94 protein-coding genes and 1 tRNA gene are annotated in these 98,482 nt (G+C 67.3%); 59 read left to right on the plus strand and 36 right to left on the minus strand.

Translation table 11 applies throughout. The features are described from left to right. Nucleotides 1-2,810, plus strand: a 2,810-nt coding sequence (dnaE, locus tag B0T44_RS15670) for a DNA polymerase III subunit alpha (RefSeq protein WP_077119821.1), incomplete at its 5' end; no start/stop codon positions are given. 60 nt (nt 2,811-2,870) lie between these two features. Here the strand turns inward: dnaE and B0T44_RS15675 are convergent. The 3 genes from B0T44_RS15675 to B0T44_RS15685 all read right to left on the minus strand — a co-directional run bounded on the left by B0T44_RS15675 (nt 2,871) and on the right by B0T44_RS15685 (nt 5,414). Further along, nucleotides 2,871-4,106 (minus strand): Cmx/CmrA family chloramphenicol efflux MFS transporter, encoded by a 1,236-nt coding sequence (locus B0T44_RS15675; RefSeq protein WP_077119823.1) that lies wholly within the window; start codon nt 4,104-4,106, stop codon nt 2,871-2,873. A 71-nt stretch (nt 4,107-4,177) separates the two neighbouring features. Then, on the minus strand, nt 4,178-4,750 hold the full coding sequence (locus tag B0T44_RS15680; RefSeq protein ID WP_077119825.1) for a TetR/AcrR family transcriptional regulator: 573 nt from the start codon (nt 4,748-4,750) through the stop codon (nt 4,178-4,180). A 46-nt stretch (nt 4,751-4,796) separates the two neighbouring features. Then, a complete protein-coding gene (locus B0T44_RS15685) occupies nt 4,797-5,414 on the minus strand; it encodes a class I SAM-dependent methyltransferase (RefSeq protein WP_077119827.1) in 618 nt (205 codons plus the stop codon). A 395-nt stretch (nt 5,415-5,809) separates the two neighbouring features. On the opposite strand from B0T44_RS15685, the gene B0T44_RS15690 reads away from it, so the two are divergent. After that, entirely contained in the window at nt 5,810-7,033 is a 1,224-nt protein-coding gene (locus B0T44_RS15690) for a serine hydrolase domain-containing protein (protein WP_077119830.1), read from the plus strand. Between the two features lie 25 nt (nt 7,034-7,058). Here B0T44_RS15690 and ilvA read toward each other — a convergent pair whose 3' ends face one another. Further along, nucleotides 7,059-8,414 carry a threonine ammonia-lyase IlvA gene (gene ilvA, locus B0T44_RS15695; protein WP_077119832.1) on the minus strand — a complete coding sequence of 452 codons (1,356 nt, stop codon included), beginning with the start codon at nt 8,412-8,414 and terminating at the stop codon, nt 7,059-7,061. Nucleotides 8,415-8,494: 80 nt separating this feature from the next. Next, nucleotides 8,495-8,929 (minus strand): nitroreductase family deazaflavin-dependent oxidoreductase, encoded by a 435-nt coding sequence (locus B0T44_RS15700; protein WP_077119834.1) that lies wholly within the window; start codon nt 8,927-8,929, stop codon nt 8,495-8,497. 105 nt (nt 8,930-9,034) lie between these two features. Here B0T44_RS15700 and B0T44_RS15705 point away from each other — a divergent pair, with 105 nt between their 5' ends. Next, nucleotides 9,035-9,292 (plus strand): hypothetical protein, encoded by a 258-nt coding sequence (locus tag B0T44_RS15705; RefSeq protein WP_077119836.1) that lies wholly within the window; start codon nt 9,035-9,037, stop codon nt 9,290-9,292. A gap of 127 nt (nt 9,293-9,419) precedes the next feature. Further along, nucleotides 9,420-10,592 (plus strand): T6SS phospholipase effector Tle1-like catalytic domain-containing protein, encoded by a 1,173-nt coding sequence (locus B0T44_RS15710; RefSeq protein WP_077119838.1) that lies wholly within the window; start codon nt 9,420-9,422, stop codon nt 10,590-10,592. Between the two features lie 27 nt (nt 10,593-10,619). Here the strand turns inward: B0T44_RS15710 and treY are convergent, their stop codons facing one another. Continuing rightward, a complete protein-coding gene (treY, locus tag B0T44_RS15715) occupies nt 10,620-13,046 on the minus strand; it encodes a malto-oligosyltrehalose synthase (RefSeq protein ID WP_081512198.1) in 2,427 nt (808 codons plus the stop codon). Nucleotides 13,047-13,336: 290 nt separating this feature from the next. Continuing rightward, entirely contained in the window at nt 13,337-13,885 is a 549-nt protein-coding gene (locus tag B0T44_RS15720) for a cupin domain-containing protein (RefSeq protein ID WP_077119840.1), read from the minus strand. 30 nt (nt 13,886-13,915) lie between these two features. Here B0T44_RS15720 and B0T44_RS15725 point away from each other — a divergent pair, with 30 nt between their 5' ends. Then, on the plus strand, nt 13,916-14,371 hold the full coding sequence (locus B0T44_RS15725) for a MarR family winged helix-turn-helix transcriptional regulator (protein WP_077119842.1): 456 nt from the start codon (nt 13,916-13,918) through the stop codon (nt 14,369-14,371). Nucleotides 14,372-14,429: 58 nt separating this feature from the next. Here B0T44_RS15725 and B0T44_RS15730 read toward each other — a convergent pair whose 3' ends face one another. Then, nucleotides 14,430-15,581: a C40 family peptidase gene (locus tag B0T44_RS15730; protein ID WP_077119844.1), complete on the minus strand. Its 1,152-nt coding sequence runs from the start codon at nt 15,579-15,581 to the stop codon at nt 14,430-14,432. A gap of 258 nt (nt 15,582-15,839) precedes the next feature. Beyond that, a complete protein-coding gene (locus B0T44_RS15735) occupies nt 15,840-16,751 on the minus strand; it encodes an LLM class F420-dependent oxidoreductase (protein ID WP_077119846.1) in 912 nt (303 codons plus the stop codon). A gap of 329 nt (nt 16,752-17,080) precedes the next feature. Here B0T44_RS15735 and B0T44_RS15740 point away from each other — a divergent pair, with 329 nt between their 5' ends. Then, nucleotides 17,081-18,358: an adenosylmethionine--8-amino-7-oxononanoate transaminase gene (locus B0T44_RS15740; RefSeq protein WP_077119848.1), complete on the plus strand. Its 1,278-nt coding sequence runs from the start codon at nt 17,081-17,083 to the stop codon at nt 18,356-18,358. Between the two features lie 327 nt (nt 18,359-18,685). Here the strand turns inward: B0T44_RS15740 and B0T44_RS15745 are convergent, their stop codons facing one another. Further along, a complete protein-coding gene (locus B0T44_RS15745) occupies nt 18,686-19,060 on the minus strand; it encodes a cupin domain-containing protein (protein WP_077119850.1) in 375 nt (124 codons plus the stop codon). Between the two features lie 60 nt (nt 19,061-19,120). On the opposite strand from B0T44_RS15745, the gene B0T44_RS15750 reads away from it, so the two are divergent. The 4 genes from B0T44_RS15750 to B0T44_RS27185 all read left to right on the plus strand — a co-directional run bounded on the left by B0T44_RS15750 (nt 19,121) and on the right by B0T44_RS27185 (nt 21,779). Further along, the gene (locus B0T44_RS15750; protein WP_077119852.1) at nt 19,121-19,603 is read left to right on the plus strand and encodes a MarR family winged helix-turn-helix transcriptional regulator; all 483 of its coding nucleotides are present in this window, start codon (nt 19,121-19,123) and stop codon (nt 19,601-19,603) included. A gap of 53 nt (nt 19,604-19,656) precedes the next feature. Further along, nucleotides 19,657-20,811: an 8-amino-7-oxononanoate synthase gene (locus B0T44_RS15755; protein ID WP_077119854.1), complete on the plus strand. Its 1,155-nt coding sequence runs from the start codon at nt 19,657-19,659 to the stop codon at nt 20,809-20,811. Nucleotides 20,812-20,851: 40 nt separating this feature from the next. Beyond that, a complete protein-coding gene (gene bioD / locus B0T44_RS15760; protein WP_077119856.1) occupies nt 20,852-21,535 on the plus strand; it encodes a dethiobiotin synthase in 684 nt (227 codons plus the stop codon). Between the two features lie 67 nt (nt 21,536-21,602). Then, nucleotides 21,603-21,779: a hypothetical protein gene (locus B0T44_RS27185; RefSeq protein WP_175648099.1), complete on the plus strand. Its 177-nt coding sequence runs from the start codon at nt 21,603-21,605 to the stop codon at nt 21,777-21,779. A 33-nt stretch (nt 21,780-21,812) separates the two neighbouring features. Here the strand turns inward: B0T44_RS27185 and B0T44_RS15765 are convergent, their stop codons facing one another. From B0T44_RS15765 to B0T44_RS15775, 3 genes are read right to left on the minus strand one after another with little or no spacing between them, the layout of a single operon-like run. Then, the gene (locus tag B0T44_RS15765) at nt 21,813-22,835 is read right to left on the minus strand and encodes an ABC transporter substrate-binding protein (RefSeq protein ID WP_077119858.1); all 1,023 of its coding nucleotides are present in this window, start codon (nt 22,833-22,835) and stop codon (nt 21,813-21,815) included. Next, nucleotides 22,832-23,653 (minus strand): ABC transporter ATP-binding protein, encoded by an 822-nt coding sequence (locus B0T44_RS15770; protein ID WP_245839558.1) that lies wholly within the window; start codon nt 23,651-23,653, stop codon nt 22,832-22,834. The genes B0T44_RS15765 and B0T44_RS15770 overlap by 4 nt, the downstream gene beginning before the upstream one ends. Then, nucleotides 23,650-24,681: a FecCD family ABC transporter permease gene (locus B0T44_RS15775; protein WP_077119860.1), complete on the minus strand. Its 1,032-nt coding sequence runs from the start codon at nt 24,679-24,681 to the stop codon at nt 23,650-23,652. The genes B0T44_RS15770 and B0T44_RS15775 overlap by 4 nt, the downstream gene beginning before the upstream one ends. A 254-nt stretch (nt 24,682-24,935) precedes the next feature. Between B0T44_RS15775 and B0T44_RS15780 the strand changes: the two genes are divergently transcribed. Then, complete coding sequence (locus tag B0T44_RS15780; RefSeq protein ID WP_077119862.1) at nt 24,936-26,117, plus strand: alpha/beta fold hydrolase; 1,182 nt, start codon at nt 24,936-24,938, stop codon at nt 26,115-26,117. A gap of 35 nt (nt 26,118-26,152) precedes the next feature. On the opposite strand, the gene B0T44_RS15785 is transcribed toward B0T44_RS15780, so the two are convergent. After that, nucleotides 26,153-26,737, minus strand: coding sequence for a TetR/AcrR family transcriptional regulator C-terminal domain-containing protein (locus B0T44_RS15785; protein ID WP_077119864.1), 585 nt, complete (start codon nt 26,735-26,737; stop codon nt 26,153-26,155). A gap of 118 nt (nt 26,738-26,855) precedes the next feature. Between B0T44_RS15785 and bioB the strand changes: the two genes are divergently transcribed. The 4 genes from bioB (at nt 26,856) to B0T44_RS15805 (ending at nt 29,388) form a co-directional block, all read left to right on the plus strand. After that, the gene (gene bioB / locus B0T44_RS15790; protein ID WP_077120032.1) at nt 26,856-27,878 is read left to right on the plus strand and encodes a biotin synthase BioB; all 1,023 of its coding nucleotides are present in this window, start codon (nt 26,856-26,858) and stop codon (nt 27,876-27,878) included. 52 nt (nt 27,879-27,930) lie between these two features. Further along, nucleotides 27,931-28,140 (plus strand): biotin synthase auxiliary protein BsaP, encoded by a 210-nt coding sequence (bsaP, locus tag B0T44_RS15795; protein ID WP_077119866.1) that lies wholly within the window; start codon nt 27,931-27,933, stop codon nt 28,138-28,140. Beyond that, entirely contained in the window at nt 28,140-28,790 is a 651-nt protein-coding gene (locus tag B0T44_RS15800) for a DUF2567 domain-containing protein (protein WP_245839559.1), read from the plus strand. The genes bsaP and B0T44_RS15800 overlap by 1 nt, the downstream gene beginning before the upstream one ends. A 61-nt stretch (nt 28,791-28,851) precedes the next feature. Further along, a complete protein-coding gene (locus tag B0T44_RS15805) occupies nt 28,852-29,388 on the plus strand; it encodes a DUF1353 domain-containing protein (protein WP_077119869.1) in 537 nt (178 codons plus the stop codon). Nucleotides 29,389-29,427: 39 nt separating this feature from the next. Here the strand turns inward: B0T44_RS15805 and B0T44_RS15810 are convergent, their stop codons facing one another. Continuing rightward, nucleotides 29,428-30,186 carry an NUDIX hydrolase gene (locus B0T44_RS15810; protein ID WP_077119871.1) on the minus strand — a complete coding sequence of 253 codons (759 nt, stop codon included), beginning with the start codon at nt 30,184-30,186 and terminating at the stop codon, nt 29,428-29,430. A 77-nt stretch (nt 30,187-30,263) separates the two neighbouring features. Here B0T44_RS15810 and nadA point away from each other — a divergent pair, with 77 nt between their 5' ends. The 3 genes from nadA to nadC are packed head-to-tail and all read left to right on the plus strand — an operon-like array spanning nt 30,264 to nt 33,908. After that, nucleotides 30,264-31,319, plus strand: a complete 1,056-nt coding sequence (gene nadA, locus B0T44_RS15815) for a quinolinate synthase NadA (RefSeq protein ID WP_077119873.1) — start codon at nt 30,264-30,266, stop codon at nt 31,317-31,319. 22 nt (nt 31,320-31,341) lie between these two features. After that, nucleotides 31,342-33,048, plus strand: a complete 1,707-nt coding sequence (locus tag B0T44_RS15820; protein WP_081512195.1) for an L-aspartate oxidase — start codon at nt 31,342-31,344, stop codon at nt 33,046-33,048. Next, nucleotides 33,048-33,908 carry a carboxylating nicotinate-nucleotide diphosphorylase gene (gene nadC / locus B0T44_RS15825; RefSeq protein ID WP_077119875.1) on the plus strand — a complete coding sequence of 287 codons (861 nt, stop codon included), beginning with the start codon at nt 33,048-33,050 and terminating at the stop codon, nt 33,906-33,908. Before B0T44_RS15820 ends, nadC begins: the two co-directional genes overlap by 1 nt. 104 nt (nt 33,909-34,012) lie before the next feature. On the opposite strand, the gene B0T44_RS15830 is transcribed toward nadC, so the two are convergent. From B0T44_RS15830 to B0T44_RS15840, 3 genes are all read right to left on the minus strand, one after another. Next, the gene (locus B0T44_RS15830; protein WP_077119877.1) at nt 34,013-35,155 is read right to left on the minus strand and encodes an RNA-guided endonuclease InsQ/TnpB family protein; all 1,143 of its coding nucleotides are present in this window, start codon (nt 35,153-35,155) and stop codon (nt 34,013-34,015) included. A 128-nt stretch (nt 35,156-35,283) separates the two neighbouring features. After that, nucleotides 35,284-36,462: a winged helix DNA-binding domain-containing protein gene (locus tag B0T44_RS15835; protein ID WP_077119879.1), complete on the minus strand. Its 1,179-nt coding sequence runs from the start codon at nt 36,460-36,462 to the stop codon at nt 35,284-35,286. Between the two features lie 56 nt (nt 36,463-36,518). Further along, nucleotides 36,519-37,289, minus strand: a complete 771-nt coding sequence (locus B0T44_RS15840) for an SDR family NAD(P)-dependent oxidoreductase (RefSeq protein WP_077119881.1) — start codon at nt 37,287-37,289, stop codon at nt 36,519-36,521. A gap of 58 nt (nt 37,290-37,347) precedes the next feature. Here B0T44_RS15840 and B0T44_RS15845 point away from each other — a divergent pair, with 58 nt between their 5' ends. The 13 genes from B0T44_RS15845 to hisI all read left to right on the plus strand — a co-directional run bounded on the left by B0T44_RS15845 (nt 37,348) and on the right by hisI (nt 50,665). After that, nucleotides 37,348-37,722, plus strand: coding sequence for a MerR family transcriptional regulator (locus B0T44_RS15845; protein WP_077120036.1), 375 nt, complete (start codon nt 37,348-37,350; stop codon nt 37,720-37,722). A gap of 392 nt (nt 37,723-38,114) precedes the next feature. After that, nucleotides 38,115-39,101: an alpha/beta hydrolase family protein gene (locus B0T44_RS15850; protein ID WP_077119884.1), complete on the plus strand. Its 987-nt coding sequence runs from the start codon at nt 38,115-38,117 to the stop codon at nt 39,099-39,101. A 65-nt stretch (nt 39,102-39,166) separates the two neighbouring features. Continuing rightward, nucleotides 39,167-40,030: an arylamine N-acetyltransferase family protein gene (locus B0T44_RS15855; protein ID WP_077119885.1), complete on the plus strand. Its 864-nt coding sequence runs from the start codon at nt 39,167-39,169 to the stop codon at nt 40,028-40,030. A gap of 72 nt (nt 40,031-40,102) precedes the next feature. After that, the gene (locus B0T44_RS15860; RefSeq protein WP_077119887.1) at nt 40,103-41,854 is read left to right on the plus strand and encodes a penicillin-binding transpeptidase domain-containing protein; all 1,752 of its coding nucleotides are present in this window, start codon (nt 40,103-40,105) and stop codon (nt 41,852-41,854) included. 162 nt (nt 41,855-42,016) lie between these two features. Continuing rightward, nucleotides 42,017-43,540: a serine/threonine-protein kinase gene (locus B0T44_RS15865; RefSeq protein ID WP_077119889.1), complete on the plus strand. Its 1,524-nt coding sequence runs from the start codon at nt 42,017-42,019 to the stop codon at nt 43,538-43,540. Between the two features lie 413 nt (nt 43,541-43,953). Continuing rightward, nucleotides 43,954-45,291: a histidinol dehydrogenase gene (gene hisD, locus B0T44_RS15870; protein WP_077119891.1), complete on the plus strand. Its 1,338-nt coding sequence runs from the start codon at nt 43,954-43,956 to the stop codon at nt 45,289-45,291. Then, a complete protein-coding gene (locus B0T44_RS15875; RefSeq protein WP_077119893.1) occupies nt 45,288-46,430 on the plus strand; it encodes a histidinol-phosphate transaminase in 1,143 nt (380 codons plus the stop codon). The genes hisD and B0T44_RS15875 overlap by 4 nt, the downstream gene beginning before the upstream one ends. A 17-nt stretch (nt 46,431-46,447) precedes the next feature. Further along, nucleotides 46,448-47,080 carry an imidazoleglycerol-phosphate dehydratase HisB gene (gene hisB / locus B0T44_RS15880; protein ID WP_139347941.1) on the plus strand — a complete coding sequence of 211 codons (633 nt, stop codon included), beginning with the start codon at nt 46,448-46,450 and terminating at the stop codon, nt 47,078-47,080. Then, nucleotides 47,077-47,712, plus strand: coding sequence for an imidazole glycerol phosphate synthase subunit HisH (gene hisH / locus B0T44_RS15885; RefSeq protein WP_077119897.1), 636 nt, complete (start codon nt 47,077-47,079; stop codon nt 47,710-47,712). The genes hisB and hisH overlap by 4 nt, the downstream gene beginning before the upstream one ends. A gap of 231 nt (nt 47,713-47,943) precedes the next feature. Then, nucleotides 47,944-48,675 carry a bifunctional 1-(5-phosphoribosyl)-5-((5-phosphoribosylamino)methylideneamino)imidazole-4-carboxamide isomerase/phosphoribosylanthranilate isomerase PriA gene (gene priA, locus B0T44_RS15895; RefSeq protein ID WP_077119901.1) on the plus strand — a complete coding sequence of 244 codons (732 nt, stop codon included), beginning with the start codon at nt 47,944-47,946 and terminating at the stop codon, nt 48,673-48,675. A gap of 25 nt (nt 48,676-48,700) precedes the next feature. Beyond that, on the plus strand, nt 48,701-49,516 hold the full coding sequence (locus B0T44_RS15900; RefSeq protein WP_077119903.1) for an inositol monophosphatase family protein: 816 nt from the start codon (nt 48,701-48,703) through the stop codon (nt 49,514-49,516). Between the two features lie 4 nt (nt 49,517-49,520). Next, a complete protein-coding gene (gene hisF, locus B0T44_RS15905) occupies nt 49,521-50,294 on the plus strand; it encodes an imidazole glycerol phosphate synthase subunit HisF (RefSeq protein WP_077119905.1) in 774 nt (257 codons plus the stop codon). A 23-nt stretch (nt 50,295-50,317) separates the two neighbouring features. Next, the gene (gene hisI / locus B0T44_RS15910; RefSeq protein WP_077119907.1) at nt 50,318-50,665 is read left to right on the plus strand and encodes a phosphoribosyl-AMP cyclohydrolase; all 348 of its coding nucleotides are present in this window, start codon (nt 50,318-50,320) and stop codon (nt 50,663-50,665) included. An 8-nt stretch (nt 50,666-50,673) separates the two neighbouring features. Here hisI and B0T44_RS15915 read toward each other — a convergent pair whose 3' ends face one another. From B0T44_RS15915 to B0T44_RS15925, 3 genes are all read right to left on the minus strand, one after another. Then, nucleotides 50,674-51,153: a MarR family winged helix-turn-helix transcriptional regulator gene (locus B0T44_RS15915; protein ID WP_077119909.1), complete on the minus strand. Its 480-nt coding sequence runs from the start codon at nt 51,151-51,153 to the stop codon at nt 50,674-50,676. 117 nt (nt 51,154-51,270) lie between these two features. Next, nucleotides 51,271-51,840 carry a permease gene (locus B0T44_RS15920; protein WP_077119911.1) on the minus strand — a complete coding sequence of 190 codons (570 nt, stop codon included), beginning with the start codon at nt 51,838-51,840 and terminating at the stop codon, nt 51,271-51,273. A gap of 172 nt (nt 51,841-52,012) precedes the next feature. Next, complete coding sequence (locus B0T44_RS15925) at nt 52,013-52,477, minus strand: peroxiredoxin (protein ID WP_077119913.1); 465 nt, start codon at nt 52,475-52,477, stop codon at nt 52,013-52,015. 76 nt (nt 52,478-52,553) lie between these two features. Here B0T44_RS15925 and B0T44_RS15930 point away from each other — a divergent pair, with 76 nt between their 5' ends. From B0T44_RS15930 to B0T44_RS15970, 9 genes are all read left to right on the plus strand, one after another. Next, on the plus strand, nt 52,554-54,179 hold the full coding sequence (locus tag B0T44_RS15930; RefSeq protein ID WP_245839560.1) for an anthranilate synthase component I: 1,626 nt from the start codon (nt 52,554-52,556) through the stop codon (nt 54,177-54,179). Further along, a complete protein-coding gene (locus B0T44_RS15935; RefSeq protein WP_254854230.1) occupies nt 54,176-55,111 on the plus strand; it encodes a TIGR02234 family membrane protein in 936 nt (311 codons plus the stop codon). Before B0T44_RS15930 ends, B0T44_RS15935 begins: the two co-directional genes overlap by 4 nt. 339 nt (nt 55,112-55,450) lie before the next feature. After that, nucleotides 55,451-56,269, plus strand: coding sequence for an indole-3-glycerol phosphate synthase TrpC (gene trpC / locus B0T44_RS15940; RefSeq protein WP_077119915.1), 819 nt, complete (start codon nt 55,451-55,453; stop codon nt 56,267-56,269). After that, complete coding sequence (gene trpB / locus B0T44_RS15945; RefSeq protein WP_245839561.1) at nt 56,266-57,582, plus strand: tryptophan synthase subunit beta; 1,317 nt, start codon at nt 56,266-56,268, stop codon at nt 57,580-57,582. The genes trpC and trpB overlap by 4 nt, the downstream gene beginning before the upstream one ends. Continuing rightward, nucleotides 57,579-58,379, plus strand: coding sequence for a tryptophan synthase subunit alpha (gene trpA, locus B0T44_RS15950; protein WP_077119917.1), 801 nt, complete (start codon nt 57,579-57,581; stop codon nt 58,377-58,379). The genes trpB and trpA overlap by 4 nt, the downstream gene beginning before the upstream one ends. Nucleotides 58,380-58,482: 103 nt before the next feature. Beyond that, nucleotides 58,483-59,718 (plus strand): prolipoprotein diacylglyceryl transferase, encoded by a 1,236-nt coding sequence (gene lgt, locus B0T44_RS15955; protein WP_081512200.1) that lies wholly within the window; start codon nt 58,483-58,485, stop codon nt 59,716-59,718. 165 nt (nt 59,719-59,883) lie between these two features. Further along, entirely contained in the window at nt 59,884-60,348 is a 465-nt protein-coding gene (locus tag B0T44_RS15960) for a TM2 domain-containing protein (protein ID WP_077119919.1), read from the plus strand. 83 nt (nt 60,349-60,431) lie between these two features. Next, complete coding sequence (pyk, locus tag B0T44_RS15965) at nt 60,432-61,850, plus strand: pyruvate kinase (RefSeq protein ID WP_175648102.1); 1,419 nt, start codon at nt 60,432-60,434, stop codon at nt 61,848-61,850. Nucleotides 61,851-61,875: 25 nt separating this feature from the next. Beyond that, entirely contained in the window at nt 61,876-62,778 is a 903-nt protein-coding gene (locus tag B0T44_RS15970; RefSeq protein WP_245839562.1) for an acyl-CoA thioesterase, read from the plus strand. Between the two features lie 36 nt (nt 62,779-62,814). On the opposite strand, the gene B0T44_RS15975 is transcribed toward B0T44_RS15970, so the two are convergent. The 5 genes from B0T44_RS15975 to B0T44_RS15995 all read right to left on the minus strand — a co-directional run bounded on the left by B0T44_RS15975 (nt 62,815) and on the right by B0T44_RS15995 (nt 65,621). Next, a complete protein-coding gene (locus tag B0T44_RS15975; protein WP_077119923.1) occupies nt 62,815-63,555 on the minus strand; it encodes a CPBP family intramembrane glutamic endopeptidase in 741 nt (246 codons plus the stop codon). 48 nt (nt 63,556-63,603) lie between these two features. Next, nucleotides 63,604-64,011, minus strand: coding sequence for a hypothetical protein (locus B0T44_RS15980; protein ID WP_077119926.1), 408 nt, complete (start codon nt 64,009-64,011; stop codon nt 63,604-63,606). A gap of 78 nt (nt 64,012-64,089) precedes the next feature. Beyond that, nucleotides 64,090-64,719 (minus strand): arsenate reductase/protein-tyrosine-phosphatase family protein, encoded by a 630-nt coding sequence (locus tag B0T44_RS15985; protein ID WP_077119928.1) that lies wholly within the window; start codon nt 64,717-64,719, stop codon nt 64,090-64,092. Nucleotides 64,720-64,857: 138 nt separating this feature from the next. Continuing rightward, complete coding sequence (locus B0T44_RS15990) at nt 64,858-65,373, minus strand: monooxygenase family protein (protein ID WP_077120042.1); 516 nt, start codon at nt 65,371-65,373, stop codon at nt 64,858-64,860. Between the two features lie 161 nt (nt 65,374-65,534). After that, nucleotides 65,535-65,621, minus strand: a tRNA-Leu gene (locus B0T44_RS15995). A 222-nt stretch (nt 65,622-65,843) separates the two neighbouring features. Here B0T44_RS15995 and B0T44_RS16000 point away from each other — a divergent pair. From B0T44_RS16000 to B0T44_RS16010, 4 genes are all read left to right on the plus strand, one after another. Further along, a complete protein-coding gene (locus B0T44_RS16000) occupies nt 65,844-66,440 on the plus strand; it encodes an ANTAR domain-containing response regulator (RefSeq protein WP_077119930.1) in 597 nt (198 codons plus the stop codon). A 111-nt stretch (nt 66,441-66,551) separates the two neighbouring features. Next, the gene (gene polA, locus B0T44_RS16005; protein ID WP_077119931.1) at nt 66,552-69,308 is read left to right on the plus strand and encodes a DNA polymerase I; all 2,757 of its coding nucleotides are present in this window, start codon (nt 66,552-66,554) and stop codon (nt 69,306-69,308) included. A 186-nt stretch (nt 69,309-69,494) separates the two neighbouring features. Further along, nucleotides 69,495-69,626, plus strand: a complete 132-nt coding sequence (locus B0T44_RS28065) for a hypothetical protein (protein ID WP_254893685.1) — start codon at nt 69,495-69,497, stop codon at nt 69,624-69,626. An 80-nt stretch (nt 69,627-69,706) separates the two neighbouring features. Continuing rightward, a complete protein-coding gene (locus B0T44_RS16010; protein ID WP_077119932.1) occupies nt 69,707-70,141 on the plus strand; it encodes an alpha-isopropylmalate synthase regulatory domain-containing protein in 435 nt (144 codons plus the stop codon). Between the two features lie 166 nt (nt 70,142-70,307). On the opposite strand, the gene trxA is transcribed toward B0T44_RS16010, so the two are convergent. Both trxA and B0T44_RS16020 read right to left on the minus strand, forming a co-directional pair. Beyond that, a complete protein-coding gene (gene trxA, locus B0T44_RS16015; RefSeq protein WP_077119934.1) occupies nt 70,308-70,691 on the minus strand; it encodes a thioredoxin in 384 nt (127 codons plus the stop codon). 150 nt (nt 70,692-70,841) lie between these two features. Next, complete coding sequence (locus B0T44_RS16020; RefSeq protein ID WP_077119936.1) at nt 70,842-71,369, minus strand: 2'-5' RNA ligase family protein; 528 nt, start codon at nt 71,367-71,369, stop codon at nt 70,842-70,844. Between the two features lie 104 nt (nt 71,370-71,473). Here B0T44_RS16020 and B0T44_RS16025 point away from each other — a divergent pair, with 104 nt between their 5' ends. The 6 genes from B0T44_RS16025 (at nt 71,474) to B0T44_RS16050 (ending at nt 76,815) form a co-directional block, all read left to right on the plus strand. Beyond that, nucleotides 71,474-72,394, plus strand: a complete 921-nt coding sequence (locus B0T44_RS16025) for an ABC transporter substrate-binding protein (protein WP_077119938.1) — start codon at nt 71,474-71,476, stop codon at nt 72,392-72,394. A gap of 2 nt (nt 72,395-72,396) precedes the next feature. Beyond that, nucleotides 72,397-73,320, plus strand: a complete 924-nt coding sequence (locus B0T44_RS16030; RefSeq protein ID WP_077119940.1) for an amino acid ABC transporter permease — start codon at nt 72,397-72,399, stop codon at nt 73,318-73,320. Nucleotides 73,321-73,343: 23 nt separating this feature from the next. Continuing rightward, nucleotides 73,344-74,096: an amino acid ABC transporter ATP-binding protein gene (locus B0T44_RS16035; RefSeq protein WP_077120044.1), complete on the plus strand. Its 753-nt coding sequence runs from the start codon at nt 73,344-73,346 to the stop codon at nt 74,094-74,096. A gap of 190 nt (nt 74,097-74,286) precedes the next feature. Further along, complete coding sequence (locus B0T44_RS16040; RefSeq protein ID WP_077119942.1) at nt 74,287-75,171, plus strand: SPFH domain-containing protein; 885 nt, start codon at nt 74,287-74,289, stop codon at nt 75,169-75,171. Between the two features lie 9 nt (nt 75,172-75,180). Continuing rightward, nucleotides 75,181-75,360, plus strand: coding sequence for a type II toxin-antitoxin system antitoxin (locus B0T44_RS16045; RefSeq protein WP_077119944.1), 180 nt, complete (start codon nt 75,181-75,183; stop codon nt 75,358-75,360). A 273-nt stretch (nt 75,361-75,633) separates the two neighbouring features. Further along, complete coding sequence (locus tag B0T44_RS16050) at nt 75,634-76,815, plus strand: FAD-binding protein (RefSeq protein WP_139347942.1); 1,182 nt, start codon at nt 75,634-75,636, stop codon at nt 76,813-76,815. Nucleotides 76,816-76,927: 112 nt separating this feature from the next. On the opposite strand, the gene B0T44_RS16055 is transcribed toward B0T44_RS16050, so the two are convergent. After that, nucleotides 76,928-77,776, minus strand: a complete 849-nt coding sequence (locus B0T44_RS16055) for a class I SAM-dependent methyltransferase (protein ID WP_077119948.1) — start codon at nt 77,774-77,776, stop codon at nt 76,928-76,930. 165 nt (nt 77,777-77,941) lie between these two features. Here B0T44_RS16055 and rpsA point away from each other — a divergent pair, with 165 nt between their 5' ends. After that, the gene (gene rpsA / locus B0T44_RS16060; RefSeq protein ID WP_077119950.1) at nt 77,942-79,405 is read left to right on the plus strand and encodes a 30S ribosomal protein S1; all 1,464 of its coding nucleotides are present in this window, start codon (nt 77,942-77,944) and stop codon (nt 79,403-79,405) included. Between the two features lie 760 nt (nt 79,406-80,165). Then, nucleotides 80,166-81,380 (plus strand): dephospho-CoA kinase, encoded by a 1,215-nt coding sequence (gene coaE, locus B0T44_RS16070; protein WP_077119954.1) that lies wholly within the window; start codon nt 80,166-80,168, stop codon nt 81,378-81,380. Nucleotides 81,381-81,490: 110 nt separating this feature from the next. Here the strand turns inward: coaE and B0T44_RS16075 are convergent, their stop codons facing one another. Further along, complete coding sequence (locus tag B0T44_RS16075; protein ID WP_077119956.1) at nt 81,491-82,015, minus strand: ribonuclease FAU-1 family protein; 525 nt, start codon at nt 82,013-82,015, stop codon at nt 81,491-81,493. A 75-nt stretch (nt 82,016-82,090) separates the two neighbouring features. Between B0T44_RS16075 and uvrB the strand changes: the two genes are divergently transcribed. Further along, complete coding sequence (gene uvrB, locus B0T44_RS16080) at nt 82,091-84,298, plus strand: excinuclease ABC subunit UvrB (RefSeq protein ID WP_245839564.1); 2,208 nt, start codon at nt 82,091-82,093, stop codon at nt 84,296-84,298. A 56-nt stretch (nt 84,299-84,354) separates the two neighbouring features. Here the strand turns inward: uvrB and B0T44_RS16085 are convergent, their stop codons facing one another. Then, nucleotides 84,355-84,825: a VOC family protein gene (locus B0T44_RS16085; RefSeq protein ID WP_077119958.1), complete on the minus strand. Its 471-nt coding sequence runs from the start codon at nt 84,823-84,825 to the stop codon at nt 84,355-84,357. Nucleotides 84,826-84,878: 53 nt separating this feature from the next. On the opposite strand from B0T44_RS16085, the gene B0T44_RS16090 reads away from it, so the two are divergent. The 3 genes from B0T44_RS16090 to B0T44_RS16100 all read left to right on the plus strand — a co-directional run bounded on the left by B0T44_RS16090 (nt 84,879) and on the right by B0T44_RS16100 (nt 87,161). After that, nucleotides 84,879-85,766 (plus strand): helix-turn-helix domain-containing protein, encoded by an 888-nt coding sequence (locus B0T44_RS16090; protein ID WP_077119960.1) that lies wholly within the window; start codon nt 84,879-84,881, stop codon nt 85,764-85,766. 41 nt (nt 85,767-85,807) lie between these two features. Continuing rightward, a complete protein-coding gene (locus B0T44_RS16095) occupies nt 85,808-86,221 on the plus strand; it encodes a DoxX family protein (protein ID WP_077119962.1) in 414 nt (137 codons plus the stop codon). Between the two features lie 490 nt (nt 86,222-86,711). Next, nucleotides 86,712-87,161, plus strand: a complete 450-nt coding sequence (locus B0T44_RS16100) for a universal stress protein (protein ID WP_077119964.1) — start codon at nt 86,712-86,714, stop codon at nt 87,159-87,161. Between the two features lie 107 nt (nt 87,162-87,268). On the opposite strand, the gene B0T44_RS16105 is transcribed toward B0T44_RS16100, so the two are convergent. Together B0T44_RS16105 and B0T44_RS16110 are read right to left on the minus strand one after the other, a co-directional pair. Beyond that, nucleotides 87,269-89,533 (minus strand): HelD family protein, encoded by a 2,265-nt coding sequence (locus B0T44_RS16105; protein ID WP_245839576.1) that lies wholly within the window; start codon nt 89,531-89,533, stop codon nt 87,269-87,271. Nucleotides 89,534-89,738: 205 nt separating this feature from the next. After that, nucleotides 89,739-91,079, minus strand: a complete 1,341-nt coding sequence (locus B0T44_RS16110) for a diguanylate cyclase domain-containing protein (protein WP_077119968.1) — start codon at nt 91,077-91,079, stop codon at nt 89,739-89,741. A gap of 945 nt (nt 91,080-92,024) precedes the next feature. Between B0T44_RS16110 and uvrA the strand changes: the two genes are divergently transcribed. Continuing rightward, nucleotides 92,025-95,069 (plus strand): excinuclease ABC subunit UvrA, encoded by a 3,045-nt coding sequence (gene uvrA, locus B0T44_RS16120; protein ID WP_077119972.1) that lies wholly within the window; start codon nt 92,025-92,027, stop codon nt 95,067-95,069. A gap of 446 nt (nt 95,070-95,515) precedes the next feature. Here uvrA and B0T44_RS16125 read toward each other — a convergent pair whose 3' ends face one another. Genes B0T44_RS16125 through B0T44_RS16135 form a run of 3 tightly spaced genes read right to left on the minus strand, consistent with a single transcriptional unit; the run spans nt 95,516 to nt 97,175 of the window. After that, nucleotides 95,516-96,229 (minus strand): alpha/beta fold hydrolase, encoded by a 714-nt coding sequence (locus tag B0T44_RS16125; protein WP_077119975.1) that lies wholly within the window; start codon nt 96,227-96,229, stop codon nt 95,516-95,518. Nucleotides 96,230-96,278: 49 nt separating this feature from the next. Then, nucleotides 96,279-96,620 carry a DUF1844 domain-containing protein gene (locus tag B0T44_RS16130; protein WP_077119977.1) on the minus strand — a complete coding sequence of 114 codons (342 nt, stop codon included), beginning with the start codon at nt 96,618-96,620 and terminating at the stop codon, nt 96,279-96,281. A 33-nt stretch (nt 96,621-96,653) separates the two neighbouring features. Next, nucleotides 96,654-97,175 carry a DinB family protein gene (locus tag B0T44_RS16135; RefSeq protein ID WP_254854231.1) on the minus strand — a complete coding sequence of 174 codons (522 nt, stop codon included), beginning with the start codon at nt 97,173-97,175 and terminating at the stop codon, nt 96,654-96,656. Nucleotides 97,176-97,510: 335 nt separating this feature from the next. Here B0T44_RS16135 and infC point away from each other — a divergent pair, with 335 nt between their 5' ends. Together infC and rpmI are read left to right on the plus strand one after the other, a co-directional pair. After that, complete coding sequence (infC, locus tag B0T44_RS16140; protein ID WP_077119979.1) at nt 97,511-98,146, plus strand: translation initiation factor IF-3; 636 nt, start codon at nt 97,511-97,513, stop codon at nt 98,144-98,146. Nucleotides 98,147-98,204: 58 nt separating this feature from the next. Then, nucleotides 98,205-98,399 (plus strand): 50S ribosomal protein L35, encoded by a 195-nt coding sequence (gene rpmI / locus B0T44_RS16145; RefSeq protein ID WP_077119981.1) that lies wholly within the window; start codon nt 98,205-98,207, stop codon nt 98,397-98,399. Nucleotides 98,400-98,482 lie beyond the last annotated feature (83 nt).

The raw sequence follows: 98,482 nt of genomic DNA on the forward strand, positions 1-98,482 counted from the left end.
ATCCGACCAGGTTCAAGTTCGGTGGCGATGGCTACTATCTGAAATCGGCCGCCGAGATGCGTGAGCTCTGGGACGACCAGGTGCCTGGGGCCTGCGACAACACCCTGTTGATCGCCGAACGGGTGCAGCCCTACGACGACGTGTGGGCGTTCAAGGACCGGATGCCGGTGTTCCCGGTCCCGGAGGGGGAGACCCAGAACTCGTGGTTGCGCAAGGAGGTGGCGCGGGGGCTGGCCCGGCGGTTCGCGGGCAAGGAGGTGCCGCAGCGTTACCGGGATCGCGCCGACTACGAACTCGACGTGATCGAGCAGAAGGGTTTCCCCGCCTACTTCCTGGTGGTCGGCGACCTCGTCTCGCACGCGAAGGAAGTCGGTATCCGGGTCGGTCCCGGCCGTGGTTCGGCCGCGGGTTCGCTGGTCGCCTACGCGCTCGGTATCACGAATATCGACCCGATCCCGCACGGTCTGCTGTTCGAGCGGTTCCTCAACCCGGAACGCCCGTCCGCTCCCGATATCGATATCGACTTCGACGATCGCCGCCGCGGTGAAATGGTGCGTTATGCCACCGAGAAGTGGGGTAGTGACCGCGTCGCCCAGGTCATCACTTTCGGCACCATCAAAACGAAAGCGGCGATCAAGGATTCGGCGCGGGTCCAGTTCGGCCAGCCCGGTTTCGCCATCGCCGACCAGATCTCCAAGGCGCTGCCGCCGCCGATCATGGCCAAGGACATCCCGCTGTCGGGGATCATGGACACCGAGCACGAGCGGTACAAGGAGGCCGCCGAGGTCCGCGAGCTGATCGGCAGCAACCCCGATGTCGCCAAGATCTACGAGACCGCGCTCGGGCTGGAGGGCCTGATCCGTAACGCGGGCGTGCACGCCTGCGCGGTGATCATGTCGTCGGAACCGCTGATGGATGCCATCCCGCTGTGGCGCAGGGCCCAGGACGGCGCCATCATCACCGGCTGGGACTATCCGTCGTGTGAGGCCATCGGCCTGCTGAAGATGGACTTCCTCGGCCTGCGCAACCTCACCGTCATCGGCGATGCGCTGGACAACATCAAAGCCAACCGCGGCATCGACCTCGATATGGACAACCTGCCGCTGGACGATCCCGCCACCTACGAACTGCTGTCCCGCGGCGATACGCTGGGCGTGTTCCAGCTCGACGGCGGCCCCATGCGGGATCTGCTGCGCCGGATGCAGCCCACCGGGTTCAACGACATCGTGGCCGTGCTCGCGCTGTACCGGCCCGGCCCGATGGGGATGAACGCGCACAACGACTACGCCGACCGCAAGAACGGCCGTCAGCCCATCACCCCGATCCACCCGGAGCTGGAGGAACCGCTCGCCGACATCCTGGCCGAAACCTACGGCCTGATCGTCTACCAAGAGCAGATCATGTTCATCGCCCAGAAGGTCGCCGGGTACACCATGGGCAAGGCCGACGCGCTGCGTAAAGCCATGGGTAAGAAGAAGCTCGAGGTGCTCGAGGCCGAGTACAAGAGCTTTCACGAAGGGATGACGGGCAACGGGTTCTCCGAGGAAGCCGTGAAGGCGCTGTGGGACACCATCCTTCCGTTCGCCGGATACGCGTTCAACAAATCACATGCCGCCGGCTACGGGCTGGTGTCGTTCTGGACCGCCTACCTGAAGGCCAACTATCCCGCGGAATATATGGCCGGTCTGCTGACCAGCGTCGGTGACGACAAGGACAAGGCGGCGGTGTATCTGTCGGACTGCCGTCGTCTCGGGATCACCGTGCTGCCACCGGATGTCAATGAATCCGAGCACAACTTCGCCTCGGTGGGCGCGGATATCCGGTTCGGGCTGGGTGCGGTCCGCAATGTCGGCACGAACGTGGTGTCGTCGATCATCGCCGCACGCAAGGAGAGGTCGAAGTTCACCGACTTCTCCGATTACCTGAACAAAATCGATGCCATCGCCTGCACCAAGAAGGTCACCGAATCTCTCATCAAGGCCGGTGCTTTCGATTCGCTCGGGCATCCGCGCAAGGGTTTGCTGCTGATCCACTCCGACGCCATCGACGCGGTGATGTCCACCAAGAAGGCCGAGGCGATCGGCCAGTTCGACCTGTTCGGCGGGATGGGCGACGAGGGCGACGACTCGGTGGCGTCGGTGTTCGATGTGAAGGTTCCCGACGAGGAATGGGACACCAAACACCGGCTGGCGCTGGAACGGGAAATGCTGGGGCTGTATGTCTCCGGGCATCCGCTCACCGGTGTCGAGCATGTGCTCGCCGCCCAGGCCGACACCCAGATCCCGGCCATTCTGGAAGGTGATCTCAAAGACGGAACCCAGGTGACCGTCGGCGGCATCCTCGCGTCGGTGAACCGCCGTATCAACAAGAACGGTCTGGCGTGGGCGTCGGCGCAGCTCGAGGACCTCACCGGTGGTATCGAGGTGCTGTTCTTCCCGCAGGCGTATTCGGTGTACGGCATGGATGTGGTCGAGGACGCGGTGGTGCTGGTGCGGGCACGGGTGTCGGTGCGCGACGACCGGATCTCGTTGATCGCCAACGATCTGGCCGTACCGGACCTGTCGGCGATCGGGGTGGCGAAACCGCTGTCGGTCACCATCAGCACACGGATGTGCACCCCCGACAAGATCGGCGAACTCAAGCGGGTGCTGTCCCGGCACCCGGGCACCTCCGATGTGCATATCCGGCACGTAGGCGCCCGCGATAAGACCACGCTGCTGAAACTTGCGGACAGCCTGCGGGTGTCGCCGTCGTCGGCGTTGATGGGTGACCTCAAGGCCCTGCTGGGGCCGGGCTGCCTCGCCGGCTGACACCGCAGGGGGTGCCTCCACCTGGGCTGCTGCCGCTACGACAGGTAGCGGCAGCAGGCCTCACACCCCGGATTCGACGAGTGCTTCGGGCCGTGTTCCCGGTATCGCGACGGGAGCGGGCGCCGAGCCTGATGTCGGCTCGATATGGCCCGGTGTGCGGCGTTGCAGCAGGTGAGCGATGGCAACGGTGCTCAGCGCGGCGGTAGCGACGACGGCGGCGATCCACCCGGTGACCGCGTAGTCGTATCCCGCGTCGATGGCGAGCCCACCCAGCCATGGGCCGACCGTAATACCGATATTGAACGAGGAGACGTTGCCTGCGGCCGCCAGGGTGGGCGCGCCGGGCGCCAGAGCGAAGACGCGGGAGTTGAGTGTGGGGTTGGTGGCGAAAACGAAAGCGCCGAGCAGGAATACCAGCACCACTGTGGCCGCCGCGTATTCGGCGGTCAGTGCGAGCAGCGTGGCGGCGCCGACCACGCCGGTCAGACCGATGTAGAAGGTGCGGAACGGGTGGGCATCGCTGGTGCGTCCGCCGATGGTGATGCCGAGCAGCGAACCCAGCCCGTACACCGCAAGCACGGCAGGGACCCAGGTCTGCGCGATACCGGTGGTTTCGACCAGCAGCGCACCCAGGTAGGCGAAGATGACCAGCCCGGCCGCTGTGGCCAGCGCGGTGGTGCTGTAGGACAACCACAACCGCGGGTTGATCAGGGCGCGCAGTTCCGCGCGCAACCCAGAGGTGTGCGTGTCGTTCCCGGCGGGGATCTTTGCCAGTACGCCGATCATCGCGAACGCCGTCAGCAGTGCGACGGCCCAGAACGCGCCTCGCCAGCCGAGCTGCTGCCCGATCACCGTCCCCGCGGGTAGCCCGATCACGGTCGCGACGGTGAGCCCGCCCGCCACGATGCTCATCGCCTTGCCGCGGGACTGTGTGGGCACCAAGCTGATCGCGGTCGCCGCCGCCAGCGCCCAGAAACCGGCGTAGACGAACGCACCGACCACCCGCGTCCCGAACAGCACCCAGTAATCCGAGGTCGATGCGGCCACGATGTGGGTGGCCAGGAATACCGCGAGGAAGACGAGTAGTGCGGTGCGCTGGGGCAGCCGCCTCGTTGTCACTGCCAGGATCGGCGCGCCGACCAGCATGCCGATGGCGAAGGCGGAGATCAGCAGACCCGCGCGGGGGATCGAGACGCCGAGGTCGGCGGCTATTTCGGTGAGCAGACCGGCGAGCATGAACTCGGAGGTGCCCTGGGCGAATATGGACAGCCCCAGGACGTAGATGGCGACGGGCACGAAAACCTACCTTTTGTATCGTTCAGTCCAAAACTTGGGTGGGGGAAACGACTGTGATCGAGGGCAGAGGGTTAGAAGGCGTCGAGTGCGGTGTTCGCGATGGCGGCGAGTTCGGCTCGGTCGGCGCCGCCGCGCGCTGCCACGCGCATACCGCTGATGGTGGAGATCAGGAACAGGGCCAGGGCGCGCGTGTCCTTGTCGGCATCGATCTCACCTGCCCGTTTACCTGCCTCCAGGGTGGTGGTGAGCAGGGCGAGCCGGTGCTGTTTGTCCTTGCGCAGGGTTTCGGCTGTCTCGGGGTCTTGCGGTGCGAGCTCGACGAGTGTGTTGACGACCAGGCAACCGGCGGGTTCGCCTTCGGGGGCGTCGACGGTCTGCCAGAGCAGCGCTCGGATCTTCGTCCTGGTATCGGCCTCGCTGTCGAGAAGTTCGGCGAGGGTGGCGTTCTTGTCGTCCATGTATCGGCGCAGTACGCGCTGGAACAGGTCGCGTTTGCTGGTGAAAGTGTTGTAGATGCTGCTGCGGCCAAGTCCGGTGGCCTCGCACAGGTCTCGAGTCGAGGTGGCTTCGTAGCCCGCGGTACAGAATGCGCGCAAGGCGGCGTCGAGTGCGCGCTCTTCTTCGAATGCCCGTGGTCGTGCCATGGGAGCACGGTAGCAGTTTTGGATTGTTCGTTTCAATACTGTGGGGTTATGGCGACACGGCGACCCCGAGCGACTGTGCGTCGATGAACCGCGGGCCTGCCTCCCCGTAAAATATGTCGACCTCGCGCATACGGAAACCGGCGTCCTCGATCAGCCCGCGGATATCGCGGTCGAGATTGCAGCCGCCCGCGAGCACCTTCTGGATCGGATTGAGCCGGTGCTGCCACGTCTGCACCCCCGGGTCCGGGGCGAGTCCGTGTTCGACGAAGTGCAGCGTTCCGCCCGCCACCAGCACCCGCCGCACCTCGGCCAGCGCGGACGCGATATCCGGGATGGTGCACATCGTCCAGGTGGACAGCGCGCAATCGAAGCTGTCGTCGGGGAACGGCAATGACTGTCCGTCCAGACCGGCCCGTTCGATCGGCACCGGCGCCGACGCCAACCGGCCCGCGGCCAGCTTCCACCCCAGATCCGCCGGCTCGACCGCGCTCACCGACTGCACCGCAGGCGGATAGAACGGTACATTCAACCCTGATCCGAACCCGAGCTCCACCACCCGCCCGGACAACCCCGCGCACACCCGCTCCCGCAACGGGTCATTGGCCCTCATCCCGCACGCCACGTTCACGATGTGCGGTACGACACGGTCGCGATAGATCCCCACAACTTCACTGTCCCAGTCAGGACAGCGGGGGGCAAGGGCAATGGTGTTTGCCCGTGGCGACTCCCGCATCGACTCGCGACCAGGGGTAAGGCTGCACTGGTGTTACAGCGCTGGACGATGACTTCCGGGGCGCCCGGCGCCGCACACGCGCCGGCTTCACGTCCATGTGGTCTGGATGAATGTCGACAGCAGGCAGCGCAGCACATCAGGGCCGGTCCGCGGCGAGGTGGGCGACCGCCGAGCTCACCGTCCCGGACAGCCGTTCGGACCCTCCACGCCGTTTGCGTGGTTTCCGGCGATACGGGCGGCAAGTATGCGCACGCCGGTGTCCTCGGGGTGGGGCTGTCCGAGACGCCGAAGTTGCCGAAATTATGGCACGACCGTACTGTGAATAGATGAGCAGCGTTGCTTGTTCCGGCACGGCCGGGCCCGAATTCCGGCGTTTGACGTCGGCTTTCGCGCGGATCTTCGGGACCAGGCGCGGTGCGGGCGGTGCGTTGGCCGTCTATCTGCACGGGGAGCCGATCGTAGATATCTGGGCCGGTAGCGCCGGGCCGGGCACGCCGTGGACCCGGGAGACCGGCGCACTCGTGTATTCCGCGACCAAAGGCGTGGCCGCCACGGTGATCCACCGGCTCGCCGACCGGGGGCTGATCGACTACTCCGCACCCGTCGCCGAGTACTGGCCGGAATTCGCGGCCGGCGGTAAAGGCAAGATCACCGTCCGGCAGGTGATGACCCATTCGGCGGGGCTGTCCGGTATCCACCGGCTCGCGAGATCACCGGAAGAACTGCTCGATCACGAACTGATGGAAGAGCGATTGGCTGCCGCCAGACCCGATCGTTCGCTCGGTGTGCCCGTCTATCATGCGCTCACCTACGGATGGTTGGTGGCGGGGCTGGCGCGTTCGGTCACCGGACTCGGAATGAAGGATTTGTTCCGGCAGGAAGTAGCCGCACCGCTCGGGATCGACGGAATCCACCTGGGCCGCCCGCCTGCCGATTCCGCCGTGACGATGGCCGATGCCGCGGGGTCGGGGCTCGGTGTGGCCGGGACACCGTTCGGGATGCGACTGCTCACCGGCCTGTACGGCGTGCCAGGCGCGGCAGGCGCCGCGACCCGATCGATGTTCGTGCCGGGTGTGCAGACCATCGTCTCGGGTGTGAACCCGCCGATCCTCGACACCGAACTGGCCGCGGCCAACGGGGTGTGCACCGCGAACGGGCTCGCCGCCCTGTACGGGGTGCTCGCCTGCGACGGGATGGCGGGCGCGGACCGCTACCTGTCGCGGCCCACGATGAAAGCCATCCGCCGGATCGAACGCTACCGCCCCGACGCCGGACTGTTCTTCTATGTCCCGCCGCTGTGGCATCTGGGCTACCACTCGTTCCCGACCATGGGCAGCCCGGCGGGGTTCGGCCATATCGGTCTCGGCGGGTCGCTCGGCTGGGCCGATCCCAAACTGGGGTTGTCGGTGGGGTTCGTGCACAATCGGCTCGCGATCAACCAGCTGGCCTGGGATATGGCGGCGGGCAGCTGGCTGCTGCCGCTCATCCTGACCGGATTGCGCGCCGCAGGCAAGATCACCCGCGACGAAATCCGCGAAGCCGCCGCGTAACCGGGCCCGGCCGCGGCGGCAACGCTCAGGTGAGGTAACGGTAGGCGGGCGAACCGGGTTCGAGGCGTTCGCACTGGATCGGTGATTCCCGCATCCGTTCCAGCAGCGCGGGCAGATCGGTGCGGGAACCGAGCTCGATACCGACCAGCGCGGCACCGGTCTCCCGGTTGTTGCGTTTGACGTACTCGAACAGAGTGATGTCGTCGTCGGGGCCGAGTACTTCGTCCAGGAAACGGCGCAGCGCACCCGGCTCCTGCGGGAAATCCACCAGGAAGTAGTGCTTGAGCCCCTGATGCACCAGGGAGCGTTCGATGACCTCGCCGTAGCGGGACACATCGTTGTTGCCGCCGGATACCAGGCACACCACCGTGGAACCGGGTTCTACGTCGATCTCGGACAGGGCAGCGACCGCGAGCGCGCCCGCGGGCTCGGCGATGATGCCCTCGTTCTGGTACATATCCAGCATCGTCGTGCAGATCGCTCCCTCGTCGACCGCCAACATCCGGAACGAACCGGCACCCTTCGGGTACTCGGTGCCCACCAGCAACGGCAGCGACGCATGCGAGACCACCCGGCCGCCGAACCCGGCCACAGCCGCGTACGGCACCGCGCCGACCCGCAGCACGGACGCGCCGTCGACGAACGGATCCACCTCCATCAGGGTCACCGGCTCGCCGGCGATCAGCGCCGCGGCCATCGACGCCGCCCCGGCGGGCTCCACCCCGAGGATGGCCGTGCCGACCGACCGGGCGCGCAGGTAGGTGCCGACACCGGCGAGGCAGCCGCCACCGCCGACGGGCACCACCACCAGATCGGGGGCGGTATCGAGCTGGTTCAGGATTTCCACTGCGATGGTGCCTTGCCCGGCAGCGGTGCGGGCGTCGTCGAACGGCGGCACCAGGGTCGCGCCGGTCCGTTCGGCATCGGCGAGGGCGGCCGCGGCGGCAGCATCGTAGGTTTCACCGACCGCGATCAGCTGCACGAATTCGCCGCCATGCACCCGGATACGGTCGCGTTTCTGCCGCGGGGTCGTGGTCGGCACGTAGATGCGGCCGGATATGCCCATGGCGCGGCAGGCGTAGGCGACGCCTTGAGCATGATTGCCTGCGCTCGCGGTGACCACGCCTGCGGCGCGTTCGCGCTCGCTGAGCTGCACCACCAGGTTGTAGGCGCCGCGCAGCTTGTAGGAGCGGACGACAGTCAGATCCTCACGTTTGAGGTACACCCGCGCGCCGGTCAGCTGCGACAGCCGCGGGCACAGCTGTAGTGGGGTGGGCTCGATAATGTCGGTAATTCGCTTCGCGGCGGCATCGATCTCGTCCGCGTTCAGCGTCGGACGTGCGGCTGACAGATCGTCGATGACATCGAGCGGATTGGACACTCCGAATATGGTGCCACCCGCCGCAGCGGACAGCTGCGGCGGGTGGGGTGGAAACGGCCGGAACCGGGCAGGTCGGGCGGTTAGCGGGGGGTGAGCACGAACACCGGGATCTGGCGGTCGGTATTCGTCTGGTAGTCGGCGTAGTCGGGGTAGGCGGCGACAGCACGCTCCCACCACAGATCGCGTTCTTCGCCGAAGACCTCGCGGGCGGTGTAGTCCTTGTTCACCGTGCCGTCGCGCAGTTCGACATGCGGTTCGGCGACAACATTGTAGTACCAGACGGGATGTTTGGGCGCACCGCCGAGCGAGGCCACGATGGCGTACTCGCCGTTGTGCTCCACCCGCATCAGTGGCGTCTTACGCAACTTGCCGGTTTTGGCGCCGCGGCTGGTGAGGACGACGACCGGCATACCGCGCATCGTCGTGCCTTCGGTACCGCCGGAGTTCTCGTATTTCTCGGCCTGTTCCCGAGCCCAGTCGGAGGTGCTCGGTGCGTATTCTCCAGTCAGAGGCATGTCAGGACCAACGCAGGCGCCGCAGGAACTGTTCCCGCGCTCGGCCGGGGAGCGGAAACCATAAGTTCGCTGGCCCGAACTTATGGACGGGGGTAGCCTGAACAAATGGCAGTGCGGCACTCGGTTCCAGCACGTGCCCTCGGCGCATCGAGGGCACGAAACACCACCTGTGTGATCGCCGGCGTCACATGGCCGGTGTACAAGCTGGAGGCATTGGCCGCCGGGCTGCTCACCCTGTTGGCGCTCGGGTTGATCACTGCCTCAGCGCAGACCGCGGTGCTCACTGCGGCCTCGGTTGCCGCGCTCGTATGGTTCGCCGGGCAGTGGCGCAGGCCCGAAGCCACGCACCCCGGCGAAGACTGATCCCGCGTTCGCGTAACCCGCAGCGGCACAGTACGGCACGGCTGACATCCGGATGCGCCGGGCGGCATAGTGTTTCGAGTAGTCCGCTACGCATACGGGGTCGCGCCGGGGAGGGGAAAATCGGGTTATGAAACGTCTTGTGGTGTGCTGCGACGGCACCTGGAAGGCCGAATCCAGTAGCACCGTCACGAATATCGTCAAAATCGCGCAGACCATCCGATACCAGGTGCCCGGTCCGGAGGGACAACCGGTGCAGCAGTGGGTCACCTATGTATCAGGGCCGGGCACAGGCGGTTTCCTCGCCGACCGGTGGATAGGCGGGGCGTTCGGGCTGGGGTTGGAGGCGAACCTTTCCTCTGCCTACTGGCATCTGGCGTTGAACTGGGAACCCGGCGACGAGATCTACATCTTCGGCTTCAGCCGCGGCGCCTTCACCGCGCGCAGCCTGGCCGGATTGATCTCCCGGGTCGGCATCCTCACCCCCGAAGCGATGATCGACGGCTGCTACCCGCAGGCGATGCGCCTGTACAAACAGCGCCCGCCCCGCGACGACTCCCCGTCCCGGCAGTGCGAGGCGTTCCGTGCCACGCACTGCCATCCCGAACCGGCTGATATCGACTTCCTCGGCGTATTCGACACCGTCGGCGCGCTCGGTGTGCCGGGGCTGACCTCGCTGCGGCACCGTTTCCACGATGTACGGCTGACCCCGAACGTGCGCTGCGCCCGGCAGGCGCTGGCCATCGATGAGCGAAGGCGCAACTTCGAACCCTGCTTGTGGGAGGTGCCGGTCGAACCGGAGCGCGAGTACCGCAAGGGTTTTCCCCGCGTGAAACAGGTGTGGTTCGAAGGTGTGCACAGCGATATCGGCGGCGGCTACGCCGAATGCGGCCTATCCGATATCGCCCTGCGCTGGATGATCGACGAAGCCGAATCGGTTGGGCTGGTGTTCGACCGGGACCGCCTCGACAGTCTGGCCCAGCAGTGCCTGGACGTGCCCGGCCATATGTGCCGCCACGACTCCCTCGGCCCCGGCTATCGAGCGCTCAACCTGCTGCGGGTCCTGCGCAACCCGCGCAGCGAACGGTTCTACTGGGACTCCTGGCGCCGCCTCGCCGCACCCGATGACCGGGGTATCCGGCTGGCCTCGGCCGCCCGGATGAGCGAACACGAGCCCGCCAACCTGCGGCGCTGGCGCGAGGAACTGGGCGGGCCGGTGCCGGAAGCGCTGATCGAACGAACCGGGGACGAGATCATCGGCACCGGACCCGAGCCGGGCGCGGCAGTCGAAACCTCGGCCTGACACCGGTGTCTGCCGCTGCTGCCGCGGTCACCGCACCAGCAGCGCTACCGGTAGCCGCGCGAACAGTTTCTCCATCCGGGCTCGGCCGGTGAACGTGTGCCCGGTGAGCCGGTCGGTCCAATTGCCCGGCGGCAGGTCCACGGCCGTATCCCCCCAACCGGAGTCGGCCAGGCCGACGCTGTAGCGGGTCGCGGCCACGATGACCTCGGGCTCGCTGCCAGCCCGCCCGCGCGCGTAGGCGACCAGTTTGCCTGCGTGGTCGCCGGTGCCGAACAGTGGTGTATAGGTGCCGCCGACAAAACAATCCGGCCGTTCCCTGCGCAGCCACAGCGCGTACGCGACGATCCACATCTTCGCCGCGCCCGTCACGTCCAGCCCCGGCGTCCCGGTCAGCGCGTGCAGCAGCCCGGCACGGGCGCCGAAATCAACCGGACGCCGATTGTCCGGATCGACCAGCGAGTCCTCCCACAGCTCACAGCCCTGATAGACGTCGGGAATCCCGGGTGCGCACAGTTGCAGCAGCTTCTGTGCCAGCGCGTCCGACCAGGCGTGCGGTGCGAGATCATGCACGAAATCGGTGAGCTGCCTGCCGACCGGCCCGTCGATCACCGCATCCACCCAGGTGTGCACCGCTGCCTCGAACTCGGTGTCGGGGTCTTCCCAGGAGGAGTGCTCACCGGCCTCGCGGACCGCTTTCTCCGCGAACCGGTGCAGCCGGTCGCGCAGACCGTGCACCGATGACACCGGGCGACCGTCCGCGGGCCAGACTCCGAACATGTTCTGCAGCAGGAACAGTGCCGTCGCCCCGTCCGGGGCGGGTGTGGTCTCCAACCAGGACGTCACCGCCCGCGCCCACGCCGGAGCCACCTGCGACAGCACCCCGATACGGGCACGCACATCCTCGCCGCGTTTGGTGTCGTGGGTGGACAGCGTGGTCATGGTGGCGGGCCAGCGCACCGCCCGCGCGGCGTTCGCCAGATGGAATTCGTTGAGCGAATGCCCGAACCGGGCCGGGTTGCCGCCCACTTCCTGCAATGACACCAGCCGTGCTGCCCGGTAGAAGATGGTGTCCTCGACGGCTTTCGCGGTCACTGCGCTGCTGACCTGACAGAACCGCACCATTGCCTCACCGCCCGCGGCCAGCGCAGCGACCAGGATCGACAACGGCGCCTGCAGTTCGCCGTTACGTCTTTCCACCTCGGCCACCACGGCACCGATCATTCCGGCCAGCGGCGCGTAATCGGCCCGGGACACCGGCACGAAGGCCAGCACCTCGATGGTCGCGTTGGTCACTGCCATGGTGTCGAAATGTTCGGCGCGGGCATCGCGTTTGACGGCCGCGACCAGCCGGCGCACCTCCGGCGCCAGAATACTTTCGGCCACCGCGCGTTTGATGCGGTGCTCCTTCTCGCCGAGCCAGATCCGGTCGCTGCCGTGCCCGGCGACGCGTCTGGACAATTCGGTCAGCGTCGGCTCGCCCGCAGGGTCGATCAGCACGCCACCGAAATCGGCGAGCGATTCGTAGCCGGTGGTCCCGTCGATCGGCAGGGTTGGATCCAGCGGTTCCCGGTTGGCCAGGATCTTCTCCACCAGCAGCAGCCGGTGCGGTCCGATCAACCGGCGCAACCGGGTCAGGTATCCGGCCGGGTCGGCGAGCCCGTCGGGATGGTCGACGCGCACACCGTCGATCAGATCGTGTTCGCACCAGGCGGCCAGTTCCCGGTGGGTGGCTTCGAAGACTTCAGGATCTTCCTGACGCAGCGCGGCCAGACCGTTCACCGCGAAGTAACGCCGGTACCCGCAGAGCCCGGCCTTCCAGGAGACCAGCCGATAGTGCTGTTTGTCGTGGATGCGCAGCGCGTTGTCGCCGTCGGTGTCCGGCGCGATGGGGAACCGCAGATCGTGCAGCGCCAGCATCGGTTCGCTGCCGGAACGGTCCACGGTGAGCGCGGCCGGGTCGTTCTCGCTGTGCAGTACCGGCAGCGCCAGCCGCCCGCCCGCGCCGTTGGACGGGCTCCAGTCGATATCGAAATAGTGCGCGAACTTCGATTCCGGCCCCAGGCGCAGCACATCCCACCACCACCGGTTCTGCTGTGGGTCGCCCACCCCGACATGGTTGGGCACCAGATCGACGATCAGGCCCATGCCGCGGCTGCGCACCTCATCGGCCAGCGCTTTGAGCCCGGCAGGCCCACCGAGCGCCGCGGAAACCGTGGTGGGGTCGGTGATGTCGTAGCCGTGTGTGGAACCGCGCGCCGCGGTCATCACCGGCGACAGGTACACATGCGAAATACCGAGCTGCTGCAGGTATTCGGCGATTGCGGTGGCATCGGCGAAGGTCAGCGCGTCGGGCCGCAGCTGGAGGCGATAGCTGCTGCGCACCGTGGTGGGGCGGATGCGGCGCCGGGCGAGCGGATCGGTGGGCTGGGTAGCGGAAATGAGCTTCTCAGTCATCTTCGTGTCGGTCATGCGGTGCGGCGGAGGACGAACAGACAATGCGCGGGGACCGCTGCCGCCGGGCAGGTAGCCGCGGCGGATCCGTCGCCGAGTCGTCGAGTAGGCACACCTCGATCGCGCAGGTGATATCGGAGAACACCCAAGAGGTCGTTCCCGCGCTGTCGTAGCCGGCGCCGAGCAGATGGATGCTGCTCGGCCGTACACCTGGTGGTCTGGTAGTGGGCGGTCGAGCGGGCGCAAGCATGGCAACGACACTAGCGGCAGCGGCCGAGCCGTTGCCGCGGGCGTCAGCTACGCGCGGCGTCTTCGCTCGACCACCGTTGTTCGTAACCGGTCATCCGGGTGACCCGGGCCAGGCCACCCAGTAGCGCCCGCTGTAACCATGGCGGGATCCCGGCCAGGTAACCGTCCTGGTGACTCCACAGCAACGCCAGCGCGAGGGGATTACGGGGCACACCGGCCGTGCCGGTCTTGCCCGCGTTGTCGAGGTTGCGCCACACCGTGAACATCCGCCAGTGCTGCAGCGGCGGGCGAATCTCGTGAACCACCACGGTGTCTGGTTCCTCGCTCCAGAACTCGTGCACCGTCCGGGCAGGCGCGCTCACCGTGTCGCCCGGTCCGGCGACGATTTCCCGGCCGTCGATCCGGAAGCGCAGGCAGCCTGCGTGGACGGTCCATCGCTCGCTGAGTACGGGGTGCCAGTGCGGCCCTGCCTGCCGCCGAGGGTGCGGCAGTTCGTGACGTAGCCGCAGGTAGGGGCCGTTCTCGTCGCTGCCTTCGGCGAGAAGGGTGATGCGGTGACCGCTGCGGAAGGTGAGTGTCCTGGCCTCTTTCACAGGATCAATTACAAAGGTAACCTTCCTAATGTGTCAACACCTGATCCCGCCGGCGCGCACCTGTCCCTGCTGCGGCTGCTCACCGAGGTCACCCGGTCCTTCGAGCGTGAACTGAACCGGGAACTGCGCGCTCACCTCGACGACGAACTGCGTCCCGCGCATTACGCGGTGTTCCGCTATCTCGACCCTGCCGGTTCGCGGATCAGCGCACTTGCCGAAGCGGCGGGGATGACCCAACAGTCGATGGGGGAGTTGGTCACACAGTTGCAGCGATGCGGGCTCGTCGAACGCCGCGTCGATCCCGCGGACCGCAGGGCCAGGCTCGTGGTGGTCACCGACACCGGTGCCGCGGCGCTGCGGCTGGCGGCACAGCGTGTCGAGCGGATCGAACGGCACCTGCGTAGCTATCTGGGCGCCGACGGCATTGCCGACCTGCGGCGCCTGCTTCGGCAGGCAGGCGAAGCGCTATCCGGCAGCGGCCACTAGGACCGCGATGGAATCCGGCGGCTCGATGGTGTGGCCGTCCGCGTCCACTGCGTTGTAGCTATTGCGGTGGCTTCACGACACCGACCAGTGACGACTGCCCCATCGTGTATGTGTTCTGCTTGACCTTGTCGCTGGAGTTGCCTTCGATGGTGGTGATCTGATTGCCGTTGACGCTCTCCACGATCCCGATGTGGTCGGGCGTGCCGTCGTTCTCCCAGTCGAAGATGATCAGGTCACCCGGCTTCGCGTTCGCCATGTTGGTGTCACTCAGGCCGAGTGACCTGGCATCGTTCCAGATGCTGGGAACATAATTCGGGTTCGTCCAGTCGACCTTGTACCCTGCCCGCTCCCATACATAGCTGGTGAATGCGGCACACCATGCGTCGCCGATGTTGTACGGCGCCTTCACCCACTTCTGTTTTTCCGCGTCCCAGTAGATGGGGACGTTGTTGCCGTTGGTTTCGCCGACGCCGAGTTTCAGATGCTTGCGTGCCAGTTCGAGGACGCTATCGGTGGTGCCGTTGCCGGTGGGATCGATGGTCGCGGTGCTCAGCTGAGACCACGGTGTGGAACGAGTCGGGGCCGGAGCGGCCCCCGGCGGTATCGAGAACGACGGTTGTCTGTCGTTGATACGGTCCGCCAGGTCGGTGGTGCTGGTCGCCGCTTCCTCCACCAGGGTGTTGACGGCTTCGATGGCCAGTAAGAGATAGCGGAACGCCCGCCCCTCTTCGCTGGCGCTCAGCGGCAGATAATCGCTGGTGCTACCGTCTTTGTCGGTGTCCTCGATGTCGATGCGCTCGTTGATATCGCGCAGTTCACCATCGAGCTGCCAGTATCGTTTCTGGATCGCGGTATAGGTCCCATTGGTGAGTTTGAATGTCTCGAAGGTGGAATCGCGGACGCTTCTGCTCTGCTCGTCGAGATCCTTGACCTTCTGTTCGACTTCGGAGCTGCGGCTCTTGTAGTCCTCGACCATCACGGACTCGCCCTCGGGGGCCTCGAGTCCATGTTCGCTGAGCAGATTCTTCTGGTCGAACCAGGCCACCAGATCCGGTTGTTCGTCGCCCCGATTCGCGGCGAACAGCAGAATCGACGTTTCGAAGTACTCTTGTGTCGCCAGGATCATCTGCTCGAGGAATGGGCTGGCCCCCTTGGGGATATACAGCGGATCGGATTCGATGAAACCGACCAGCGCCTCGCGGGTGGTCATGCTCGGCCCCTATCTTCGGACGCCCTGGCAGCGCCTGCCGGCAGACTCACAAACCTCATCTGAACCTCACTCGCCAGAACCCCCACGGGCCTGTGCAGCGCTCTTTTTCGGTGACACGAGTATCCGGCATTCCCGACATTGGTAAGAACCGGTGCGGATTCTCGGGTGCACGTCGAGGCCTCACCACGGCCGACGGGGTTTGCACCGCCGATATGCCCTCCGGCCGGTACCTCGGTGTGGTCTGGCGAGTATCGGCGGTCAGTCCGCCAATTCGAGAAGCAGCTCGCGGGTGCGCGCGGCCGCGGGGCCACCGGCGAAGATCGAGCCGACGAATTCTGTTGCGCCAGCGGAGAATATTTCCCTGATCCGTGTCGCTACCTGTTCCTCCGGTCCGATGATCGCCAGATCCTCCGGTCCGGCAACACCCTCGCGGTCCAGCATGGCGCGGTACGACGGCAGGGTGCCGTAGGCGGCGAAGATCTGCGCGGCCTGCTGACGCGCCCCGTCGACATCATCGGTGACCAGCACGGGCAGCGCGCAGACAACCCGTGGAGTCCGCCGTTGCGCTGCCGCCGCGGCCGCGGTGATCGTCGGCGCGATGTGCTCGCCGATGGTGGTCGCGCCGGTCATCCACAGCACGGTGCCGTCGGTGCGCCGACCGGCCAGTCGCAGCATCTGCGAACCCATCGCAGCCAGCAGGACGGGGACGCGGCCCTCGTTGGGAACATCCAATTCGAGGTTGGCGGTGATGGTTTCGCCGGAGTACGACACCGACTGTCCGTCGAGCAGGGGAGTCAGGACCGACAGGTACTCCTTCATATGCCGGGCGGGTCGCTCGAAGCCGTATCCGAACATGTCCTCGATGACGACCTTGTGGGACAGTCCGATGCCCAGGTTGAGCCTGCCGGGTCCCACGGCCAGCGCTGTGGTGCGCGCCTGCTGGGCCAGGGCACCCGGATGTCGCGGATAGGTGGGCACCACGGCGGTGCCGAGTTCGATACCTGGCACCTGGCTTCCCGCGACGGCCAGAGCGGTGAGCGCGTCGACGCCGAAGATATGCGACAGCCACGCCGAGTCGAATCCCTCGTCGGCGCTGCGCCGCAGGTCGTCGGTCAGCTTGCGCAGGCCGTCGGGTCCGGAAGGTGGGCTGAGCAGGATGCCGATCCGCACGCGGACTCCTCACTTCGGTGGGCGCTTTTATCGTCGATGAGCTTACGCGCGAGTGGTGCTCGGCCGGGTGCGCCACACGAGGGGTCGGCACACAGAGAACGGGCTGCTGGGCGTCGAAACGGGCGCGTGGTTCCCGGCTTCGGCTGGATGGTTGTGGGCGCGGCGGCACCGCCTGTAAGCATGGCAAGCGCAGGGCGCGGACAGTGTCGGTGCCGCATCGTTGCTACTACCGAGTGAGGGAACGGGCCCGCCCCATGTTAACTTGAACGGTGTTCAAGGCCGGGGTGGTGCAGGCACTTCGGCGTCCATCGCTCGTGTGAAGGACTTCCGTGGCTCTGACCCCCGGCGAGATCACCGCCCTCGACGCGAAATATGTGTGGCACCCCTACGGGGGGTTCCCGGCGACCACCGAACCGCTGGTTGTCGCCTCGGCGGCAGGCACCCGGCTGACACTGGCCGACGGGCGCGAACTGGTGGACGGGATGAGTTCGTGGTGGGCGGCCGTGCACGGCTACCGGCACCCGGTGCTGGACGAAGCCCTGCTGACGCAATCGCGGCAGATGAGCCACGTAATGTTCGGCGGGCTCACCCACGAACCGGCCGCCCGGCTGGCGGAACTGCTGGTGCGGCATACGCCCGACGGGCTGGACAAGGTTTTTCTCTGTGACTCCGGTTCGGTGTCGGTGGAGGTCGCGGTGAAGATGTGCCTGCAGTACTGGCGGGCGCGGGGTCGTCTGGGTAAACGGCGGCTGCTCACCTGGCGCGGCGGATACCATGGCGACACCTTCACCCCGATGAGTGTGTGCGACCCCGAGGGCGGAATGCACGCGCTGTGGACCGATGTGCTGGCCGAGCAGATTTTCGTCTCGCCGCCGCCGCGCGACTATCACCCCGGCTACGTCGCCGAACTCGACCGCGCGCTGGCCGAACACGCGGACGAGCTGGCGGCGGTGGTAGTGGAGCCGGTGGTGCAGGGTGCGGGCGGTATGCGCTGGCATGACGCCCGCTATCTCGCCGATCTACGCAGGCTGTGCGATGAGCACGGGGTGCTGCTTGTGTTCGACGAGATAGCCACCGGGTTCGGTCGCACCGGAGCGTTCTTCGCCGCCGAACACGCCGGCGTCGCCCCCGACGTGATGTGTGTCGGCAAAGCGCTCACCGGCGGCTACCTCACGCTGGCCGCCACCCTGTGCAGCACAGCCATCGCCGAAACCATCAGCACCGCACACGGCGGCCTCATGCACGGCCCCACTTTCATGGGGAACCCGCTGGCCTGCGCGGTCGCTGTGGCCTCGGTCGAACTGCTGCTCTCCCGCGACTGGCGCGACGAGGTCACCCGTATCGAAGCCGAGCTGACGGCGGGTCTCGCCCCGGCTCGCGAACTGCCCGGCGTCACCGATGTGCGGGTGCTCGGCGCGATCGGGGTGATCGAACTCGACCGCCCCGTCGATATGCGCCCCGCCACCGAGGCCGCCGTCGCTGCCGGAGCCTGGCTGCGCCCGTTCCGCAATCTCGTCTACGCCATGCCGCCGTTCATCAGCACATCCGCCGATATCGAGACCGTCACCACAGGGATGATCGCGGCCGCGCGAGTACATACCTCCTGAAGTGAACCCGCGAGGACTCGTGTCCCCGAGGTCGGGAGAGCGGACGTGCCCGGGTGGTGTGCTCTGCTGACCGGCTGCGTAACTCAGCTCCACGCGCTGACATGGCGTGCTCCTCCAGGGTGGGGCAGATGACGGGCATCCCGACCGGTCGTGTCGTAGGCGCCACGGAGGGTCGAGGTTCCCCTCGATGCATTCGGCGGTGTCCGCGACCGACGCGGCGTATAGGTGCCCTGTCGGCGGATCGCGCCGAACAGTGACCCGACGACGGGGTGGGGGAGTTGTCGGCGCGCGTATCTCATGGGGAGCATCTTGCGGTTGAGGGGAGGCTCAGGCGATCCACGGCGGAACTACCGTGTCTTCGCTTCCCGGCGTACCTGCCCTGGCTTCCGGGCGGGCGGTGACCAATGCGGTGAAACCGGTGGGGCCAGCCGATATCCGGCGCAGCACGTCGGCAGGGAGGATTACGGTATCGCCCGCCTCGGCGGTCAGGGCGGTCCCGTCGAGATCGATCTGTGCGCGTCCGGTGGTCACGGTCCAGATCTGTTCGGTGTCGATGTAGTGCAGTGGTCCGCTGCCGTCCGGTCCGACCTCGGCCTGCCACAGTGACAGTGTGGAGCCGCCCTGTGTGGGGGAGGCGAGGGTGGTCATCACGCCGCCGGGGGTTTCGGTGCGGCGGGTTTCGGTGCGGCGAATGAGGGTCATGGGAAGCACTTCCTAAGATGGACAACGAGGATGTCCATATAGTCAACGAGGTTGTCTTTTATGTCAACAGCTACCGGTGGTCATGAGCTGCCGCTGCGGATGCTGCTCGGGTTTCGCAGCGCGGTCGACGAGGTGCATGCCGAGCTGGCCGAGAACGGGCACCCAGACCTGCGACCTCTGCACGGTTTCGTCTTCCAGGCGATCGGCCGCGCCGGTGGGCGCAATGGTTGTACTGCCGCCGATCTCGGCCGGATCCTGGGGATTTCCAAACAGGCGGCGGGTAAGCACGTCGAGAGCCTGGAACGGCTGGGATACCTCGCGCCGGGGCGTGATCCTGCTGACGCTCGGCGCAAGGTCTACACCTTGACCCCGCGGGCGGTGGATGCGCTGGAGCAATCCGAGCGCGCTTTTGCTCGCACCCATCGGCGCTGGGCGGCGACGATCGGCGCCGAGCGCCTGGCCGCGCTCGAAGCGGATCTGCGTCTGCTCGTGCCGGGGGAGATCTTCGGTCTCGACACCCCGAGTTGGTTCGCCGGACGCTGAGGGTGGGGACTCGTCCTGCAGAACTGAACAGTGTTCAAGTATGGTGTTCAGCTGTGAGTACCGATCCGTTGAGCTGGCTGGACGAGCGTGCTGCCGCACGGGTGGACGCAGGGTTGCGGCGGGAGCTGCGGCCGCGGGCGCCGCGGTCGGCGGCGCTGGACCTGGCGTCCAATGACTATCTGGGGCTGACACGTCACCCCGCGGTGGTCGAGGGCGCGATCGCGGCGGTGCGCCGGTGGGGGGCCGGGGCGACCGGGTCGCGGCTGGTGACGGGCACAACCACCGAGCACGAACTGCTCGAATCCGAACTCGCCGAATTCACCGGTGCCGACACCGGGCTCGTCTTCGCCTCCGGGTACGCCGCCAATCTCGGTGCGGTGACCGCGTTGGCCTCCCGTGGTGCGCTGATCGTCTCCGACGCGGGCAGTCACGCCTCGCTGGTGGATGCCTGCAGGCTGTCGCGGGCCAGAGTGGCGATAGCCCCGCACCGCGATACCGCGGCGGTGGACCGTCTGCTGGCCGAACGCACCGAGGAACGCGCCCTGGTACTCACCGATTCGGTGTTCAGCGCCGACGGGGATCTCGCTCCGCTGACCGAACTGCACCGCATCGCCCGGACCAACGGCGCGGTGCTGATCGTCGACGAGGCGCACGGCCTTGGCGTGCGCGGCGAGGGGGGACGGGGGCTGGTGCACGAACTGGGGTTGGCCGGGGAACCGGACCTGGTGGTCACCGCGACGCTGTCCAAAGCGTTCGCCGCCCAGGGCGGCGTGATACTGGCCGACGCTCGGGTGCGCGCCCATCTGATCGACACCGCCCGCACCTTCATTTTCGACACCGGGCTCGCGCCCGCGGCGGTCGGCGCGGCGCGGGCGGCGCTGCGGGTATTACGCGATGATCCCGGCCTCGTCCACCGAGTGCTCGACCGCGCCGCCGATATCGCCCACATCGCCGGTGTGCCGGTACCGGAATCCGCAGTGGTGTCGGTGGTCCTCGGCGACGCGCAGGTCGCCTACGACGCTGCCGCGTCCTGCCGGGCGAGAGGGCTGGAAGTGGGCTGTTTCCGCCCACCGTCGGTGCCCGAAGGCACATCCCGGCTGCGGATCACTGCCCGCGCCGATCTGTCCGCCGCCGAGATGAACACCATCGCAGAAGTACTGGGCTCGGTGCTGATGCGGGCGCGAGAAAAAGACGCCGTACCAGCATGACCATGTCAGGGCTCCACGGGCAGGCAAGAAAGGGCACAGCATGACCGTGCTGTTCGTCACCGGCACCTCCACCGAAGTCGGCAAAACTGTCGTCACCGCCGCGCTGGCCGCCACCGCCTGTGCCGCCGATCGCATCGTCGCAGTGTGCAAGCCAGCGCAGACCGGCGTCGCCGCAGGCGAACCCGGCGACCTGGCCACCATTGCCGGACTCGGCGGTGCCGGGCGCACCGTGGAACTGGCCCGCTACCCCGACCCATTGGCTCCCGACACCGCCGCCCGCCGCTGCGGCGCCCCACTGCTCACTCTCGGGGAAACCGCTGCCGCGATCGACGATCTCGCCTCCGCCGACCTGGTGCTGGTGGAGGGCGCGGGCGGGTTGCTTGTCCGACTCGGCGATTTCACCCTGCTCGACCTCGCCGTAGAGCTGGCGGCTCCCGTGCTGGTGGTTGCTGCCCCTGGCCTGGGCACCCTCAACCACAGCGAGCTCACCACCCGCACCCTGCGCGCCGCCGGAGTGCCGTGCGCCGGGCTGGTCATCGGCTCCTGGCCGGAAAACCCCGACCTCGCCATGGAAACCAACCGCGCCGACCTGCCCCGGGTCACCGGCATCGACCTGGTCGCCACCCTCCCTGCCGGTGCGGGGTCCTGGTCGCCGGATCGGTTCCGTGCCGAAGCCCCCACCTGGTTTCCCGAGCCCTGGGTCAAGCGATACCTGGTGCGGTGACGGGTCCGGCCGTGCCTCTCGCGGTTTCCGGTGGTGCAGGGCAGTGCTCTGGCCTAGGGCCCGGGGGATGGCAGTGATACGGGCCGAACGGGAGATCGCCGCGGCCGGTTCGCCACCCGGTACCACCTGCTTGCTGTCCACGCGGGGCTTCCCGACGGGTGTCACCGGGGACAACGAACTCGGCCGGCGGATATCGCTCGGCGAACTCGCCGCGCCAGCCGAAGGACGCGAACTGCCGGTCTGACCCGATACCGGCGATGCGGCAGCGGTATCGGGTTCAGCGGATGGCGTCGTCGCTGCGTGGTTCGATATCCGACGGCGGGACCAGGCTCCAGCGTTCCAGCTGTTTGCGCACCTGTTCGGCGGCGTCGATATTGAGCGGTCCGCTGGTCCACATCGGGTACGGCAGGTTGAGGAAGCGGCTTTCGGTCACGGCACGCAGCTGGTTGATGCCCGGTTTGGTGCGCAGCAGTTCGACCTTTTGGGCAAAGGTCTGCGGGGGATAGTCGACGAACATGATGGCGTCGGGATCGGCGGCCGCCAGCCGTTCCCAGGACACTCGGGTCCAGGTGTCGGCGACATCCTCGGTCACGTTCTGCCCGCCCGCCGCCGTCAGAATCGCCTGGGGTCCGCCGAAGCGGCCGCTGGACAGGATGGTGTCGCTCGCGCTGTCGAACAGGAAGATCTTCGGGGCGCGTTCCGGTTTCGGCGCTGCCGCCAACGCCGCCAGCCGGTCATCGATATCGGCGACGAGTTCGGCGGCGCGTTGCGTGCGGCCAGTTATCGCGCCCAGGTTGGTCAGGTCTTCGCGCAGCGCGGTCCATGGTTCGACTACACCGCGGGGGCGTTCGCCCGACCGTTGTCTGCAGCTCTCGGTCAGTACGTAGGCAGCGATACCCGAGGCCCGCAGCGTATCCGGGGTGAGGTTCGCGCTCTCGGTGAAACCGTAATTCCAGCCTGCGACAACCACATCCGGTCGTTGGGCGAGAACGGCTTCCCGCGAGGGGGATTGGCTGGCGACCTCGTTCAGCTCATCGGCAGCGGGACCGTAATGTTTGCGCAAGGTAGCGATATCACTGCCCAGGCTGGACACCGCGGTCACCTGCTTGTGCGCGCCGAGGGCCAGCACCATCGAGATCAGGGTGCTGTCGTTGACGAACATGCGCTGGGCGGGTGCGGGGAACGTCACGTCCTGGCCGCAGTTGCGGATGGTCAGTTCACCCAGGGTCGACGGATCGGCAGCGCAACCGGCCAGCGTGACAGCCGCGACGGCGGCGAGGATTCGGAACGGCTGTTTCATGACGACTCCCGCGGAGTGATGAGCAGATGGTTCTCGCCGGTGCCCGGATGCCGGACCCGAGTTGCGCTGACCCCGAACACCTCGTCGACCACGTCGGGGCGCAGCGCGATCTCGGGTGGCTGCAGCGAGTGGGTGCGTCCGTTGTGCACCACCAGGATGCGGTCGCAGTACCGGTCGGCCAATGTCAGATCGTGCAGCGCCAGCACGACGGTGCGGCCGAGCGTGCGCGTCAGCGCCAACAGGTCCAGCCGGTGCGTGATATCCAGGTGGTTCGTCGGTTCGTCCAGCAGCAGCACCGGTGTCTGCTGCACCAGCGCGCGAGCCAGCAGCACCCGTTGCCGCTCGCCCCCGGAGAGCCGGTGCACCGGACGGTCCTCGACACCCCGCAGGTCCACCGCCGCCAGCGCGTCCGCCACTATCCGCTGCTCCTCGGCTGATCCCGCACCCCACGGCGGCAGATACGGGGTGCGGCCCAGCGTGACGAGCTCGCCCGCGCGTAGATCGGCCGGTGGCCGTTCGTCCTGCGCGACCAACGCCACGGTTCGCGCTCGCCGGCGCGGCGGCAACTCGTGCAGCACCTGACCATCCACCAGCACCTGCCCGCGCACCGGCCGGGAAACTCCGGCCAGCACATGCAGCAACGTCGTCTTGCCGCTGCCGTTGGGGCCGACGATGCCGACGGTTTCACCCGGACGCACCGTGAACTCCACATCGGTCACTACCGTGCGTCGCCCGGCGGCGCAGGACAGCCCGTGCACGGTGAGCGTCGCACCACTGCCGGTTCCTTCCATGTGCGGTGTCGTCTCGGTGGCGGTCACGAGTCACCGAACCGGTAGTGGCGGCGGCCGAGTAGGAAGAGGAAGACCGGTGCGCCGATGATCCCGGTCAGCACCCCGACCGGGATCTCGCTCGGCCGTACCAGCACCCGGGTCGCGGCGTCGGCGACGACCAGGAACAGCGCGCCGCCCAGAGCACAGGCAGGTAGCAGGATGCGGTGTCGTGGCCCGACGACCAGCCGGACCGCATGCGGCACCACCAACCCCACGAACCCGATACCGCCCGATACCGCGACCAGCACGCCGACCAGCACCGCCAGCAGCGCATAGAGCCCGATCCGCAGCTGGGTCACCGGCACCCCGACCGACACCGCGGTATCGGCGCCCAGATGCAGCGCATCCAACCAACCCGAGGCCGCCACCAGCACGATCGTGGCGGTCACGACCACCACCAGCGGTAACCCGATCCGGGTCCAATCCGCACCCGCCAGACTGCCCAGCAGCCAGAACAGCACCGATTGCGCGGCCGCCGGATCGCTGCTGCGGTACACCAGATAACTACTCAGCGCCGCGAACGCCGAACCGAGCACGGTGCCGGTCAGCACCAGCCGCAACGGGGTCAGCCCACCCTGGGCCACCGCCACCGCGAACACCAGCCCGGCCGCGATCGCGGCGCCGGCCAGCGCACCACCCGACAGCGCCCACACTCCAGCGCCGGCGAACAGCCCCGAGGTGATCACCGCCGCCGCGCCGACACCCGCTCCCGAGGACACCCCGAGCAGGAACGGATCGGCCAGCGGATTGCGCACCAGCGTTTGCATGGCTGCGCCCGCCAACGCCAGTCCGGCGCCGACCACGGCCGCCAGCAACGTGCGCGGCACCCGCAGCTGCCACACGATGGTATCCAGGCCCAGGTCGGGAGCCGGCTGCCCAGCGAGCCGGTGGGTCAGCACCTCCACCACCGCGGGCACCGGCAGTGTTTCGGCACCGAAACCGGTGGCCAGCACCATGGCGGCGAGGAGGGCGACCGCGAGTACGGTCACGGTGAGCGGAGCGCGGGTACGGATCATCTCGAACGCACCCAGACGCATCGGAACAGGGCATGCTGTAGTGGCAAGTCGCGGCCTCTCCAGTGTTGTGCGGCGGGGGAGGTCTGACTTCTGTCCGCGATGAGGACAGTCACAGTGGCGCGACCGTTCCGGATTCCCACCGGATTCCCGCGCCCGCCGACGTCGGAAAACCGGACTCTACCGGCATACGACGTGGCACGGGAGGTCGGGCTCGGACATGGCAGGCCCGCGCGGGACGCGCTTACAGTGGACGAATGCCGCCGTTGGACGATCGGCATCCGTCCACTGTCAGCGACTGGGACGATGCGCGACGTCGGGCTCGGCTGCGCCGGACGCGGCTCGGGCACCAGTGGAAGACGTTGCGTCGCACCCGGCTGGCGCTGCTTCGGGTCGCCGTGCTGCTGATGATCGTGCTGGTCGCGTTCGCCCAGTACTGGACCCATGATGTCGCGCCGGAGCGGGCGCGGCTGGCCAGGACCGAACCCGCGCTGCTTCCGGTCGCCGAACCGGTCGATCCCCGCGACGGTGATACCGCGGTGGTGGATATGGTCGGCCTCGGCGGGCTCAACGCCTCCGATACCGCGGCCTCGCTGACCTCGCTGCGGGAACTGGGTGAGGTATGGGCCATCCGCTACGACAATCAAGGTATCGATACCAAGGTCATCGCCGACCTGATCGTCCGCAGCGCCGTCATGTCCGGGGTGCGCGATATCGTGCTCGTCGGCCACAGTATGGGCGGGGTCATCGCGCTGGAGGTTGCCCACCACATCCACACCGGCAGCGATCGCCGGTTGGCCGGGGTGCTGCTGGACTGTACGCCGCTCGATCTCGATGCCGTCCGCCCGGCCAGCCGCAGTCTCGGCGAGGACATGGTGCGCTGGATGAGCTGGCTGCCCGGTGCACGGGAGAGCCGCGGCCTGCGATTCGTGGTGGAAACCTATGCACGCCGTGACCGCTACCTGGACCGGTCCGGGGTCCCCGGTATCCGGTTCGGCCGGCTCGGTGAGGCGATGGAAGAGGTGCTGCGGGACAAGATCTTCAACCCGGACGCCGCCAGCAACGGCCTGATCGAAGCGCAGTTCCTGGCGATCGTCGCAGCAGGCGCATCCGACGACCTGCGCACCCTGTCCCGGCCCGCGCGTGGAAAACCGAGCCCGGCCATCGTGTTCATCCGGCCCCGGAACCCCGTCCGCGACCGGGTGGTCGATGTCGAACGTTCGCATCGGGTGCTGATCGACGAGGTCGGCGGCGTCGACGGCACTCTTTTGGTGGTGCGACCGCGCCACACCGGGCACGCAAACCCGCGGCAACGTCCGGTGGCCTACAACCAGGTGATCGAACGGAGTGTGGTGCCGTTCGTGCAGCGTTATCAGGAGCGGATCCGCGATATGGCTCGTGCAGCGGGGTCACCATTGCTGATCGAGCCCGGCGGTTGACCGGGCCTGGTTCGCGACCGGCGGCGGAGCCGGGGTCAGCGCGCGTCGGCGCCGAGCCGGTGCCGGATACCCGCGGTGAACAGTTGCAGTCCGAAATCGAACCGGGCGGTGGGGTCGGGGGTGTCGGCGAGTGGGTCGGGGGAGTCGGGCAGGGCGCCCGCCGAATCCATTTGGATACGTGACTGTTCGTCGACGGTGTGGCCGAGAACGTAGTACAGCAGCGTGTAGGCGGCGAGTTCGGCTTCGGCGCGGGGTATTCCGGCCCGGATGACGGCGCTGGCCAGGCGTTCGCGGCCCTTGCTTGTGGTGAGCCGGGAAGCGTAGGTCGCCGAGACGAGTTCCGCGCCGTCGCGATAGGCGAGCAGGCAGTCGCGCAGCCGGTGGGCGAGTTCGCTCAGCCTGCCCGCCCAGTCCTCGGCGGTCACCGGATCGGCCATGGGCGCGAGGATGCGGTCGGCGACCGCGCCGAGCAGGGCCTGCTTGTTGGGAAAGTGCCAGTACAGGGCGCCGGGTTGTACCTGGAGCGAGCCGGCGAGCCTGCGCATCGTCAGATCGGCGAGGCCGTATTGATCGAGGATCGTGATGGCGCCCTCGACCACGTCCCCGCGGTGCAACTGCACGGTTGTTCCTCCCGGTGGTGTTTTGACTCACTCTCCCCACTACCCTAGCCTGAACGCCGTTCAAGTTGCACGGCCACCTCGGCCGAACGAAGGGATTCGTGCAGTGACCCAGGCCCCCATCAGGACCGGCGACTCCGCCGGAGTGAACACCGATGTATTGGCCGTTGCCCGCGAACAAGTACTGGAGCGCGGCGTCGGACTGACCCAGGAACAGACCCTGCAGGTGCTGCAGCTCGGCGATGACCGGCTAGAGGAGCTGCTCGCGCTCGCGCACGAGGTACGGATGCGATGGTGCGGCCCCGATGTCGAGGTCGAGGGCATCATCAGCCTGAAAACCGGTGGCTGCCCGGAGGACTGCCATTTCTGCTCTCAGTCCGGCCTGTTCCAGTCGCCGGTGCGTGCCGCCTGGCTGGATATCCCGAGCCTGGTCGAGGCCGCCAAGCAGACCGCCAAAACCGGCGCCACCGAGTTCTGCATCGTCGCCGCCGTGCGCGGCCCAGACGAGCGGCTGATGGCGCAGGTCGCCGCCGGTGTCGAGGCCATCCGCAACGAGGTCGACATCCAGGTCGCCTGCTCGCTGGGCATGCTCACCCAGGACCAGGTCGACCAGCTGGCTGCGATGGGTGTGCACCGCTACAACCACAACCTGGAAACCGCCCGCTCCCACTTCCCGAACGTGGTCACCACCCACACCTGGGAGGAGCGCTGGGACACCCTGCGCATGGTGCGCGAAGCCGGTATGGAGGTGTGCTGCGGCGGTATTCTCGGCATGGGCGAAACCCTGGAACAGCGCGCCGAGTTCGCTGCGAACCTCGCCGAACTCGAACCCGACGAAGTGCCGCTGAACTTCCTCAACCCGCGTCCCGGGACCCCCTTCGGCGATCTGGAGGTGCTGCCCGCCGCCGACGCACTGCGCGCCGTCGCCGCGTTCCGCCTCGCCCTGCCGCGCACCATGCTGCGTTTCGCGGGCGGCCGCGAGATCACCCTCGGCGACCTGGGCGCCAAGAAGGGCATCCTCGGCGGTATCAACGCCGTTATCGTCGGCAACTATCTCACCACCCTCGGGCGTCCCGCCGAACAGGATCTGGACCTGCTCGGCGAGCTGAAAATGCCGATCAAAGCGCTCAACGAAACACTGTGAGTGCACTGCGGCGGTGACTCGGAAGACTGATGCCGTGAGTACTGTCAGGAATATGGACTCCCGCTACAACCCGTTCACCGGCAAACGGATCGTGCCGGGACTGGACGATCCGCTGCCGCAGGCCGCTGCGCTGGGGCTGGAACCGCCCCGGTTCTGCGAGCACTGCGGGCGCCGGATGATCGTGCAGGTCAACCCCGACGGCTGGTGGGCGAAATGCTCCCGGCACGGGGTGACCGATTCGACCAGTCTGGAACTGCGCTAGTGCTGCCGGGGGAGGGCGCGTCCGGGCTGTCGCGGGAAGTGCGTGCGGCGGTCGGTGCCGCGGGCGCGATCATCCTGGCGAGCGCGCTGGCCGGCGCACTGTGGGGTGTGCTCGCCCCCACCGTTCGAGTGCTGGTGGTGGAGCCGGGACGGGAGGGAACGCTCACCGGGGAGAGCATGCACCGGTTCGACGCGGTGGCGATCTTCGTCTGCGCCGGCGCGGTTGCCGGTCTGCTGTCGGCGGTGGGGGCGTGGCGACTACGTCGGGCGCGTGGCCCGATCCAGCAGACGGGTGTGCTGCTCGGTTCGATCGCGGGGGCGCTGGTCATGGCCGGGTTCGGCGAAGCCGTTGCGCGCTGGGACAATCCGCGGCCGGACAACCCACCGGCCGGGCAGATCGTCGCCCTGGCGCCGGAGGTCGGCACCTGGGCGGCATTGGTTGTGCAGCCTCTGGTGGCGTCGCTGGTCATGCTGTTCCTCGCTGCGCTGAGCACCTCCGACGACCTGGGCACCGGATATCTCGGCGCGATCGGTGACAGCACACCGGTTTCCGTCGCTGTCGAACCCCCGGTTCCGGCGGGTTATGCTCAGCCGCAGCGCTCTCCGGAACCCGCCCCACCCGGCCACACTGCCCCTCCGTCCCGGCTCTGACCCGTGCCACGTTCTAGGCTCTGACCGACCGACCGAGGCAGGGCATGCAGGGAGAACGATCGTGGGTTTCACGAGTGAGCTCGTGGTGGCGGAGATCGACCAGCAGTTCTGGCGGGTGACCGCCCCGCTGACCTATCGCGGTAGCGAACAGGAATTCGTGGTGCCCGCAGGCTTCCGCACCGACTTCGCGTCCGTACCGCGCCCGGTGATGTGGTTGGTGCCGCGTTATGGCGTCTACACCAAGGCCGCGATCCTGCACGACTATCTACTCTGTTCCGGTGTGGTCGGCACCGCTGACGCGGATGGGATCTTCCGCCGGGCACTGCGGGAGGCCGGGGTGTCGCTGCCGCGTCGTTGGATGATGTGGGCGGCAGTTCGTCTCGGGCACCGGCTCGCCGGAGCAACGGCGGGCGATATCGCCTTGTTCGGGGTGATCGCGGTGGTGTCGATCCTCTTCCTCGCGGTCCCGGCGACCGTGGTCACCGTGTACCTGATGCTGTTCTGGGTGATCGAGCTCCTCGCGTGGGTGATCACCCGGCCGTTCCAGCGTGATGATGACCACCGACCACCGCCGATCCCGGACATGAAATCGGCCTGAGTACCGGTATCGCGATGGCCGGGTCTGCGGCGCCGCCGATCACGTGGGCGGGCGCAGCGCTGCGAACTCGTCGGTGACGCGCAGTTCGGAGTCGGTGAAGCGGTACACCGCCGCCGGACGCCCACCCGCTCGCCCCGGCGCGGCCGTGGCGCCGGTCGGTGTCAGGACTTTGCGGCGGCTGAGCACCCGCTGCAGGTTCGTGGTGTCCACGTCGTAACCGAGTGCCGCGCGGTAGATTTCACGCAATGTCGACATGGTGAAGCTGTCCGGGGCCAGCGCGAAGGCGATATTGGTGTAGGACAGTTTGGCGGCCAGCCGGGTGCGGGCGTGCTCGACGACCACACCATGATCGAACGACATCCGCGGCAGATCTGTCACCGGATGCCAGGCGGTGTCCGGCGGTAGTTGTGGATCGGCGGTGAGCGGAACCAGCCCCAGATACGCCGAGGCGATCCGCCGGGGTGCTGGTACCCGGTCGGGCGCGCTGAATACCGACAGCTGCTCGAGATGGCTCAATTCCTGCACATCCACCTTCTCCGCCAGCTGCCGCCGCGCCGAGGTGTCGAGGTCCTCGTCGTCGCGTAACCGTCCGCCGGGTAGCGACCAGCTGCCCGCCTGCGGGTCAAGCGCTCGCTGCCACAGCAGCACCGCCAACTCGGTCCGCTGCCCGGCCTTACGCGGTCGATTACTCGTCCCTGACCGACCGGCAGCGTCCTGACCTGCGGGGGTATCCGACGGGAAGTCGCGAACCTGGAACACCGCGGTGAGCGATTCGTGGATGGTGTTACCATGGGGCATGTTTTCGATTGTAAGTCGAAAACCTGGTTTGGTGCGAATCGGCCGACTCGCCGAACGCACGAAGGAAGGGAGCCATCATGGCGACGATGGGAGCAGAGCTGGCCCCGGCGCCGGGCACCGCGCTGCTGGAGCAGATCACCGACGGTCCGTCGGGATACACCGGAATCGAGGCGAACGCCGCATGGGCCGCCGAGATCGAACGACTGGCCAGAATGCGCAACGCGACCATTCTCGCGCACAACTATCAGCTGCCCGAGATCCAGGACGTGGCCGACCACGTCGGAGACTCGCTGGCGCTGTCGCGGATCGCGGCCGAAGCGCCCGAGGACACCATCGTGTTCTGCGGCGTGCATTTCATGGCCGAAACCGCCAAGATCCTCAGCCCCGGCAAAACTGTGCTCATCCCCGACCAGCGGGCAGGCTGCTCGCTGGCCGACTCCATCACCGCCGACGAACTGCGCGACTGGAAAGCCGAACACCCGGACGCGGTGGTGGTGTCGTATGTGAACACCACCGCGGCGGTCAAGGCGCTCACCGACATCTGCTGCACCTCCTCCAACGCCGTCGACGTGGTCGCCTCCATCGACCCAGGGCGCGAGGTGCTGTTCCTGCCGGATCAGTTCCTCGGCGCGCACGTCAAGCGGGTCACCGGCCGGGAGAACATGCACATCTGGATGGGGGAATGCCATGTGCACGCCGGTATCAACGGTGACGAGCTGAACGAACAGGCCCGCACCCACCCCGACGCGGAACTGTTCGTGCACCCCGAATGCGGTTGCGCCACCTCCGCGCTGTACCTGGCGGGGGAGGGTGAATTCCCGGCCGACCGCGTGCACATCCTGTCCACCGGCGGCATGATCGACGCGGCCAAAGCGGCGAAATCCAACCAGGTGCTGGTCGCCACCGAGGTCGGCATGCTGCACCAGCTGCGCAAAGCCGCGCCCGGCGTCGACTTCCAGGCCGTCAACGACCGCGCGGCCTGCCAGTACATGAAGATGATCACCCCCGCCGCGCTGCTGCGCTGCCTGGCCGACAACCGCGACGAAGTACACGTCGACCCGGAAACCGCGGCCCTGGCCCGTAACTCGGTGCAGCGCATGATCGAGATCGGCAACCCCGGCGGCGGGGAGTGAACCGCGTTCGCAGGGGGCGACGATGAGCATCGCGTCGGCGGGGTGGGCGTGGGAGGCTGCGGCCGACCTGGTGGTGCTCGGTGGCGGTGTCGCCGGGTTGACGGCGGCGCGGACCGCGTCGCTGCTCGGGCTGCGCGTGCTGATTCTGAGCAAAGGTGGGCCGACCGACACCTCCACCCAGTACGCGCAGGGCGGTATCGCGGTGGTCGCACCGCAAGGTGATTCGGTGGCCGCGCACGTCGAGGACACGGTCGCGGCCGGGGGTGGGCTGTGCGATCCCGCCGCAGTCGAGTCCATCGTCGCGGACGGTCCCGCCGCGGTGGCCGCGTTGACCGATCTGGGCGCGGTATTCGACCTCGGCCGCGACGGGCAGATCTCGCGCACCCGGGAAGGCGGGCACAGCACTCGGCGCATCATTCACGCCGGCGGCGACGCGACCGGCGCGGAAATCCAGCGGGCGCTGGGTGCCGCCGGACTGCCAGTGCTGTTCGGCACCGCCGCGCTCGAGGTGGTCACCGGCAGCGGGGGGCAGGGCGGCCGTGGAGTTCAAGGAGTGGTGGCGGTGTCAGAGCGCGGGCTCGGTGTCGTGCACGCGCCCGCGGTCCTGTTGGCCACCGGCGGGCTCGGCCAGCTGTACGCGCTGAGCACCAATCCGGCCGGGGCGACCGGCGACGGGATCGCGCTGGCATTGTGGGCAGGAGCCCAGGTGGCCGACCTGGAGTTCGTGCAGTTCCATCCGACCGTGCTCTACACCCCCGGCGGGCTCGGCCGCAGACCGCTGATCAGCGAGGCGGTGCGCGGGGAGGGCGCGGTTCTGGTCGACTCCCGTGGCGATTCGGTCACCGCGGGGGTGCATCCACGCGGTGACCTCGCCCCCCGCGATGTAGTCGCGCGGGCCATCGCCGAACGGATGCGGTTGCTGGGCGAGGACCACGTCTACCTCGACGCGCGCGCCCTCGACGGTTTCGCGCAGCGTTTCCCGACGGTCACCGCCTCCTGTCTGGCTGCGGGTATCGATCCTCGCACCGAGCTGATCCCGGTAGCACCCGCTGCCCACTATCAGTGCGGCGGCGTGGTCACCGACCTGCACGGCCGCACGACGGTGCCCGGGTTGTACGCGGCAGGCGAGGTGGCGCGCACCGGACTGCACGGCGCCAACCGGTTGGCTTCCAACAGCCTGCTGGAGGGCCTGGTTGTCGGCGAGCGCGCAGGCGCGGCAGCTGCCGAACGCCTCGGCGCACCGGCCCGCATCACCCAGCTGCCCACTCGGCGCCGCCCGCGCGCCCGCCGCGGCCTGGTGCAGATGACGATGACCGCGCACGCCGCCGTCATCCGCGACGCCGCCGGTCTGGAGCGAGCCGCACGGGAGTTGGCGAACGAACTGACGCAGATCGGTCCGCACGCTGTCGACACGGCGGCCATGGCCCCGGCGGAAGCAGTCTCCAGCGACCGCCTGGTCGCCGAATTCGAGGACGCTGCCCTGACCGTCACCGCGCGGGCGCTGCTGCTCGCGGCGGCGGCACGCGTGGAGAGCCGCGGCTGTCACACCAGAGCCGATCACCCCGAGCCGGTGGCCGCGGCAGCACACAGTACCGCGGTCCGGCTGGACGAGTTCGGTATCCCGTGCCTGATGCCCGATCCGGGCGGCGAACCGAGTCGTCCAGGGGAAAACTGGCTGGGAGCTACGGGTTCGGCCGATATCGTGCAGCAGACAATCGAGGAGTTGTGATGGATGTGAATGCGGGGCTCGACCGCGACGAGGTGCTTGCCGTCATCCGCGCGGCACTGGACGAGGACCTGCGTTACGGGCCGGATGTGACGACCGCGGCGACCGTGCCTGCCGACGCGGTCGTCAAGGCGTCGGTGGTGCCACGCCAGCCGGGGACCGTGGCCGGGGTAGACGTGGGTTTGCTGGTGCTGGACGAAGTACTCGGCGCAGGCGAATACGAGATCAGCGAACGAGTTCCGGACGGGACCCGTGTGCAACCCGGTCAGTCCGTGCTCGGCCTCGTCGCCCCCACCCGCGGACTGCTCACCGCCGAGCGGACCATGCTCAACCTGATGTGCCATCTGTCCGGTATCGCCACCGCCACCGCAGCCTGGGTGGACGAAGTCGCGGGCACCGACTGCCGTATCCGGGACAGCCGCAAAACCCTGCCCGGTCTGCGCGGCCTGCAGAAGTACGCGGTGCGCGTCGGCGGCGGGGTGAACCACCGGATGGGTTTGGGTGACGCCGCGCTGATCAAGGACAACCATGTGGTCGCCGCCGGTTCGGTGGTGGCCGCCCTGCGCGCGGTGCGCGAACTCGCCCCCGATATCCCCTGCGAGGTCGAGGTCGACAGCCTGGAACAACTCGACGAAGTGCTCGGCGAGAACGTGGAATTGGTGCTGCTGGACAACTTCCCGCTCTGGCAGACCCAGGCGGCCGTGCAGCGCCGCAATGCCACCGCGCCGGGGACGAAACTGGAATCCTCCGGCGGGCTCACCCTCGATATGGCCGCCGACTACGCCCGCACCGGCGTCGACTATCTCGCCGTGGGCGCGCTCACCCACTCGGTGCGCGTCCTGGATCTGGGCCTCGATATGTGAACCCCATAGCCGGTCAAGGGTTGGCTTCCTCCCCACGCCTGAAGGCGGGGGATTCCAACCTCACGGTTGGGGTTTCCTGTTTCATCGACGGTTGCCTCCCCGCATCAGCTGCGGGGCGGTCTCACACCATCTCCACAGGCAAGTACCGCCAGCCCGGCGGCTTGTATGTTCTTCGCGGCGTTTGCGTCCCGGTCGTGGACAGCACCACAGGGGCACTGCCAGTCACGGAGGTGTAGCGGCATCGAGTCGTTGATCCGTCCGCACGCCGAGCACGTCTTGGACGACGGATAGAAGCGGTCGATAGCAACCACTGTCCGCCCGTACCAGTCCGCTTTGTACTCCAGCATCGACCGGAACTCCGACCATGACGCATCCGAGATTGCCCGCGCCAACTTCCGATTCCGGACCATGTTCCGCACGCTCAGATCCTCGATGGCGATCACTTGGTTTTCGCGCACCAAACGAGACGAGAGCTTGTGCAGATGATCGCGGCGACGATCCGCGATCCGCGCATGAATACGCGCCACTTTCAGCCGTGCTTTGGCTCGGTTGGCCGAGCCTTTCTGTTTCTTCGCCAACACCCGCTGCGCTTTCCCCAGGCGGGCGCGGTCTTTCTTCTCATGCCGAGGGTTGCTGACCTTCTCCCCGGTCGAGAACGTGTAGAGGCTGGTGATTCCCGCATCCACACCCACCGTCGCATCCGTCGGTGTGTGTTCGGTGATGGTGTCTTCTACCAGGATCGAGATGTGGTAGCGGCCCGCCGAATCCTTCGATACCGTGACCTGCGACGGCTGCGCCCCCTCGGGAAGCGGCCGGGACCATCGGATGTTCAGCGGCTCGGCCTGTTTGGCGAGCTCGATCCGACCGTCGCGGTAGGTGAACGCGTTGGTCATGTAGGTGGCCGAGTCTTTCGTTCGGCCCTTCTTCTTGAACTTCGGGTACTTGGTGTGCTTGCGCCAGAACTTGTCGAACGCGCCCTGTAGGTGCCGCAACGCCTGCTGAAGCGGGACGTTGGACACTTCACCCAACCATTCGGTCTCGGCGTCCTTCTTCCAGGTGGTGAGCGCTTTCGCGGTGTCCACGTAGGTGACGCGCCGCTGCTCCAGCATCCAAGCCCGGGAGCGTTCTGCTAGTGCACGGTTGTAGACGTAGCGAACGCATCCGAACGTTTTCGCCAACTGCTCGGCCTGCTCGGGGGTCGGGTAGAAGCGGTAACGATACGCCCGCTTCACCACCCGAGATACCATGCCTTACATAGTAATACGCTTGCGTGTTAGTTGATGCGCTTACCCCATAGCTGAGGCTAGGGTTTGCGCGCTACGACCTTTGATCAACTCCGCGGCCGCGCCGGTGCCGCCGGGTCGCTTGTTCTCCATCAGGCGGTGAGTTCGCGCTCCAGTGGGGTGCGGAAACGGGGGATCGGCCGCACCTCACCGAACCAGGTTGCGGCGCGCTCGGTTTCGGCGTCGATGAGCGCGGTGGCATCCGAACCCACGTCTTCGAGCAGGCGGACGACGATCTCGCCGTCGGCGCGTTGCGCCCAGCCGCCGACGATGCGGCCGTCGTACCAGATGCTGGGCCCGATATTGCCGTTACGGTCGAACAGACGCGGCGCGTGGGGGCCGAGGTACCAGTCGCGGGACTGCCAGCCCATCGGTGTCGGGTCGAGCGCGGGCAGCAGCGCCGCCCACGGCTCGGGAGCGGCGATGGGTTCCAGATCGTCGGCCAGCAGCAGACCCGTTTCGCCGTCCAGATCCACCTCGACTACATCCAGCGGCGCCAGGGCTTTACGCAACACACCGAGAGACCAGCCGGTCCACCATTTCAGGTCGCCGATCGGTGCGGGACCGAACGCGGTGAGCCACTGCCGCACCAGTTCTGTCCGCGCGGTGTCCGCGGGGACCGGCGGAATCCCCTCGGGTAACCATGCTTCCACCGGCGACCACGAGTATTGACTACTGGACCAGCTGCCATTGGGACGTCCGCGCACGATGCGGCCCTCGGCGCCCAGGATCACCAGCACCCAGGTGGTGATCCCGGTAGGACGCGAATACGATTTGCCCGGCGCGGGATCGACCTGGGTGCGCAACGCGGGAACGTCCTTACTCAACTGAGCGCCGGTAGCCGCGCCGCGCGCCAGCAGCGCCCGATGGGTCTCGTCTTCCACCGCCGCGAGCCAGGCGTGCACGTCGCCGTCGCCGATACCGGCCTGCTCCAGCATCCGGCCGTAGGTGCGGCGTTGCTTGTGCGCGAGTTCGTCGGCACAGGCCGCCTGCAGCACCGGCACCAACTCCACCGGTGCGACGAACATGGTGCGCCGCATCGCCAGCATCCGCAGCAGCGTGCGGTCGGTATACAGCGCCCGCTCGACCTCGGCAGGACCGACGGTATGCCCGCGGGCCGCCGCCGACAGAAACACCGTCGCCGGGTCGGTGGCGTGCAGAACCACCAGCGATCGGGCTATTTCGGCGACATCGTCGACCCGGGAGCCGGTGGCCAAACGGTGCCGTATGCCCAGCCGAGCCCGCCGCTGGGCAACACTTATCGAACGCATATGCGAATGCTAGCGGTAGGTTCCGACAACTCCGGGTCGTCGGGTGAAACCTGGGATCAGGCAAGAACGTAACCGCCGTCGACGCCGATCACCTGACCGGTCACCCAACTGCCCGGGCGGGCCAACGCCACCACCCACGGCACCACATCCTCGGGAAGACCGCGTCTGCCCAACGGAATACGCGCCGCTTCCTCGGCTTTCAACTCGTCGATCTCCTGCGCGCTCATCCGCATGCGCAACAGCGCCTCGCTCTCGGTCGGCCCCGGCGCGATCGCATTGACCCGGATCCCGCGTTCGGCCAGTTCGAGCGCCCAGCTGCGGGTCAGATGCTCGAGCGCCGCCTTACCGGCCCCATAGTGGCTGATGCGGGGCGCGGGCTTGCTGCCGAACGTGCTGGACACATTGACCACCGCGCCACCCACCTCGGACAGATGTGTCAGCGCGGCCTGCGTCAGCAGAGTGGGACCGAGCACAGTGGTCGCCCACATCCGCAGGGCATCCGCGGGATCGATCTGCCCCAGCGGGGCCGGTATGCCGAATCCCGCATTGTTGACGAGCAGATCGAGCCGCCCGCTACCGGCGACCGCCGCCTCGACCATCGCGGCGGTATCGGCCGGATCCGAGACATCGCCGGTCCGGGTACGGATCGCCGGATGTTGCGCGGCGGTGCGGGCCAGCGCGTTCGCGCGCCGCCCGGTCACCAGGACATCCATCCCGTATTCGGCGAGCGCCAAGGCCACCGCGGCGCCGATACCGGAACCACCGCCGGTGACCAAGGCGGTGCGACCCGCCAGCGACAGGGGATCGGGTGAGGAATCTGTAGCCATGGCCGTGACGCTAAACAGTGACACAGGTGTCAAGGTCAACCTCAGGAGCGCGTACGTCATGCGAATCGGAGAACTGTCGCGGCGGACGGGTGTCAGCCGCCGGTCCATCCGCTACTACGAACAGCACGGCCTGCTGCTGCCGGAACGCACCAGCAACGGCTGGCGCCACTACGACGCAACCTGCGAGCACCGGGTCCGCGCCATCGCCGACCTGCTCGGTAAGGGCTTGACCATCGACAGCGTCAGACAACTCGGTCCGTGCCTGGACCTGTACGACCCTGCCGCCTGCGACGACCCTGGTCCGGCGATCGAGATCTATCGCTCCCGCCTGGCCGTGCTCGACGACCGCCTTGCCCGGCTCCAGGCCCACCGAAACCGGCTCGCCGAGCAACTCGGCGCACTGCAGTCGGCCGGTGACCGGTCCGCCGGATGAGAGTCTCGGGCCCGGCCCGCCGGCGCTGCCGTTTGTGGTGACCTTGCTTTACCAGTCGTGGGTTCAGAACCCACGCAGGCAACCGGCCGCCGAACCGGTCTGCTTCTCATGCAACCGGCAGCCGGGCACGCAGACATTCGGCTCCAGTCGCTCACGCGGATGACCTCCGCAGACCGGAGACGCGAACACCCATCCCACGCACGTCGACGGCTGTTACGCAGTGGTTGTAGACGAAGCAGGTCGAGAGGGAACCGGATTGGGTGAACACCGCCTGGTCACCTGCGGCTGGAGGGAGCGTGGGCGCTCAGGGCACTCGTACGGCACAGTCGAATCCCCGACTGGCCCAGCCGAGTTCCGTGTTCGGCGCCGGATCTCGTGGGAACATGCGACCAATGAAGCGTGGAGTGGGTTGTGCAGTGTTGTGGTTGTTGCCAGCGCTGGTCGCGGGACTGCTCGTCGGGGCGCCGGACGCGGTGGCGGCGCCGGGATGTGTGGTCGAGGTGCGGCCGGTGGTGTTGCCGGTGGACGGTGAGCAGGCCACCGGGCGGGTATACGAACCGCGCGGATGTGCGGGAGGGCCGCCCGATGACCTGGTGGTGGCGGGACACGGGCACAACGGTTCCTCGGCCCAGTACGCCGAGTATCTGGTGTCGATCGCCCAGCGCACCGCCACCCCGATCCTGGCAATGGATATGCGCGGCGCTGGCAGCGCGTGGCGGACCGGGGAATGGAATATCTGGGCCGGCTGGCGTGATCTGGTGGCCGCCACCCAGTGGTATCGGGCCGAGCATCCGTCGATCACGCGCACCGTGCTGTGGGGGTGGAGTCAGGGCGCGATCACCACCGGTCTCGCCGCCGCCCACGGACCGCGCGGCCTGTTCGATTATTGGGTCGACACTTTCGGCCCCGCCGAGACCTTCAGCTACTGGCTGGGACCGGCCGCCGACGACCGCAGGCTGCGAGCCCAGATCGAACGCGACGCGGGCGGATGCGTCCCGCTGCTGTGTCCGCAGGCCTACGCCGAACGTTCCCCGGCGCTGCTGGCAGGCAGGCTGGGGGTGCGGCGTGCGTTCGTGATCCACGGCACCGCCGACCCGATCGTGCCTTACACCAGCGCGCTGGAGATGCGGGCGGCCCTGCTCGCGGCGGGTAAACCCACGTCGATGTACACCGTCGCCACGGGCCGGGATCTCAACGGCGCGGTGGTTCCCGGTGACCACAGTGTCGGACCGGTGCTGTTCGAGGGCGGATGTGTAGTGGAACGCCTGCTGCTCGGCACCGAGCCCGTGCACGGCGGTGACCGCGACTACCTCATCGATGTCGCCGGGGGAACAGTCACCGCGCCACCCGCGCCACCCGGCGCGAAATGCGCGGCCTGACCGGAACAAAGCGGGCAACCGGTGTGGTTGAGGCGAAGCGACGGCCACACCGAAACGAGGATCGTATGAACAAGCCGACCGACCCTACTTACCGCTGGAACGGCGCGGAACTGGACCTGGACGAATACTTGGCGACGATCGGCTACGACGGGCCGCGCACCCCCACCCTGGCCACCTTGCGCGGCCTGGTCGCGGCACACACCACCGCCATCCCGTTCGAGAACATCGAAGCGGTACTCGGTAGACCGGTCCCGCTGGACCTGCCTTCCCTGCAAGGCAAACTGATCCGCAGCCGCCGCGGCGGCTACTGCTACGAGAACGCAGGCCTGTTCGCGGCTGCCGCCGAACGGCTCGGTTTCCAGGTCACCGGTCTGTCGGGGCGGGTGAGCATGGGCGCGAGCGGAGTACGACCGGCCACGCACGCCCTGCTGCGCATCACCACCGCCGACGACGATCGGGTGTGGATCGTCGATGTCGGCTTCGGCGCCGGCCCGTCCGAACCCTACGAACTGACCGATGAGCACGGCGACATCCAGCTCGGTGGCTGGCGGTTCCGGCTGGAACGCACCTCCGGCGAACTCGGCGACGACCTGTGGGTGCTGCATCAGTTCGCCCGCGACGGCTGGATCGACCGCTACACCTTCACCGTGAACCCGCAGTACCGTATCGATTTCGAGGTCGGCAACCTTTTCGTATCCACCTCGCCGCGCTCACCGTTCACCCAGCGCCCGTACATCCAGCGGTTCCTGCCCGGTGTGCACCACATCCTCGACGGCGCAACCTGGATCACCGAATACCCCGACGGAACCAGCGAATCCCGGGTGCTCGAGCTCGGCGAAGTGCCCAAGATCCTGTCGGAAGTATTCGATATCGACCTGTCCGAATCCGATGCTCTGGCTCTGCTCTCGGCACCCTGGACGCAGAGCTGAACACATCGGCTCGGCGCGCAGGTAGCGAGCGCAGGCGGGTGTGCCGGAGCGCGGGCGTTACCCTCGACACTGATGCGTATCGATCGCAAGATTCTCGTGCTGCTGTGCGCCCTCGGTCTGGCACTGGCCGGATGCTCCTCCGGCCCGCCGGAACCGGAGACGGTTGCGCAACGGTTCACCGAGGCCCTCAATAGCGACGATGTGCCTGCGGCGGCCGCGCTCACCGACAACCCGGATCAGGCAGGCCAGGTGCTGCGAACCCTCTTCGACAACCTGGGTTCGGAAGCCACGTTCGAGGTCCGCAACACCGACGGCGACACCTTCACCCTGGCCACCACCTGGAAACTGGGCGACGACGGCCGGGCCGAATGGAAGTACACCACCACCGGGATCGCCGACGAGACCGAATCGGGTTGGAAGATCCGGTGGAATCCCGCCACCATCGCACCCGGCCTCGACACCGGCCCACTGGTCTTCGCCCCGGTGTATCCCGAGCCTGCGCAGGTCCTCGACGCCGCGGGCGGTCCGCTGCTGACCCAGCAGGTGGTCACCCTGGTGCAGTTGGTTCCCGGCGCCGATACCGCCGCGATAGCGGGCCTGCTGTCCCCGCTGGCGCCGGGTATCACCCCGGCATCCCTGGACGCCGACCTCGCCGCAGCCAACGGCGGTCAGATCACCGCCATCACCCTGCGCGAATCGGATATCGCTCCCATCCGGGACGCCCTCACCGCCACTGCTGGCGTCACGCTCGCCCCGCAGACCCGCCTGCTGACCACGGACAAGACGATCTCGGGCCCAACCCTGTCCGGGCTGAGCGAACTGTGGCAGGAACGCGCCGACGAGGCGGCAGGCTGGGCGGTACGCGCGCGCACCCCCGACAGCACCGAGCGCATCGCCGGACAGGACCCGAGGCCAACCACCGATATCCCGACCACTCTCGATATCGGCCTGCAACGCGCCGCGGAAGCAGCGCTGGAACCGGTCGGGCAGGCCGCCGCGATCGTCGCGATCCAACCGTCCACCGGAAATATTCTGGCGGCAGCCCAGAACGGCGCGGCGGACGCGATCGGCCCGATCGCGCTTACCGGCCTGTACCCACCGGGCTCGACGTTCAAAACGGTCACCGCCGCCGCCGCGCTGGACGCGGGCGCCGTCACTCCCGATACGGTGCTGCCCTGCCCCGGCGTCGCCGATATCGAAGGCCGCCGCATCCCTAACGACGACAGCTTCGACCTGGGCGACGTGCCGTTACACACCGCGTTCGCCCATTCCTGCAACACCACCATGGCCCGATTGGCCGTGCAACTGCCCCCGGACGCTCTCACCCGGACCGCCGAACGGCTCGGACTCGGCATCGATTACGTCACTCCTGGCCTGACAACGGTCACCGGAAATGTTCCGGTAGCCGAGACTCCCGCCCAACGGGTGGAGTCGAGTATCGGGCAGGGCCAGGTGACCGCGTCCCCGTTCGGGATGGCGTTGGTCGCGGCGGCGCTGGCTCATGGATCACCGCCCGCGCCGGTGCTGGTGACAGGGGAGCCGGGAGTCCCCGACCGGACCCCGCCGCCACTGCCTGCGCAGATCACCGAGCAGGTGCGCACCATGATGCGAGAAACCGTGACCGCAGGCACCGCCACCCAGCTCGCCGATATCCCCGGCCTGCTGGGCAAAACCGGAACCGCCGAATACGGCGACAATACCGAGGCGCACGGCTGGTTCATCGGTATCCACGGTGATCTGGCGTTCGCGGTCTTCGTCACCGACGCGGGCAGTTCGGCGCCAGCGGTGGAGGCAGCGGGCCGGATGCTGCGCGCCCCGCGCTAGCGCATCCGCAGGTCGCCGACTGACGGTGGCGCGCGGGGGTACATCGCTCGCCGGTGTTGTCGCGGTGGCAGCTACACTCATCGGCGAACGCGTGAGTCGTCAAGGACGCGGCATGTCACAATTTCGAGAAGGTTCGGAGTAGGCGCCATCGATACCGGTCAGTTGATCGCGGAGCACTACCGCCTGGTCGAGCGGATTGGTAGCGGCGGCACAGGTGTGGTCTGGCGTGCCGTCGACGAGCGTCTGCAACGGTCGGTGGCGATCAAGCAGATCCACATCAAACCGAGTCTGCCAGAGGCCGAGCGCGATGTGCTGCGGCAGCGCGCGACGCGAGAAGCGCGCAACGCCGCGCGATTCCAGCATCCCAATGCGATCGTCGTTTTCGACATCACCGAGCACGGCGGTGATCCGTGCCTGGTGATGGAATACCTGAAATCGCGCAGCCTGGCGATGGTGTTGTCTGCGCAGGGCGCGCTGCCGCTGGCGCAGGTCGCCCGCATCGGCGAACAGGTGGCCTCGGCGCTCATCGCCGCCCATCAGGCGGGCCTCGTGCACCGTGATGTCAAACCGGGCAACATCCTGCTCGACGATCACGGTACGGTCAAGATCACCGATTTCGGTATCTCCCGCGCCGCGGGTGACGTCACCCTCACCGAGACCGGCCTGATCTGCGGTACCGCCGCCTATCTCGCCCCCGAGGTGGCGCGCGGCGCCGATCCGAGCCCGGCCGCCGACGTGTTCTCCCTCGGCGCGACCCTGTTCCACGCGTTGGAAGGCGAACCGCCCTACGGCACGGGAGCCAACCCGCTGGCGGTGCTGTACGCGGCCGCCAACGGTCAGGTCAGCGAACCGCGCAATGCGGGTCCGGCCACCGATTTCCTGCTGCAACTATTGAGCCCGCGGCCAGAGGACCGGCCAACCATGCGGGCCGCCCGCGATCAGCTGGCCATGTTCGCCGATACCGACGCAGACCAGGAGACCGTCGGGTTCGTCCCCGCCAGCGAGGCCTTCGGCCGCAGCCAGAACGGTGCAGCGACGCGCACACTGCAGCGGGCCGAGCCCATTGCGGCCCCCACCGAACGGCAGCAGCGGCCTGCCCCGCCCCGTCCGGCGGGCGTGCACCCGGATACCGCCGCGCATCCGCGCCCCACCGCGCAGCCCGGTGCCGACAACAATCGTGCCCCCGGGAAACGTCGCGCCGTCCTCATCGGCGGTATCGCCGGTGCCGTGATCGCCGGTTCGACGCTGTACTTCACGGTTTTCGACGACGGCAGCGGGAACACCTCGTCGGTGCAGGCCGAAACACCGTCGAGCACCCCATCGCCCGATGACACGGACAGCGACCCCAATACGCCGGCCCTCGGTGAGACACCGAGCGTGAGCACCGTGCAGTGGGTGCCCGCCGGACAGTTGATCGAACGCTTCTACAGCAACCCTGCCGGTTCCTGGTCGCTGCTGACCCCGGCCGCGCAGCAGGTGTACGGCAGTGAGCAGAAGTTCCGGCAGTTCTGGTCGCAGAACACGATCCAGAGCTTCTCCACCATCGAGGCGTACAAGGGCAACAACTCCGACGGTTCGGTCGATATGCGCATCCACAACCTCAGTTATGGCGGCCAGACCAAACAGCTGTCGTTGCGCATCGTCGACACCGGCCAGGGGCTGCTCATCGACAGCGACACTCGCTGACGCCCGACAGCGATACCCGCTGACGCCGGCCTCGGCCCGGCGGACGCTGCTGCCGACCCTCACGCAATGACACAGCGGCCTGTCTTGTCATAGCCCCACCCGATGGTTCACCGCCTGCGGCCGGGCTTTCGGCGAGCCCCTGCGGGCTGCGCCGCAACAGCGTGCCCTAGGAAATATGTGCCCCATCATGGCTGCCGAGCGCATCGAGCTGATCGCTCTGTTGCGGGAACTGCGTGGGCAGGAATGGGAGGTGCCGCCGACGGTACCGGAGTACCGGAGCTGCGACGCCGCCGCGCCGGAGCGCAGGCTCGGCGGACCGGGGCGCGCGGATAACCGGTGGTATCGGACCGATAGGCTGGTAGCGGCAACTTTCCCGTTGCGTTCACCAGCTGCAGACAAGGATCGACACCGATATGACATCCCGCATCGAGCTCGCCCGCGTCGATTTGCGCGGTCGTACTCCTTCCGCCGCCGAGCTGCGCACCGCGCTGCCGCGCGGGGGAGTCGACGTGGACTCGGTGCTGCATCATGTGCGACCGGTAGTGGACGCGGTGCGTGAACGAGGCGCCGCGGCGGCCCTGGAGTTCGGGGCGAGATTCGACGGCGTCACCCCGGACGCGGTCCGGGTGCCCGAGCAGGAACTGGCCGCCGCGCTGGACGGGCTGGACCCGGCGGTGCGCGCTGCGCTGGAGGTCGCGATCGAACGCACCCGCGCCGTGCACGCCGATCAGCGGCGCACCGACACCACCACCGAGGTGGTGCCCGGTGGCACGGTCACCGAACGCTGGGTGCCGGTGCAGCGGGTGGGCCTGTACGTTCCCGGCGGTAACGCCGTCTACCCGTCCAGTGTCGTGATGAACGTGGTGCCCGCGCAGGCGGCGGGCGTCGAATCGCTGGTGGTGGCCTCGCCGCCGCAGCAGCGGTTCGGCGGGCTCCCGCACCCCACCATCCTGGCCGCGGCGCGCCTGCTCGGCGTCACCGAGGTGTGGGCGGTCGGCGGGGCGCAGGCGGTGGCGTTGCTCACCTACGGCGGAACCGATACCGACGATGCCGCGCTGGAACCGGTCGACCTGATCACCGGGCCCGGCAATATCTACGTGACCGCCGCCAAACGGCTCTGCCGCGGCCTGGTCGGCATCGATGCCGAAGCCGGCCCCACCGAGATCGCCGTCCTCGCCGACGCCACTGCCGACCCGGTGCATGTGGCCGCCGACCTGATCAGCCAGGCCGAACACGATGTGCTCGCGGCCAGCGTCCTGGTCACCGACAGCACCCGGCTGGCCGACGCCGTGGACGCCGCGATCAATGCCCAGCTCGCGGTCGTCAAACACTCCGAACGGGTCACCGCCGCGCTGACCGGCAGCCAGTCGGCGACCGTGCTGGTCGACGATATCGATCAAGGGTTGCGCGTGGTCGACGCCTACGCCGCCGAACATCTCGAGATCCAGACCGCCGACGCCGCCGCCGTCGCCGCCCGGGTCCGCAACGCGGGCGCGGTTTTCGTCGGCCCGTACGCACCGGTCAGCCTCGGCGACTACTGCGCGGGCTCCAACCATGTGCTGCCCACCGCGGGTTGCGCACGGCATTCATCGGGCCTGAGCGTGCAGACATTCCTGCGCGGCATCCACGTCGTCGACTACTCCGAGGCCGCATTGAAGGATGTTGCCGGTCATGTGGTTGCCTTGGCTGACGCTGAGGACTTGCCAGCGCACGGCCAGGCCGTGCGGGTGCGTTTCGAGGCGCTGTCATGACCGGAACCGCACCGCCGACCACCGTCCCCGGTGCCGGTATCGGGCTCGACGCGCTGCCGTTGCGCGACAACCTCCGCGGTAAACAGCCATACGGCGCGCCCCAGCTGGCGGTACCGGTGCAGCTCAACACCAACGAGAACCCGCACCCACCCAGTCGCGCCCTGGTCGACGATGTCGCCGAATCCATTCGTGCCGTCGCCGCCGACCTACATCGCTACCCCGACCGGGACGCGGTCGCGCTGCGCACCGACCTGGCCGCATACCTGACCCGGCAGACCGGTTTCGCGGTCACCGCGGCCAATGTGTGGGCCGCCAACGGCTCCAACGAAATCTTGCAGCAGCTGCTGCAGGCGTTCGGCGGTCCGGGTAGGCGGGCGCTGGGGTTCGTGCCCTCGTATTCGATGCATCCGATCATCAGTGAGGGCATCGATACCGAATGGGTCACCGCGCAACGCGCCGCCGATTTCTCCCTCGATATCGACGCGGCGCTGGCCGCGATCACCGAACGCCGCCCCGATGTGGTGTTCGTGACCAGCCCGAACAACCCCACCGGGCACAGTGTCACCGCAGCCGAACTGGCCCGTATCCTCGACGCGGCCCCCGGCATCGTGATCGTGGACGAAGCCTACGGTGAGTTCTCGGCCCAGCCGAGCGCGCTGGCCCTGATCGACCGTTACCCGGCGAAACTCGTGGTCAGCCGCACCATGAGCAAAGCGTTCGCGTTCGCGGGAGGACGGCTCGGTTACCTGGTTGCTGCCCCCGCTGTGATCGACGCGATGCTGTTGGTGCGTCTGCCCTATCACCTGTCGGTGGTCACCCAGGCCGCCGCCCGGGCCGCGTTGCGTCACGCCGACGAAACCCTGGCCGGGGTCGCTGAACTGGCCGCCCAACGGGACCGGGTGGCCACCGCGTTGCAGGAAATGGGCTACGACGTGGTTCCCAGCGATGCCAACTTCCTGCTGTTCGGCCGTTTCGCCGACGCACCGTGCAGCTGGCAGCGCTACCTGGACAACGGGGTGTTGATCCGGGATGTCGGTATCGACGGCTACCTGCGCACCACCATCGGCCTTGCCGCCGAGAACGACGAGTTCCTGCGGGTCAGCAGGCAGCTGGCCGCCACCGAACTCAACCGACGATGACCGATACGGAAGCGAGCATGAACCGAACAGCGCGGGTGGAGCGGACCACCAGGGAATCCAGCATCGTCGTCGAACTGGATCTGGACGGCACCGGCCGCACCGATATCAGCACCGGTGTGCCGTTCTACGACCATATGCTGACCGCGCTCGGCGCCCACGCCAGCTTCGATCTGACCGTGCGCGCCGAGGGCGATATCGAGATCGAGGCTCACCACACCGTCGAAGACACCGCGATCGTCTTCGGTCAGGCGCTGGGCCAGGCCCTCGGCGACAAAAAAGGTATCCGCCGCTTCGGCGACGCCTACATCCCGATGGACGAAACCCTCGCCCATGCCGCTGTCGATGTCTCCGGCCGCCCCTACTGTGTGCACACCGGCGAACCCGAGCACCTGCTGCACGCGGTGATTCCCGGCTCCCCGGTGCCCAGCCGCGGCAGGCCCGGCGCACCGTACTCGACGGTGCTCAACCGGCACGTCTTCGAATCCATCGCGCTCAATGCCCGCATCGCCCTTCATGTGCGGGTGCTCTACGGCCGCGACCAGCATCACGTCACCGAAGCCGAGTTCAAGGCGGTCGCGCGGGCGTTGCGCGCCGCCGTCGAACCCGACCCCCGGGTCAGCGGGGTCCCGTCCACCAAGGGGGCGTTGTGACCGCATCATCGGTTGTGCTGCTGGACTACGGTTCCGGCAACCTGCATTCCGCCGAACGCGCACTCGTCCGGGCCGGAGCGCAGGTGGAGGTGACCGCCGACCCGCAGGCCGCGCTCGCCGCCGACGGCCTGGTGGTGCCTGGTGTCGGTGCGTTCGCGGCCTGTATGGCCGGGCTGCGTGCGGTGCGCGGGGAACGGATCATCGGCCAGCGGCTGGCAGGTTCGCGTCCGGTCCTCGGGATCTGCGTCGGTATGCAGATCCTGTTCGACCGCGGCGTGGAATTCGGTGTCGAAACCGAGGGCTGCGGCGAGTGGCCTGGCACCGTCGACCAGCTCGATGCCCCGGTGCTCCCGCATATGGGGTGGAACACCGTCGACGCTCCCGAAGGCAGCGTGCTGTTCGCTGGAATGGACGCCGACACCCGCTTCTACTTCGTGCACACCTACGCCGCCCGCACCTGGGACCTGCCGCCCAGCGACCACCTGGCCGCACCGAAACTGACCTGGGCCGAACACGGCGGGAAATTCCTGGCCGCCGTGGAGAACGGTGCCCTGTCGGCCACTCAGTTCCATCCGGAGAAGTCCGGCGACGCGGGCGCTCACCTGCTGCGCAACTGGGTGCAGTCGCTGTAGCCGGCCCGGCTGCGGTGTTCTGCGCCGTTCAGGACACTCACCAGTGCCCAGCAGGGCCGTCGAGACCGAGTCCAGCCTCCAGCTCTTGGTGGTGCAGACGGTGTCGAAGTGGTGCAGCTCGCCGAGTATGTACTGCGGGCCGGGATGTCTCCCACTGTTGGCGCCGCTCGCTGTAGGTCTCAACGCGGCCCGCGAGCCCGGCGCGAACTCCGAGCTACTAGGCTGCACGGAGTGAGTCTTGTGCTGCTACCCGCCGTCGATGTCGCCAATGGAGAGGCCGTGCGCCTGGTGCAAGGGGAGGCGGGCAGTGAAACCAGCTACGGGTCGCCCCGCGATGCGGCATTGGCCTGGCAGGAAGCCGGCGCCGAATGGGTGCACCTGGTCGATCTGGATGCAGCGTTCGGCCGCGGGTCCAACCGGGAACTGCTCGCCGAGGTGGTCGGCGAACTCGACGTCGCCGTCGAACTGTCCGGCGGTATTCGCGACGACGAATCGCTGAAGGCCGCGCTCGACACCGGCTGCGCCCGAGTCAATCTGGGCACCGCCGCACTGGAAGACCCGACCTGGTGCGCTCGCGCCATCAGCGAATACGGTGACCGGATCGCCGTGGGTCTGGACGTGCGCATCATCGATGGCGAGCACCGGCTGCGCGGTCGCGGCTGGGTCAGCGACGGTGGCGATCTGTGGGAGGTGCTGGAGCGGCTGGAACGCGACGGCTGCTCGCGCTATGTGGTCACCGACGTCACCAAGGACGGCACCCTCACCGGCCCCAACCTGGATCTGCTGCGCGACGTCTGCGCTGCCACCGATGCCCCTGTGATCGCCTCCGGCGGCGTCTCCACCATCGAAGACCTGGCCGCGATCGCGGGCCTGGTCCCCGAAGGTGTCGAAGGCTCCATCGTCGGCAAGGCCCTCTACGCAGGGCGTTTCACGCTGCCCGAAGCACTGGCTGCGGTGCGCTGAGGCGATTCGACGACAGATTGTTCCGATGACTGAAACCCGCCCCGACCTGCCTGCGCTGCTGGATATCGCCGCCGATGTCCTGGACGCGGCCGGGCAGCGTTTCGTCGAAGGCCTCGGCGCGCCGAGCGCGGTCACCAAGGGCAGAGGCGATTTCGCCACCGAGCTCGACCTCGAACTCGAACGCACCGTCTCCGAACAGCTACGGCAGCGCACCGGGATCGAGGTGCACGGTGAAGAGTTCGGCGGCCCGCAGCTCAGTAGCGGCACCGCCTGGGTGCTCGACCCCATCGACGGCACCTTCAACTATTCGGCAGGCCATCCCATGTCCGGGACACTGCTCGCACTGGTCTGCGACGGCGCACCGGTGCTCGGCCTGACCTGGCTGCCCATGCTCGGTCTGCGTTACGCCGCCTTGGCGGGCGGGCCGCTGCTGATCAACGGCACCGCGCAGCCGCCGCTGGCGCCGGGCAAACTCGCCGAGGCGATGATCGGTTTCGGTGCGTTCAACGTAGACTCCACCGGCCGCATCCCCGGCCGGTTCCGTTTCGACGTGCTCGGTGCGCTGAGCAGGCTGTCGTCCCGCGTGCGGATGCACGGCTCCACCGGGATCGACCTGGCGTTCACCGCATCGGGTGTGCTCGGCGGTGCGATCGTGTTCGGGCACCATCCGTGGGACAACGCGGCCGGTGTCGCGCTGGTGCGCGCCGCGGGCGGTGTGGTGACCGATCTGGCGGGCGAGGACTGGACCATCGAATCGGGATCGGTGCTCGCTGCCGCGCCCGGCGTGCACGAGGAACTGGTCGAGATGATCGCCGCGACGCACAGCGGCAAGGAAGGGTGAGGCTATGCCGGTCGCGGTCCGCGTGATTCCGTGCCTCGATGTCGATGCAGGCCGGGTGGTCAAGGGCGTGCAATTCCAGAACCTGCGCGATGCGGGCGATCCGGTGGAACTTGCCGCCGCCTACGACGCGCAGGGCGCCGACGAACTGACCTTCCTCGACGTCACCGCATCCAGCGGCGACCGGGCCACCATGATCGACGTGGTCACCCGCACCGCCGAACAGATCTTCATCCCGCTCACGGTCGGTGGCGGGGTGCGCACCGTCGACGATGTGGACCGGCTGCTGCGCGCGGGCGCCGACAAGGTCTCGGTCAATACCGCCGCCATCGCCCGCCCCGAGGTGCTGCGCGAGATGTCGCAGCGTTTCGGCTCCCAGTGCATCGTGCTGTCCGTCGACGCGCGCACCGTGCCCGACGGTGCGCCCGCCACCCCGTCGGGCTGGGAGGTCACCACCCACGGCGGCAAACGCGGCACCGGCATCGACGCCGTCGAGTGGGCGGTGCGCGGCGCGGAACTCGGAGTGGGGGAGATCCTGCTCAACTCGATGGACGCCGACGGCACCAAAACCGGTTTCGACCTGCCGATGATCCGTGCGGTGCGCGCCGCGGTGTCCATTCCGGTGATCGCCAGCGGTGGCGCGGGCAAAGCCGAACATTTCGCTCCCGCCGTGCACGCGGGCGCGGACGCGGTGCTCGCCGCCAGCGTGTTCCACTTCGGGGAGCTGACCATCCCGCAGGTCAAGGAAGCCATGCGCGCCGACGACATCGTCATCCGTTAGCGGGAGCGCGGTATAAAGACACCATGAGCCTGGACCCAGCCATCGCCGCCCGCCTCAAACGCAACGAGGCGGGCCTGGTCGCCGCGGTTGTGCAGGAACGCGGCACCGGCAATGTGCTGATGCTGGCGTGGATGGATGAGGAAGCGCTGGCGCGCACCCTGCAAACCCGTAAGGCGACCTACTATTCACGCTCCCGGCAGCAGTACTGGGTCAAAGGGGAAACCTCGGGGCACACTCAATACGTGCATGAAGTGCGGCTGGACTGCGACGGTGACACCGTGCTGCTGGTGGTCGACCAGCAGGGCGCGGCCTGCCACACCGGCACCCACACCTGCTTCGACACCGATATCTTGCTGGCCGCCCGGTCCTGACCGGCGGATCAGCCGTCGCCGGGCGGACCAGGCCGCTCCAAGCCCGCCGCGAGCTGCGCGGCCAGCGCCTCGCCGAGTTCCGCCAGTGTCGCGGTCTGCCCGGCGTCGAGGCCGTCGAAAACCAGCCGCCGCACCGAGTCCAGATATCCCGGAGCGGCCTCGACGACCTTCTTGTAACCGTCGTCGGTCAGCATCGCCTGCACTCCGCGGCGTCCCGGGGTGGTGGTGCGTTCGGCCCAGCCCAGGCGTTCCAGCTTCGACACCACATGCGACAGCCGCGATAGCGATGCGTTTGCCCTGTGTGCGAGCTCACTCATCTGCAGCCGGTGGCCCGGCTCCTCCGACAGCAGCGTCAACACCCAGTACTCGAAGTGGGTAACACCGGATTCGCGCTGTAACTCGGTGTCCAGTGCACCCGGCAGACGGGTCAGCAACGCGACGATCGCACGCCACGCGCGTTGTTCGACAGGGTTCAGCCAGTTCGTCACTGTGCGCCTTCTCTCCAGCCAAGTGACGTGGTCTCGCTTCAACAGTCACCCGCGCCCCTGAGTTTGCCACGGCTTCGCTCGACGGTCGGAACAACCTCACTCCAGTCGTGAGGTCCATCACAGATCGGAAGGTTTCGGCGCCGCCGTCTCCGTGGTTTCCGGGACGGGCCTGCCCGCTTGCCGGTGGCCGCGCCACCGCCGCCGGACCACCAGAAACGTCGCCGCGGCGAAGACCAGCACCGCGAGCAGCGCACCCACCAGCGACGCTCCCCGGAACGCGGGCGCGTCGACGTCCATGATCCGCTCACCCGCATGCGCGGCATTCCCGCCGCCGAGTACGACCGCCAGCGTCATCAGGTTGGGGATCGCGCAGACAACGGCGAGCACACTCGCCCCGCCCGCGATCACCTTGCCGCCGCGCCGCCGCCACATCAGCGCCGCGAACAGCAACAGGAAAAGCGGTACGGCGGTGCACAGCCCGCCGAAGACCAGTCCCCAGCCGATGCCTTTGGCGAAGCTGCCGTTCACCATCTGGCCCACCTGCTGTGCCCACCAGCGCGGGATGAACGCCGCAAGGATGAAATAGGCGATCACCAGCGCGGCGAGGAACACCAGGCCGCCGATGATGCGGTTGCGCCAGGAAATCGTCGAACGCTGCGAATTCGCCGTGCGCTGGGACGAAGTCATGGTTGCCAGCCTAGGCGCGCCGGGCGTCTTGTTTCCGCTGATTCACTCGGCGTTTCCCGGTGGGCGGGACGGCGGGCCGTCGGGAGCAGACCAGCGAGTTCCCGATGTGCGAGCATGTCGCGGCGGTCAGGGGCTGCCGCGGGCGCGAGCCCGGTAGCGGGCTTGTTGCGGATCAGGTTCCCTGGCGCTCGCGCAGCACCCGCAAGGCGGTGTCGGCGTGCCCATGGGCGCGTAGTTCACCGCTGATGACGGCCAGGATGGTCCGGTCCCGGTCGATGACGAAGGTCCGCCGCTTCACCGGCATCAGTGGGCCCAGCAGCCCCCGCTTGACCCCGAACTCGGCGGCCACCGAGCCATCGGCATCCGACAGCAGCGGGTAGCCCAGCCGCTGCGCTGCGGCGAAGCCGGCCTGGGTCGGTACGGCGTCGGTGCTCATCCCGGCGCAGGAGGCGCCCAGCTCGGTGAACTCCGCGGTCAGATCCCGGAAATGGCACGCCTCAGCGGTGCATACCGGGGTGTTGGCGGCCGGGTAGAAGAACAACACGAGCGGGCCCTCGGCGAGCAGTTCCCCGAGAGAACGCACGGTGCCGGACTGGTCGGGGAGCTCGAATTCCGGAGCGAGCTGGCCTATCTGCATACCGGGACACTACCCACCCCACCGCGGCGGGCGGGGTGCGCCGAACGGCCGGTGACCCGACTGGGATGATGGTCGGATGCACGGCGCGTCGACTCCCTCCACCACGACCCGCGAGACCTTCCACGAACTGGCCGCCGCCCACCGGGTGGTCCCGGTGACCAGGAAGGTGCTGGCGGATTCGGAGACCCCGCTGTCGGCCTACCGCAAATTGGCCGGTGACCGGGCGGGGACCTTCCTCTTCGAATCCGCGGAAAACGGGCGCTCCTGGTCGCGATGGTCGTTCATCGGGGCGGGCAGTCCGTCCGCGCTGACCGTCGTCGACGGCGAAGCGACCTGGCTGGGCGCGACGCCCGCGGGCGCACCATCGGGCGGCGACCCGCTAGAGGCGCTGCGCGACACTCTGGAACTGCTGCGCACCGAACGCCTGCCCGGCCTGCCGCCGCTCACCGGCGGCATGGTCGGCTACCTCGGCTACGACGCGGTGCGGCGCATGGAACGGCTGCCCAGTATCGCCGCCGACGATCTGCAGCTGCCGGAAATGGTGCTGCTGCTGGCCACCGACCTCGCCGCATTCGACCATCACGAGGGCGCTATCACCCTCATCGCCAACGCCGTCAACTGGAACGGCACCGCCGAACATGTCGACGAAGCCTACGATGATGCCCTCGCCCGCCTGGACCGGATGACCGCTGCGCTCGCCGCGCCGGCACCCTCCACTGTGTCCACCTTCGACCAGCCAGAACCCGAGTACCGGCGCGCCAGGACCACCGAGGAGTACGGGGCCGGGGTGCGCAGGCTGGTCGAAGAGATCGAGGCGGGCGAAGCGTTCCAGGTGGTGCTGTCGCAACGTTTCGAGATGGACTACGACGGTGCCCCCATCGACCTGTACCGGATGCTGCGGGCGTCCAACCCGAGCCCGTACATGTTCCTGCTGCACATCCCCGACGGCGACGGTGGCACCGCGTTCTCCGTCGTCGGATCCAGCCCCGAATCCCTGGTCACCGTGCAGGACGGGGTGGCGACCACACACCCGATCGCGGGTACCCGCTGGCGCGGCGCCACCGAATCCGACGATCTGCTGCTGGAAAAGGGCCTGCTCGCCGACGAGAAGGAGAACGCCGAACACCTCATGCTCGTCGATCTGGGCCGCAACGACCTCGGCCGGGTCTGCCAGCCCGGCACGGTGCGGGTCACCGAATATCGCCACGTCGAGCGTTACAGCCACGTCATGCACCTGGTGTCCACCGTGACCGGGCGGCTCGCGCCGGGCCGGATCGCCTTGGACGCCGTGCGCGCCTGTTTTCCCGCAGGAACTCTGTCCGGCGCGCCGAAGGTGCGGGCCATGGAGCTGATCGAGGAACTCGAACCCACCCGGCGCGGGGTGTACGGCGGTGTAGTCGGCTACCTCGATTTCGCCGGTGACGCCGATACCGCGATCGCTATTCGCACCGCCCTGCTCAAAGACGGCACCGCCTACGTCCAGGCAGGCGCGGGCGTGGTCGCCGATTCCGAGGCCGAATACGAGGACACCGAGTCACGGAACAAGGCGATGGCCGTGCTGCGTGCCGTTGCCGCCGCGGAAACCGTCCGTGCTTTCGGCGAGTCCGCGTACCGTCCGGACGGGCAGGCGAAATCGCCGGGGCAGGCGGTCCTGGCCGGCAACAGAAAGAATGGCGCGAAGGCAGCAAGAGGCACGTCATGACCAGCTCGGACGCAGCACCGGCCCCCGATCCGCGCCGGCGGCACCCCGAACGAGCCGAGCCGATGCCGCCCGGCCCGAGCGCGAGCGGCGAGGCTGATCCGCAGGACGCTCAGCATGCCGACCGCGTGACTCCAACCGCCGCCGACTCCGCTGATGATGTGGCAGCCGCTGCACCGGCGCGCCGGTACCCGGTCGGCGCCATCGTGCTGCTCGCGGTGGCCGCGGCCGCCCTCTGGGGCGCGTCCCGGCTGACCTGGGTCACCGTCATGTCCTCGGACGGGCTCACCGAACCGCGGACCGACCACCTGGGCGGCGGCGTCTGGTTCGCCGCGCTCACGCCGCTGGCGCTGGTGCTGCTCGCGGCGATCGCTGCGGTGCTGGCCACCCGCGGTTGGCTGCGCCGCCTGGTCGGCGTGGTAGTTGCGCTGGTGGCCGCCGTGACGGCGGTGCCGGCGCTCGCGCTGCTCACCGGTTCCGGCGCCACCGCCGAACGCGCCGCTACGCTGGCCGAGCTACCGGGCCGGGCGCATGTCGACGAGGTGGTGACCGCGAACGGTCCCCCCGTGCTCACCGTCGTGGGTGCTCTCGCGGCGTTCGCGGCAGGCGTGCTGCTGGCCAGGATGTCCGAGCGCACCGCGCGATTGTCCGGCAAATACGACAACCCGGTATTCCGGCGCGCCGCCGCCACCGATCTGGTGACAGGTCGTGCCGCCGGTCCGGCAGGCTCGGCAGGGGCGAACGAACCGCTGTCGGAACGCGTGCTGTGGGATGCCCTCGACGCGGGCACCGACCCCACCGACCAAAACCCGGAGAATCCCGGCACCGCAGCGGGCACCGGCCCCACCGGCCCTACTGGCCCCACTGTGGAGGCAGGTAGCATCGACGAGGTGGATCGGCCCGGCTCCCAGAAGGGTGGCCGGGAGACGCGGTGATGCGACCTTCCGCGCCGTGGATCGTTCTGGGGAACAATGCCGCAAGGCGGACAGTGGGCTGGGGTGCACTGTGCCTGCTGCGTGGGGAAAGCGGGCCGCACCGGTGGGTACCGCATCGAAATCGCGGGCCGTGTGGTCGGCGCGCAGGTGGGTGTGGCGAGCCGTAATGGGAGTTGACCTGTTACGCCAGCACATCACAGGGGTGCCCGCAACCCTCCTGTCAACCCCGGATCGAACCCGTCACATCGTCCCAATTACTCTTGATCAGCATCGGTGAGACAGCGCCTGGGGGAATTCTCAGGCAGTAACCAGCGTCTCCCCAGAAAGGATTCGAGCCAGATGACGGTACTCGACTCGATTCTCGACGGGGTCCGCGCGGATGTGGCCACTCGGGAAGCCCTGGTGGATTTCCCGGCGATCAAAGCGGCCGCAGCCGCCGCGCCGCCGCCGCTGGACGCGAAGGCCGCCCTGCTCGAAGACGGCATCGGTGTGATCGCCGAGGTGAAACGGGCCAGCCCCTCCAAGGGCGCGCTGGCCGCGATCACCGACCCGGCCAGCCTTGCCAAGGCCTATGAAGACGGCGGAGCGCGCATCATCAGTGTCCTCACCGAGGGACGTCGGTTCCATGGTTCTCTCGACGACCTGGACGCCGTCCGCGCCACCGTGAACACCCCGGTGCTGCGCAAGGATTTCGTGGTTGGCCCGTACCAGATCCATGAGGCGCGTGCGCACGGCGCCGACGTCATCCTGCTGATCGTGGCTGCGCTGGAACAGGACACGCTCAGCTCACTCATCGACCGCACCGAATCGCTCGGGATGACGGCCCTGGTCGAGGTGCACACCGAGGAGGAAGCCGACCGCGCGCTGAACGCGGGCGCCACGGTGATCGGCGTCAACGCCCGCAACCTCAAAACCCTCGAGGTGGATCGCGACTGCTTCGCCCGGATCGCGCCCGGTCTGCCGACCGAGGTCGTGCGGATCGCCGAGTCCGGGGTGCGCGGCACCGCCGACCTGCTGGCCTATGCCGGTGCGGGCGCTGACGCGGTGCTGGTCGGCGAGGGCCTGGTGACCAGCGGTGATCCGCGTGCCGCGGTATCGGAGCTGGTGACTGCGGGCACCCACCCGTCCTGCCCCAAACCGGCGCGCCGGGGCCGATGATGGGGGCCGACGACATCCGGCCCGGCGCCGAGCTGCCCCGGGCCAGCGCCGGTCTGTCCCAGCGCACCGGCCACGAACCTGACCCGGGCGGGCATTTCGGCGTCTACGGCGGCAGACATGTGCCCGAGGCGTTGATGGCGGTGATCGAAGAGGTCACCGCCGAATACGACAAAGCCCGGATCGACCCGGCGTTCCTCAACGAACTGGACCGGCTGCAGCGCGACTACACCGGCCGCCCCTCGCCGGTGTACGAATGCCTCCGGCTGTCCGAGCATGCGGGCGGTGCACGCATCCTGCTCAAACGCGAGGACCTCAACCACACCGGCTCGCACAAGATCAACAATGTGCTGGGTCAGGCGCTGCTGGCCAAGCGGATGGGCAAGACCCGGATCATCGCCGAAACCGGCGCGGGTCAGCACGGTGTCGCCACCGCAACGGCTTGCGCCCTGCTCGGGCTCGACTGCGTGGTCTACATGGGTGCCGTCGACACCGCCCGGCAGGCACTGAATGTGGCCCGCATGCGGCTGCTGGGCGCCGAGGTCGTCTCGGTGACCCTCGGCTCGCAGACCCTCAAGGACGCCATCAACGAAGCGCTGCGCGACTGGGTCTCCCACGCCGAGGACACCTACTACTGTTTCGGCACCGCCGCCGGGCCACATCCCTTCCCGGCCATGGTGCGCGATTTCCAGCGCATCGTCGGCTTGGAGGCGCGCGCGCAGGTGCGTGCGCTGACCGGCAGGCTGCCCGACGCGGTCGCCGCCTGTGTGGGTGGCGGCTCCAATGCGATCGGCATCTTCCATCCGTTCATCGACGACGCAGGCGTCCGGCTCGTCGGCTTCGAAGCAGCGGGCGACGGGGTGGAAACCGGCAGGCATGCGGCCACCTTCACCGGCGGCTCGCCCGGCGCATTCCAGGGCGCGTACTCGTATCTGCTGCAGGACGAGGACGGCCAGACCATCGAATCGCATTCGATCTCCGCGGGTCTGGACTATCCCGGTGTCGGCCCCGAACACGCCCACCTCAAGGACACCGGCCGCGCCGAATACCGGCCGGTCACCGATACCGCCGCGATGGATGCGCTGCTGCTGCTCAGCCGCGCCGAAGGCATCATCCCGGCGATCGAATCCGCGCACGCGGTGGCAGGTGCGCTGGAACTCGGCAAAGAACTCGGCTCCGGCGCAATCATTCTGGTGAACCTGTCCGGCCGCGGCGACAAGGATATGGACACCGCGGCCCGCTGGTTCGGGCTGATCGACGCCGAACCCGGCAGCGACGCATCCGGAGACTACAGCGGTAAGGAGAACAACCGGTGAGCACCCCGTCCCGACTCGCCGGAACCTTCGCCGCCTGCCGCAACGACAACCGCGCCGCGCTCATCGGTTATATGCCTGCAGGCTATCCGGATCTGTCCGGCTCCGTCGACGTATGCCGGGCCATGGTCGAAGCCGGTTGCGACATCATCGAAGTCGGCGTGGCCTATTCCGATCCGGTGATGGACGGGCCGACCATTCAGGCCGCCGCGGAGCAAGCGCTGCGCGGCGGCGTGCGGGTGCGTGACGTGTTCTCGGTGGTGGAGTCGATCACCGCTGCCGGTGCGCAGGCGGTGGTGATGAGCTACTGGAACCCGGTGCTCAAATACGGTGTCGACCGGTTCGCCCGCGACCTGGCCGCCGCGGGCGGCGCGGGCATCATCACGCCGAACCTGATCCCCGACGAAGCCGACGAATGGTTCGCCGCCTCCGCCGCGCACGATCTGGATCGCATCTTCCTGGTTGCCCCGTCGTCTACCGAGGAACGCCTCGTCTCCACCATCGAGGCGAGTTCCGGGTTCGTGTACGCGGCCTCCACGATGGGTGTCACCGGTGCCCGCGATGCAGTGTCGTCGATGGCGCCGCAACTGTGCGGCCGCATCCGCGCTCACAGCGATATCCCGATCGGCGTCGGACTCGGTGTGCGCTCCGGCGCCCAGGCAGCTGAAATCGCCACCTACGCCGACGGAGTGATCGTCGGCTCGGCGATCGTCAGCGCCGTCCCCGCCGGGTTGGACGCGGTCCGCGCGATAACGCGCGAACTCGCCGAGGGTGTGCGCTCGGCGGCGGTCGCTACCTAGCCGAACCCGGACACGGAACCAGCCGACCGACCGCGGAACTTGCGATCGGGATGGGCTCGACTACCGTGGCCCCGTGACCTTACGAGCGCTGGCCGACACTGTCCTGAGCAACGGAGCCTTCGCAGAACACACGCAGCATGCCGCCACCGCGGACGTGCTCGCCTACCTGCCCAGCCCACCGCAGGGCGTATGGCAGTTGGGGCCGTTCCCGTTGCGGGCCTACGCGTTGTGCATCATTGCGGGCATCATCGTCGCCGTCTGGTGGGGTGAGCGGCGCTGGCAGGAACGCGGCGGCGACAAGGGCACTGTGCTCGACGTCGCCGTGTTCGCGGTCCCGTTCGGGCTGATCGGCGGCAGGCTCTATCACGTGGCCACCGATTGGCAGAAGTATTTCGGCCCCGACGGCGACCCCCTGGACGCGCTGAAGATCTATCAGGGCGGCCTCGGGATCTGGGGCGCGGTGTTCTTCGGCGCTGTCGGCGCCTGGATCGGCTGCCGCGTCTACAAAGTTCCGTTACCCGCCCTCGGTGACGCGATCGCGCCGCCGATCCTGCTCGCCCAGGCCATCGGCCGTCTCGGTAACTACTTCAATCAGGAACTCTACGGCCGGGAAACCGACGTGCCGTGGGGTCTGCAGATCTTCCTGCGTTTCGACGACGCCGGTCAGCTCGACATGATGAACGGCGTCTCCTCTGGAGAAGTGCTGAAGGTCGTGCACCCGACGTTCCTCTACGAACTGCTGTGGAACGTGTTCGTGGTGGTGCTGCTGGTGCTGATCGATCGCCGCTACCGAATCGGGCACGGCCGCCTGTTCGCGCTGTACGTCGCCGGATACAGTTTCGGCCGTTTCTTCGTCGAACTCATGCGTGACGACGAGGCCACTCAGATCGCCGGTATCCGCATCAACTCGTTCACCGCGGCACTGGTCTTCCTCGCCGCGATCGCCTACTTCCTGCTGGCGACCCGGGGCCGGGAAGCGCCCGGTGTGCTGCGGCCCGGCGGAGGTCCCCGGCCGTGGCCGTGGCAATTCGGCGCGCTGCGGGAAGCCGGAAAACCCGCCGATACCGAGGCCGGGTCGGCCACCGCCGCAGCTGACGAACAGGAATCGGACACGGCCGACGAATCGGGCGCGGTATCGCCGCCGGATGATGCGGAAACCGAACCGAACGATGTGGGCTCGGCAACGCAGGGATCGACTACTGCCACTACCACCGATTCCGACCACGCTGCTGCCGATCCGGACAGGCAGGCGCAGGACGAGTCATCAGACGACGTCATCTCTGACGAGATCATCGGCCGGAAGACCACCTCTGCAGTGAGTACCGCCGATAAATACTGATCTGTCCTGGCGTGCCGCCCACGGTTCGAGCCGTGGGCGGCAGCGGCGTGCTGTGACGAATCGAGCGTCTGCCGCGATACTCAGGCAGAATCTTGCAGACCTTATCCGCAGCTGCCGCGGGTGACGGATGTCCTCCGAGGTGGGGGCTGGAAAGAAGGAGAAACCATGACGGATCCGTACCAGAACTACCCGAGTGGGCCGCAGTACGGCCCGCCCGGAACTGGTCCAGATCTGGGCAAGCACGACAGCGGCCAGCAGTATCAGCAGCCGCAGTATCAGCAGCCCTATCCGGGCGGCCCCAACGCGCAACAGCCGTACGCGGGCGGCGGGTACGGCTACCCGGCCCCGATGCCGGGCTACAATCCCGGCGATCCGGAAGCCCCCTACGGCCGGGACATGTATGGTGTGCCGTTCTCCGATAAGCAGAAGGTGCTGGCCGGGCTGCTGCAGATCTTCCTCGGGGGTTTCGGTGTCGGACGGTTCTACACCGGCCACACGAGCATCGCGGTCTGGCAGATCGCCGCCACCTGGCTGACCTGCGGTATCGGCGGTATCTGGCCGTTCATCGACGGCATCATGATGCTGATGGGCAAGGTGACCGACCAGTACGGCCGCCCGCTGCGCGACTGATAGGTGGTGAACATGATGGTCTTCTTCTGTGTCCCCCGCGGGCACAGCGCGCCGTCGCGGTCCGGGATGACTAGGCTCGACTCGTGATGCGACGGACGAAGATTGTGTGCACCCTCGGCCCGGCCACTGCCACCGAGGACCGTATTCGAGAACTCGTCGAGAGCGGTATGGACGTGGCGCGGCTGAATTTCAGCCACGGCGAGCACTCCGACCATGCCGAGAACTACAAGAAAGTGCGGCAGGCCTCCGACCATATCGGCCGGGCCGTCGGCATCCTCGCCGATCTGCAGGGACCGAAGATCCGACTCGGCCGGTTCCTCGAAGGGCGCACCGTGTGGGCGACCGGGGAAGAGGTGCGCATCACCGTCGACGAGATCGACGGCACGCACGACCGGGTCTCCACCACATACAAGGAGCTGGCCACCGACGCCAAACCGGGCGATCGGCTGCTGGTCGACGACGGCAAGGTCGGGCTCACCGTGACCGCCGTCGAGGGCAACGACGTCGTCTGCCGGGTCACCGAGGGGGGCCCGGTCAGCAACAACAAGGGTGTATCGCTGCCCGGGATGGATGTCTCGGTTCCGGCGTTGTCGGACAAGGACATCGAGGATCTCGAGTTCGCGCTGAAACTGGGCGTGGACTTCATCGCCCTGTCATTCGTGCGATCGCCCGCGGATGTGGAGCTGGTGCACGATGTGATGGACCGGGTCGGGCGCCGGGTGCCGGTGGTCGGCAAACTGGAGAAGCCCGAAGCGATCGACAATCTCGAGGCCGTGGTGCTCGCTTTCGACGCAGTGATGGTCGCGCGCGGTGACCTCGGCGTCGAGCTGCCGCTGGAGCAGGTTCCGATCGTGCAGAAGCGGGCCATCCAAATGGCCAGGGAGAACGCGAAACCCGTTATCGTCGCCACCCAGATGCTGGAGTCGATGATCGAGAACTCGCGTCCTACTCGCGCCGAGGCCTCCGATGTGGCCAACGCGGTGCTCGACGGCGCGGACGCGGTGATGCTCTCGGGAGAAACCTCGGTCGGCAAATACCCGATCGAAACGGTGCGCACCATGTCCCGCATCGTGCACGCGGTGGAAACCGAATCGACCCGGGTGCCGCCGCTGACGCACGTACCGCGCACCAAACGCGGCGTCATCTCCTACGCCGCCCGCGATATCGGTGAACGTCTGAACGCCAAGGCGCTGGTCGCGTTCACCCAGTCCGGCGATACCGTGCGCAGGCTCGCTCGGCTGCACACCCCGCTGCCGCTGCTGGCGTTCACCCCGCTGCCGGAGGTACGCAGCCAGCTTGCGCTCACCTGGGGTACCGAAACGTTCATCGTGCCGACCGTCGATACCACTGACGCAATGATCAAACAGGTCGATCAGGCGCTGCTGACGATGAACCGCTACCAGAAAGGCGATCTGGTCGTCATCGTGGCGGGCTCGCCACCCGGTACCGTCGGTTCCACCAACCTGATCCATGTACACCGCATCGGCGAGGAGGACCACTAGTGAGTGAACGCAACGAGGTGGCGTCGTGACCGTTTCGCTGGATACTGCCCGGCCCGCTATCGGGACCGAGCGGTCCGACCTGCACGTGCTGCTGGACCTGCTCGATCTGGAGGAAGTCGGCGAGGACGTCTTCCTCGGCAGACATCCGGAAAAAGTGTGGAGCCGCACCTTCGGTGGCCAGCTGGTGGCGCAGGCGATCATCGCGGCGGGCCGCACTGTCGGCGACCGCCCGGTGCACGCGATCAACGCGCATTTCGTACGCGGCGGCGATGTGAAGAAGCCGATCGAATACCGGGTGGACCGGCACCGCGACGGCCGCGCCTTCGCCAACCGCACGGTCACCGCCAGCCAGGACGGGCAGGAACTGTTCGTCATGCTGGCCGCGTTCCAAGACTGGGGTAAAGGGCTGGAGCACGCGCACGCCCAGCCGGAAGTACCCGGCCCGGAGGTGCTGCCGCGGATCGAGGAGACCTTCGTCGGCCTGGAAGACAAGCTGGAGATGTTCGTCAAGGCGCCGCATCCGATCGATATGCGCTACACGAACGATCCGTCCTGGCTGCTGAAGAGCACCGGCGAACGGCTCAACCACAACCGTGTGTGGATGCGCGCCGACGGCGAACTACCCGACGACCCGCTGATCCACGTCGCGGCACTCGGCTACTCCTCCGACACCACGGTGCTGGATTCGATCATCACCACCCACGGGCTGTCCTGGGGACTGGACCGCATCGTTGCAGCGACGGTCAACCATTCCATCTGGTTCCACCGCCCGTTCCGCTTCGACGAGTGGGCGCTGTACGCCACCGAATCCCCCGTTGCCGCAGGCTCACGTGGGCTGGCTACCGGCCGCTTCTACTCCCGCAGCGGTGATTTGCTGGCCACCACGGTGCAGGAGGGCGTGATTCGGCACTTCCCGTCCCGCAGTTAGACGTGCGTACCTCCGCCTTCGCTTCGGCCGTGCGCTTTATGCGTACCTCCGCCTTCGCTGTGGCCGCACCGAGCCGGGCGGGCAGGTGACGGCGGAAGATCGTAGGAGGACGCAGAACAGCGCGGCGGCCGCGGTCACCATGCCCACCACCCACATCGCCGGCGCAGTGGTGTAGCCGGGAAACAGCGAACTCCCGACATTGGACGTGGCATGGACGGTTGTCGCGGTCAGCGCCAGGCCGCCCGACGCTTCATACACGGAGACGATGAGCACCCGCAGCGCCACGGTGGACACGAACCATCCGCCGATCCACGCGACGGTACGTCCCACCTGGAGCAGCGGGATCAGATGCCACACCGCCCACACCAGGCCGAGCAGCAGTCCGGCGGTGGTGGCGTCGAGCCGGTGGCGCAGCGGGCCGAGAACATAGCCTGTCCAGCCGATCTCCTCAGCCAGCGCGGCGATCAGGAAGACCACCAGGAAAACCGGCAGCATCCGCCACGGAGGGTCGGCGTGGGTGTGCGCACCGCCGAGCCACAGCAGCGTATAGGCGAGGAGCAGCAGCGCCGGGACCAGCATGAGGGCCACTGCGATCCAGGGCATCGCGTCTGGCGTGCCCATCCGCAATGCCCACCTCGTCAACGCGCGGCGTCCGGAGCGCCCAGCGACGAGGTACGCGGCGACGGCGGGGCAGACGAACATGAACGCGCTCGACGGCAGTTCGTTGGGCAGACCGGGGATACTGCCCGCGATCGCGCCGACCACGAGAAACGGCACCGACAGGGCGAAGACCAGCAGGAAGAAATATGTCGGTGTGCGCAGGGTTCAGATCCGTTCGCGGGTGAGATGCAGGTCGACGTCGGTGCGTCGGTTGGCGCTGATGGTGAACGGGACCTCGATGCCGGTGGCGGCGCCGACCCCTGCGGTGAGCCGGTGTTCGAGCGCTGTCACCGCGGTTTCGGTGAGTTCGGCAGGGTCGCCGACCAGGCTGAGCGCGATCTCGTAGGTGGCGTGACCGGCGGGGTCGCGGCCCGGGTTGCTGTGGCGCCAGCGGGCACCGAGGGCGCGGTGGATCGGGTCGTCAGGCGCGACCGGGAGGGTGAAACGCCAGGCGAAGACGTCTCGATGCTGTAGTTGGTCGTCCAGCGCGGAGCGGACGGTGTCGACGATCCGTTCGAGGGTTTCCGGTGTCACGTATACATGGAGCGAAACATCCGAAATCCGTTTCGGCATGTCTGGGTCCTGTCGTGTCGAACCTGCAACGGCAGTGGTTGTTTCGCGGGGGAGTGTAGTACCTCGCCGCACCGGGCGTCAGGCATACCACCCGGTTCGCTGCGCCGCGAGCAGTGCGGACAGCGGCGCAGGCGCGGCGCTGGGCTGCAGTACCAGCCCCGGCCGCGGGTCGTCGACGGGCGGTTCGGACATCCCGGCGGCCAGTGTCAGCAGCAGCGGCAGCAGCGTCTCGGCGATCCGGTCGCCGACCTCGCAGTAGGCGTGGGCGGACAGCCCGACCGGGTCGGCGATGTTCTCCCGCCCCACCAGCGCCAGATCATGGCGCGCCCGGTGCAGATCGGCGACCGTGCGCGCGCCGGTGACCTTGGCGATCCGGTGGGCTTCGAGCAGGGTGAAGGTGCGTGCGGCGGCGCCGAAAGCCATCTCGGCGGCCTGGTCGCGGATCTGCTCGGTCATCGCGAGCACAATGTCGGCGCGGTCGATATGTTCCGGTTTCAGTTTGCGTGCCCGGAAGTTGCTCGGGTCGGCGCCGAGCCCGGCGATGGTTTCCGCGGCGAGCGGTTCCACCGGAAAACCGACGAGTGCCCTGGTGCCCGCGCTGTCCGCGGTGAGCCCGGTGAGGCGGCATTCGACTGCGATGGCGCGCGCGAGTCGTTCGGCGATCACCGAACGGCACACATTGCCGTTGCAGACGAACAGGACGTGCATGCGGCTACGGTAATTCGCCTGATTACCTGGCAGAAGTGGGTAAAGCTCGATATCACACACCTCACGTCGCATATTCATCTGCGCGTAGCGTGCCGTACACGAAAGAGCAGCGCCGACCGCAGCGGCGTGGTGTTCGGTTCAGCGGCCGGATTCACCCGAGTAGTAATCCGTTTCGCTCACCACCGGCGGGGTAGCCGCGGGTTCGCCGAGTATCCGTTCTCGGGTGCTGAACATCGGGCCACGGGCGGGGACGAGTGGCGCGAAACGGGCCAGCCCGGCAGCGGCTCCCATATCGTCGTACACCGCGTCGATGCCGCCGCGGACGAAATACGCCTCATGCCAGAAACCGGTCCCGCCGGAGTCCCGCAGGAAGCGCCGCCACCAGTCGCGATGCGGCGTCGACCGGGTCCACCGTTCCAGGCTGTCCAGGTCACGCCAGTATTGGCGGGCGCCCCAATGCGGCGGTATCAGCGACCAGATCACGTCCTCGTGCAACAGCAGCCCGTCCGGGCGCTCCTGATGGGAGCGGTAGAGCGACGGTCCGACACCGAGCAGCCGCAACATGCCCTTGGGGGTGCGCACGCGCATACCGAGGCAGATGACCACCAGGTCCGGGTATCCGGACAGATCCACCGTCGCCCTGTCCACCCGCATCGCCGCCACCTCCGCACAGCTCGTCCACGCCCCTACACCTGTTCAGGGGTACGGAGGGGGTGCTTCGCGGGTTCGAGCGGTGAGATGGGTTACCTGTGCCGGTGCGCGGATCACTGTGGACCGGTTCGGACCGAGTGAGGGCGAAAACCACCCCCACTACATGGTGCCGAGTGTGGGACTCGAACCCACACGCCCTTTCGGGCAACGGTTTTTGAGACCGTCGCGTCTGCCAGTTCCGCCAACTCGGCGCACCGGGTGGAAATGATAGCGGGTGGGGGGTTCGTTCGGCGAACCGGTTGGCCTTTTTCTACGTTATCCGGGTTTACGCTGGGTATATGCGTTGTGCACGGGGGTGAAAGGTAGTCTCTACATCACTCGATTGCGCGACGGTGGATCGATGGCCGGGTTCGTCGGTCGTTCCCGCGGTCTGTCGGGTCGGGGACAGAGCATCGAAACCAGAGGGGTCTTTCATGAGCACTACTGCGGGCGCCGGGGCGAAGCGGGTGGTCGTCGCCGAGGACGAAGCGTTGATCCGGATGGATCTGGTCGAGATGCTGACCGAAGAGGGCTACCAGGTGGTCGGTGAGGCAGGTGACGGCCAGCAGGCGGTCGATCTGGCGGTGGAGCACCGTCCCGATCTGGTGATCATGGATGTGAAGATGCCGCGCCGCGACGGCATCGATGCGGCGGCGGAGATCGCGTCCAAACGGGTTGCGCCTGTGGTGATCCTGACTGCGTTCAGTCAGCGGGATCTGGTGGAGCGCGCCCGGGATGCCGGTGCGATGGCCTATTTGGTGAAACCGTTCACGAAATCGGATCTGGTGCCCGCCATCGAATTGGCGGCCAGCCGGTTCCATGAGATCACCGCCTTGGAAAGCGAGGTCGCCAACCTCGCGGAACGTCTGGAGACGCGCAAACTCGTCGAGCGGGCCAAAGGCGTGCTGATGCAGACTCAGGGGTTGTCGGAACCGCAGGCGTTCAAGTGGATTCAGCGCACCGCGATGGACCGGCGCACCACCATGAAGGCGGTTGCCGAAGTGGTACTGGAGAATCTCACCCCGCAGTGACGGCGCCGTTCCCCTTTCCGCCCGGATCGCCGGCCGCTGGGCTGGGTGACTCTGTCCCGTACCCGGTGTCGGCCGGCCGGCTTGTCGGTGGGGGTCCCTAGACTCTGGGGGGTGAGTTCACCGACGACCGCCCAGCGTTCCGTATCCACTCCGGCAACCAGCGGCTCCGCGTCCGATCCCGCCGCGGGTGCTCGCCCCACGCTGCTGCTACTCGACGGTCATTCGCTGGCCTACCGCGCTTTCTATGCGCTGCCCGCGGATAACTTCAAAACGGTCACCGGCCAGACCACGAACGCGGTGTACGGCTTCACCGCAATGCTGATCAACCTGCTGCGCGACGAACAGCCGACGCATATCGCCGCCGCATTCGACGTGTCCAGGAAAACCTTCCGGGTAGAGGCGTACCCGGAGTACAAGGCCAACCGCATCACCACGCCAGAGGAGTTCCGTGGCCAGGTCGAACTCACCCAGGAGGTGCTCGGCGCGCTCGGCATCCCGGTGCTGGCGATCGAGGGTTACGAGGCCGACGATGTGATCGCCACCCTCGCCACCCAGGCGGTGCCACAGGGGTACCGGGTGCTCATCGTCACCGGCGACCGTGACTCCATCCAGTTGGTCAACGACGATGTCACCGTCCTGTACCCGCGCAAGGGCGTCTCCGAACTCACCCGTTTCACCCCGGAGGAAGTGCAGGCCAAATACGGTCTCACCCCGGCGCAGTACCCCGACTACGCGGCATTGCGCGGCGACCCGAGCGACAACCTGCCCGGTATCCCCGGCGTAGGGGAGAAGACCGCCGCGAAATGGATCCGCGAATACGGCGACCTGGACACGCTGGTGGAGAAGGTCGATCAGGTGCGCGGCAAGGTCGGCGACGCGCTGCGGGCCAACCTGAGCAGTGTAGTGCTCAACCGGCAGCTCACCGAAATGGTGCGCGACGTCCCGCTGCCCTATGCCCCCGACCAGTTGGCGCAGGGCCCGTGGGACCGGGAACGTATCCACCACCTGTTCGACGATCTCGAGTTCCGGGTGCTGCGTGACCGGCTGTTCGAAACGCTGGCCCCGCCGACCCCGGAGGCCGAAACGGGTTTCCAGATCAGCGGTCGGGCGCTCGCCCCGGGCAGCGTCGCGGATTGGCTCGCCGATCACGCGAAGGCCGGTGCCCGCCACGGCATTTCGGTAACGGGTAGCGGGCTGCCCGGCCGGGGGGACGTCCGCGCGCTCGCCCTCGCCGCCGCGGACGGTGAAGGCGCCTATATCGACGTCACCGCGCTGACCCCCGAAGACGAGGCCGCGCTCGGCGCCTGGCTGGCCGACCCGGCTCCGCGTAAAGCTGCGCACGAAGCCAAATGCGTGATCCATGCGCTGCGTGGGCGGGGCTGGGTCCTGGCCGGGCTGGCCAGCGATACCGCGCTGGCCGCGTATCTGGTCCGGCCCGGTCAGCGTAGTTTCAATCTCGAAGACCTGTCGCTGCGTTACCTGCGCCGGGAGCTGCGCACCGAAATCGACGACACGCCGCAGCTGTCGCTGCTCGACGAGGAAGACGCCGTCGACACCGAACTGGCGGACAACGAGATGTTGCGTGCCCGTGCGGTCGCCGACCTGGCCGACGCGCTCGACACCGAACTGGACAAGATCGAATCCACCGCCCTGCTCGACGAGATGGAGCTACCGCTGCTCGCGGTGCTCGCCGAGTTGGAGGACGCCGGGATCGCGGTCGATATCGCCCAGCTGGAGGCGCTGCAGCGTCAGTTCGCCGACAAGGTCGCCGACGCTGCCAATGCCGCTTACGCGGTGATCGGCAAACAGATCAACCTCGGTTCGCCCAAACAGCTACAGGTGGTGCTGTTCGACGAGCTCGACATGCCCAAGACCAAACGCACCAAAACCGGCTACACCACCGATGCCGACGCGCTGGAATCGCTGTACGAAAAGACCGAGCATCCGTTCCTGGCGCATCTGCTCGCCCACCGCGACGCCACCCGGCTCAAGGTGACCGTGGACGGCCTGCTCAAATCCGTCGCCGACGACGGCCGCATCCACACCACGTTCAACCAGACCATCGCCGCCACCGGCCGGTTGTCATCCACCGAACCGAATCTGCAGAACATTCCGATCCGCACCGATACCGGCAGGCAGATCCGCGACACCTTCGTCGTCGGCTCCGGCTACGCATCGCTGATGACCGCCGACTACAGCCAGATCGAGATGCGGATCATGGCACACCTGTCCGGTGACGAAGGCTTGATCGAGGCGTTCAACTCCGGGGAGGATCTGCACAGTTTCGTGGCATCCAAGGCGTTCGAGATCCCGATCTCGCAGGTGAGCCCCGAGCTGCGGCGCCGGATCAAGGCCATGTCCTATGGCCTGGCCTATGGGCTGAGCGCCTACGGGCTGTCCGCGCAGTTGCGGATCAGCACCCAGGAGGCCAAGGAACAGATGGAGATCTACTTCTCCCGGTTCGGCGGTATCCGCGACTACCTGCACGAGGTGGTGGAGCAGGCCCGCAAGGTCGGCTACACCCAAACCCTGTTCGGCCGCCGCCGCTACCTGCCCGACCTGGACCACAGCAACCGGCAGCGCCGCGAGGCCGCCGAGCGGATGGCGCTCAACGCCCCCATCCAGGGCACCGCCGCAGACATCATCAAGGTGGCGATGATCAACGTGCACAACGCCGTTCGCGAAGCAGGCCTGCGTTCGCGGATGCTGCTGCAGATCCACGACGAGCTGGTGTTCGAGGTCGCCGAAGGTGAACGCGAAGCACTGGAGAGCCTGGCTCGCGAGCAGATGTCCTCGGCCATCGACCTGTCGGTACCGCTGGACGTCTCCGTCGGTACCGGACGCAGCTGGGACGCCGCTGCTCACTGAACCGGGCTCGATCCGTGTCGTCTCGGTGTGATCACCGGAAGGCTCGACGAGGTGTCGGCCCGGTCACGGTGGCCGGTCTTCCCGCGCGGGGACCGGCGGTGAGCTGGGCGAACAGTACTCGTCGGTAGGGGAAACTGTGCGCGAATATGGTTGCCATCGGGCATCGAACTCTTTATCCTCGATCGCGTGCAGAATCCCGCCGACGGCCAGAATGCCGCGCTGAAAGTCGCCGATCGCGACGGTGCGGTGGTGCTTCCGCTTACCGCGATGGCAGCGCGTCGGCTACTGCTCGTAGTAACCCGCCGTAGCGGGGTCTGATCCGACCGGCCCCCTCGCTGCGGGCCCACTCACTTTCTGCTGGTCGCCACCTCATTCTTTCCGGGGAGACCTCCGTGCATATGACCATGCTGACCTTTACCACCGACGAACTGACCGCCGCCGCGCCCAGGCACCTGAAAGCCGAAAGCGCAGGCCTGACCCCGGACCAATTCCGGGAGCGTTACTGTGACCGCACCGGCCCGATCCGGCTCGCCGGCTGGTCGTCCACCGGAAGCCGCAACGGTGCGTTCACCGCAACCGTCGGATTCAACGGATACGAGCGCACGGTCGTCGCAGCGGGCAGCCCCGTCGCGGCAATGACCTCCGCGCTCTACGAAGCCGGCTACCCCGTCGAAATCCTGCAGTTCCATCAGCGACGCACCGGTGCAGGCACCGCCACCTTCATCCGGTGCGAGTTCAACGGCAGGCGCGGCTGGGGCGCCGCGCTCGCCGCTGATGGAGCCGAATCCTCGGTCCGCGCCATGATCGCAGGTCTCAACGGGCTCGGCGCCTGAGCGTACCTCCGCCTTCGCTTGGCCGTGCTGTAGCTTCTGTGGTCGCGCGGCCGGGTGGGGTCTGCCTACCTGCTGCCTTTGCTTCGGGCGTGCGGCTTACGTGCCTGTGCAACCGAGCGGGTCGTCCCCACAGGATAGTGGGGGCGGCCCGTCCGGGTGTTTCGGCTTATTCCGCCGCCTTCCCGTTTCCGGGCTGCTGTTCGGCGATCTGTTTGCGCACCTCGTCCATATCCAGCGCTTTGACCTGGGTGACCAGGTCCTCCAGGGCGGCAGGCGGCAGTGCGCCCGGCTGCGCGAAGACCAGCACGCCCTCCCGGAACGCCATGATGGTCGGGATGGAGCGGATATTGGCGGCGGCTGCGAGCCCCTGCTCGGCCTCGGTGTCCACCTTGCCGTGCACGACATCGGGGTGCTGCTCCGACGACGCTTCGTAGGTGGGCGCGAAACTGCGGCACGGGCCGCACCAGGAAGCCCAGAAATCGACGAGTACCACGTCGTTTCCGGTGACTACCTCATCGAAATTCTGCTGCGTCAGCGTCTGGGTGGCCATGGACGTCCTCTCATCTGGGGTATGCCGGCTGTAACGCTGGCGGCGGGTGTGGTGTTCCGTGGCGCCGCGTCACGGCGTGGCTGTTCGTTGTGGGCCTGCGTTGTTTTCCCGCGGGCGATGCGGCGATGGGCTGTCGTGGGTCCCACGTTGTCATACGCCGTCGGCGACTGCCCAGGCCCGTCGCCGATCGCCGTCCCATCGTCGAATACCCACCCCGGTCGCGGTGAAATCACGGTCCGCCGCCACAGCCCGTATCGCCTCGCCGAGCAACTGCTGCGGCACCCGCCGCGCCAGCGTCACATGGGGTGTCCAATGGTCCGGCCGCAGATTCGCCGGAACCCCCGGGCACGGTTCGACGATCCGGTGTACCCGCCGCTGCCAGGCCAGCAACTGCTCGGACGGCACCACCAGCCGGACCAGGATCAGCCGCCGCGCGCCGAAGACCAGCACCCCGCCCAGACGTACCGGGAACGGCTCGAAGGCTGTACGTTCCAGTTCCCGATCGATACGCGGCCAGATCTCCCGCGCCACCGACAGCGTGATATGCGGCCTGCCGGGTTCACCGCCGCTCGCCGCGTGGGCCGGACTGGCCAGCCCTGCCTGTGCGAGCAGATCCCACTGCCTGCGGATATATGACTCGGTTGTCTCGTCGAGCAGAAGTTCCACCGACTGCACCATGCTCTGCAGACGGTAGTGCCCCCTATCCTGCTCGGCGTCGATTACCCTCCAGCACGGGTCCCTTCGTCTCGCAGGCTGCGCCGAGCCGGAGAGTGCCGACCCGGATGTGGAGGGCTGTGGTGGCTGGACGATTCCTGCTCGGCAAGCATGCCCTGCGATTGCTGAGTGCGCTTGCTGGGGGTGTGCTGGTGCTCAGCGGCTGCACCACCAATATCGAGGACATCGGCCCCGAAGTGCCGAAGGTGCCGGTGCAGCGGGTCGATGCCATCGCCGCCCGGGTCCCCGCCCCGATCGCACAGTCCGGGGCGCTGGCGGTCGGGGTGAACGTTCCCTATCAGCCCAACGAATACCGCGACCGCAACGGCAATATCGTCGGCTTCGATGTGGACCTGATGAACGCCGTGACCGCGGTGCTCGGTATCCGCGCCGACTACATCGAATCCGCGTTCGAAAAGATCATCCCCGCCGTGCAGGCCGGTACCTATCACGTCGGGATGTCCTCGATCACCGACACCCGCGAACGTGAGAAGCAGGTGGACCTGATCACCTACTTCGCTGCGGGTGTGCAATGGGCGCAGCGCACCGGCCAGCCGATCGACCCGCTGAACGCCTGCGGTAAACGCGTCGCCGTGCAGGCCACCACCGTCGAACACATCGAGGAAGTGCCCGCCAAGAGCGCGCAATGCGTGGCCGAGGGCAACCCCCCGATCGTCATCCAGGCCTTCGACGAACAGAGCGCCGCCACCAACGCCCTTGTGCTCGGTCAGGTGGACGGTATGTCGGCCGATTCGCCGGTGACCGCGTACGCGATCCGTCTCACCGAAGGCAAGATCGAACCGGCGGGCCCGGTCTTCGACGCGCAACCCTACGGCTGGGCGGTGGCCACGGGGTCACCGCTGGGGCCGTTACTGCGCGACGCGCTGCAGCATCTGATCGATAACGGCATATACCGGCAGATCGCCGAGAATTGGGGGGTGCAGGAGGGCGCGATCAGCACCTCTGTCATCAACGGCGCGAGGAGTTGACGATGACGATCAGCACCGACGCAGACCGGTCGGAACCGGAACCGATCAAGGCCGTCCCGCTGCGCAGACCGGGCCGCTGGATCGCCGCCGTGCTCATTCTGGTGCTGGCCGGGCTGTTCGTGTACGGCGCCGCCACCAACCCGGCCTACCGCTGGGATGTGTACTGGCAGTACCTGCGCGATAGCCGGATCGCCGCAGGTGCGGTGGTCACCCTCGAATTGACCGTGCTGGCCATGGCGATCGCCGTGATACTCGGCACCGTGCTCGCGGTGATGCGGTTGTCACCGAATCCGGTACTGCGTGCCAGCGCGTGGCTGTATCTGTGGATTTTCCGTGGGACACCGGTTTTCGTGCAGTTGGTGCTGTGGGGTCTGGTGCCGTCGCTGTATCAGCGGATCGTGATCGGCATCCCGTTCGGACCGCAGTTCACGGAACTGGATGTGCAGAGTCTGCAGGCCGCTTTCGCGTTCGCGGTGATCGGTCTCGGGCTCAACGAGGCCGCTTATATGGCCGAAATCGTGCGTGCCGGAATCAATTCCGTTGGCGAGGGGCAGCGGGAAGCGTCGATCGCGCTCGGTATGTCCTGGTCGCAGACGATGCGCCGCACCGTGCTTCCGCAGGCGATGCGGGTGATCATCCCGCCCACCGGCAACGAACTCATCGGGATGCTGAAAACCACAGCGCTGGTCACCGCCATCCCGCTGAGCACCGACCTGTACGGGCGTGCGCGCGATATCTACGGCGTGAACTTCCTGCCCATTCCGCTGCTGCTGGTCACCGCTACCTGGTATCTGGCGATCACCAGCGTGCTGATGGTGGGGCAGTACTACCTGGAGCGGTACTACTCGAAGGGGTTGTCGCGGCAGCTCACCGCCGGGCAACTGCGGGAACTGGCCGAGGCCGAGAACGTGGAGAGGGCGAAGTGAACGAGCGCAGCGGTGCCGTGCCGATGATCGTGGCCGACCGGGTGTGCAAGAGTTTCGGCGCGTTGCCGGTGCTCAAAGGGGTGTCGCTCGAGGTCGGGCGTGGACAGGTGCTGTGTGTGATCGGTCCGTCGGGCTCGGGGAAATCCACTTTTCTGCGTTGTATCAACCATCTGGAACAGATCGATGCCGGACGCCTGTATGTCGATGGTGAACTGGTCGGCTACCGCGAGCGCAACGGCAAACTCTACGAACTGCACCCGCGGGATGCGGCCAGGCAGCGCCGGGAGATCGGGATGGTCTTCCAGCATTTCAACCTGTTCCCGCACCGCACCGCGCTGGCCAATATCGTCGAGGCACCCACTGTGGTCAACAAGGTCCGCCGGGCCGACGCGGTGGCCAGGGCGCAGCAGTTGCTGGATCGGGTGGGTCTGGTCGGCAAGGCGAACGCCTATCCTGCGCAGCTGTCCGGCGGACAGCAGCAGCGGGTCGCGATCGCACGCGCGCTGGCCATGGACCCGAAACTGATGCTGTTCGACGAACCGACGTCCGCCCTGGACCCCGAGCTGGTCGGGGAGGTGCTGACGGTGATGCGTGAACTCGCCGATTCCGGCATGACCATGGTCGTGGTCACTCACGAAATGGGTTTCGCGCGCGAGGTCGCCGACCAGCTGGTCTTCATGGATCGAGGGGTGGTCGTCGAAGCCGGTCCGCCCGCCGATCTGTTGTCGAATCCACGGCAGGACCGGACCAAGGCATTCCTGTCCCGGCTGCTGTAGCGGCTGGTCTCGGCACCGGCCCGTCATCTTTGTCCGGCCTGTTGGAGCAAGGCGAAACCGGGCCACGGGACATGGCCCGCTGAAACCACAGCATTCGCCTGACGAGCTGTCATGGACGTTCGGCCAGATGTCCGGGATTCTGAGGCACTTTGCTACCATGGTGATATCACTTTGATAGTTGGAGGAAGTTATGGAGCTTCGCGCCGCGGTCCGTACCAACGGATTCGTCGTCCTGTTCGCTTGGCTGGTGGTGACAGCTGCCGTCAGCGGCGCGGCGGCGGTGGGATTCATCGTCTGGACGCGCGACAGCAATAGTGCGGCGCTGGCCGTCGCGATCGTCGCCTGCGTTGTGCTGGCGCTGCTGTTGCTCGCGATCACCTGTCTGACCGTGATCAACCCGAACGAGGCCAAAGTGGTGCAGTTCTTCGGCCGCTACATCGGTTCGGTGAGCGATCCCGGCTTCTATGCCGTGCTGCCGCTGACCGACCGGCGCAGTATCTCGCTGCGGGTGCGCAACTTCGAAACGCAGAAGTTGAAGGTCAACGACGCCGACGGCAACCCCGTCGAAATCGCCGCGGTGGTGGTCTACCGCGTGGTCGACAGCTTCAAGGCAGCCTTCGCTGTCGACGACTACGAGGAGTACGTGGCGACGCAGTCCGAGGCGGCGGTTCGGCACCTCGCGACCAGTCACCCCTACGACGCGCACCAGCAGGGCCGAACCAGCCTGCGTGACGGCGCGGAAATCGCCGAAGAACTGACCGTCGAACTGCGTGAACGTACCGAGATGGCCGGTATCGAAGTGCTCGAGGCCCGCATCACCCACCTCGCTTACGCGCCCGAAATCGCCCAGGCCATGCTGGTGCGCCAGCAGGCCGCGCAGGTCGTTGCCGCCCGCACCCACATCGTGGAGGGCGCGGTCGGCATGGTCGGCTTGGCGCTGGAACGACTGTCCGAACAGGGAGTGGTGGAGTTGGACGAGGAGCGTAAAGCGACGATGGTGTCGAACCTGCTCGTCGTCCTCTGCGGCGACCGCCCCACCCAGCCGGTAGTCAACACCGGGTCCCTCTACTCCTGATTCGCGCCGATGGTCGAACGTAAAAAGGTGCTGCTCCGGCTGGACCCGGCCGTATACGAGGCCATCGCCAGATGGGCGAACGACGATCTGCGCAGCGTCAACGCGCAGATCGAGTTCGCCCTCCGGCGTGCCCTCGACCAGGCTGGTCGCCCACCGCGGCCCCGCACCGGCGGGGAAAGCAGCCAATGAGTCCATCGCTCGACCGAGTGCTGCCGTCATGGCGCTTGCGGCCGGGGCGCGCAGCCTCCCTGAGATACGGTGCGCGGAACAGCAGTGCTGATCGGCGCGCCGCCCGTGCCGGTGCCAACGACCATTGCAGTTCCCTGCGGTGGGAAGCGGCCATACTGTGCACAGCTTCGGTATCCCGAAGAGGAGATCACAAGTTTCCGTGAGGTCGCCATCGAAGAGTTCACCACTGACTTCGGTGGCTTGCGCCGTGCCGTCCCCCGGGCTGTATATCGGATGCCCTCCGCGTTTCCTTCCGCGCTGCTCGGCTCCGGTCGGCCGTTGACACTGCGTGGGGCCGGGCATTCCTGCCATGGGCAAACCGTCACCGACGGCGAGCTGCTCGTCACGTATGCGCCGGGTGCCGCCGCATCGCAGGTGCGGCTTCTCGGCGACGGACTGGTCGAGGTGCCAGCGGGGATGAGCTGGTACGGCTTGGAGCGCTACCTGAACCGTCGCGGCCTGGCCCTTCCGGTACTCACCGACTATCTGCACGTTTCGGTAGGCGGCACTCTCTCGGTGGGCGGCGTCGGTACCTACTCGGTGCGGTACGGTATGCAGGTCGATCAAGTGGAGCGAATTCAGCTGATCGACGGAACGGGTGCCAGCCGCTGGTGCTCGCGTAACGACCATCCCGAGCTGTTCCGGTTCGCGCTCGGCGGGCTCGGTACGGTCGGGTTGATCGAACGGGCAGTGCTGCGCACCGTCCCGTACCAACGCGAGACACATGTGCACCGAGTGCGACATGCCACACTCGCCGAACTCGCCGAGTACGCCGAACGGATCGCGCAGCGCGAGGACGTTGTCGCCTACTGGGCGGGGTTGCGTCGCGACAAGCTCTACTCGTTTATCGGCCTGGACGGCTCGGATCGGCGACGATGCAGCGAGGAGAACTGCACTTTCAGACTTGATCTACCCTTCATCGGGCAGCGGGAGAGCGGGCGGCCTGCCGGTCTACGCGTTGATCGGGTACGCCTGTGGAGCGATTATGTCGTACCCGCCGGGCGCCTCGCGCCGATGGTTGCGGCGGTCGAGCCCCTATTACAGCGTGCTCCCCTGAACCGGGTACGCCCGATTCTGTACTTTCTGATCATGCGCCGTCCGCCCGACGCAACCTCGTTCGCTTTCGCTCCGACCTCCGCTGCCCCTGTCTCGATCGGACTGGGCATCTATACCGGGGTCGAGCCGCACGACCAGGCCGCTGTCGCCGGTATCCGGGACGCATTTCGTGATCTTCTGGCGCGCTGTTGCGAACTGGGTGGGCGTCCTTACCTATACGGCAGTGTCGATCTCGATTCATCTCTGGCGGAGCGACTGTACGGAACCGATCTGGAACGGCTTGCGCAGTTGCGTTCCTCGTACCGGTTGGAACATGTCAATGCCCACCTCCCGCTCGCGCGAGCAGCCGTGCCCACCTGATCCCTGCCGAGCCAAGGACATCAGGCTGCCGAGCCCGTTTCCCCGCCTCGGCCTCGGTCGGCGGCAACCGCTTGTCTTCCGAAGACGGCTACCAAGCCGACCTGCGCGCTGCTCATACCGGTTTATGGGTAACGAAGATGGCCGTGCCGGGGAACAGTTGGCCGCGCAGCGGGCTCCACTGGCCCCATTCGCGGTCCAGCCATTCCGGCCAGTCCGGTTCGACGATGTCATCGAGGACCAGGCCGGCAGCGACGGCTTCGCGGACTCGGTCGCCGATGGTGCGGTGGTGCTCGACATACGTCGCCTCACCCGCGTCGTCGACCTCGATATAGGGAGTGCGGTCGAAGTACGGGATGGCGGCGGTGAGCCCATCGGGGCCGGGGTCGTCGGGAAAGATCCAGCGCATCGGATGGTTGACGGAGAATACCCAACGCCCGCCCGGGCGCAGCACCCGAGCTACTTCCCGCATCACGAGCGCGGAATCGGCGACGAACGGGATCGCCCCGAACGCCGAACACGCCAGATCGAACGATTCGTCCGGGAACGGCAGCGCTTCCGCGCCCGCCTGCACCAGCGGGACCAGGGGCCCGCCCCGCGCCATGGCCGCCACACCACGCTTCAGCATCCCCATCGACAGATCTAGTCCCACGGGTTGCGCGCCCTGCCCAGCCAGCCAGCGCGAGCACGGAGCCGAACCGCAGCCGATTTCCAGCACGCGTTTGCCCTCGATATCGCCGAGTAGCCGCATATCACCTTCGTGCAGGCCCTCAGGGCACCAGATGAACTCCCCGCCGGGAGAGTCGACGCCGAGGAAATCGGCGTGGGTGCGGTGGTATTGCTCGGCGTCGGCGTCCCACCACCGTCTGCTCGCTCGCTGGCTGTCGGCGCTGTCCAGCCGGTTGCGGGCCGGGCCTACAGTTCCGAGCAGCGCGTTTGCCTGAGCATGACGATCTTCCGACACGCAGCTACCTTATCGGCGCGCCGCCGGGACCGGTTTGCCCGGCTGGACAAAGGTCGCGTACGCTGAACCCGCGAGTGATCACTCACCGGCTCGTCCGGTGCCCGCAGAATACCGAAAGATCCATTGTCCGCAACCGACCACAATCCGTCCGGAGCAAACCGCCACATGCCCACCACTGTCACCTCGCCGCAGGTAGCCGTCAACGATATCGGCTCTGCCGAGGACTTCCTCGCCGCCATCGACGCCACGATCAAGTACTTCAACGACGGCGATATCGTCGAAGGAACCATCGTCAAAGTCGATCGCGACGAGGTTCTGCTCGACATCGGTTACAAGACCGAAGGCGTCATCCCTTCCCGCGAACTCTCCATCAAACACGATGTCGACCCCAACGAGGTCGTTTCCGTGGGCGACGAGGTGGAGGCCCTTGTTCTCACCAAGGAGGACAAAGAGGGCCGTCTGATCCTGTCGAAGAAGCGGGCGCAGTACGAGCGTGCGTGGGGCACCATCGAGGAGCTCAAGGAGAAGGACGAGGCGGTCCGCGGCACCGTCATCGAGGTAGTCAAGGGCGGTCTGATCCTCGATATCGGCCTGCGTGGCTTCCTGCCCGCCTCCCTGGTCGAGATGCGTCGCGTCCGCGATCTGCAGCCGTACGTCGGCAAGGAGATCGAGGCCAAGATCATCGAGCTGGACAAGAACCGCAACAACGTGGTCCTGTCCCGTCGCGCCTGGCTGGAGCAGACCCAGTCCGAGGTGCGCAGCGAGTTCCTGCACCAGCTGCAGAAGGGCCAGGTCCGCAAGGGTGTGGTCTCCTCCATCGTCAACTTCGGCGCTTTCGTCGACCTGGGCGGTGTCGACGGTCTGGTGCACGTCTCCGAGCTGTCCTGGAAGCACATCGACCACCCGTCCGAGGTTGTCGAGGTGGGCAACGAGGTCACCGTCGAGGTGCTCGACGTCGACCTGGACCGCGAGCGCGTTTCGCTGTCGCTCAAGGCCACCCAGGAAGATCCGTGGCGTCAGTTCGCCCGCACCCACGCGATCGGCCAGATCGTGCCGGGCAAGGTCACCAAGCTGGTTCCGTTCGGCGCCTTCGTCCGTGTCGAAGAGGGCATCGAGGGCTTGGTGCACATCTCCGAGCTGGCCGAGCGCCACGTCGAGGTCCCCGACCAGGTGGTTGCGGTCGGCGACGACGCGATGGTCAAGGTCATCGACATCGACCTGGAGCGTCGCCGGATCTCGCTGAGCCTCAAGCAGGCCAACGAGGACTACCACGCCGAATTCGATCCGTCGAAGTACGGTATGGCCGACAGCTACGACGAGCAGGGCAACTACATCTTCCCCGAGGGCTTCGATCCCGAGACCAACGAATGGCTCGAGGGCTTCGACAAGCAGCGCGAAGAGTGGGAAGGCCGCTACGCCGAGGCGGAGCGTCGCCACAAGATGCACACCGCGCAGATGGAGAAGATGGCGGCCGATGCCGCAGCCGAGGCTGCGACCGGCGGCGGCGCCTCCAACTACTCTTCCGAGAGCGGCGCCCAGGCTGCGGGCCAGGCCGAGTCGGGCGGCGGCTCGCTCGCCAGCGATGCCCAGCTTGCGGCACTGCGGGAGAAGCTCTCCGGGAACGCGTGAGCACCACGTAGACCCGAACAGCGGTAGACAGCCGAAGACCCCGGTCCGAGCATGGACCGGGGTCTTCGCGTTTCTCTAGGTGGCGGGCACGGCCTGTACTCGGCAGATACGGCTGTGGCCCAACCCGAGGGGCTGGGCCACGAACCGTGGAACGGATCAGCCTGCGGTGGCGGGCACCCAGCGGGTACGCAGCACGGCTGGACGTCTGCGCATGGCCGCGAAACTGTGCCGAGCCGGACTGATCAATGAGGTGAACCACGTGCGGCGATGCTCAGCTAGAGCTGCCGCGACGGCAGGGATCTCGAGGCAATGCACTCGCCCCGCCATACCCAGGCGGTGGCGACCCGTCTGGTTGTTTGTGCCCAATGGTCTTCCTTTGCTTTCCGGTATCGGCCTGGACGCCACGGCGAAGAATAGTCCAAACAACGTTGTTCGCCGCGTATTTTAAGCAGCAAATTACCCTGCGTGTCGAAAATTTCTTCCCCGAAAGTCGGGATCGACCGTAAATGTTGCGAAATGGTCTCGGCTGCGTCACGGAACGGGCAATTACTTCGGAGGGAGGTGAAATAGCCCGGCGCAGTGGGTATTCCAGATCGGATCTGGTATTCGTGGCAACAGATGGTTCGCTCGTTATTCGTTTACATCCTGCCGCGCCCGAAGCGATATATGCGCCCGACGCGCCGAAACGAGTTCCGCGCGGCGGAGCGCAAGGCACCAGGGCACCTCGGCGGCGGAACCACGACGGTGCGAGACTGGTCGGATGTTACGAATCGGCCTCACCGGAGGTATGGGCGCGGGAAAGTCGACAGTGGCTCGGATACTCGCCGAACACGGAGCGGTGATCATCGACTCGGACGTGATAGCCCGAGAGGTGGTTGCCCCGGGCACCGAGGGGCTGGCCGCCCTGGTCGACGCGTTCGGCGCCGATATCCTCGCCGCCGACGGCAGCCTGGACCGCCCCGCATTGGCGGCCAAGGCATTCGGCGACGACGAGTCACGCGCGCGACTCAATTCCATCACCCATCCGCTGGTCGGTAAACGCACTGCGGAACTGCTGGCCGCCGCTGCGCCGGACGCAATAGTCGTGCAGGATATCCCGCTGCTGGTGGAGAACGGCCTCGCGCCGCTGATGAATCTGGTGATCGTCGTCGATGTGGCCGCGGAAACTCGAATTCGACGGCTGGTGGAATTTCGCGGGGTTGCCGAAGCGGATGCTCGTGCCCGTATTTCCGCGCAAGCCACGGATGAACAGCGCCGCGCGGTAGCCGATGTGCTGCTGGACAACAACGGACCGGCCGGCGCGATCGAAGAGGCGGTTCATCGGCTGTGGGATGAGCGCCTGGTCCCGTTCGAAGCGAATCTGCGCGCGGGCCAGGTCGCGTCCACCGAATTCCGGGTCGTCGAACACGACCCGGACTGGGCGGTGCAGGCGCAGCGGCTGATCGCGCGGCTGTGGGTGGCCTGCGGGTCGGCGGCGCAGCGGATCGACCACATCGGTTCCACCGCGGTGCCGGGGCTGCCCGCCAAAGATGTGATCGATCTGCAGATCACCGTCGCCGACCTCGCTGCCGCCGACGGCCTACGCGAGGCGCTCGCCGCTGCCGGATTCCCGGTGCAGACACATATCTCCCACGACAACCCCACACCGACTGCCGAGGATCCGGCGGGCACGGATATCACGCGCTGGGCCAAGCGGGTGCACGCTAGTGCGGACCCGGGTCGTCCGGCGCGAGTGCATCTGCGGGTGGCGGGAACGCCGGGACAGGAGTTTGCGCTGGCGTTCCGTGACTGGCTCCGCGCGGATGCGGCAGCTCGTGCGGAGTACGCGGAAGTCAAACGGGAAGGGGAGAAGAAGGCCGCCGGGCTGACCGGTGACGCGGCGGTGGCAGCCTACCTGGAGATCAAGAAACCGTGGTTCGACTCGGTGTATCCGCGGGTTCTGCAGGCCCGGTCTGCGTTCGGTGCGCAAGAGTGAGGGCCTGAGCGGCCAGCGCCCGGCGGCGGCCTCACCGCCCCTGTCCACGCCAACAGCTCGTCGACATCATCCCCGCTGTACGGCAGCCTCCTGATCCGGTCTCCCCACGTCTAGAGCCAGGTCAGCGGCATGCCGAGGCTTTCGGTCCAGCGTTGGAAATCGTGTCCGTTGGCGGCGATACCGTCGATGGCCGCGGTAGCAGCGGCCACTGCGGCTTCGGCGGTTGTTGCGTCGATGAGGCCCGCGGTGTGGGCGGCGAGCAGTTCGTCGACGTCGAGCAGTTTCGTCTCGCGACCGGTGCGCACCACCAGATCGAGGTAGTGGTCCACCGAACGCCATTTCTTCGGCTCGATCTGGCGGAATTCGCCGATGTCGATGTAGTAGTCCTGGTCGCGCAGATGCGCCGGACGGAAATGGAACACCGTGGCGCGGATCGCCAGGCTCGGCAGCAGCCAGGACTCCAGGTAGTGGAATTCGGGGTGATCGGCGGTGCGCGCCATGTACAGGCCCCAGGGTTCGGTGTGGAAGCGTTCGACCGCGCGGATGAACCCCTTCGGATCGATATTGGTCAGCTCTGCCACATTGAAGTACTCCACCTTGGGCCGGTGGACGTCCACTGCTGGTGCCTGTGCCATGTCCACAGAATCTACCGGCCGCCGCGACCGGCCACGGCCCGTAACTTGTCGGTGACCGGGCCTACCCTGGTTGGCATGGCATTCGCAACCGAACTTCGTGCCAAGGCCGACGCCGCCGCAGCGCCCGCGAGCAGCGAGGCCGACGGCGAGACCCCGCTGGCCCGGTCGGAGTTCCGCCCTGTGGGCGAGATCGAACGCGCCGACGGCCGGTTCCAGGTGGTCAGCCCCTATCAGCCTGCGGGCGACCAGCCTGCCGCGATCGATGAACTGGAGCGGCGCCTCACCGCGGGTGAACCGGATGTGGTGCTGCTCGGCGCCACCGGTACCGGTAAATCCGCGACCACCGCCTGGCTGATCGAGCGGGTGCAGCGCCCCACCCTGGTGATGGCGCCGAACAAGACCCTCGCCGCGCAGCTGGCCAACGAACTGCGCGAGATGCTGCCCCATAACGCCGTCGAGTACTTCGTTTCCTACTACGACTACTACCAACCCGAGGCGTACATCGCGCAGACCGACACCTATATCGAGAAGGACAGCTCGATCAACGACGATGTCGAGCGCTTGCGCCATTCGGCCACCTCTAGCCTGCTGTCGCGGCGCGATGTGGTGGTGGTTGCGTCGGTCTCGTGCATCTACGGCCTCGGCACACCGCAGTCGTACCTGGACCGGTCGGTGCAGCTGCAGGTCGGCACCGAGGTGGACCGCGACGCCCTGCTGCGGCTGCTGGTCGACATCCAGTACACGCGCAACGATATGGCCTTCACCCGCGGATCGTTCCGGGTACGCGGCGACACCGTCGAGATCATCCCTTCCTACGAGGAACTGGCGGTGCGCATCGAATTCTTCGGCGACGAGATCGAGGCACTGTACTATCTGCATCCACTCACCGGTGACGTGGTTCGCCAGGTGGATATGCTGCGCATCTTCCCGGCCACGCACTATGTGGCCGGGCCGGAACGGATGGAGCGGGCGGTCCGCGATATCGAGGCCGAACTCGAAGAACGGCTGGCCGAGTTCGAACGCCAGGGCAAACTGCTGGAAGCGCAGCGACTGCGGATGCGCACCCAATACGACCTGGAGATGATTCGCCAGGTCGGGTTCTGCTCCGGTATCGAGAACTATTCGCGCCATATCGACGGCCGCGCTGCCGGGTCTGCGCCCGCCACGCTGCTGGACTATTTTCCCGACGATTTCCTGCTGGTCATCGACGAATCGCATGTCACGGTCCCGCAGATCGGCGGGATGTACGAAGGCGATATGTCGCGTAAACGCAATCTGGTGGAGTTCGGCTTCCGGTTACCGTCCGCGGTCGACAACCGGCCGCTGACCTGGGAGGAGTTCGCGGACCGGATCGGCCAGGCGGTGTACCTGTCGGCCACTCCGGGTCCGTACGAACTGGGCCGCACCGGCGGTGAGGTGGTCGAGCAGGTCATCCGCCCGACCGGGCTGGTCGATCCGAAGGTCATCGTCAAACCCACCAAGGGGCAGATCGACGACCTGGTGCACGAGGTCCGGCTGCGCACCGAACGCGACGAACGCGTCCTGGTCACCACACTGACCAAAAAGATGGCAGAGGACCTCACCGACTATCTGCTCGGGCTCGGCGTGCGGGTCCGGTACCTGCATTCGGAGATCGACACGCTGCGCCGGGTGGAGTTGCTGCGGCAGCTGCGGCTCGGCGAATACGACGTGCTGGTCGGTATCAACCTGCTGCGTGAAGGTCTCGACCTGCCGGAGGTATCGCTGGTCGCGATCCTCGACGCGGATAAGGAAGGGTTTCTGCGCAGCAGCACCAGCCTCATCCAGACCATCGGGCGCGCCGCCCGCAACGTGTCCGGGGAGGTGCACATGTACGCCGACAAGGTCACCGATTCGATGCGGCACGCCATCGAGGAGACCGAACGGCGCCGCGCCAAGCAGATCGCATACAACGAGGACATGGGCATCGACCCGCAACCGCTGCGCAAGAAGATCGCCGACATCCTCGACCAGGTGTATCAGGAGGCCGACGACGAGGTCCCGGTCGGCGGCTCCGGACGCAACACCAGCCGTGGCCGCCGCGCCCAGGGCGAACCGGGGCGGGCAGTGAGTGCGGGTGTGATCGAAGGCCGGGATATCTCCGCGATGCCGCGCGCCGAACTCGCCGATCTGGTGCAGGAGCTGACCGATCAGATGATGAACGCGGCGCGCGAGCTGCAGTTCGAGCTGGCCGGGCGGTTACGTGACGAGATCGCCGATCTGAAGAAGGAGCTGCGCGGTATGGACGCCGCGGGGTTGAGTTGAGCGGTCCCCGGATTGCCGCGCCCGCGCGGGGCACGGCAACCGGTCCGGGTGCGGTGTCAGGCTTGGGTCGCCATCCACTCGTTCGCCCGGCGTTCGGCCTCCTCCGGGGATACGTCCTCGACTCTGGTCATCACCACCCAGCGGTGTCCGAACGGATCGTGGACCGCGGCATAGCGGTCACCGGTGACGAAGGTCTGCGGGTCATCGGCGCTGCGCGCGCCGTGCTCGCGGGCTCGGGCCACCACAGCATCCACATCGGGGCAGTAGTGCACCACCGAGGTGTGCACCCATTCGCCGTTGGGGGCGAGCACCCCGTGATCGGGAACCGGCATGCCGACCTGGATTGTCGAGTCACCGATTTTCAGCTCGGCATGGGCGGGCTGTCCGTCGGGCAGGTCGTTGCGAGTGACCACTTCGGCGCCGAATACCGCGCGGTAGAAATCGATCGCTTTGTTGCCGTCACCGACAGCGAGGAAACAGGTGATCGAGTGGTAGCCATCGGGAATCGGGTTCACTGTGTCGGTCATGGCAACCACTGTTGTCGAAGGCGATCGCATGGTCTTGTAAGAAAGCGACACCGATGAGTTCGCGTGGCGATACGGCCCCGATCCTGCCGGCGTCCGAGCCGGTACCCGGCGACGACAAAGGCATCCTGCACCCGCGTGAACAGGCTCGCCACCGCACCCTGGTGCGGTTGCCCGCCGGGCCGGAAGTGGGCGTCTACGTCGAGTGGTATTGGTCGGTGCGCTGGGATCTGCGGGGCAGGCCACCGTATTACGCGCAGGTGCTGCCGTACCCGTGCGTCAACGTCACCTTCGAACAGACCTCGGCTCGTTCGGGCGCTTTCGTCAACGGAGTCTGCACCACGAAATATGTACGGGAATTAGCCGATTCCGGGGAAACATTCGGGGTGCGTTTCCGCGCGGGTGGTTTCGGCGCGTTCACCGGGCTGGACGTCGGATCCTTCCGCGACCGCGCGGTTCCGCTGGCCGAAGTCATGCCGGAATCCGGTGATCTGGCCGACCGCGTGCTGGCCGAGAGCGGCGATGCCGGTCGCCGCCGGGTGGTGGAGGAGTTCCTGTCGGCCCGCACGGTGGGCGAGGACCTCAATTATCGTCTGGTGCTGCGTATCGTCGAGACGATGGCGCGCGACGGGCAGCTGACCCGGGTGGATCAGGTGACCGAACGGTTCGGGGTCCCGACCCGGAGGTTGCAAAGACTTTTCCGGCGCTACATCGGGGCCGGACCGAAATGGGTGCTGCGCCGTTATCGCCTGCAGGACGGCGCCCATCTGCTCGCCCGCGGCCGCATCGAGGATCTCGCGGCGCTGGCGGCCGAACTCGGTTATTTCGATCAGGCCCATTTCACCCGGGAATTCACTGCGGAAGTCGGAATGGCTCCGCTGGAATATGCCAAGAGTTCGCTACGCTCGCGCGATGAGGTGACTTCGAAGGTCGTGAGCGGTTGAGCATTGTCCGAACCTGTCGACGACGGATAAGGGAGCAGGACATGGATATCGTGGTGCTGATCGGGCGGGTGCTGTTCGTGGTGCTGTTCGTGAGCTCGGCCATAGGGCATTTCAGCCAGACCGAGGCCATGACCGGATACGCCCGGAGCCAAGGGGTTCCCGCCCCGCGTATCGGCGTGCTGGCCTCAGGGGTGTTGATGGGGTTGGGCGCGTTGAGCATTCTGCTCGGCGTATGGGCCGACCTCGGCGCGCTGCTGCTGTTCATCATGTTGCTACCGACCGCGTTCTTCATGCACCGGTTCTGGGCGGCCGACGACCCGCAGACCGAACAGAACGAGATGATCCAGTTCAACAAGGATCTGGCATTGGCGGGGGCGTCGCTGATGCTGTTCGCGTTCTTCGCCCATACCGAGGAGCTCGGATTGACCCTGACCGGGCCGCTTTTCCATCTGTGATGTGCACAACGTACTCGCTGATATTCTGCGGTTCACATCGTCCCGGAAGGTGGTGAAACAATGGACATCATCGGCGCGATTCTCGGAATTTTCTGGGCGGGCTACCGGCCGTGGCCCTGAGTAATATCATCCGGTGGTCCGGGTCGCCCACTATGCGGCTGTTCAGTCCGGTGGCGCAGGCCCGGCCCCGTCCGCTCGGCATGGTGTGATGAATATCCCAGTGCTTCAACGGTGTTCGCCTGATGTTGTGCAACATCACAACGCTTCCGTTTCGGAATTGTATTCGCCCAGGTCGGCCCGGTCATAGTGGTGGGCGCCGGGTAAGGCAACGCCGGGGAATGCGGAAAGCTCCACGTGTGATGTATTGCGAATTCTGATAATTCCCGGCCGGGTTGCCGCTATGGTCGACGCAGCCGCCACGCCGGAGCCCGCTTCGCCGGGACGAGCCCGGCAGCGGGCGCTCGCAGACACCAGCACAGTTGGAGGAGAGATGACCGCCTACCGGACCATTGTCGTCGGTACCGATGGCTCGGACTCGTCGTATGTAGCCGTGGACAAAGCCGCCTCACTGGCCGCCACCGGTGCCACCCTGATCATCGCCTGTGCCTACTACCCGAGCACTGATCGTGATGTCGCCGCGGCCGCCGATGTGCTCAAAGACGAGGCCTATCAGGTTCGCGGTTCGGCCCCGACCAGCGAGATCCTGCGCACCGCCCGCGACCGTGCGGCCGCCGCAGGCGCCAAGGAGATCGTCGAACGCGCAGTCGTCGGTGAACCGGTGGAATCGCTGCTGAACCTGGTCAGGGAAACGCAGGCCGATCTGCTGGTGGTCGGCAACCGCGGACTCAACACGATCACCGGGCGGCTACTCGGTTCGGTGCCGTCGGATGTGGCGCGCAAATCGCGTTCGGATGTGCTGATCGTGCACACCGTTCGCTAGCGGACGCGTCCGGCGCCGGACCCGGCCGTTCGGGCCGGTGGATGCCCGTGAGCCCGTTGCGGCCCGGCAGCTATCACCAAGTGGCCGGGCCTTCGTCATGTCCGGGTCTAGTCGTCCGGGTCCTGCAGCGCTGCCAGCGCCTCGGGCAGCTCATCGCTGTGGACCACCGTGAGCCGCTGGGTCGCGCGGGTCAGCGCCACGTACAGATCATTGAGACCGCGCGGGGATTCGTTCAAGATGTGCTGCGGTTCCACCAGATACACCGCGTCGAACTCCAGGCCTTTGACCTCCGCCACCGTCAGCACCCGCACCGCTTCGGCCTCGAGGTCGGCCAGTTCGCCGATGAGGGCGTGTGGGGCGATGACCGCGGTGGTGCCGGGGCCGTGTTCGGCGCCGACCAACCCCGATACCTTCGCCGCCAGCTCGGCGCGTGCCACCCGGTGCGCGCGCGGCGGATGCCCTGATTCACGCACCGAACGCGGTACGTCGGCATCCGGATCGATGGCGGCGAGCACATCCGCGGCCAGCGTCATGATCTCGGCCGGCGTGCGGTAGTTGACGGTGAGTTCGGTCAGCTTCCAGCGGGCGGCCACATACGGTTCCAGTACCTCCTGCCAGGAGGAGGCGCCCGCCGGATCCCCGGTCTGTGTGACATCGCCGACCGCGGTGACCCACCGGTTCGGGATACGGCGCATCACCATGCGCCACGCCATCTCCGACAGTTCCTGTGCCTCGTCGACGATGACATGTCCGTAGGTCCAGGTGCGGTCGCCCGCCGCGCGTTCCGCGGTGGTCTGCTGGGTCCGCACCTGCTGACGTTCGGCAAGCTGACTGGCGTCGATGAGGTCGTAGGCCATCAGGATCTCCGGATCCAGATCGTCCTCGAGATCCTGCGGCGCCGACCCGGTCAGGATGTCCAGCGCATCCTGCGCTTCGGCGAGCTGGGCGCGCCAGCGACGGCGGGCGCGTTCCCGCTCCTCGGCGTCGTCGACACCGAGAAGTTCGGCCAATTCGTCGAGCAGCGGCGCGTCAGCGGCGCTGAACTCGCCGTTGTCCGGGCGCAGCAGTTCGGCCCGGTCCGCCGGGTCCAGTTTCGGCGCCGCACGGCCGAGCCGTTCTGGGTCGGCGAACAGGTCGGCGAGCACCTGCTGCGGCGACAGAATCGGCCACAGTTCGCCGATCGCGCGCTGGATCTGCGGATCGCCGCGCATTTCGTCGCTGATCTCCGACAGGTCCGCAGCACTGAGCAGACTTGCGCCGCCTGCCGGGTCGGCGCCCATGGTCTGGGCCAGCTGATCGGTGAGCGCGTCGATGACGCTAGAGGCGAAAATCGGGCGGGCCAGGTTGTGCGGGCGCCGCGATGACCTGGCCCGGCCGCGTGCCCGGGTCGCGACCTTGCGGTCCAGGATCAGCGGGTAGCTGTCGAAGCTCAGCTGAATCGGTTCGCTCGGCACCTCTTGCCGGTCGCGCACCGCCTTCTTGAGCATATCGATCACCTCGAGCGACCCTTTGATCTCACCCGCCCGCAGCGAATCGGTCCGGGTGGCTTTCATCCCCGGATACAGATCGCCGATCGTCGACAGCAGCACACCGGTTTCGCCGAGCGACGGCAGCACCTGGCCGATGTAATCGAGGAAGGTGGCGTTCGGGCCGATGATCAGCACACCGCTTTTCGCCAGCTGCTGGCGGTAGGTGTAGAGCAGGTAGGCCGCCCGGTGCAATGCGACGGCGGTTTTCCCGGTGCCCGGGCCCCCCTGGACCACCAGCACGCTCTTGTGCTCGGCGCGGATGATCGCGTCCTGCTCGCTCTGGATGGTTTCGACGATGTCGGTCATATGACCGGTGCGTGCCGCGTTGAGCGCCGCGAGCAGCGCGCTTTCACTGCCGACGCCGCCGTCGGCCGCGGTTACTCCGGCGTGCCGGGCCGCGTCGAGGTCGAGATATTCGTCGTTGAGTGCGGTGACCCGCCGGTTGCGGGAGCGGATATGGCGGCGGCGCAGCACCCCGTCCGGTGCGGCGGTGGTGGCCAGATAGAACGGGCGGGCCAGCGGGGCGCGCCAGTCCAGCAGCAGCGGTTCGTAGTCGTTGTCTTCGTCGAGGATGCCGAGCCTGCCGATATAGCGGTGCTCCGGCCCGTCTTCGCCGTCGACCAGATCGATGCGGCCGAAACACAGCCCGTGTTCGGCGGCGTCGTATTTGGCCAGGTCCTCGGTGTAGAGCGCGGTGAACGATTCGCGTTCGCTGCGGGCCTGCGGGGTGCCGCCCGATTCCAGCAGCACGGTGCGCAGCCGGTTCTGCGCATACGAGCGCATCCCGTCGAGGCGGTCGTAGAGTACCGACAGGTAGGCCTGCTCCTGTGCGGCGTCATCGATCGGTTCGGTCGCCCGTGCCGCGCCGTCATCGGGAACACGGTCGGGGGCAGGGCGGTCCTGTGTGAGGCGGTCGGGCAAAACGGACTCCTTGTCACCCCGGTGGGCCGGGCACGACAGGGCCCGGGAAGGTTGAGCGGACGGAATCGTCTAGTTTACTGCGCTTACAGCGTGCGCGCCGTCATCGCAGCGCTACACCGGGCGGGGATCAGGAGGCGTGCGTGGTGTCCGGCAGGTGGCCGGGACCGTTCATATCCTCCGGAGGTGCGGGCGGTTTGGCCTGGTACATCGCCAGATCCGCATCGTGCACCACCGCTTCCGGGGTGCGGATGTCACCGGGAGCGATTTCGGTCACCCCGACGGAGGCGCCGACCTCGACGCGATGGCCGCGGGCGACGATCGGCTCGGACATGATCGAGCGCAATCGGGCTATAAGCGTCTCCAGGTCGGCACTGCGGCCGTGCCCGGACAGCAGCACCAGGAACTCGTCACCGCCGAAGCGGCCGACGACGTCCTCGGCGCGCAACGCCCGCTGTAGTCGTTGCGCCACGATCTGCAATACGTTGTCGCCGATGGCATGGCCGAGGCTGTCGTTGATCGTTTTGAAGTTGTCCAGGTCGACGAACATGACTGTGGTCACCGGCTGCTCCGCGCTGGCGGCCAGCGCGCGCGTCAGCTGCGACAGGATCAAGGACCGGTTGGCCAGCCCGGTCAGCGGATCGTGGGTGGCCTGGTATTCGAGCTGGCGGCGGTTGTCCCGGAATTCGGTGATATCGGCGAACGACACCACCGCCGCAGACCGAGGTTCACCGGGGTTGAGCATTCGGCTCGACGCCGACAACCAGCGTCGCTGCCCGTCCGGGCGGTCGATACCCAAGACGAATCCGAGGACGGGCTCGCCGGTGGCCAGGGTGCGGGCCACCGGATACTGTGCGGGTGGCATCGGCCGGGCATTGGCGTCCAACAGCGCTCCCGGCAGCCGGGTGATCGGGGTGCCGAGCAGATCGTCGCGGCCCTCCAACCCCAGAATGCGCCGCCCCGCCGGGTTGATCGATTCGACCCGCCTATCGGCGTCGATCACCATCACGCCCTCCTCCAACTGGGAGACCACGGAGGCGAAGAACTGTTCGGCGCGGTGCTGGGCGGTCTCGGCAGCGCGGTGGGCGGTGAGATCGTGTAGCAGCACCTGGTGTGCCAGCTCCCCGTGCCAGGAAGTCAGCACCGACCACACCTTCACCGGCACCGAGATGCCATCGAACCGGACCAGGGTCAGTTCGGTAGTCACAGACGCCGCGTGCTCGGTGAAGAGCTCGACGACATTCTCCTGCACGGCGGCCACCGAATCCGGGTGCATGAAACGGGTGATCGGCTCGCCGAGCAGTTCCTCGGCATCAGAGGCGGCAACCAGTTGCACGGCGGCGCGGTTGACGTAGACGATGATGCCGTGCTCGAGCATGAGCATGGCGTCGGGGGCGTGTTCGACCAAGTAGTGATACCGCTGCACCAACTGTTCAGCGGTGGGGGACGTTTCCCGGTTGTCTTTTCGCACTCGACACCCCGATCGTCGACCGATCTGGCTGGTCTGGCTGATCTGGATACGGAAACACGGATCGTCCTGGTGCCGGTGTACCCCGAGCACCCGTCACGCATCCTGCTGTGTTCACGCCGCGGGCACTGCTGTCGTTTCGTCCCGGTGAGCACGCCGACACGGTCCTTTCGATCGGCAGGCCGAGCGCCTTCGGATCTGCCGGGATCCGGGACCGAGTGATCCTTGTGAAGTCCGGTTCCGGCATCGATCATAAGGCCACACCGGTCCCTGATGGCGTACATAGCGCAAGCGGTGGGCTGTCGAACCGCCCGGCTACCGGCCGCCGAACCCGAGCCGCGACTCGCCTGGTCCGGTGCACTCCCTGCCGACGCGAGCCACCGTGACCGAACCGATCACTCGGTGCGAGGGGCACATCGTGCCCATGTCGACCACGGACGCGACCAACTCGACGTGCTGGGGTTTACGCCGCTTATCTGTTCGCCGCTGCCGATACACCATGGCCGAAAGCCTGGTGGCGGACGTCTGCTGTACCGCCGCTACGACGACCGGGACCGATCACCCCGTCCGAGTCCCCAGACCGGAGTGACGGTGGTGAGCGACACTGCCCACGCCCGGCTGGGGCTGGCCTACTCTGAGAAGGACGCCTATCGATCCGGCGCCCGCCGTGCCCCCGCAGCCGGATACCGACTTTCGGCAGGCCGCGGCTGCTCCGTCCGCGCTCACATGTCGCCGGTGAGTATTCGCCCGCCCAAACATGTCGGTGGGTCGGCCTAGCATCACCGCGGGGTGTAGTGGGCCGGTTCCGAAACCGGTCATCGTGGCCGATAGCACGGCAGATGACCCGGTCGACCGGCTCGGCCCGCCCACCGACGTCGACCGGCGCAGCGGCCGGCCCGCGTCGGCAGGATCGATGAACGAACAAGAAAACGAGAAGGGACCGACCTGGTGGCCGAACGCCTCACTGTGCGCGGAGCTCGAGAGCACAACCTCAAGGGGGTCGACCTCGATCTGCCCCGCGACAGTCTCATCGTGTTCACCGGGCTGTCCGGCTCCGGCAAATCCAGCCTGGCCTTCGATACGATCTTCGCCGAAGGCCAGCGCCGGTACGTGGAATCGCTGTCGGCATATGCCCGCCAGTTCCTCGGGCAGATGGACAAACCCGATGTCGACTTCATCGAGGGCCTGTCGCCCGCGGTGTCGATCGACCAGAAATCGACCAACCGCAACCCGCGCTCCACGGTCGGCACCATCACCGAGGTCTACGACTATCTGCGCCTGCTCTACGCCCGCGCAGGCACCCCGCACTGCCCGGTCTGCGGTGAACTGATCGCCAAGCAGACCCCGCAGCAGATCGTCGACCAGGTGCTCGCCATGGAGGAGGGTATCCGGTTCCAGGTGCTCGCCCCGGTGGTGCGTACCCGCAAAGGCGAATTCGTCGACCTGTTCGACCAGCTCAACAGCCAGGGCTACGCCCGAGTCCGGGTCGACGGCGTGGTGCACCCGCTCACCAACCCGCCGAAGCTGAAGAAACAGGAGAAACACGATGTCGAGGTGGTGATCGACCGTCTCGCCGTGAAACCGGGCGCCAAACAACGGCTCACCGATTCGATCGAAACCGCGCTGCGCCTCGCCGACGGCATCGTCGTGCTCGACTTCGTCGACCGCGACGAACACGCCCACGACCGGGAACGCCGTTTCTCCGAACGGCTGGCGTGCCCGAACGGGCACGCCCTCGATATCGAAGATCTGGAACCGCGTTCGTTCTCGTTCAACTCACCCTACGGCGCCTGCCCGGACTGCACGGGGCTGGGCATCCGCAAGGAAGTGGACCCGGAACTGGTGGTCCCCGACCCGGAGCTGAGTCTGGCCGAGGGTGCGGTGGCGCCGTGGTCCCGCGGCCAGAGCGCGGAATATTTCACCCGGCTGCTGTCGGGTCTGGCCGAGGCGATCGGCTTCTCCATGGACACCCCCTGGCAGGACCTGCCGCCGCGCGCGCGTAAAGCAGTGCTGGAAGGCAGCTCCGATCAGGTGCACATCTCCTACACCAACCGGTACGGGCGTAAACGCTCGTACTACGCCGATTTCGAGGGCGTTATGCCGTTCCTGCAGCGGCGGCTGGACACCACCGAATCCGAGCAGATGAAAGAGCACTACGAGGGCTATATGCGCGATATCGCGTGCCCCGTATGCAACGGCGCCCGGCTGCGCCCGGAAATCCTGGCCGTCACCCTCGCCGCGGGGCCCGAACGCAAATCCATTGCCGAGGTCAGCGACCTGTCCATCAGCGAATGCTCACGGTTCCTGAACGAGCTGACGCTGGGGGAGCGGGAGGCGGCCATCGCCGGGCAGGTGCTCAAGGAGGTGCAGGCGCGGCTGGGTTTCCTGCTCGACGTCGGTCTGGAATACCTGACGCTGTCGCGGGCCGCCGCCACCCTGTCCGGTGGTGAGGCGCAGCGGATCCGGCTCGCAACCCAGATCGGATCCGGGCTGGTCGGCGTGCTGTATGTGCTGGACGAACCGTCCATCGGCTTGCACCAGCGCGATAACCGCAGGCTCATCGAAACGCTGACCCGGCTCAAGAATCTCGGCAACACCCTGATCGTGGTCGAACACGACGAAGACACCATCCGCGCCTCGGACTGGGTGGTCGATATCGGCCCGCTGGCGGGTGAGCACGGCGGGCAGGTCGTGCACAGCGGTCCGTATCGGGAACTACTCACCGACCCGAATTCGCTGACCGGTGCCTACCTGGCGGGCCGGGAACGGATCGAGGTGCCTGCGATGCGCAGGCCGGTCAGCAAGAAGCGCCGCCTCACGGTTGTCGGCGCGAACGAGCACAACCTCGCGGGTATCGACGTCGCATTCCCCCTCGGTGTGCTGACCGCCGTCACCGGTGTCTCGGGATCCGGGAAGTCGACGCTGGTCAACGACATCCTGGCCACCGTGCTGGCCAACAAACTCAACGGCGCACGGCAGGTTCCCGGCAGGCACACCCGCGTGAACGGCCTCGACCAGCTGGACAAGCTCGTGCGGGTCGACCAGTCCCCGATCGGCCGCACCCCGCGCTCCAATCCGGCCACCTACACCGGGGTGTTCGACAAGATCCGCACCTTGTTCGCGGCGACGACCGAGGCGAAGGTGCGTGGTTACCAGCCCGGTAGGTTCTCGTTCAATGTCAAGGGCGGCCGCTGCGAGGCGTGCTCCGGCGACGGCACCTTGAAGATCGAAATGAACTTCCTGCCGGATGTGTACGTGCCGTGCGAGGTGTGCCACGGCGCCCGCTACAACCGGGAAACCCTGGAGGTGCACTACAAGGGCAAGACCATCGCCGAGGTGCTGGATATGCCCATCGACGAGGCCGCCGAATTCTTCCGCCCGGTCACCTCCATCCACCGCTACCTGCAAACCCTGGTCGATGTCGGGCTCGGGTACGTGCGGCTCGGGCAGAGCGCACCGACACTGTCCGGCGGTGAGGCCCAGCGCGTGAAACTGGCCGCCGAACTGCAGAAACGCTCCAACGGCCGCACCGTCTACATCCTCGACGAGCCGACCACCGGCCTGCATTTCGAGGACATCCGCAAACTGCTGAAAGTGATCAACGGGCTGGTCGACAAGGGCAATACGGTGATCGTCATCGAACACAACCTCGACGTCATCAAGACATCGGACTGGGTGATCGATATGGGTCCGGAAGGCGGCTCGGGCGGCGGCACCGTCGTCGCGGAAGGCACCCCGGAGGATGTCGCCGAGGTCGCAGGCAGCTACACCGGCCAGTTCCTGAAGGAAGTACTCGCCCAGCCCGCCGCCACCGCTCCCACGCCCCGTGACGACACGCCGGCGCCGAAGCAGGCGACACGCACACCGGCGGCCGCGGAAGCCGCAGGCAGCGACGCGGCGTCGAAGAAGACCGCCACCAAGGCCGCGGCGAAGAAGGCACCGGCTGAACAAACCGCGAAACGGCTCGCGCGCAAAGCCGCGGCATTGCGCTGAACGGACGCGAACCACGCGACGGTCGGACGCAGTGGCTGCTCGCCACCGGCGGAACGGGCAGGTGCGGAAGGCCCTCGCCACCAGGCCCGCCGCTGGATGGCGGTCGGAGTGCTCGGGTTCCGGGTTCTCTGCCGACCCACCCCTGCCTCGGTGCTGTACCGAGGCAGGGGCCACCGCGCAGCTCGGTCGCCCGAGTAACGCCGGTTCCAACGTTGACGGCTCGTGCCACGCGCGAGCTGTCGTGGCTCATCGTCGAAGGACCATGCGTGGCTTCGGCGCCGGGGTGCCCTGTTCTTCTCAGACGTCGGCCCCGCAGTGTCCACCGCTGTGGAGCGTGGCGTCCGGCTCGCCGTCGAACCTCGGAGCCCGCGCGTGGCCGCCCCGCATCGAGGCAGTATCGGCTATGCGGCGCAATGGGACGGACCGCTCCTTTGCCGGGCTTCGGGTCAGCGGTTGGCGACAGTGTGGATCAGCTCGGCCAGTTCCTTCGGCCGCGACCACATCGGCCAGTGGCCGGTGGGCAGGTCGAGGTATTCGGCGTCGATATACGCCAGTTCGGCGAACATCGGCACCTCGCCCGCGTCGCGCAGGGCGCGGACAGTGTCGGCGGTGAAGCTGCTGCAGATCACGGTGGTCGGGATCGCACGGCGGGCGCCACGGTCGCTCAACCGCAGCGGCGCGGCGGCGACAGCGGCAGGCTCGGACACCGCGCGTTCCCGGAACCTCGCCAGCATCCGTTCGTCCAATCCGGCCAGGCTGCTGCCGTCGGCCTCCAGTGCGGGCCACTCCGGCAGCGGGAACTCGCGGGCCGCGAGATCGAGGTCGGAATTGAGCACGAACCCGTTGGGCAGCGGCGCACTGTCGACGTAGATGGCTCTGGTGAAACGCTCAGGGGCCAGGTCGGTGGCGAGATAGGCCGCCGCACCTCCACCGGAATGGGAAACCAGCACGGTGTCGCCCGGCCCCATAACCTCGGCAGCATCGATGATGGCCTGCGCCTGCTGTTCCAGAGTCGCGGCGAGCCGATCGTTGTCAGTGGGATCGAGTCCGGGCAGGGTCAACGCCTGCACCTCGTTGCCGTACCCGCGCAATTCAGCCGCGACCTCGTCCCACGCCCATGCGCCGAGCCAGAAACCAGGAACCAAGAGCAACCGTGTCATGTGCAGAGCATCGCACGTGGCACCGACAATGTGGCGCCGCCGGATGCCCTCAGTAGACCGGGCCGGTGTACTTCTCGCCCGGTCCCTTGCCCGGTTCGTCGGGGTGCGCCGAGCTCTCCCGGAACGCTCGCTGCAGCGATTGCAGCCCCTCGCGCAGCGGACCGGCGTGCGGGCCGAGGTATTCGACGGAGGCCGTGATCAGTCCGGCCAGCGCGGTGATCAGCCGCCGCGCCTCGTCGAGGTCGCGGCTCTGACTGGTTTCCGGGTCGGCGTCGGCCAAGCCCAGTTTCTCCGCGGCGGAACTCATCAGCATCACGGCGGCCCGGCTGATCACCTCCACCGCAGGGATATCGGCGAGCTCGCGCACGGAACTGTCGGGCTGTTCGTTCATGCACCTCAGGCTAGAGCCAGGCCCGCGCGACGTTCACCCGGCCACCGCGCGCAGCATCCGCAGCTGGCCGATCTCGGCGGCGTTCTTCATCAGCTCGGCATTCACCCAGGCCGCCAGATGTGCCACCGTGAGCCCGGCCTCGGCAGGCCACGGGTACGCCGACGGTGCGTCCAGCTCGGCGTCGCCGAGTTCGTCGAGCACACCCAGCCATGCGGTGCGCATCGCGCTCAGCCGGGCCACGGCCGAGGCTGCATCACCCGGCCAGAACACCTCGGTGCGATCGGGCAGCGGGTTCCCATGAGCGTGTTCGAGCGCCGAACTCCACCACCAGTCGATATGCCAGGTGAGCCAGCCGATGGTCGGTACCGGGATCGGGTCGGGTTCGGTGTCGGCCCAGTCCGGCCGCCATGTCCCGTCGGGGTGGGGGTGCACCGTCCAGACCGAGGTCGCCGGTTCCCAGCGGGCGTCGTCGTCGGTGAGGGCGTCGAAATGCAGCTGCGACAGCGACCAGGTCAGGTCGAACTGCCAGCGCAGCAGGTCACGGCGGTGTGTCACCGTGCAGACGGTGCCAGGTTCACGGGGGTGCGGCAATCGGATATCGGCCCGGCACCAGCTCACGGTCGTTCGGCGAGAGCCGGGGTGAATGCTAAACTATTCGCTGACGACCGTCCCGGGTGAACCCGGGACCGACAAGTGGAGCCCGACTCCCACCGTTGCCGGCGAGTATTCGCACTGGTCAAACGGTCCGGTCGCCCGCTGTAACGGCGGGTTCCCGACCCGAAGCGATTCGGGGGCGGGGTCCCGGGTCTTTCGATCCGTGACGACCGGTCGACATCGGGCCCCGTAGCGAAATACCGCAACGGGGCTTTCGTGTTGAACAAGGGGTTGCCATTGCGTGCGGTCGTCGGACGACACCGCTAGACCTAGGAGGCCCCATCAGCACTGAGACCCGCATCAACGATCGCATCCGCGTTCCCGAAGTCCGGCTCATCGGACCGGGCGGGGAGCAGGTTGGGATCGTGCGTGTTGAAGATGCACTACGCGTCGCACTCGAAGCCGACCTCGACCTGGTCGAGGTGGCCCCGGACGCCCGTCCGCCGGTCTGCAAGATCATGGACTACGGCAAGTTCAAATACGAGACTGCGCAAAAGGCGCGCGAATCCCGTAAGAACCAGGTCCAGACCGTGATCAAGGAGCAGAAGCTCCGTCCCAAGATCGACGACCACGACTACGAGACCAAGAAGCGCAATGTGGTGCGCTTCCTCGAAGCCGGATCCAAGGTCAAGGTCACGATCATGTTCCGTGGGCGCGAACAGTCCAGGCCCGAGCTCGGCTTCCGGCTGCTGCAGCGGCTGGCCTCCGACGTCGCGGAATTGGGTTTCGTCGAGACCTCGGCCAAGCAGGACGGCCGCAACATGACGATGGTCCTCGCCCCGCACAAGGGCGCGAAGACGCGGGCAAAGGCACAGCAGGAATCCGTCGCCCGGCCGCAGTCCGGCGGCACGGCGCAGCCGAACCCGCAGTAACACCGGTCAGAACACTCCGCTCGCGCCGCGCGCGGGCACGAGACAGATTGAGGAATCCATGCCGAAGATGAAGAGCCACAGCGGCGCTTCGAAACGATTCAAGGTGACCGGCAAGGGCAAGCTGCGTCGTCAGCAGGCCAACCGCCGCCACCTGTTCGAGCACAAGCCCTCCCGCCGGACTCGTCGTCTGGAAGGCACGGAGGCCGTTTCGGTCGCCGATGTCCCTCGCGTGAAGAAGCTGCTGGGTATCTGATACCCCTCCCGGCATCGCGATCGACGCATCGGACGCCGACAACCGACCCCCTCGGGCGCGGTCTGCGCCCCTAGATTCGAACA

The organism is Nocardia donostiensis, assembly GCF_002081715.1.
Classification (GTDB): Bacteria; Actinomycetota; Actinomycetes; order Mycobacteriales; family Mycobacteriaceae; genus Nocardia; species Nocardia donostiensis.

Bases quoted from the DNA above. Each gene is read 5' to 3' on its own strand.
- B0T44_RS15680 (WP_077119825.1), bottom strand. From the start codon at position 4,750: ATGGCACGACCACGGGCATTCGAAGAAGAGCGCGCACTCGACGCCGCC.
- B0T44_RS15690 (WP_077119830.1), top strand. From the start codon at position 5,810: ATGAGCAGCGTTGCTTGTTCCGGCACGGCCGGGCCCGAATTCCGGCGT.
- B0T44_RS15700 (WP_077119834.1), bottom strand. From the start codon at position 8,929: ATGCCTCTGACTGGAGAATACGCACCGAGCACCTCCGACTGGGCTCGG.
- B0T44_RS15705 (WP_077119836.1), top strand. From the start codon at position 9,035: ATGGCAGTGCGGCACTCGGTTCCAGCACGTGCCCTCGGCGCATCGAGG.
- B0T44_RS15710 (WP_077119838.1), top strand. From the start codon at position 9,420: ATGAAACGTCTTGTGGTGTGCTGCGACGGCACCTGGAAGGCCGAATCC.
- treY (WP_081512198.1), bottom strand. From the start codon at position 13,046: ATGACTGAGAAGCTCATTTCCGCTACCCAGCCCACCGATCCGCTCGCC.
- B0T44_RS15730 (WP_077119844.1), bottom strand. From the start codon at position 15,581: ATGACCACCCGCGAGGCGCTGGTCGGTTTCATCGAATCCGATCCGCTG.
- B0T44_RS15745 (WP_077119850.1), bottom strand. From the start codon at position 19,060: ATGACCCTCATTCGCCGCACCGAAACCCGCCGCACCGAAACCCCCGGC.
- B0T44_RS15750 (WP_077119852.1), top strand. From the start codon at position 19,121: ATGTCAACAGCTACCGGTGGTCATGAGCTGCCGCTGCGGATGCTGCTC.
- bioD (WP_077119856.1), top strand. From the start codon at position 20,852: ATGACCGTGCTGTTCGTCACCGGCACCTCCACCGAAGTCGGCAAAACT.
- B0T44_RS27185 (WP_175648099.1), top strand. From the start codon at position 21,603: ATGGCAGTGATACGGGCCGAACGGGAGATCGCCGCGGCCGGTTCGCCA.
- B0T44_RS15765 (WP_077119858.1), bottom strand. From the start codon at position 22,835: ATGAAACAGCCGTTCCGAATCCTCGCCGCCGTCGCGGCTGTCACGCTG.
- B0T44_RS15775 (WP_077119860.1), bottom strand. From the start codon at position 24,681: ATGATCCGTACCCGCGCTCCGCTCACCGTGACCGTACTCGCGGTCGCC.
- B0T44_RS15780 (WP_077119862.1), top strand. From the start codon at position 24,936: ATGCCGCCGTTGGACGATCGGCATCCGTCCACTGTCAGCGACTGGGAC.
- bsaP (WP_077119866.1), top strand. From the start codon at position 27,931: ATGGACTCCCGCTACAACCCGTTCACCGGCAAACGGATCGTGCCGGGA.
- B0T44_RS15810 (WP_077119871.1), bottom strand. From the start codon at position 30,186: ATGCCCCATGGTAACACCATCCACGAATCGCTCACCGCGGTGTTCCAG.
- nadA (WP_077119873.1), top strand. From the start codon at position 30,264: ATGGCGACGATGGGAGCAGAGCTGGCCCCGGCGCCGGGCACCGCGCTG.
- B0T44_RS15820 (WP_081512195.1), top strand. From the start codon at position 31,342: ATGAGCATCGCGTCGGCGGGGTGGGCGTGGGAGGCTGCGGCCGACCTG.
- nadC (WP_077119875.1), top strand. From the start codon at position 33,048: ATGGATGTGAATGCGGGGCTCGACCGCGACGAGGTGCTTGCCGTCATC.
- B0T44_RS15830 (WP_077119877.1), bottom strand. From the start codon at position 35,155: ATGGTATCTCGGGTGGTGAAGCGGGCGTATCGTTACCGCTTCTACCCG.
- B0T44_RS15835 (WP_077119879.1), bottom strand. From the start codon at position 36,462: ATGCGTTCGATAAGTGTTGCCCAGCGGCGGGCTCGGCTGGGCATACGG.
- B0T44_RS15840 (WP_077119881.1), bottom strand. From the start codon at position 37,289: ATGGCTACAGATTCCTCACCCGATCCCCTGTCGCTGGCGGGTCGCACC.
- B0T44_RS15845 (WP_077120036.1), top strand. From the start codon at position 37,348: ATGCGAATCGGAGAACTGTCGCGGCGGACGGGTGTCAGCCGCCGGTCC.
- B0T44_RS15850 (WP_077119884.1), top strand. From the start codon at position 38,115: ATGAAGCGTGGAGTGGGTTGTGCAGTGTTGTGGTTGTTGCCAGCGCTG.
- B0T44_RS15855 (WP_077119885.1), top strand. From the start codon at position 39,167: ATGAACAAGCCGACCGACCCTACTTACCGCTGGAACGGCGCGGAACTG.
- B0T44_RS15860 (WP_077119887.1), top strand. From the start codon at position 40,103: ATGCGTATCGATCGCAAGATTCTCGTGCTGCTGTGCGCCCTCGGTCTG.
- hisD (WP_077119891.1), top strand. From the start codon at position 43,954: ATGACATCCCGCATCGAGCTCGCCCGCGTCGATTTGCGCGGTCGTACT.
- B0T44_RS15875 (WP_077119893.1), top strand. From the start codon at position 45,288: ATGACCGGAACCGCACCGCCGACCACCGTCCCCGGTGCCGGTATCGGG.
- hisB (WP_139347941.1), top strand. From the start codon at position 46,448: ATGAACCGAACAGCGCGGGTGGAGCGGACCACCAGGGAATCCAGCATC.
- B0T44_RS15900 (WP_077119903.1), top strand. From the start codon at position 48,701: ATGACTGAAACCCGCCCCGACCTGCCTGCGCTGCTGGATATCGCCGCC.
- hisF (WP_077119905.1), top strand. From the start codon at position 49,521: ATGCCGGTCGCGGTCCGCGTGATTCCGTGCCTCGATGTCGATGCAGGC.
- hisI (WP_077119907.1), top strand. From the start codon at position 50,318: ATGAGCCTGGACCCAGCCATCGCCGCCCGCCTCAAACGCAACGAGGCG.
- B0T44_RS15920 (WP_077119911.1), bottom strand. From the start codon at position 51,840: ATGACTTCGTCCCAGCGCACGGCGAATTCGCAGCGTTCGACGATTTCC.
- B0T44_RS15925 (WP_077119913.1), bottom strand. From the start codon at position 52,477: ATGCAGATAGGCCAGCTCGCTCCGGAATTCGAGCTCCCCGACCAGTCC.
- B0T44_RS15930 (WP_245839560.1), top strand. From the start codon at position 52,554: ATGCACGGCGCGTCGACTCCCTCCACCACGACCCGCGAGACCTTCCAC.
- B0T44_RS15935 (WP_254854230.1), top strand. From the start codon at position 54,176: ATGACCAGCTCGGACGCAGCACCGGCCCCCGATCCGCGCCGGCGGCAC.
- trpC (WP_077119915.1), top strand. From the start codon at position 55,451: ATGACGGTACTCGACTCGATTCTCGACGGGGTCCGCGCGGATGTGGCC.
- trpB (WP_245839561.1), top strand. From the start codon at position 56,266: ATGATGGGGGCCGACGACATCCGGCCCGGCGCCGAGCTGCCCCGGGCC.
- B0T44_RS15960 (WP_077119919.1), top strand. From the start codon at position 59,884: ATGACGGATCCGTACCAGAACTACCCGAGTGGGCCGCAGTACGGCCCG.
- B0T44_RS15980 (WP_077119926.1), bottom strand. From the start codon at position 64,011: ATGCCGAAACGGATTTCGGATGTTTCGCTCCATGTATACGTGACACCG.
- B0T44_RS15985 (WP_077119928.1), bottom strand. From the start codon at position 64,719: ATGCACGTCCTGTTCGTCTGCAACGGCAATGTGTGCCGTTCGGTGATC.
- B0T44_RS15990 (WP_077120042.1), bottom strand. From the start codon at position 65,373: ATGCGGGTGGACAGGGCGACGGTGGATCTGTCCGGATACCCGGACCTG.
- B0T44_RS16000 (WP_077119930.1), top strand. From the start codon at position 65,844: ATGAGCACTACTGCGGGCGCCGGGGCGAAGCGGGTGGTCGTCGCCGAG.
- B0T44_RS16010 (WP_077119932.1), top strand. From the start codon at position 69,707: ATGACCATGCTGACCTTTACCACCGACGAACTGACCGCCGCCGCGCCC.
- trxA (WP_077119934.1), bottom strand. From the start codon at position 70,691: ATGGCCACCCAGACGCTGACGCAGCAGAATTTCGATGAGGTAGTCACC.
- B0T44_RS16020 (WP_077119936.1), bottom strand. From the start codon at position 71,369: ATGGTGCAGTCGGTGGAACTTCTGCTCGACGAGACAACCGAGTCATAT.
- B0T44_RS16025 (WP_077119938.1), top strand. From the start codon at position 71,474: ATGTGGAGGGCTGTGGTGGCTGGACGATTCCTGCTCGGCAAGCATGCC.
- B0T44_RS16030 (WP_077119940.1), top strand. From the start codon at position 72,397: ATGACGATCAGCACCGACGCAGACCGGTCGGAACCGGAACCGATCAAG.
- B0T44_RS16035 (WP_077120044.1), top strand. From the start codon at position 73,344: ATGATCGTGGCCGACCGGGTGTGCAAGAGTTTCGGCGCGTTGCCGGTG.
- B0T44_RS16040 (WP_077119942.1), top strand. From the start codon at position 74,287: ATGGAGCTTCGCGCCGCGGTCCGTACCAACGGATTCGTCGTCCTGTTC.
- B0T44_RS16045 (WP_077119944.1), top strand. From the start codon at position 75,181: ATGGTCGAACGTAAAAAGGTGCTGCTCCGGCTGGACCCGGCCGTATAC.
- B0T44_RS16050 (WP_139347942.1), top strand. From the start codon at position 75,634: ATGCCCTCCGCGTTTCCTTCCGCGCTGCTCGGCTCCGGTCGGCCGTTG.
- rpsA (WP_077119950.1), top strand. From the start codon at position 77,942: ATGCCCACCACTGTCACCTCGCCGCAGGTAGCCGTCAACGATATCGGC.
- coaE (WP_077119954.1), top strand. From the start codon at position 80,166: ATGTTACGAATCGGCCTCACCGGAGGTATGGGCGCGGGAAAGTCGACA.
- B0T44_RS16075 (WP_077119956.1), bottom strand. From the start codon at position 82,015: ATGGCACAGGCACCAGCAGTGGACGTCCACCGGCCCAAGGTGGAGTAC.
- uvrB (WP_245839564.1), top strand. From the start codon at position 82,091: ATGGCATTCGCAACCGAACTTCGTGCCAAGGCCGACGCCGCCGCAGCG.
- B0T44_RS16085 (WP_077119958.1), bottom strand. From the start codon at position 84,825: ATGACCGACACAGTGAACCCGATTCCCGATGGCTACCACTCGATCACC.
- B0T44_RS16090 (WP_077119960.1), top strand. From the start codon at position 84,879: ATGAGTTCGCGTGGCGATACGGCCCCGATCCTGCCGGCGTCCGAGCCG.
- B0T44_RS16095 (WP_077119962.1), top strand. From the start codon at position 85,808: ATGGATATCGTGGTGCTGATCGGGCGGGTGCTGTTCGTGGTGCTGTTC.
- B0T44_RS16100 (WP_077119964.1), top strand. From the start codon at position 86,712: ATGACCGCCTACCGGACCATTGTCGTCGGTACCGATGGCTCGGACTCG.
- B0T44_RS16125 (WP_077119975.1), bottom strand. From the start codon at position 96,229: ATGACACGGTTGCTCTTGGTTCCTGGTTTCTGGCTCGGCGCATGGGCG.
- B0T44_RS16130 (WP_077119977.1), bottom strand. From the start codon at position 96,620: ATGAACGAACAGCCCGACAGTTCCGTGCGCGAGCTCGCCGATATCCCT.
- rpmI (WP_077119981.1), top strand. From the start codon at position 98,205: ATGCCGAAGATGAAGAGCCACAGCGGCGCTTCGAAACGATTCAAGGTG.